The 109,841-nt window shown below is 67.0% G+C and carries 116 protein-coding genes, 2 pseudogenes and 1 riboswitch (2 of these 119 cut by a window edge); of the genes and pseudogenes, 74 read left to right on the forward strand and 44 right to left on the reverse strand.

Annotated elements, in window-relative coordinates; genetic code table 11:
* The 10 genes from EV650_RS00815 to EV650_RS00860 all read left to right on the forward strand — a co-directional run.
* Nucleotides 1-58, forward strand: partial view of a DUF7125 family protein gene (locus EV650_RS00815; RefSeq protein ID WP_134114310.1) — the end only. 1,370 nt of this gene lie to the left of the window's left edge; 58 of the gene's 1,428 nt are visible here — the last part of the coding sequence; its start codon lies beyond the left edge, outside the window; its stop codon occupies nt 56-58.
* A gap of 103 nt (nt 59-161) precedes the next feature.
* Nucleotides 162-1,478 (forward strand): helix-turn-helix transcriptional regulator, encoded by a 1,317-nt coding sequence (locus tag EV650_RS00820; RefSeq protein ID WP_134114312.1) that lies wholly within the window; start codon nt 162-164, stop codon nt 1,476-1,478.
* On the forward strand, nt 1,475-4,261 hold the full coding sequence (locus EV650_RS00825) for a helix-turn-helix transcriptional regulator (RefSeq protein ID WP_134114314.1): 2,787 nt from the start codon (nt 1,475-1,477) through the stop codon (nt 4,259-4,261). Before EV650_RS00820 ends, EV650_RS00825 begins: the two co-directional genes overlap by 4 nt.
* A 126-nt stretch (nt 4,262-4,387) precedes the next feature.
* Nucleotides 4,388-6,259: a molecular chaperone DnaK gene (gene dnaK, locus EV650_RS00830; protein ID WP_134114316.1), complete on the forward strand. Its 1,872-nt coding sequence runs from the start codon at nt 4,388-4,390 to the stop codon at nt 6,257-6,259.
* 5 nt (nt 6,260-6,264) lie between these two features.
* Nucleotides 6,265-6,762 carry a nucleotide exchange factor GrpE gene (locus tag EV650_RS00835; protein WP_134114318.1) on the forward strand — a complete coding sequence of 166 codons (498 nt, stop codon included), beginning with the start codon at nt 6,265-6,267 and terminating at the stop codon, nt 6,760-6,762.
* Entirely contained in the window at nt 6,762-7,709 is a 948-nt protein-coding gene (locus tag EV650_RS00840) for a DnaJ C-terminal domain-containing protein (RefSeq protein WP_134114320.1), read from the forward strand. Before EV650_RS00835 ends, EV650_RS00840 begins: the two co-directional genes overlap by 1 nt.
* On the forward strand, nt 7,706-8,014 hold the full coding sequence (locus tag EV650_RS00845; protein WP_134114322.1) for a chaperone modulator CbpM: 309 nt from the start codon (nt 7,706-7,708) through the stop codon (nt 8,012-8,014). The genes EV650_RS00840 and EV650_RS00845 overlap by 4 nt, the downstream gene beginning before the upstream one ends.
* Nucleotides 8,005-10,632, forward strand: a complete 2,628-nt coding sequence (clpB, locus tag EV650_RS00850; RefSeq protein WP_134114324.1) for an ATP-dependent chaperone ClpB — start codon at nt 8,005-8,007, stop codon at nt 10,630-10,632. Before EV650_RS00845 ends, clpB begins: the two co-directional genes overlap by 10 nt.
* On the forward strand, nt 10,629-11,063 hold the full coding sequence (gene trxC / locus EV650_RS00855) for a thioredoxin TrxC (protein WP_134114326.1): 435 nt from the start codon (nt 10,629-10,631) through the stop codon (nt 11,061-11,063). Before clpB ends, trxC begins: the two co-directional genes overlap by 4 nt.
* 22 nt (nt 11,064-11,085) lie before the next feature.
* Nucleotides 11,086-12,702 carry an FAD-dependent oxidoreductase gene (locus tag EV650_RS00860; RefSeq protein WP_134114328.1) on the forward strand — a complete coding sequence of 539 codons (1,617 nt, stop codon included), beginning with the start codon at nt 11,086-11,088 and terminating at the stop codon, nt 12,700-12,702.
* A gap of 46 nt (nt 12,703-12,748) precedes the next feature.
* Here the strand turns inward: EV650_RS00860 and EV650_RS00865 are convergent, their stop codons facing one another.
* Nucleotides 12,749-13,750, reverse strand: a complete 1,002-nt coding sequence (locus tag EV650_RS00865; RefSeq protein WP_134114330.1) for a hypothetical protein — start codon at nt 13,748-13,750, stop codon at nt 12,749-12,751.
* Nucleotides 13,751-13,884: 134 nt separating this feature from the next.
* Here EV650_RS00865 and EV650_RS00870 point away from each other — a divergent pair, with 134 nt between their 5' ends.
* Nucleotides 13,885-14,139, forward strand: coding sequence for a UBP-type zinc finger domain-containing protein (locus EV650_RS00870; RefSeq protein WP_134114332.1), 255 nt, complete (start codon nt 13,885-13,887; stop codon nt 14,137-14,139).
* A gap of 39 nt (nt 14,140-14,178) precedes the next feature.
* Nucleotides 14,179-14,787 carry a manganese catalase family protein gene (locus EV650_RS00875; protein WP_134114334.1) on the forward strand — a complete coding sequence of 203 codons (609 nt, stop codon included), beginning with the start codon at nt 14,179-14,181 and terminating at the stop codon, nt 14,785-14,787.
* Between the two features lie 53 nt (nt 14,788-14,840).
* On the opposite strand, the pseudogene EV650_RS41455 reads toward EV650_RS00875, so the two are convergent.
* Nucleotides 14,841-15,059: pseudogene (locus tag EV650_RS41455) on the reverse strand (carotenoid biosynthesis protein); the annotation flags it as partial.
* A gap of 62 nt (nt 15,060-15,121) precedes the next feature.
* Here EV650_RS41455 and EV650_RS00885 point away from each other — a divergent pair.
* Entirely contained in the window at nt 15,122-16,210 is a 1,089-nt protein-coding gene (locus tag EV650_RS00885; RefSeq protein ID WP_134114338.1) for a lipocalin-like domain-containing protein, read from the forward strand.
* A 25-nt stretch (nt 16,211-16,235) separates the two neighbouring features.
* Here EV650_RS00885 and EV650_RS00890 read toward each other — a convergent pair whose 3' ends face one another.
* Nucleotides 16,236-17,021 carry a FadR/GntR family transcriptional regulator gene (locus EV650_RS00890; RefSeq protein ID WP_134114341.1) on the reverse strand — a complete coding sequence of 262 codons (786 nt, stop codon included), beginning with the start codon at nt 17,019-17,021 and terminating at the stop codon, nt 16,236-16,238.
* A 108-nt stretch (nt 17,022-17,129) separates the two neighbouring features.
* Between EV650_RS00890 and EV650_RS00895 the strand changes: the two genes are divergently transcribed.
* From EV650_RS00895 to EV650_RS00935, 9 genes are read left to right on the forward strand one after another with little or no spacing between them, the layout of a single operon-like run.
* Entirely contained in the window at nt 17,130-18,626 is a 1,497-nt protein-coding gene (locus tag EV650_RS00895) for an ABC transporter substrate-binding protein (RefSeq protein ID WP_166677974.1), read from the forward strand.
* Nucleotides 18,627-18,628: 2 nt separating this feature from the next.
* On the forward strand, nt 18,629-19,597 hold the full coding sequence (locus EV650_RS00900; RefSeq protein WP_134114345.1) for an ABC transporter permease: 969 nt from the start codon (nt 18,629-18,631) through the stop codon (nt 19,595-19,597).
* Nucleotides 19,594-20,427 carry an ABC transporter permease gene (locus EV650_RS00905; protein ID WP_134114347.1) on the forward strand — a complete coding sequence of 278 codons (834 nt, stop codon included), beginning with the start codon at nt 19,594-19,596 and terminating at the stop codon, nt 20,425-20,427. Before EV650_RS00900 ends, EV650_RS00905 begins: the two co-directional genes overlap by 4 nt.
* Complete coding sequence (locus EV650_RS00910) at nt 20,424-21,386, forward strand: ABC transporter ATP-binding protein (protein WP_134114349.1); 963 nt, start codon at nt 20,424-20,426, stop codon at nt 21,384-21,386. Before EV650_RS00905 ends, EV650_RS00910 begins: the two co-directional genes overlap by 4 nt.
* On the forward strand, nt 21,383-22,474 hold the full coding sequence (locus EV650_RS00915; RefSeq protein WP_134114351.1) for an ABC transporter ATP-binding protein: 1,092 nt from the start codon (nt 21,383-21,385) through the stop codon (nt 22,472-22,474). Before EV650_RS00910 ends, EV650_RS00915 begins: the two co-directional genes overlap by 4 nt.
* On the forward strand, nt 22,471-23,358 hold the full coding sequence (locus tag EV650_RS00920; RefSeq protein ID WP_134114353.1) for a fumarylacetoacetate hydrolase family protein: 888 nt from the start codon (nt 22,471-22,473) through the stop codon (nt 23,356-23,358). Before EV650_RS00915 ends, EV650_RS00920 begins: the two co-directional genes overlap by 4 nt.
* Nucleotides 23,355-24,557 (forward strand): VOC family protein, encoded by a 1,203-nt coding sequence (locus tag EV650_RS00925; RefSeq protein ID WP_134114355.1) that lies wholly within the window; start codon nt 23,355-23,357, stop codon nt 24,555-24,557. The genes EV650_RS00920 and EV650_RS00925 overlap by 4 nt, the downstream gene beginning before the upstream one ends.
* A complete protein-coding gene (locus tag EV650_RS00930; RefSeq protein ID WP_134114357.1) occupies nt 24,554-25,564 on the forward strand; it encodes a nuclear transport factor 2 family protein in 1,011 nt (336 codons plus the stop codon). The genes EV650_RS00925 and EV650_RS00930 overlap by 4 nt, the downstream gene beginning before the upstream one ends.
* On the forward strand, nt 25,557-27,026 hold the full coding sequence (locus EV650_RS00935; RefSeq protein WP_134114359.1) for a bifunctional 3-(3-hydroxy-phenyl)propionate/3-hydroxycinnamic acid hydroxylase: 1,470 nt from the start codon (nt 25,557-25,559) through the stop codon (nt 27,024-27,026). The genes EV650_RS00930 and EV650_RS00935 overlap by 8 nt, the downstream gene beginning before the upstream one ends.
* Before the next feature lie 22 nt (nt 27,027-27,048).
* On the opposite strand, the gene EV650_RS00940 is transcribed toward EV650_RS00935, so the two are convergent.
* Nucleotides 27,049-27,381 (reverse strand): EthD domain-containing protein, encoded by a 333-nt coding sequence (locus EV650_RS00940; RefSeq protein ID WP_134114361.1) that lies wholly within the window; start codon nt 27,379-27,381, stop codon nt 27,049-27,051.
* A gap of 68 nt (nt 27,382-27,449) precedes the next feature.
* Here EV650_RS00940 and EV650_RS00945 point away from each other — a divergent pair, with 68 nt between their 5' ends.
* Nucleotides 27,450-28,007, forward strand: a complete 558-nt coding sequence (locus tag EV650_RS00945; RefSeq protein WP_134114363.1) for a TetR/AcrR family transcriptional regulator — start codon at nt 27,450-27,452, stop codon at nt 28,005-28,007.
* A 179-nt stretch (nt 28,008-28,186) separates the two neighbouring features.
* On the opposite strand, the gene EV650_RS00950 is transcribed toward EV650_RS00945, so the two are convergent.
* Nucleotides 28,187-28,492, reverse strand: a complete 306-nt coding sequence (locus tag EV650_RS00950) for an FCD domain-containing protein (RefSeq protein ID WP_202874286.1) — start codon at nt 28,490-28,492, stop codon at nt 28,187-28,189.
* Nucleotide 28,493: 1 nt separating this feature from the next.
* On the opposite strand from EV650_RS00950, the gene EV650_RS40840 reads away from it, so the two are divergent.
* From EV650_RS40840 to EV650_RS00960, 3 genes are all read left to right on the forward strand, one after another.
* Nucleotides 28,494-28,610 carry a DUF2974 domain-containing protein gene (locus EV650_RS40840; protein ID WP_238173951.1) on the forward strand — a complete coding sequence of 39 codons (117 nt, stop codon included), beginning with the start codon at nt 28,494-28,496 and terminating at the stop codon, nt 28,608-28,610.
* Between the two features lie 13 nt (nt 28,611-28,623).
* On the forward strand, nt 28,624-28,752 hold the full coding sequence (locus tag EV650_RS41295; RefSeq protein WP_255511907.1) for a hypothetical protein: 129 nt from the start codon (nt 28,624-28,626) through the stop codon (nt 28,750-28,752).
* 127 nt (nt 28,753-28,879) lie between these two features.
* Nucleotides 28,880-29,419: a hypothetical protein gene (locus EV650_RS00960; protein WP_134114365.1), complete on the forward strand. Its 540-nt coding sequence runs from the start codon at nt 28,880-28,882 to the stop codon at nt 29,417-29,419.
* A gap of 146 nt (nt 29,420-29,565) precedes the next feature.
* Here the strand turns inward: EV650_RS00960 and EV650_RS00965 are convergent, their stop codons facing one another.
* Both EV650_RS00965 and EV650_RS00970 read right to left on the reverse strand, forming a co-directional pair.
* Complete coding sequence (locus tag EV650_RS00965) at nt 29,566-30,258, reverse strand: GAF and ANTAR domain-containing protein (protein ID WP_134114367.1); 693 nt, start codon at nt 30,256-30,258, stop codon at nt 29,566-29,568.
* Nucleotides 30,259-30,329: 71 nt separating this feature from the next.
* On the reverse strand, nt 30,330-30,647 hold the full coding sequence (locus tag EV650_RS00970) for a MerR family transcriptional regulator (protein WP_134114369.1): 318 nt from the start codon (nt 30,645-30,647) through the stop codon (nt 30,330-30,332).
* A 426-nt stretch (nt 30,648-31,073) separates the two neighbouring features.
* Between EV650_RS00970 and EV650_RS00975 the strand changes: the two genes are divergently transcribed.
* Nucleotides 31,074-31,247 (forward strand): CsbD family protein, encoded by a 174-nt coding sequence (locus EV650_RS00975; protein WP_134114371.1) that lies wholly within the window; start codon nt 31,074-31,076, stop codon nt 31,245-31,247.
* A 4-nt stretch (nt 31,248-31,251) separates the two neighbouring features.
* Here the strand turns inward: EV650_RS00975 and EV650_RS00980 are convergent, their stop codons facing one another.
* Together EV650_RS00980 and EV650_RS00985 are read right to left on the reverse strand one after the other, a co-directional pair.
* Nucleotides 31,252-32,217 (reverse strand): aminoglycoside phosphotransferase family protein, encoded by a 966-nt coding sequence (locus EV650_RS00980; protein WP_238173952.1) that lies wholly within the window; start codon nt 32,215-32,217, stop codon nt 31,252-31,254.
* 2 nt (nt 32,218-32,219) lie between these two features.
* Entirely contained in the window at nt 32,220-32,978 is a 759-nt protein-coding gene (locus EV650_RS00985; RefSeq protein WP_238173953.1) for an IclR family transcriptional regulator, read from the reverse strand.
* Between the two features lie 220 nt (nt 32,979-33,198).
* Between EV650_RS00985 and EV650_RS00990 the strand changes: the two genes are divergently transcribed.
* From EV650_RS00990 to EV650_RS01030, 9 genes are read left to right on the forward strand one after another with little or no spacing between them, the layout of a single operon-like run.
* A complete protein-coding gene (locus tag EV650_RS00990; protein WP_134114375.1) occupies nt 33,199-34,602 on the forward strand; it encodes an extracellular solute-binding protein in 1,404 nt (467 codons plus the stop codon).
* Nucleotides 34,599-35,549 (forward strand): carbohydrate ABC transporter permease, encoded by a 951-nt coding sequence (locus tag EV650_RS00995; RefSeq protein WP_134114377.1) that lies wholly within the window; start codon nt 34,599-34,601, stop codon nt 35,547-35,549. The genes EV650_RS00990 and EV650_RS00995 overlap by 4 nt, the downstream gene beginning before the upstream one ends.
* Nucleotides 35,546-36,382, forward strand: coding sequence for a carbohydrate ABC transporter permease (locus EV650_RS01000; RefSeq protein ID WP_134114379.1), 837 nt, complete (start codon nt 35,546-35,548; stop codon nt 36,380-36,382). The genes EV650_RS00995 and EV650_RS01000 overlap by 4 nt, the downstream gene beginning before the upstream one ends.
* A gap of 33 nt (nt 36,383-36,415) precedes the next feature.
* Nucleotides 36,416-36,862: a Rieske (2Fe-2S) protein gene (locus EV650_RS01005; RefSeq protein ID WP_134114381.1), complete on the forward strand. Its 447-nt coding sequence runs from the start codon at nt 36,416-36,418 to the stop codon at nt 36,860-36,862.
* Nucleotides 36,843-37,826 carry a PDR/VanB family oxidoreductase gene (locus EV650_RS01010; RefSeq protein ID WP_202874288.1) on the forward strand — a complete coding sequence of 328 codons (984 nt, stop codon included), beginning with the start codon at nt 36,843-36,845 and terminating at the stop codon, nt 37,824-37,826. Before EV650_RS01005 ends, EV650_RS01010 begins: the two co-directional genes overlap by 20 nt.
* A gap of 15 nt (nt 37,827-37,841) precedes the next feature.
* Nucleotides 37,842-38,672 (forward strand): amidohydrolase family protein, encoded by an 831-nt coding sequence (locus EV650_RS01015; RefSeq protein ID WP_166677975.1) that lies wholly within the window; start codon nt 37,842-37,844, stop codon nt 38,670-38,672.
* Nucleotides 38,673-38,682: 10 nt separating this feature from the next.
* Complete coding sequence (locus EV650_RS41300; protein WP_166677976.1) at nt 38,683-38,937, forward strand: amidohydrolase family protein; 255 nt, start codon at nt 38,683-38,685, stop codon at nt 38,935-38,937.
* A gap of 10 nt (nt 38,938-38,947) precedes the next feature.
* The gene (locus EV650_RS01025) at nt 38,948-40,051 is read left to right on the forward strand and encodes an amidohydrolase family protein (RefSeq protein WP_238173954.1); all 1,104 of its coding nucleotides are present in this window, start codon (nt 38,948-38,950) and stop codon (nt 40,049-40,051) included.
* Nucleotides 40,048-41,136, forward strand: coding sequence for a mandelate racemase/muconate lactonizing enzyme family protein (locus tag EV650_RS01030; RefSeq protein WP_134114387.1), 1,089 nt, complete (start codon nt 40,048-40,050; stop codon nt 41,134-41,136). The genes EV650_RS01025 and EV650_RS01030 overlap by 4 nt, the downstream gene beginning before the upstream one ends.
* On the opposite strand, the gene EV650_RS01035 is transcribed toward EV650_RS01030, so the two are convergent.
* From EV650_RS01035 to EV650_RS01045, 3 genes are read right to left on the reverse strand one after another with little or no spacing between them, the layout of a single operon-like run.
* Complete coding sequence (locus EV650_RS01035) at nt 41,051-41,971, reverse strand: metal ABC transporter permease (protein ID WP_134114389.1); 921 nt, start codon at nt 41,969-41,971, stop codon at nt 41,051-41,053. The two genes, EV650_RS01030 and EV650_RS01035, sit on opposite strands and share 86 nt — an antisense overlap.
* A 5-nt stretch (nt 41,972-41,976) precedes the next feature.
* Complete coding sequence (locus EV650_RS01040; protein WP_134114391.1) at nt 41,977-42,771, reverse strand: metal ABC transporter ATP-binding protein; 795 nt, start codon at nt 42,769-42,771, stop codon at nt 41,977-41,979.
* Nucleotides 42,771-43,688, reverse strand: a complete 918-nt coding sequence (locus EV650_RS01045) for a metal ABC transporter solute-binding protein, Zn/Mn family (protein WP_202874292.1) — start codon at nt 43,686-43,688, stop codon at nt 42,771-42,773. Before EV650_RS01045 ends, EV650_RS01040 begins: the two co-directional genes overlap by 1 nt.
* Before the next feature lie 96 nt (nt 43,689-43,784).
* Nucleotides 43,785-43,930: riboswitch (cobalamin riboswitch) on the forward strand.
* A 39-nt stretch (nt 43,931-43,969) separates the two neighbouring features.
* On the opposite strand from EV650_RS01045, the gene EV650_RS01050 reads away from it, so the two are divergent.
* From EV650_RS01050 to EV650_RS01065, 4 genes are read left to right on the forward strand one after another with little or no spacing between them, the layout of a single operon-like run.
* Entirely contained in the window at nt 43,970-44,185 is a 216-nt protein-coding gene (locus tag EV650_RS01050) for a CbtB domain-containing protein (protein ID WP_238173955.1), read from the forward strand.
* 27 nt (nt 44,186-44,212) lie between these two features.
* Entirely contained in the window at nt 44,213-45,067 is an 855-nt protein-coding gene (locus EV650_RS01055; protein WP_134114392.1) for a CbtA family protein, read from the forward strand.
* The gene (locus EV650_RS01060) at nt 45,064-45,798 is read left to right on the forward strand and encodes a (2Fe-2S)-binding protein (RefSeq protein ID WP_134114394.1); all 735 of its coding nucleotides are present in this window, start codon (nt 45,064-45,066) and stop codon (nt 45,796-45,798) included. The genes EV650_RS01055 and EV650_RS01060 overlap by 4 nt, the downstream gene beginning before the upstream one ends.
* A gap of 24 nt (nt 45,799-45,822) precedes the next feature.
* Nucleotides 45,823-46,161 carry an antibiotic biosynthesis monooxygenase family protein gene (locus EV650_RS01065; protein ID WP_134114396.1) on the forward strand — a complete coding sequence of 113 codons (339 nt, stop codon included), beginning with the start codon at nt 45,823-45,825 and terminating at the stop codon, nt 46,159-46,161.
* On the opposite strand, the gene rox is transcribed toward EV650_RS01065, so the two are convergent.
* A complete protein-coding gene (gene rox, locus EV650_RS01070) occupies nt 46,132-47,559 on the reverse strand; it encodes a rifampin monooxygenase (RefSeq protein ID WP_134114398.1) in 1,428 nt (475 codons plus the stop codon). The two genes, EV650_RS01065 and rox, sit on opposite strands and share 30 nt — an antisense overlap.
* 123 nt (nt 47,560-47,682) lie before the next feature.
* Here rox and EV650_RS01075 point away from each other — a divergent pair, with 123 nt between their 5' ends.
* Complete coding sequence (locus EV650_RS01075; RefSeq protein WP_166677977.1) at nt 47,683-48,249, forward strand: dihydrofolate reductase family protein; 567 nt, start codon at nt 47,683-47,685, stop codon at nt 48,247-48,249.
* Here EV650_RS01075 and EV650_RS01080 read toward each other — a convergent pair.
* The 5 genes from EV650_RS01080 to EV650_RS01100 all read right to left on the reverse strand — a co-directional run bounded on the left by EV650_RS01080 (nt 48,242) and on the right by EV650_RS01100 (nt 52,626).
* Nucleotides 48,242-49,375, reverse strand: coding sequence for a hypothetical protein (locus EV650_RS01080; protein WP_134114402.1), 1,134 nt, complete (start codon nt 49,373-49,375; stop codon nt 48,242-48,244). The genes EV650_RS01075 and EV650_RS01080 overlap by 8 nt on opposite strands.
* Nucleotides 49,376-49,402: 27 nt before the next feature.
* Nucleotides 49,403-49,825 (reverse strand): tautomerase family protein, encoded by a 423-nt coding sequence (locus EV650_RS01085; protein WP_166677978.1) that lies wholly within the window; start codon nt 49,823-49,825, stop codon nt 49,403-49,405.
* A 205-nt stretch (nt 49,826-50,030) separates the two neighbouring features.
* Nucleotides 50,031-50,783, reverse strand: coding sequence for a TetR/AcrR family transcriptional regulator (locus EV650_RS01090; protein WP_166677979.1), 753 nt, complete (start codon nt 50,781-50,783; stop codon nt 50,031-50,033).
* 28 nt (nt 50,784-50,811) lie between these two features.
* Nucleotides 50,812-52,071, reverse strand: coding sequence for an NADH-quinone oxidoreductase subunit NuoH (nuoH, locus tag EV650_RS01095; RefSeq protein WP_134114408.1), 1,260 nt, complete (start codon nt 52,069-52,071; stop codon nt 50,812-50,814).
* A 69-nt stretch (nt 52,072-52,140) separates the two neighbouring features.
* A complete protein-coding gene (locus tag EV650_RS01100; RefSeq protein ID WP_134114410.1) occupies nt 52,141-52,626 on the reverse strand; it encodes a nuclear transport factor 2 family protein in 486 nt (161 codons plus the stop codon).
* A 120-nt stretch (nt 52,627-52,746) separates the two neighbouring features.
* Between EV650_RS01100 and EV650_RS01105 the strand changes: the two genes are divergently transcribed.
* Both EV650_RS01105 and EV650_RS01110 read left to right on the forward strand, forming a co-directional pair.
* Nucleotides 52,747-53,184, forward strand: coding sequence for an RrF2 family transcriptional regulator (locus tag EV650_RS01105; RefSeq protein WP_134114412.1), 438 nt, complete (start codon nt 52,747-52,749; stop codon nt 53,182-53,184).
* Between the two features lie 311 nt (nt 53,185-53,495).
* The gene (locus tag EV650_RS01110) at nt 53,496-53,867 is read left to right on the forward strand and encodes a nuclear transport factor 2 family protein (protein ID WP_134114414.1); all 372 of its coding nucleotides are present in this window, start codon (nt 53,496-53,498) and stop codon (nt 53,865-53,867) included.
* Nucleotides 53,868-53,870: 3 nt separating this feature from the next.
* Here EV650_RS01110 and EV650_RS01115 read toward each other — a convergent pair whose 3' ends face one another.
* The 4 genes from EV650_RS01115 to EV650_RS01130 are packed head-to-tail and all read right to left on the reverse strand — an operon-like array spanning nt 53,871 to nt 56,288.
* On the reverse strand, nt 53,871-54,602 hold the full coding sequence (locus EV650_RS01115; RefSeq protein WP_134114416.1) for a sulfite exporter TauE/SafE family protein: 732 nt from the start codon (nt 54,600-54,602) through the stop codon (nt 53,871-53,873).
* A 3-nt stretch (nt 54,603-54,605) separates the two neighbouring features.
* Nucleotides 54,606-54,809, reverse strand: a complete 204-nt coding sequence (locus EV650_RS01120) for a hypothetical protein (protein ID WP_134114418.1) — start codon at nt 54,807-54,809, stop codon at nt 54,606-54,608.
* 34 nt (nt 54,810-54,843) lie between these two features.
* Entirely contained in the window at nt 54,844-55,329 is a 486-nt protein-coding gene (locus EV650_RS01125) for a MarR family winged helix-turn-helix transcriptional regulator (protein WP_166677980.1), read from the reverse strand.
* Nucleotides 55,330-55,379: 50 nt separating this feature from the next.
* A complete protein-coding gene (locus EV650_RS01130) occupies nt 55,380-56,288 on the reverse strand; it encodes a DMT family transporter (RefSeq protein ID WP_134114422.1) in 909 nt (302 codons plus the stop codon).
* Between EV650_RS01130 and EV650_RS01135 the strand changes: the two genes are divergently transcribed.
* Nucleotides 56,287-57,714 carry an aminotransferase-like domain-containing protein gene (locus tag EV650_RS01135; protein ID WP_134114424.1) on the forward strand — a complete coding sequence of 476 codons (1,428 nt, stop codon included), beginning with the start codon at nt 56,287-56,289 and terminating at the stop codon, nt 57,712-57,714. The genes EV650_RS01130 and EV650_RS01135 overlap by 2 nt on opposite strands.
* Nucleotides 57,711-58,025: an NADPH-dependent FMN reductase family protein gene (locus EV650_RS01140; RefSeq protein ID WP_134114426.1), complete on the forward strand. Its 315-nt coding sequence runs from the start codon at nt 57,711-57,713 to the stop codon at nt 58,023-58,025. Before EV650_RS01135 ends, EV650_RS01140 begins: the two co-directional genes overlap by 4 nt.
* Here EV650_RS01140 and EV650_RS01145 read toward each other — a convergent pair.
* Together EV650_RS01145 and EV650_RS01150 are read right to left on the reverse strand one after the other, a co-directional pair.
* Entirely contained in the window at nt 57,986-59,428 is a 1,443-nt protein-coding gene (locus EV650_RS01145; protein WP_134114428.1) for an MFS transporter, read from the reverse strand. The genes EV650_RS01140 and EV650_RS01145 overlap by 40 nt on opposite strands.
* 50 nt (nt 59,429-59,478) lie before the next feature.
* Nucleotides 59,479-60,456 (reverse strand): winged helix-turn-helix domain-containing protein, encoded by a 978-nt coding sequence (locus EV650_RS01150; RefSeq protein WP_134114430.1) that lies wholly within the window; start codon nt 60,454-60,456, stop codon nt 59,479-59,481.
* A gap of 133 nt (nt 60,457-60,589) precedes the next feature.
* Here EV650_RS01150 and EV650_RS01155 point away from each other — a divergent pair, with 133 nt between their 5' ends.
* Nucleotides 60,590-61,123, forward strand: coding sequence for a dihydrofolate reductase family protein (locus tag EV650_RS01155; protein WP_134114432.1), 534 nt, complete (start codon nt 60,590-60,592; stop codon nt 61,121-61,123).
* Here the strand turns inward: EV650_RS01155 and EV650_RS01160 are convergent.
* Nucleotides 61,120-61,914: an endonuclease/exonuclease/phosphatase family protein gene (locus tag EV650_RS01160; RefSeq protein ID WP_134114434.1), complete on the reverse strand. Its 795-nt coding sequence runs from the start codon at nt 61,912-61,914 to the stop codon at nt 61,120-61,122. The two genes, EV650_RS01155 and EV650_RS01160, sit on opposite strands and share 4 nt — an antisense overlap.
* A 30-nt stretch (nt 61,915-61,944) precedes the next feature.
* Nucleotides 61,945-62,838 carry a hypothetical protein gene (locus EV650_RS01165; RefSeq protein ID WP_134114436.1) on the reverse strand — a complete coding sequence of 298 codons (894 nt, stop codon included), beginning with the start codon at nt 62,836-62,838 and terminating at the stop codon, nt 61,945-61,947.
* Between the two features lie 151 nt (nt 62,839-62,989).
* Here EV650_RS01165 and aqpZ point away from each other — a divergent pair, with 151 nt between their 5' ends.
* Nucleotides 62,990-63,748, forward strand: a complete 759-nt coding sequence (aqpZ, locus tag EV650_RS01170; RefSeq protein WP_134114438.1) for an aquaporin Z — start codon at nt 62,990-62,992, stop codon at nt 63,746-63,748.
* 50 nt (nt 63,749-63,798) lie between these two features.
* Here aqpZ and EV650_RS01175 read toward each other — a convergent pair whose 3' ends face one another.
* Nucleotides 63,799-64,236, reverse strand: coding sequence for a nitroreductase family deazaflavin-dependent oxidoreductase (locus EV650_RS01175; RefSeq protein WP_134114440.1), 438 nt, complete (start codon nt 64,234-64,236; stop codon nt 63,799-63,801).
* Nucleotides 64,237-64,380: 144 nt separating this feature from the next.
* Here EV650_RS01175 and EV650_RS40845 point away from each other — a divergent pair.
* The 3 genes and pseudogenes from EV650_RS40845 to EV650_RS01185 form a co-directional block, all read left to right on the forward strand.
* Nucleotides 64,381-64,905 (forward strand): annotated as a pseudogene (locus EV650_RS40845) (NADP-dependent oxidoreductase); the annotation flags it as partial.
* Between the two features lie 34 nt (nt 64,906-64,939).
* Nucleotides 64,940-65,338: a zinc-binding dehydrogenase gene (locus tag EV650_RS40850; protein WP_238173956.1), complete on the forward strand. Its 399-nt coding sequence runs from the start codon at nt 64,940-64,942 to the stop codon at nt 65,336-65,338.
* Nucleotides 65,339-65,450: 112 nt separating this feature from the next.
* Entirely contained in the window at nt 65,451-69,008 is a 3,558-nt protein-coding gene (locus EV650_RS01185; RefSeq protein ID WP_134114442.1) for a choice-of-anchor D domain-containing protein, read from the forward strand.
* Here the strand turns inward: EV650_RS01185 and EV650_RS01190 are convergent.
* Complete coding sequence (locus EV650_RS01190) at nt 69,003-70,028, reverse strand: LacI family DNA-binding transcriptional regulator (protein WP_134114444.1); 1,026 nt, start codon at nt 70,026-70,028, stop codon at nt 69,003-69,005. The genes EV650_RS01185 and EV650_RS01190 overlap by 6 nt on opposite strands.
* Before the next feature lie 103 nt (nt 70,029-70,131).
* Here EV650_RS01190 and EV650_RS01195 point away from each other — a divergent pair, with 103 nt between their 5' ends.
* The 7 genes from EV650_RS01195 to EV650_RS40855 all read left to right on the forward strand — a co-directional run bounded on the left by EV650_RS01195 (nt 70,132) and on the right by EV650_RS40855 (nt 78,794).
* Nucleotides 70,132-71,715 carry a glycoside hydrolase family 13 protein gene (locus EV650_RS01195; protein WP_134114446.1) on the forward strand — a complete coding sequence of 528 codons (1,584 nt, stop codon included), beginning with the start codon at nt 70,132-70,134 and terminating at the stop codon, nt 71,713-71,715.
* Nucleotides 71,716-71,736: 21 nt separating this feature from the next.
* A complete protein-coding gene (locus EV650_RS01200; protein ID WP_134114448.1) occupies nt 71,737-73,095 on the forward strand; it encodes an ABC transporter substrate-binding protein in 1,359 nt (452 codons plus the stop codon).
* 24 nt (nt 73,096-73,119) lie between these two features.
* Nucleotides 73,120-74,031 carry a carbohydrate ABC transporter permease gene (locus EV650_RS01205; protein ID WP_238173957.1) on the forward strand — a complete coding sequence of 304 codons (912 nt, stop codon included), beginning with the start codon at nt 73,120-73,122 and terminating at the stop codon, nt 74,029-74,031.
* Nucleotides 74,028-74,903 (forward strand): carbohydrate ABC transporter permease, encoded by an 876-nt coding sequence (locus EV650_RS01210; protein ID WP_134114452.1) that lies wholly within the window; start codon nt 74,028-74,030, stop codon nt 74,901-74,903. The genes EV650_RS01205 and EV650_RS01210 overlap by 4 nt, the downstream gene beginning before the upstream one ends.
* A gap of 16 nt (nt 74,904-74,919) precedes the next feature.
* Nucleotides 74,920-77,397, forward strand: a complete 2,478-nt coding sequence (locus EV650_RS01215) for a CBM35 domain-containing protein (RefSeq protein WP_134114454.1) — start codon at nt 74,920-74,922, stop codon at nt 77,395-77,397.
* Between the two features lie 72 nt (nt 77,398-77,469).
* Nucleotides 77,470-78,420, forward strand: coding sequence for an ArsR/SmtB family transcription factor (locus tag EV650_RS01220; RefSeq protein ID WP_134114456.1), 951 nt, complete (start codon nt 77,470-77,472; stop codon nt 78,418-78,420).
* Entirely contained in the window at nt 78,417-78,794 is a 378-nt protein-coding gene (locus EV650_RS40855) for a PASTA domain-containing protein (RefSeq protein WP_166677981.1), read from the forward strand. Before EV650_RS01220 ends, EV650_RS40855 begins: the two co-directional genes overlap by 4 nt.
* A 3-nt stretch (nt 78,795-78,797) precedes the next feature.
* On the opposite strand, the gene EV650_RS01230 is transcribed toward EV650_RS40855, so the two are convergent.
* From EV650_RS01230 to EV650_RS01245, 4 genes are all read right to left on the reverse strand, one after another.
* Entirely contained in the window at nt 78,798-80,894 is a 2,097-nt protein-coding gene (locus tag EV650_RS01230) for a hypothetical protein (RefSeq protein WP_134114458.1), read from the reverse strand.
* A 62-nt stretch (nt 80,895-80,956) separates the two neighbouring features.
* Entirely contained in the window at nt 80,957-81,589 is a 633-nt protein-coding gene (locus tag EV650_RS01235) for a DUF1345 domain-containing protein (RefSeq protein WP_134114460.1), read from the reverse strand.
* 6 nt (nt 81,590-81,595) lie between these two features.
* The gene (locus EV650_RS01240; RefSeq protein ID WP_134114462.1) at nt 81,596-82,048 is read right to left on the reverse strand and encodes a hypothetical protein; all 453 of its coding nucleotides are present in this window, start codon (nt 82,046-82,048) and stop codon (nt 81,596-81,598) included.
* Nucleotides 82,049-82,142: 94 nt separating this feature from the next.
* Entirely contained in the window at nt 82,143-83,546 is a 1,404-nt protein-coding gene (locus tag EV650_RS01245) for an MFS transporter (RefSeq protein ID WP_134114464.1), read from the reverse strand.
* 46 nt (nt 83,547-83,592) lie between these two features.
* Here EV650_RS01245 and EV650_RS01250 point away from each other — a divergent pair, with 46 nt between their 5' ends.
* On the forward strand, nt 83,593-84,027 hold the full coding sequence (locus EV650_RS01250; protein WP_134114466.1) for a MarR family winged helix-turn-helix transcriptional regulator: 435 nt from the start codon (nt 83,593-83,595) through the stop codon (nt 84,025-84,027).
* Here the strand turns inward: EV650_RS01250 and EV650_RS01255 are convergent.
* Nucleotides 84,024-84,377, reverse strand: a complete 354-nt coding sequence (locus EV650_RS01255; protein WP_134114468.1) for a winged helix-turn-helix transcriptional regulator — start codon at nt 84,375-84,377, stop codon at nt 84,024-84,026. The genes EV650_RS01250 and EV650_RS01255 overlap by 4 nt on opposite strands.
* A 54-nt stretch (nt 84,378-84,431) precedes the next feature.
* Here EV650_RS01255 and EV650_RS01260 point away from each other — a divergent pair, with 54 nt between their 5' ends.
* On the forward strand, nt 84,432-85,145 hold the full coding sequence (locus EV650_RS01260) for an SDR family oxidoreductase (protein WP_134114471.1): 714 nt from the start codon (nt 84,432-84,434) through the stop codon (nt 85,143-85,145).
* A gap of 5 nt (nt 85,146-85,150) precedes the next feature.
* Here the strand turns inward: EV650_RS01260 and EV650_RS01265 are convergent, their stop codons facing one another.
* Entirely contained in the window at nt 85,151-86,092 is a 942-nt protein-coding gene (locus tag EV650_RS01265; protein ID WP_134114473.1) for an aldo/keto reductase, read from the reverse strand.
* A 47-nt stretch (nt 86,093-86,139) separates the two neighbouring features.
* Nucleotides 86,140-86,520 carry a MerR family transcriptional regulator gene (locus EV650_RS01270; protein WP_134114475.1) on the reverse strand — a complete coding sequence of 127 codons (381 nt, stop codon included), beginning with the start codon at nt 86,518-86,520 and terminating at the stop codon, nt 86,140-86,142.
* A 112-nt stretch (nt 86,521-86,632) separates the two neighbouring features.
* Here EV650_RS01270 and EV650_RS01275 point away from each other — a divergent pair, with 112 nt between their 5' ends.
* Nucleotides 86,633-87,364, forward strand: coding sequence for a Type 1 glutamine amidotransferase-like domain-containing protein (locus EV650_RS01275; RefSeq protein ID WP_134114477.1), 732 nt, complete (start codon nt 86,633-86,635; stop codon nt 87,362-87,364).
* On the opposite strand, the gene EV650_RS01280 is transcribed toward EV650_RS01275, so the two are convergent.
* Both EV650_RS01280 and EV650_RS01285 read right to left on the reverse strand, forming a co-directional pair.
* Nucleotides 87,361-88,038, reverse strand: a complete 678-nt coding sequence (locus EV650_RS01280) for a response regulator transcription factor (protein WP_134114479.1) — start codon at nt 88,036-88,038, stop codon at nt 87,361-87,363. The genes EV650_RS01275 and EV650_RS01280 overlap by 4 nt on opposite strands.
* Nucleotides 88,039-88,081: 43 nt before the next feature.
* Nucleotides 88,082-89,464, reverse strand: a complete 1,383-nt coding sequence (locus EV650_RS01285) for a sensor histidine kinase (RefSeq protein WP_166677982.1) — start codon at nt 89,462-89,464, stop codon at nt 88,082-88,084.
* Between the two features lie 88 nt (nt 89,465-89,552).
* Between EV650_RS01285 and EV650_RS01290 the strand changes: the two genes are divergently transcribed.
* Genes EV650_RS01290 through EV650_RS01305 form a run of 4 tightly spaced genes read left to right on the forward strand, consistent with a single transcriptional unit; the run spans nt 89,553 to nt 93,584 of the window.
* Complete coding sequence (locus EV650_RS01290) at nt 89,553-90,920, forward strand: FAD-binding oxidoreductase (RefSeq protein WP_166677983.1); 1,368 nt, start codon at nt 89,553-89,555, stop codon at nt 90,918-90,920.
* Nucleotides 90,917-91,615, forward strand: a complete 699-nt coding sequence (locus EV650_RS01295) for an SDR family NAD(P)-dependent oxidoreductase (RefSeq protein WP_134114485.1) — start codon at nt 90,917-90,919, stop codon at nt 91,613-91,615. The genes EV650_RS01290 and EV650_RS01295 overlap by 4 nt, the downstream gene beginning before the upstream one ends.
* Nucleotides 91,612-92,694, forward strand: a complete 1,083-nt coding sequence (locus EV650_RS01300) for a hypothetical protein (protein ID WP_134114487.1) — start codon at nt 91,612-91,614, stop codon at nt 92,692-92,694. Before EV650_RS01295 ends, EV650_RS01300 begins: the two co-directional genes overlap by 4 nt.
* Nucleotides 92,691-93,584 (forward strand): decaprenyl-phosphate phosphoribosyltransferase, encoded by an 894-nt coding sequence (locus EV650_RS01305; RefSeq protein ID WP_134114489.1) that lies wholly within the window; start codon nt 92,691-92,693, stop codon nt 93,582-93,584. The genes EV650_RS01300 and EV650_RS01305 overlap by 4 nt, the downstream gene beginning before the upstream one ends.
* On the opposite strand, the gene EV650_RS01310 is transcribed toward EV650_RS01305, so the two are convergent.
* Nucleotides 93,558-94,445 carry an MBL fold metallo-hydrolase gene (locus tag EV650_RS01310; protein WP_134114491.1) on the reverse strand — a complete coding sequence of 296 codons (888 nt, stop codon included), beginning with the start codon at nt 94,443-94,445 and terminating at the stop codon, nt 93,558-93,560. The genes EV650_RS01305 and EV650_RS01310 overlap by 27 nt on opposite strands.
* Nucleotides 94,446-94,527: 82 nt before the next feature.
* Between EV650_RS01310 and EV650_RS01315 the strand changes: the two genes are divergently transcribed.
* Together EV650_RS01315 and EV650_RS01320 are read left to right on the forward strand one after the other, a co-directional pair.
* A complete protein-coding gene (locus tag EV650_RS01315) occupies nt 94,528-95,391 on the forward strand; it encodes a LysR family transcriptional regulator (RefSeq protein WP_166677984.1) in 864 nt (287 codons plus the stop codon).
* On the forward strand, nt 95,378-96,148 hold the full coding sequence (locus tag EV650_RS01320; protein WP_134114493.1) for an SDR family NAD(P)-dependent oxidoreductase: 771 nt from the start codon (nt 95,378-95,380) through the stop codon (nt 96,146-96,148). Before EV650_RS01315 ends, EV650_RS01320 begins: the two co-directional genes overlap by 14 nt.
* A 14-nt stretch (nt 96,149-96,162) precedes the next feature.
* Here the strand turns inward: EV650_RS01320 and EV650_RS01325 are convergent, their stop codons facing one another.
* Nucleotides 96,163-96,858, reverse strand: a complete 696-nt coding sequence (locus tag EV650_RS01325; RefSeq protein WP_134114495.1) for an alpha/beta fold hydrolase — start codon at nt 96,856-96,858, stop codon at nt 96,163-96,165.
* Between the two features lie 129 nt (nt 96,859-96,987).
* Here EV650_RS01325 and EV650_RS01330 point away from each other — a divergent pair, with 129 nt between their 5' ends.
* The gene (locus EV650_RS01330; RefSeq protein WP_134114497.1) at nt 96,988-99,741 is read left to right on the forward strand and encodes an ATP-binding protein; all 2,754 of its coding nucleotides are present in this window, start codon (nt 96,988-96,990) and stop codon (nt 99,739-99,741) included.
* 5 nt (nt 99,742-99,746) lie between these two features.
* Here the strand turns inward: EV650_RS01330 and EV650_RS01335 are convergent, their stop codons facing one another.
* Entirely contained in the window at nt 99,747-101,027 is a 1,281-nt protein-coding gene (locus EV650_RS01335) for an ABC transporter ATP-binding protein (RefSeq protein WP_134114499.1), read from the reverse strand.
* A 180-nt stretch (nt 101,028-101,207) separates the two neighbouring features.
* On the opposite strand from EV650_RS01335, the gene EV650_RS01340 reads away from it, so the two are divergent.
* The gene (locus tag EV650_RS01340) at nt 101,208-101,750 is read left to right on the forward strand and encodes a SigE family RNA polymerase sigma factor (protein WP_134114501.1); all 543 of its coding nucleotides are present in this window, start codon (nt 101,208-101,210) and stop codon (nt 101,748-101,750) included.
* Entirely contained in the window at nt 101,750-102,337 is a 588-nt protein-coding gene (locus EV650_RS01345; protein ID WP_134114503.1) for a hypothetical protein, read from the forward strand. The genes EV650_RS01340 and EV650_RS01345 overlap by 1 nt, the downstream gene beginning before the upstream one ends.
* Here EV650_RS01345 and EV650_RS01350 read toward each other — a convergent pair.
* Nucleotides 102,334-102,978, reverse strand: a complete 645-nt coding sequence (locus tag EV650_RS01350; protein WP_202874294.1) for an HAD family hydrolase — start codon at nt 102,976-102,978, stop codon at nt 102,334-102,336. The genes EV650_RS01345 and EV650_RS01350 overlap by 4 nt on opposite strands.
* Before the next feature lie 43 nt (nt 102,979-103,021).
* On the opposite strand from EV650_RS01350, the gene EV650_RS40865 reads away from it, so the two are divergent.
* From EV650_RS40865 to EV650_RS01370, 4 genes are read left to right on the forward strand one after another with little or no spacing between them, the layout of a single operon-like run.
* Nucleotides 103,022-103,669, forward strand: coding sequence for a class I SAM-dependent methyltransferase (locus EV650_RS40865; protein WP_238173958.1), 648 nt, complete (start codon nt 103,022-103,024; stop codon nt 103,667-103,669).
* A gap of 34 nt (nt 103,670-103,703) precedes the next feature.
* Nucleotides 103,704-104,675, forward strand: coding sequence for a DUF4037 domain-containing protein (locus EV650_RS01360; protein WP_238173959.1), 972 nt, complete (start codon nt 103,704-103,706; stop codon nt 104,673-104,675).
* A 3-nt stretch (nt 104,676-104,678) separates the two neighbouring features.
* Complete coding sequence (locus EV650_RS01365) at nt 104,679-105,716, forward strand: enolase C-terminal domain-like protein (RefSeq protein ID WP_134114509.1); 1,038 nt, start codon at nt 104,679-104,681, stop codon at nt 105,714-105,716.
* A 10-nt stretch (nt 105,717-105,726) separates the two neighbouring features.
* Nucleotides 105,727-106,335, forward strand: a complete 609-nt coding sequence (locus tag EV650_RS01370) for a VOC family protein (RefSeq protein WP_134114511.1) — start codon at nt 105,727-105,729, stop codon at nt 106,333-106,335.
* Here the strand turns inward: EV650_RS01370 and EV650_RS01375 are convergent.
* Genes EV650_RS01375 through EV650_RS01385 form a run of 3 tightly spaced genes read right to left on the reverse strand, consistent with a single transcriptional unit; the run spans nt 106,318 to nt 109,557 of the window.
* The gene (locus EV650_RS01375) at nt 106,318-107,997 is read right to left on the reverse strand and encodes an MOSC and FAD-binding oxidoreductase domain-containing protein (protein ID WP_134114513.1); all 1,680 of its coding nucleotides are present in this window, start codon (nt 107,995-107,997) and stop codon (nt 106,318-106,320) included. The genes EV650_RS01370 and EV650_RS01375 overlap by 18 nt on opposite strands.
* Nucleotides 107,994-108,839: a DUF427 domain-containing protein gene (locus EV650_RS01380; RefSeq protein WP_134114515.1), complete on the reverse strand. Its 846-nt coding sequence runs from the start codon at nt 108,837-108,839 to the stop codon at nt 107,994-107,996. Before EV650_RS01380 ends, EV650_RS01375 begins: the two co-directional genes overlap by 4 nt.
* 13 nt (nt 108,840-108,852) lie before the next feature.
* Nucleotides 108,853-109,557 carry an SDR family oxidoreductase gene (locus EV650_RS01385; protein ID WP_134114517.1) on the reverse strand — a complete coding sequence of 235 codons (705 nt, stop codon included), beginning with the start codon at nt 109,555-109,557 and terminating at the stop codon, nt 108,853-108,855.
* A 73-nt stretch (nt 109,558-109,630) separates the two neighbouring features.
* Here EV650_RS01385 and EV650_RS01390 point away from each other — a divergent pair, with 73 nt between their 5' ends.
* On the forward strand, nt 109,631-109,841 hold the start of the coding sequence (locus EV650_RS01390; RefSeq protein ID WP_134114519.1) for an ATP-binding protein. 2,483 nt of this gene lie beyond the right edge of the window; 211 of the gene's 2,694 nt are visible here — the first part of the coding sequence; the start codon lies at nt 109,631-109,633; the stop codon falls past the right edge of the window.

Below are 109,841 nucleotides of genomic sequence, written 5' to 3' on the forward strand. Positions count from 1 at the left end.
CGAGGCGCGCGAGCCACTGAGGGACTTTGGGGCTGGCCAGAGTGCCGGGAAGGTGTAGTTGCCTTCGGCACTTCCTCGACAACCCTGGCGGATTTCCGGCCGCCCGAGAGAGGCTTCAGCTGTACCGCGCCGCGTACGGCGAGTGAGAGGCAGGGGCTCCCATGTTCACGCCACGACCTTCGGCGGGCCGGCTTCGCGGCCGGGTGGGAGAGCTCAAGTCGGTCCTCGACCTCCTCGGCACCGCGGCGGCCGGGCACAGCGCGATCTTGCTGGTGGACGGTGCGCCGGGCATCGGAAAGACCCGACTTCTCGCCGCGGCCGAGGATCAGGCGACGCACGACGGCTTCAGCCTCGCGAGGGCCCATGCCGAGGAGCTGCCGCGGCCCCCGCCGCTGGCGCCGCTGTTCGCCGGGCTTGACCTGGCGCCATCGGGCGTCGCACAGGCCAGTCAAGGGCATATGCTCGCGTGCCTGGAAAAGTTGGCGGTTCACACCGAGAAGCTCGCCGCACGAGGTCCGGTCTGCATCACCTTGGATGACGCTCAGTGGGCCGACTCGACGACGATAGCGGCGTTGCGAGCGTTGCCGGTGTGGCTGGCGGAGTATCCGATCGGCTGGGTGCTGGTGCGTCGGACGGCGGGGGAGGACCCCCCGATCGACTGGTTGTTCGGGGAGTGGGAGCACCTGGGAGCGTCCCGGATCGCACTCGGGCCCCTCGCGGACGATGCGGTCACCGACGTCATCGCCGACGTGCTCAGCGCGCGCCCGGACGGTGACCTGCTGGCCATGGCGCACGGTGCGGCGGGTAATCCGCTACTTATCAGAGCACTCCTGGACGGACTGCGGGCCGAGGGCGGCGTCGCTGTCGCCGGTGGCCGCGCACAACTGCTGTCCGGACGGCCGCCGACGCAGGTGTGTGAAGTCGTCCATGACTGGGTCATGCGGCTCAGCCCCACGGCGCGCCATCTCCTCGATGTCGCCGCGTCCTTGGATCGATCATTTGCCGTGGACGACCTGCGCGACCTGCTCGGATGGCCGGACGAGCAACTGCGGCAGCCGCTGCACGAGATCATCGCGGCCGACCTGCTCATCCCGGTTGCGAAAGATGTACTGGCGTTCCACCACGATCTCGTCCGGCAGTCGGTCGCCGATCGCGTCCCGGCCGCCATGCGTTTCGCGCTGCACCGTCAGGTAGCTGGGACGCGCCGGTTCCGCACAGACCTGGCTACGACCCCAGCGATCGGCCGGCCGCAGGATGCTGTCGAGGATTGGGACTGTCTGACCGGTGGCGAGCGGACGGTGGCCGAACTGGTGGCTCAAGGGCTGACCAACCGCGAGGTGGCGACGCGGCTCTTCCTCTCGCCGCACACTGTCTCTTTCCATCTGCGAAAGGTGTATCGAAAGCTCGGCGTCCGGAGCCGGGTGGAGCTGACCCGCGCGTCTGTCCACCGCGAACGGGATCGGCTGTCTCGCCGATGAACCCTCGATCCTTGCTCGGCCGGGAGACCGAGATGCGTCGACTCGGCGAATCCGTCATGGCTGTAGCGGCTGGTCGTGGGTGCGTCATCGCGGTGGAGGGCACGGCCGGCCTCGGTAAGAGCAGGCTGGTGCTGGAGACGGTGACCTGCGCCCGGACGCTCGAGATCGGCGTCGGATCCGGTGTCGCCGACGAGTTCCACCGGGTGTCGCCGCTGACGCCGTTGCTGGCGGCATTGCGTGACTGCAGTCCGCCGATTCTCGGCAATGCAGAGTTCGATCCCGTGCACCTGCTGGACTATGACGCCTCCTGGCTGATCGACCGGCTCGAAGCGGCACTCAGGAGGACTGCGGTTCGGCGGCCAATCATGATCACACTGGACGACCTGCAGTGGGCGGACCCGCTGACAGTGATCGCGCTCAGAGCTCTGACCGAACGTCTGGCAGCCAGCCCGATCATGTGGCTGCTGAGCCGGCGTCCTTGGCCGTCCACGCCGACGGTGGACGCGTTGTTCTCCGACCTGGTCGCAGCCGGTGCGATCCCGCTCAGGCTGGCGCCGCTGGAGCCGGCGGCTGTGGCACGGGTGGCCGGTGATCTGCTGGGCGCCGCACCGGACGGTGCGCTGCTGGGACTGCTGGAGAAGTGCGCCGGCAACCCGGCAGTCGTGGTGGACCTGCTGACCACGCTCGCCGAACATGACGAGCTCATCATCGACGCGGCACGCGCTCGACTTCTGCCCGGCTCTCTGCAGCAGCGGCTCCGCGGTTGGCTGACCCAGGTTGAGCCATCGACCCGGCAACTGCTGGATGCCGCATCGATCTTCGGCCGAACCTTTGACCTGCCGTCAGTCGCAAAGGTTCTGCATCGCAGGGTTGCCGAGTTGCTGCCGGCGGTCCAGGAGGCGCTCGGAGCAGGTCTGCTGGTGGAGGCAGGCACACAGCTGGAGTTCCAGCATGATCTGATCCGCGAGGCGGTCTACGGTGCGCTCCCGGTTGGCGTGCGGCGGGACCTGCATCGCCACGCGGCTCACGCATTGCTCGCCACGGGTGGATCGCTCTCCGATGCGGCGGCCCACACCATCACTGGCGCCGTGCCTGGCGACGCCCAAGCCGCCGCGCTGCTGGTCCGGGCTTCCGACGATGTCGCGGCCGCTGCTCCTGGCCCGGCGGGGGACCTGAGGCTGCGCGCCGTCGACCTGATGCCGTACGCCGACGTCGATCGGCCAGGGCTTGTGCTGGAGACGATGAGCCTGCTCCTTCGCGCGGGGCGGAACGCGGAGGCCCATGCACTCGCTGAGGTCTCCTTGCGGGCCGACCTACCAACGGAAGTCGAGGCAAGGCTTCGCTTCGAACTGGCCGACTCCCTCGGGATCGCTGGTTGCTCGGCCTCTGCGTTGCACCACGCCAGGACTGCGCTCGCCCTCGAGGGTGTCGACGACTCGACGCGGGCCTTGCTGTTGGCCGCAGAGTCGAACGCACATCTGATGGCCGGTAACCCCCGCGCGGCCCTGCGAGCAGGCGAACAGGCTCTCGCTACTGGCAGGACGTCGGCTCGGGCGGGCCGGGCTCTCCTCACGATGGGGGCGGCCGAGAGGGTGCGCGGTCGCCTGACGAGATCGCTCGAACTCGTCGATGAAGCCGTCGACGTGCTGGCCTCTGACACGACTGAGGAGCGGCACCTCGAGGTCTGCTGGACGCGGGGCCACACGCTGATGGCGCTCGATCGCTTCGACGAGGCGGAGGCCGCCTTCGATGCCGCCGGCCGGCGAGTGGCTGGGCCCGGCACGGAGTGGACTAACGTGTTCGGGTCCGCGTGCCGCGCGACGCTGCTGCTGCATCGAGGTGACCTGGACGATGCCATTGCCGAAGGCAACGCGGGCCTGATCCGTGCCGAGGAGCTGCAGTCGTGGAAGTACGTGCCGGAGTTGTGCGCCGTACTCGCGGAGGCGAACGCCTACCGGGGCGAGTTCGGGTCGGCCCGCCGTCAGTTGCGGCGCGGCGTCAGCAGGGTGTACGAGCCGGGCAGTGACGGAGCGCAACGGCTGGCGTGGGCGAGCGCGGTGGTCGACGAGACGGCCGGTGAGGAACCCGCACGCGTGGTCGCGCACCTCGCCTCGCTGTATCAGAAACTGCCGGACGGTCTGCAGGTGCTGGCGTTCGATCCCATGGTTGGACCGCGCCTGGTGGGGCTGGCGAGGCGAGCGAATGACGCGAAGCGCGCTGGTACGGCCGCCGATGCGGCGGACACCCTCCGTCGGATCAACCGTGCGGTGATCTCGTTCGACGCCGCGGGCCTGCAGGCCCGCGGCCTGCTCGACGACGACGTCGACCGCCTGGTGGCGGCTGTGCACGCGTTCGAGGCGAGTCCCCGCCCGCTGGCGCGCGCCCGTGCCGCCGAGGATGCCGCGGCCGGCCTGTTCGAGCAGCGCCGGCGTGCGGAAGCCCTGGAGCAGCTCGAGCTGGCACGTGCCGAGTACGACCGGGCCGGCGCGGTCGTGCTCGGCCGGCGCGTCCGGCAGCGACTCTCGGAAAATGCCGGGCCGGGAACGGAACAGTCAACGGTCAAACGGCCGAGCTTCGGCTGGCCGAGCCTGACGGCGGCCGAGCTCCGGGTCGCGCGACGTGCAGCGACCGGACTCACCAACCACGCCATCGCCGACGAACTCGAGCTGTCTCCGCACACCGTGGAGTCACACCTGCGGCACGCCTATCGCAAACTCGATGTCCGATCCCGAGTCGAACTCACCCAGGTCGTCCTGACCCGCGAACCGACCGTCGATGTCTGATCAACCGATGATCGCCTGATCCCCTGAACCACACGTTCTGGGGATGTGTTCGGAGTCTGAGCGGACCAGGTTTGTGTGTGTCCGTGACAAGGCGTACAGAGGCCCGGAACACACAGGAGGCAGACCATGGCGAAGGCCGTCGGCATCGACCTGGGCACGACCAACTCAGTGATCGCCGCGATGGAGGGTGGCCAGCCAACGGTCGTCCCGAACGCCGAAGGCGCCAGAACCACTCCTTCCGTGGTGGCGTTCACGGACTCCGGTGAGCGGCTGGTGGGCCAGTTGGCCCGTCGTCAGTCCGTACTCAACCCCAAGGGCACGATCACCTCGGCGAAACGGTTCATCGGCCGGAGGTTCGATGAGGTCTCCTCCGAGCTCTCCGCCGTCTCGTACGACGTCGTCCCCGGGCCGGACGGGGCGGTGAGATTCGAGATCCGGCACATTCTGCACGCACCGGAGGAGATCTCCGCGCTGATCCTGCGCAAACTCGTCGAAGACGCCGGGAAGTTCCTCGGCGAGAAGGTCACCGAGGCCGTCATCACCGTGCCGGCGTACTTCAACGACGCCCAACGTCAAGCGACCAAGGACGCGGGCCGCATCGCGGGCCTCGAGGTACTGCGGATCATCAACGAGCCGACCGCGGCTGCGCTCGCCTACGGGATGGACAAGCTGGAGAACGAGACGATTCTGGTGTTCGATCTCGGCGGCGGTACCTTCGACGTCAGTGTGCTCACGGTCGGCGACGGAGTCGTCGAAGTCCAGGCGACAGCCGGTGACCCGCATCTGGGCGGCGACGACTTCGACCGCCGGGTGGTCGACAAACTGGCCGACGACTTCCTGCGTGAGGTAGGGGTCGACCTGCGCCAGGACCCGCAGGCCTTGCAGCGGTTGTTCGAGGCCGCCGAGAAGGCCAAGGTCGAGCTCTCGTCGGTCACCCAGACGACGATCAGTCTGCCGTTCATCACCGCGAACGCCCAAGGTCCGCAACATCTCAACACCACGCTGATGCGGTCCACCTTCGAGCAGTTGACCGCAGACCTTGTCGATCGGTGCCTGGGGCCGGTTGAGCAGGCGATGAGCGACGCCAAGATGACCGCGAACGACATCGACGAGGTGATCCTGGTCGGCGGTTCGACCCGGATTCCGGCCGTCCAGGCCCTGGTACGCCGGCTGACCGGCGGCAAGGACCCGAACATGACCGTGAATCCGGACGAGGTGGTCGCTATCGGTGCCGCCGTACAGGCCGCGATCATCAAGGGTGAGGTCAAGGACGTGCTGCTGCTCGACGTCACCCCGCTGTCACTGGGGCTGGAGACGATGGGTGGCGTGATGACGAAGGTCATCGAGCGCAACACGACCATCCCGGCCCGCCGGAGCGAGATCTTCAGTACCGCCGAGGACAACCAGACCGCGGTGGATGTGGTGGTCCTGCAGGGCGAGCGGGAGCTGGCTGCGGACAACCGGGTGCTGGCTCGCTTCCGCCTGGAGAATATCCGCCCGGCGCCGCGCGGCGTACCGCAGATCGAGGTCACCTTCGATATCGACGCGAACGGCATCCTGCACGTGGCCGCGAAGGACAAGGACACCGGCGCGGAGCAGAAGGTCACGATCAGCGAGACCTCCAACCTGGACCAGTCCGAGGTCGAACGGATGATCGCGGACGCCGAGGCGCACCGCAGCGACGACAACCGGCTGCGTGAGCTGGTCGATGCGCGCAACGCGCTGGACTCGGTCGCCTACCAGGTGGAAAAGGCCCTCGCCGACCGAGGCGAAGCGGTGGCCGAGCACGACCGGGCCAGGGCCGGGATGCTGGTCGGCGACGCCCGCGAGGCGATCAAGGATCAGGAAACGCCATTGGAGCGGCTGCGTTCGCTGACCGGTGAGCTGCAGCAACTCGCCCAGGCTCTGAGTTCGAGCACGCCGCCGCAGGGCTCCAGCGGTACGCCGCCGGCGGACGGTGACGACGACGTCATCGATGCCGAGTTCTCGACGAGCTGATCCGAATGGCCGATCAGGAGACCGACAACGGTGCGGCGCCGTCACGAGTCGAGGACGAGCTGGAGGAGGCGCGCGAGAAGGCCGCCGAGATGGAAGACAGGTGGCGGCGCACGGCGGCCGAGCTGGACAACTTCCGGAAGCGAGTCGCGCGCGAGTCCGGACAGCAGCGGGACACCGAACGCGCCCTGGTCGCCGCCAGTTGGCTGCCGGTCGTCGACAACCTGGAGTTGGCGCTGGAGCATGCCGACGCCGGCGACGAGGCGATCGTCGAAGGTATCCGGGCCGTGCGGGACCAGGCCCTCGCCGTACTGTCCGGACTCGGCTACCCCCAGGTCGACGACAGCGGGAAACGCTTCGACCCGGCGCTGCACGAGGCGGTCGGTACCACGCCCAGCCCTGAGGTGCCGGCCGGCACGATCGTGCACGTCGTCCGGCCCCGGTACGGTGACGGAACTCGGGTGCTTCGTCCGGCCGGCGTGGTGGTCGCCGCGGAGGAGCGCTGATGCCCAGCCGGGATTTCTACACAACCCTCGGGGTTTCGCGGGACGCGAGCGCCGACGAGATCCAGAAAGCCTACCGCCGGCTCGCTCGCAAGTATCACCCGGACGTCAACAAGGACCCCGACGCGGAGGAACGGTTCAAGCAGGTCTCCGAGGCTTACGACGCTCTGTCCGATCCCCAACAGCGCAAGCGGTACGACGCGTTCGGTGAGGACTTCCGCCGGGTGCCTCCGGACGTCGACCCCGACACCTACGCCCGGTCCCGTGCCGGCCGGGCCGGGGGCGGCGGCCGGACCAGGGAGCCTACCTGGGATACCGGAGCGAGTCAGTTCGATGCCGAGGGCATCGATCTGGACGACCTGCTCGGCGGGATGTTCGGTGGCCGAACCCGGCGCGGCTGGGGCCGGATCCCGGGCTCGGACCAGGAGGTCGAGCTGGAGCTGACCGTCGAGGAGGCCTACCGGGGCGGCAACCGGAAACTGACCGTGCGCGGTCCGACCGGCGCGGACCGGACCATCGACGTCAAGATCCCGGCCGGCGTGGTGAACGGTCAGCGGATCCGGCTCGGCGCGCAGGGCGGCCAGGGCACCGGTGGCGCACCCGCCGGAGACCTGTACCTGGTGGTCCGGATCGCAGATCATCCGCGGTGCCGGGTCTCTGGACGTGACCTCACCGTCGACCTGCCGCTCGCCGTGTGGGAGGGGGCGCTGGGTGCGTCGGTGTCGATCGAGACCCCCGGTGGTGACGCGACGGTGAAGGTGCCGAAGGCCAGCTCGAGCGGACGCAGGCTCCGGCTCAAAGGCCGCGGTCTGCCGAACCCCCGTGGGACGCCGGGTGATCTGTACGCCGAGGTCAGATTGATGGTTCCGCCGAGACTCACCCGCGAGGAGAAGCGCCTGTTCGAGGAGTTGGCCGGGACGTCGAAGTTCGACCCGAGGAGGCGGGCATGAGCCATCAGTTGACCAGGCCCAGCCGGTTCGCGCTTGAGGACTTCGCGCGGCTGACCGGAGCACATCCCGAACTGCTGAAACGGTTCGTCGCCCTGGGATTGCTCGAGGCAACGACCGACGGCAGCGGCGAGTTGTGGTTCGTCCCGTCGCAGCTGAGCCGGGTGGCCCGGATCCAGCGACTGCGGGCCGGGCTCGACCTGAACTATGCGGCGCTGGGTCTGGTGATGGACCTGCTGGATCGCATCGCCGTGCTGGAAGCAGAGCGCAGACGTTTCGTCCGAAGAGGAGCCAGGACATGGACATGAACCGCCTTACGCAGAAGTCGCAGGAGGCTCTGCACGACGCTCAGACGAAAGCCCTGCGGTTCGGGCACAGTCAGATCGACGGCGAGCATCTGCTCCTGGCGCTGTTGGAGCAACCGGACGGTCTGGCCCCGAGGCTCCTGGCCCAGGCCGGTGCGGATCCGGACGGGCTGCGGGACAGCTTGGAACAGGAGCTGAACCGGCGTCCCAAGGTCAGCGGTCCGGGCGCGGAGCCCGGCCAGGTGCTGGTCACGCAGAGGTTGTCGCGGCTTCTCGACGCTGCGGACCGCGAGGCCAAGCGGCTCAAGGACGAGTACGTCTCGATCGAGCATCTGGTGATCGCTCTACTGGACGAGGGCCGGCAGAGCGCCTCCGGGCGGCTGCTCGCCGATCAGGGGTTGACTCGCGACGGCTTCCTGTCGGCGTTGACCGCCGTCCGGGGGAACCAACGGGTCACCTCGGCGATGCCGGAAGCGTCGTACGAAGCGTTGGAGAAGTACGGCCGGGACCTGGTCAAGGATGCGTCGGAGGGCCGGCTGGATCCGGTCATCGGCCGGGACAACGAGATCCGCCGGGTTGTGCAGATCCTGTCCCGCAAGACCAAGAACAACCCGGTGCTGATCGGAGAGCCCGGCGTCGGCAAGACTGCGATCGTCGAGGGCCTGGCGCAACGGATCGCGAACGGCGACGTACCGGAGGGCCTGCGCGACCGAACTGTCTTCGCGCTCGACATGGCCTCGCTGGTTGCCGGGGCCAAATACCGCGGCGAGTTCGAGGAACGATTCAAGGCCGTGCTCAACGAGGTGAAGGCGGCCGAGGGCCGGATTCTGTTGTTCGTCGACGAGTTGCACACCGTGGTGGGTGCGGGGGCGACCGAAGGAGCTATGGACGCGGGCAACATGCTGAAGCCGATGCTGGCCCGCGGTGAGCTGCACATGATCGGCGCCACCACCCTGGACGAGTATCGGATGCATGTCGAGAAGGACGCGGCCCTGGAACGCCGGTTCCAGCCGGTCATCGTGGACGAGCCGACGGTCGAGGACGCGATCTCGATCCTGCGCGGACTACGTGAGCGGCTGGAGGTCTTCCACGGCGTGAAGATCCAGGACGCCGCGATGGTCGCGGCCGTGGTGCTCAGCCATCGGTACATCTCCGACCGGTTCCTGCCGGACAAGGCGATCGACCTGGTGGACGAGGCCTGCGCGATGCTGCGGACCGAGATCGACTCGATGCCGGCCGAGCTGGACGAACTGACCCGGCGGGTGCGCCGGCTGGAGATCGAGGACGCCGCGCTGGCCAAGGAGGAGGACGCCGCCAGTCGGCAGCGGCTGGACGAACTGCGCAAGGAGCTGGCCGATCTGCGGGCCGAGGCCGACGCGATGCACGCGCAGTGGGAGGCGGAACGGCAGGCGTTGCGTAAGGTCCAGACGCTGCGGCAGGAGATGGAGCAGGTCCGGCAGGAGGCCGAGCAGGCTGAGCGCGACTACGACCTGAACCGGGCAGCCGAACTGCGGCACGGCCGGCAACCGGAGCTCGAACGTCAGCTCGCGGCCGAGGAGGAGCGATTGGCCAACAAGCAGCACGGTCAGCGGCTGTTACGCGAGGTCGTGACCGAGGAAGAGATCGCGTCGATCGTGTCGCGCTGGACCGGCATCCCGGTCAGCCGTCTGCAGGAGGGCGAACGGGAGAAGCTGCTGCGCCTGGACGAGGTGCTGCACGAGCGCCTGATCGGTCAGGACGAGGCGGTCCAGCTGGTCGCGGATGCGATCGTTCGGGCCCGTTCGGGAATCAAGGACCCGCGCCGGCCGATCGGCTCGTTCATCTTCCTCGGTCCGACCGGGGTAGGAAAGACGGAGCTTGCGAAGACACTTGCTGCGGCCCTGTTCGACACCGAGGACAACATCGTCCGGATCGACATGAGCGAATACCAGGAGCGGCACACGGTGAGCCGGCTGGTGGGCGCGCCACCTGGGTACGTCGGCTACGAGGAAGGCGGCCAGCTGACCGAGGCTGTGCGGCGCAAGCCGTACTCCGTGGTGCTGTTCGACGAGATCGAGAAGGCACATCCGGATGTCTTCAACACGCTGCTGCAGATCCTCGACGACGGCCGGCTGACCGACGCGCAGGGGCGGACAGTCGACCTGCGCAACACCGTGATCATCATGACGTCGAACATCGGCTCGGCGTACCTGCTGGACGGCGTGACCGCGGACGGGCAGGTCAAGGAGGATGCGCGGGACGCCGTGATGGACGAGTTGCGGCGGCACTTCCGGCCTGAGTTCCTCAACCGCGTCGACGAGATCGTGCTGTTCAAGCCGCTCACGATGGCCGAGATCGAGCGCATCGTCGACCTGATGTTCGACGACCTGCGGACCCGGCTGGCGGATCGCCGGATGACGCTCGAGGTCGAGCCGGAGGCGGCCCGGCACATCGCTGCTCAGGGCTTCGACCCGGTGTACGGCGCCCGCCCGTTGCGGCGGTTCATCGCCCGCGAGGTAGAGACCCGCATCGGTCGCGCTCTCCTCGGCGGCGACGTGCTGGACGGAGCGGTGATCCGAGTGACCGTCCAGGACGGCGACATCACCGTCACACACGAGAACCCGGTGGAGGTGGCGGCATGAAGGTCGTGACGTGTCCGAATTGTCAGCGCCGCAACCGGGTGCCCGCCGTGGCAGAAGGCACCCCCCGATGCGGTAACTGCGGGCAGCCACTGCCTTGGATCGTCGATGCCGGCGACAACGACTTCGCCGAAGTTGTGGAGCAGTCAAGCCTGCCGGTGCTGGTCGACCTCTGGGCGCCATGGTGCGGACCGTGCCGGAGGGTCAGTCCCGTGCTGGAACAACTCGCCACCGAGAAGCGAGGCCAGCTGAAGCTGGTCAAGATCAACGCAGACGAGGCTCCCAAGCTGTCCGAACGCTTCGAGATACGATCCATTCCGACCCTGATGGTGCTGCGCAACGGAGAGGTTGTCGCAACGCAGATCGGCGCCGCGTCGGCACCGGCGCTGCGACCTTGGCTGGAAGAGGCACTGGCCAAGGAGACAACCTCGTGAGCGGCATCCCCGGACGGCCCTGATGAAGGAAACGCCGGACCTGTACGGCGCTTATCCGCGGCTGGACGAAGTCCAACTGGCCGAGCTGCGGTCGCTCGGCGAGCGCCGTACGACCAGTTCCGGCGAGGTGCTGCAGCAGGCGGGAGAGTCACCGGACGAGTTCATCGTCGTGCTCGACGGCGCGGTCGCCATGGTGCAGGACCTGGCGCAGCAGGAGCGTGTGGTCGCCGTCCACGGCCCGAACCGCTTCCTGGGCGAGGTCGGCATGCTGACCGGGCAGGCGCTCTTCCTCACCGCGGTGGCACAGGAGCCCGGCGAGGTGCTGGCCGTGCCGCTCGACCAGCTGAAGGACCTGGTACCGCGGGATCCGCGACTTGCCGACCTGATTCTGCGGGCGTTCCTGATCCGTCGGTCGCTTCAGCTCACCCTCGGCGCGGGCTTCGCAATCATCGGGTCACGGTTCTCCTCCGAGACGCGCCGGTTGCGCGAGTTCGCGGCGCGTAACCGGCTGCCACATCACTGGATCGACCTGGAAACCGACGCGGAGGCCGAGCGCATGCTTCGCGAACTCGGTATCGAACGGGACGAAACGCCAGTAGTGATCTGGCGTGGTGAGGTGCTGCGGAACCCGGACAACGAACGCCTGGCCGCCGCGGTGGGACTCCGCCGTACGACGCCGGTGCAGTCGGTGTGCGACCTGATCGTCGTCGGCGCGGGGCCGGCCGGTCTCGCCGCGGCAGTGTACGGCGCGTCAGAAGGTCTGGCGACCGTGGTCCTGGATTCCGTGGCCACCGGTGGCCAGGCAGGCACCTCGTCGAGGATCGAGAACTACCTAGGCTTTCCTGCGGGAATCAGCGGCGCCGAACTCGCCGACCTCGCCGAGATCCAGGCCAGGCGCTTCGGCGCCGAACTCACGGTGCCGGCCACCGCCGTGGCACTGGGGGAGCGGGACGGACACCACCTGGTGGTTCTGGAGGACGAAGCACGTATCAGCGGGCGGGCGGTGCTGATTGCTTCTGGCGTCCGCTACCGAAAACTTGACGTGCCCGGACTCGACGCCGTGACGTCGGCAAGCGTGTACTACGCGGCGACCGAACTGGAGGCGAACCTGTGCCGGAGAGACCCGGTGGTGATCGTCGGTGGCGGCAACTCGGCCGGACAGGCCGCGGTCTTCCTCGCCCAGCACGCGGCAACGGTGCTGCTCGTTGTCCGGAGCAACGAACTCGGGCAGGACATGTCGCAGTACCTGGCTGACCGGATCGAGCGGAACGACGGGATCCAGGTTCAGCCGCACAGCGAGGTGCGCGAGGTCCATGGTGATCGGGCACTGGAGGAAGTCGTGGTCGAGGACTCGAAGACTGGCGAGCGCCACGTCGAACCGGCGAAAGCCCTGTTCGTCTTCATCGGCGGTCTCCCGCACGTCCGCTGGCTGGGCGACCAGATCCTCCTGGACGACCGGGGCTTCGTCCTGACGGGCAATCAGCTGGCCGGCGAGCGGCAGTTGCTCGAGACGAGCAGGCCAGGAGTCTTTGCCGTCGGCGACGTCCGCAGTGGGTCGGTGAAACGGGTGGCCGCCGCTGTGGGGGACGGCGCCCTCGCCGTACGGATGGTGCACGAGCATCTTGGTCAGCACCGGTAGTTCGTTGCTATTAGCAACAGAACCGTCGAGGCTTCGGTCGATCGCGTCAGGAGTCGGCGGACTGGTCGCGGGCGAGGCGTTCGCGGCGGTCCTGTTCGCGCTTGGAGTACGCGGCCGCGCGAATCGATTCGTCCGACTCCAGGCCGGAGCCGAGACCACCGCCGACAGTGGCGGCGGACGCGACGAACCAGGCCAGGACGAACAGGTCGCCGGGCCCGACCGGAGCGTTGACGGAGCTGCCGACCAGATCGGGGTCGAGGATGAAGGCGGCCCATGCGAGGTTCACGACGTACAGGGCGACATAACAGATGAGCACGCCCACCGTCAGCGTCAGCAGTGTCGACGCGTTGTAGAGGCGTGACCTTTCCCGCGCCGACGGGGAGTCGTCGTCAGGGCGGTCCCACAGTTCTCCGTCGATCACGAGCCACCCGACGACCAGGGCGATCGAGGCGACGGTCGCGACGACCAGACGCCACCACGACAGCGAACTGGCCAGCAGCCAGACCGTGGAGTTGATCGTGGCTACGGCGCTGGTTGCCAGCGCTGCCACGAGCGCCGACTTCAGGCCGGGCACCAACAGCCACGGCCGGTTGGCGAGCACCATGCCCGAGAGCAGGCGCAGGCGGCCGTTCAGGCGGGGAAGGGCCACCTGGTGCTCGTCCTGCGCGTCCGGATCGGCCATGCCGGTGAGCAGCGAGCGCACCGCCCGACGAGTGCGGGAGTGCATCCGAAGCCCGCCCAATGCGGGCAGTGACAGCACCGCGGCCTGTCGTTGTGGGTCGGCCTCGACCAGCAGGTGCCGGCCCTCACTATCGTGGAGAGGCAGCTCTGTCAGGCCGATCACCAAGTCCCAGCCGTGCCGGCGAGCGTGGTCCTGCAGCCGGCCCACCGCGGTGTCGACGTCCTCGGAGCCGGTGGTGAAGGGCTCACTCAGCACGGTGATGTTCCAGGGGTCGCGGCCGTCGAGCGGCCTCAGGTCGGTCAGACGCCGCGCGATCACAGTCGGCGCGGCGGGATCAGACACGAGTCCGACGCGGATGGATTCCATGAACGTTCAGTACCCAGTCGTGCAACGACTACCCGGATCAGCGGACAACCACCTGTTCTGGGGATGTGTGTCATCCGCTGGTGGACAAGATTGGGAACGGACAGCAGCAGGACCAGGACACCAGGAGGCCGAGCATGGCGGATCCTCATCTGAGGATGATCAGGCCGGTCCGGCCACGCACACCCCAAGGGTGCGAGGAGTGCCTCAGGCTGAACTCGCCCTGGGTGCACCTGCGGCTGTGTCTGACCTGCGGTCACGTCGGCTGCTGCGACTCCTCGCCGCTGAAGCACGCGCGCGCCCACGCGGCGTACGACGGACACCCGATCGTGCAGTCGTTCGAACCGGGTGAGGACTGGCGCTGGTGCTACTTCGACGAAGCCTTCGTCTGACGGACCGAACTACCCACTCAACCCGCTGAGGATCAGCTCATGTTCACCCACCGTCAGGACCTTCAGTTCACAACGGTTCCCGAGCATCCGGACGCCGGGTACGCCCGCCGTCTGGAGGACGTGCTCGGAGGCCAGTACGACGAGATCGCGGTTGCGATGCACTACATGTTCCAGCCCTGGGACATGCACGTTCCCGGCAGGTATCGCGACCTGGTCTTCGGCCTCGGCTCCGAACAGGTGGCCAACATCGAGATGCTGGCCACGATGATCGCGCGGTTGCTGGAGCATGCTCCGGCCGGTGTCCTCGACACTGCTGTCCGGCTCGACCCGACGGTCGCCGCCGTGATCGCCGGCACCGACCTCGAGCAAGCGCTCGCCGCCGGTGCCGGAGCTCATGCTGCGGACAACCCGTGGAAAGTGGCCTCCAGCAACGTCAGCAGAAACCTGGCCGCCGACTTGCAGACCAATGCCGCCGCCGAACTGGACCGCCGGATGCAGCTCTCGCGGCTCTACCGGCTGACCGACGACGCCGACATCCGGTATCTGCTCTCCTTCTTGCTGGCACGAGCCACGGCCAACCAGCGGCTGTGCCGATCCGTCTCCGCAGACCTGAAGCAAGAAGCCCCGCTCCAGCCCACCGAAAGCTGACAACCTCTACCTGCCGGTTGGATGAGGGGAGTGCCGATGGTGGTCAGCCGGTGCGAGTTGCGGCGTACGTCGTCCAGCAGGACTGTGGCTACGACCCACGCGAGGTACCCGGTGGCGAGGTAGGCCGGGCCGATGAACCACGGGACCTGGAAGATCTTGCCGCCACCGGTGTAGTGGTAGTGGCCGAACGGGAACCCGGTCTGGATGCTCAGATTTTCCAGGACATTGCTGATCACCAGGCCCCACTTGCCGAAATCGGCCGACGGGCGCATGCTGGATAAATAGACGATTGGATATTAAATCTACAGGATCCGGCGCACCGAGGAGAAGAGCCATGTCACGCGACCACACCGCTCCGGCCAGGATGGGTAACACCCCGGCCGACTACGCCCGCTTCGGCATCGAGCCTGGGGCGATCAAGCCGCACGAGGACGGTCTCCGCACCGACGGCGGCCCGGGCAGCTACGAGTGGTGGTACTTCGATGCGCACCTGGACGACGGCGCGAAGCTGGTCGTGGTGTTCTTCACCAAGGAGTTCACCGCCATCGACAGGCCGCTCGCGCCGATGATCCGCATCGACCTGACGCTGCCCGACGGCACCACGGTCGAGAAGCTGGCCGAGTTCGATGCGGAGGTGTTCTCGGCTTCGACCGACACCTGCGACGTCCGCATCGGTGCCAACGTCTTCGCCGGCGACCTGCACACGTACACGATTCGCGCCAAGGCCGAGGACGTCGAGGTCGATGTCACGTTGACCGGGCAGGTGCCCGCCTGGCGTCCCGAGTCCGGGCACTGGCTGTTCGGTGACGAGGGTGAGCAGATCTTCGCCTGGCTTCCGTCGGTACCTGAGGGCCGGGTCGAGGCGACGTACAGCATCGGTGGAAGGAGCAGCACGACCACGGGCGTGGGCTATCACGATCACAACTGGGGCAACACCCTGATGCTGAAGCTCATGCACCATTGGTACTGGGCGCGAGGCTCGGCCGGTCCGTACTCGGTGATCGCGTCCTACATCACCGCCGAGAAGCAGTACGGATACGCCACCCTGCCCGTCTTCATGCTGGCTCGCGACGGCAAGTTCATCGCCGACGACAAGACGAAGGTGACGTTCGAGGAACTCGGGCCCTACACGGACACGGAGACCGGCAAACCGGTCGCAAACGTCACTCGCTACACCTACACCGACGGCGACGAGCGCTACGTCGTCACCTACACCCGGCATTCAGACCTCTCGACAGTCAAGTTCGTCGACGGACTGAAAGGCCCGAAGAAGGCCGCCGCCAAGATCGCCGGCTTCGACGGCGCCTACCTCCGCTTCGTCGGCGAGGTACGCATCGAACACTACGAAGGCCACAACCTGATCGAGAGCCATGTCGACGACGCCCTCTGGGAACTCATGTACTTCGGAAAGGCCCGTCCCTGACTCCGGCTGCCAAGGCCGTTGGTGGTCAGTGTTTGTAGCGGTACGTCGAGTGGCGGCGGAGTGCGAGTTGGAGGGCCTTCTCGTCCTGGGCTTCGATCGCCTCGACGATCGCCCGGTGGACTGCCAGTCTGCGACGCCGCAACTGTTGTGGTGTCGTGTCGTCGCCGTTCTCGTGGATCACCGTCTGGGCCCGGGAGCGGACCGTCTCGAGGGCGGTCAGGTAGGCGACTCTGAGGAGCTCGTTGGTGCAGCACTCCGCGATCGCGGAGTGCAGCGACAGAACGGCTTGGTAGAGCTCCGTCCCGTTCTCGGTGTCCTCCAGTGCAGCGAGGTGCTCGTACAGTCGGCGGAGGTCGGCGGGCTTGCGGTTGGTGAGCGCGTTCAGCGTCACGGTCGGCTCGAGGGCGTCGCGGAGCTCGACCGCATCGGCGACGTCCTCGAGGCCATCGGTCAGCTGGACGAGCGAGTGCGCGAGGCGTAGTACAGGCCGGGGGGCCGCGACAAAGGCGCCGCCGCGTGGGCCTTGGCGGAGCTTGATCCGCTCTCTGCTGGTCAGGATCTGCAGCGCCTCGTTCAGCGTGGACGGTGCGACGCCGAAGGCATTGGCCAGCTCGGGCTTGGTGCCGAGCGGGGTGCCCGGCTCGATCTGTTCGCGGGTGATGAACGCGTCCAGGTAGGCGGCGACGCCTTCGGACCGCGAGCCGCGGTAGGCGCCGAGGCCGCCGTTGTCGCCGACGGCCTGCCGCAGCTTGGCGAGGATCGGCGCGGCCGCTCGGGCGGTGGTCGCGGGAGGCTCCGGTGTGCTCGCCATGTCACTCCTTCTGGGCGGTGGTCAGCATGCTTCGGTTCAATCTACTACCTGATCTTGTAACTAGCATGTTAATTGTGTTTAATGTGGCGCAATCCCAGGAGGTCTCCAATGCAGCGCTCATCGCTCGTGGCCGGCTCCGCCGCCGCTCTCACACTCCTTCTCGCCGCTTGCGGCGGGCCGTCGGCCGCCACCGGGTCCAGTTCGGTCGTCAAGATCGGCATGACCACCGAGGCCGGCAGCAACTACGACCCGGTGACGAACCCGAACGCGTTCGCGACCGGCTACCTCTCACCTGTCTTCGACACGCTCCTGACCAGGACCGATGCCGGCGGGTTCGCCCCTGACCTGGCCACGTCGTACGCCGTCGCCCCGAGCGGTAAGTCGGTGACGCTCACCTTGCGCTCCGGCGTGACGTTCCAGGACGGAGCCAAGCTCGACGCGGCGGCCGTGGTGGCCAACCTCGAGCGGGCGAGAACTGCCAAGAAGTCCGTGGTCAAGCTGGAGTTGGCGACCGTCACCGCGGTGAAGGCGGTGAACCCGACGACGGTCGAGATCGACCTGTCCAGCGGGGCGGGCGCCTTGCTCGGTTCGCTGACGGGCAGAGTCGGCATGATGGGCAGTCCCGCCAAGCTGAACGACCCGTCGTACGCGAACAAGCCGGTCGGCGCGGGTCCGTGGAAGGTCAGTGACGAGTCGGTGGTCGGGCAGCGGATGGTCTACACCGCATACGACGGCTACTGGGACAAGTCGGTTCAGAAGGTGAAGCGGATCGAGATCAGCCTCGTCACGGCCGAGTCGATGGGCAACGCGTTGCTCGGCGGGCAGATCGACATCGGTTCGGTCGAGGGGCGGCGGGACATGATCCCGCAGTTGGAGAAGGCCGGCTTCAAGGAGCAGGACTTCCCGACGATTCCGTACCAGCACATGCTGTACTTGCGGAAGACCGGCCCGCTCGCCGACGTACGAGTGCGGCAGGCGATCTCGATGGCGATCGACCGGGATGCCCTGAACAGTCAGGTCCTGGAGTCCGCCTGCAAGCCGCAGGCCGCAGTACAGGCACTGCCGGAGCCGCAGACCGGAGCCGCGCCGAAGGCTGACCTGACGGCCGCCAAGCAGTTGCTGACCGAGGCCGGCTACGGACAGGGGATCGACCTCAAGCTCGTGGTCAGCTCGGCAGGTCCGGGATCGAAGATCCTGCAGGCGATGCAGGGCCAGCTCTCGAAGATCGGCGTACGCATCTCGATCAACCCGATGGCCCGCGCCCAGCTCCTCAGCACCTATGTCGGCGGCAGTGTGGACGGATACTTCACAGTCAACACCGGCGACGCCGACCCTGCGTCGCTCGTCGCCCAGCTGAGTACGACGCTGAGTCCTGGTGACTTCAGCGATCCGGTGCTGAACCAGCTCGCGGCTCGCGGCGCGAACACCGTCGATGCCGCCGCGCGGAAGGCCGCCTACGCCGAGTGGAATCAGCGGTTCACCACGACCGCCTTCGGGATCGGTATCTGCAACCTCGAGCTGCCGTACATGGTCCGCTCGGGCATCGACGGTTTGAAGGTCGGCAGCCCCCTGCATATCGACCCGCGCGGCCTCCAGGTGCACTGACCATGAGTGCCGTGGCCATTCTCCGCCGGCCGGGTGTCCGGCTGGCGGGCCGGACCTTGCTCATCGCCCCGGTCCTGCTGGTCGTGACGATGTTCGCGTTCGCGTTGTCCCTGCTGGTCCCCGGCGATCCGGCCCACGCCATCCTCGGCGACGCGGCGACACCCGAGTCGGTCGCCGCGGTGCGGGCCGAGCTCGGCCTGAACCAGCCGGTGCCGGAGCGCTACGTGCACTGGCTCGGCGATGTGCTCAGCGGCGACCTCGGCCGGTCGCTGTTCGGTGGTACGCCGGTGCTCGACTCGATCACCGCCCGGCTACCCGTGACGATCTCGCTCGTCGGTGCGGCGATCCTGCTCACCATCGTCGTGGCTGTTCCGCTGGGCATGCTGGCCGGATACAAGAAGAGCAGGACCGCCGACCGGATCGCCAGTCTGCTCGTCTCGGTCGGGCAGGCTCTGCCGCCGTTCTGGGTCGGTCTGGTGCTCGTCGCCGTCGTCGCACTCGGCGCAGGGCTGCTGCCGCCGTACGGGTATGTGCCTGCTTCGCAAGGACTCGGGCCGTACCTGCAACACCTCGTGCTTCCGGCGCTGGCGCTCGCGATCCCCGGAACCTGCGAGTTGTTCCTGCAGACCCGAACGGCAGCCGTGGAGGTCTTCTCCGAGGACTATGTCCGTACGGCGCGTGCGGCCGGCCTGAGTACCTGGTCGATCCTGACGAAGTGGGGTGCCAAGAACGCGATGGTTCCGGTCGTCACGGTCTGCGGCCTCCAGCTCGATCGCCTGATCGGAGTGGCCGCGCTGGTCGAGGCCGTCTTCGGCATGCAGGGCATCGGATCGCTCGCGGTGACGGCGGCTCTCAACTCCGACATTCCCACTATCCAAGGGGTGGTCCTCGTCGTGGGTGGCTTCGTCCTCGTCGTGAACCTGTGCGTCGATCTGTCCTACACCTACTTCAATCCAAGGCTGCGGTCATGACCGCCGTCGCAGTGCTGCCGGCCGGGCGGACTCACAACTGGAGCCGGTTCAGCGGCGTCATCCTGCTCGGAGCCATTGTCGCGCTGTTGCTTGTCGCGCCTGCGTTCGCGCCGTACCCGCCGAACCAGACTGCGCTCGGGCCTTCCTTGCAAGGGCCGAGCTGGAGTCACCTGTTCGGGATCGACGAAGTCGGCCGGGATCTGTTCAGCCGGACCCTGAGTGGAGTCCGTACGTCGCTGGCCGCGGCCTCGCTGGCGGTAGGCGTCGCGCTGGTGATCGGCGTACCGCTGGGTGTCCTCAGTGGCTACCTGCGTGGGTTCGCGGACGGCCTGATCACGCGCGCGGTCGGCGTACTGCAGACGATGCCCGGGCTGATCCTGGCGATGGCGATCGTCGGGGCGATGGGACGAAGTCTGGTCAACGCGATGATTGCCATCGGCATCGTCTTTGTGCCGCGGATCTACCGGGTGGTCCGGGCCGGCGCGATGGCGACGTCGACGCAGACGTACGTCGAGGCCGCCCGTTCGATGGGGTCGCCGCGCTGGCGGATCATGGCCGGACACGTCCTGCCGGGGATCCTCCCTGCCGTACTCGTGCAGGCGTCGGTCACGATGGCGGTCGCCGTCCTGAGCGAGGCGAGTCTCAGCTTCGTCGGGCTCGGGGTGCAGCCGCCGTCGGCCAGTCTCGGCACGCTCATCGCCGAGTCGGACGACTACCTCGGCCGCGCGAGCCATCTGGCGATCCTGCCCGGGGTCGCGATGGTCTTCGTCGTGCTGCTGTTCACCGCCTTCGCGACCCAGTTGCGCCGACTGCTGGAGGGAGAGCGATGATCCAGGTCGAAGGTCTGAACGTCTCCTTCCGTACGCCGGGGCGCGCACCGCTCCCGGTGCTCAGCGACGTCTCGTTCACCCTTCGTCCGCACCGGATCACCGGCCTGGTCGGCGAATCGGGTTCGGGTAAGAGCGTCACCGCGCTGGCTCTGATGGACCTGCTGCCTCGCAATAGCGCAGAGGTCCAGATCGGCGTACTGCGGATGGGCGCGGACGAGATCGACACTGCGACGATCGGCGGTCGTCGCGGCCGTGAGTTGTCGATGATCTTCCAGGAACCGATGCGCAGCCTGAACCCGGCCTTCACGGCCGGCGAGCAGATCGTCGCCGTCGCCCGGCGGCACCTCCGGCTGGACCGTCGGGCGGCGCGCGCCAAGGCGATCGAGATGCTGAAGCTGGTCGGCATCCCCGATCCCGAACGCAACGCTGGTGCCTATCCGCATCAGCTCAGCGGCGGAATGTGCCAACGGGTCCTGATCGCGATCGCCCTCGTCGGCCGGCCCAGGGTGCTGTTCGCCGACGAGCCGACCACGGCCTTGGATGCGACCACCCAGGCGCAGGTTCTTTCCGTACTGCGGGAGCTCACCGAACGACTCGGGATGACGACGATGATCGCCACCCACGACCTCGGCGTCGTGGCCGAACTGTGTGACGACGTGCTGGTCATGTACGGCGGCCAGATCGTCGAGAGGGCAAGTGTCGACGAGTTGTTCCGTGCACCGCGACACCCTTATACGAAAGCGTTGCTGGCATGTTCCTCGGTCGGCCAGGAATCGTTGCGCGGCATCCCTGGATCCGTGCCGGCGCCCGGGCATTGGCCGACCGGGTGCAGGTTCGCGCCGCGCTGTTCGCTCGCATCGGCCGGCACTTGTGACATTGCCACGGTCCCGCTGATCGACCTACCGGGGGACCGGAGCGCGCGATGTCTGCGTCTTGACCAGACAGGAGAGACGAGATGACGGCTCTCGACGCACGCGGCGGCACCGAATCGCTGCTCGCGGCAGCGCCGCTGGTGGTGGCGACCGGGATCAAGAAGGTCTTTCGCCGCCAAGGTCTGGCGGCCGGGACGTTCACGGCCGTGGATGGTGTCGATCTGCGGATCGCACCGGGCGAAACTCTCGGCCTGGTAGGAGAATCGGGCTCCGGCAAGTCGACAGTGGGCCGGATGCTGGTCGGGATGTACCGGCCGGACGCGGGCCGGGTCGAGTTCGCCGGCGACGACGTGAGCACCCTGCGCGGCGCGGCCTTGCGCCGGTTGCACCAGTCCGCCGCGATGGTTTTCCAGGACCCGTACTCCGCGCTCGACCCACGCTGGTCGATCGAGCGGATCGTCGCCGAGCCGCTCGCGATCGCCGGTGAGTCGCGCAGCAACCGACGCAAGCAGGCCGCGGAGGCGCTCCGGCTGGTAGGACTGGACGAGTCCCACCTGCAGCGCCGGCCGGCAGACTTCTCCGGCGGCCAGCGACAGCGCGTCGCCATAGCTCGCGCGTTGGTCAGTCGGCCTCGTTTGATCGTCTGCGACGAGTCGGTCTCCGCACTCGACGTCTCCACCCAGGCTCAGGTGCTCGGTCTGCTGAAGGATCTGCAGGACCGGCTAGGGGTCGCGTACCTCTTCATCTCGCACGACCTCAACGCCGTACGCCGGATCAGCGACCGGGTCGCGGTGATGTACCTCGGCCGACTCGTCGAGGAAGGTCCGACCGAGCAGGTCGTGACCGCACCGGCCCATCCGTACGCCGCCGCCCTGGTGTCGGCGATGCCGGTCCCTGATCCGCTGGCGGTTCGTAGCCGGACCCGGATCGTGCTCGCCGGATCGCCGCCGTCGGCGGCCGACCCGCCGTCCGGCTGCTCGTTCCGGACCCGTTGTCCACTGGCCATGCCGATCTGCGCCGAGCGCCGGCCGGCCTGGACCGAGCTGTCCGGCGGCCGCCGGGTGGCCTGCCATCTGTACGACCGCCCGGACGCGCCGCGTACCGGACAGATCGGTGAGCTGATGCTCGCCGCCCTTTCTGTGCAACAGCCGACCGCTGTGAAGGAGACACGATGAAGATCGCTGCGTTCTCTACTGGGGACCGTCGCCGGCTGGGTGTGGTGCTCGAGTCCAATCTGATCGACCTGACCGACCTCGGCGTCAAGGCGCTGGACCTGGCCGACCTCTGGTCCGACTGGCCGGCCAACCGTGATCAGATCCTGGCCGGGCTGTCCGAACGACCGCCGGTGATCCCCGCGGCCGACGTGACCTGGTTGCCGCCGATCGATCCGGGGGCCACCTTTTGGGCGGCGGCCGCGAACTACGAGGAACACCTGCGCGAGGGCAACTTCAACCGGCCTGACTATCCACCGTTCTTCATCCGCAACGGCCAGTCTTTGGTCGGTCACGGTGGCGATGTCCACAAGCCCTGGTTCTCCGACCGGCTGGACTACGAGGGCGAGCTGGCCGTCGTCATCGGCCGCCGGGCACATCTGGTCAGCGAGGCGGAGGCCGTCGACTACATCGCCGGCTACACCTGCTTCAACGACGGATCGGTGCGGGACTGGCAACGCCACACGACCCAGATCACCGTCGGCAAGAACTTCTCCCGCAGCGGGGCCCTCGGACCGTGGATCGCCACCGCGGACGACGTACCGGATGTGGACAACCGTCAGTTGGAGACCACGATCAACGGCCGGCAAGTGCAGTCCAGCCCGGTCGGTGCGGCGATCTGGGGCATCCGGTACGTCGTGAGCTACCTGTCCGCGATCACCGAACTCCAGCCGGGCGACATCATCGCCCTCGGTACGCCGGGAGGCGTCGGCGCCCGCCAGGACCCACCCCTGTTCCTGTCCGCGGGCGACCGGGTCTCGATCGCGATCGACGGCGTCGGCGTACTGAGCCACGGCGTGGTGGAGCCGCCCGCAAGCACCGAGCCCTGGCCGGCAGGTGTTCGATGACCACGTACGACGTAGGCGGCGTCCGGCTGCCGCGACCGTTCCAGATCCGCCGGGTCTCGCACATCGGGCTGAACACCGTCGATGCCCCGGCAATGCTCAAGTGCTATCGCGACCATCTGGGCCTGCGGAGTACCGACAGCTCCGAGAACCTTGCGAACCGGCTCGACCCGGACGGCGAACACCTCACCGCCGAAGGCGCCAGGGAGATGCACTTCCTGCGGTACGGCGCCGACCATCACCAGTTCGTGCTCATGCATCGGCAACTCTGGTCGCTGATCGATCCCGAACACGCGTCGGTCACGATCAACCAGCTCTCCTGGCAGGTCGGCAACCTGGCCGAGGTGGCGGGAGCGGTCGACTACCTGGGCGGCGAGAAGCAACGCATCCTTCGCTCCGGTCGGGACATGCCGGGCTCGAACTGGCATACCTACGTCCTGGACCCGAACGGGTACACCGACGAGCTGACCTTCGGGATGGAGCAGGTCGGCTGGGACGCACTGAGCAAACCGCGAACGTACTGGGACAGCCTCCGGCACCGGACGTTCCCCGATCTGCCGATCCCGTCCGAGTTCGCCGAGGTGGAAGGGCGGCCGGCGGGCGAGCTAGGTACCGGGTTCCGGCCCCAGGCCGAGGAGGAGGGGTACGCCGTGGACGGCGTACTGCTCGCCAGGCCGTTCAAGGTCGTCGGGCTCGGGCCGTTCTCGATCGTCGTCGACGACCTCGACGAATCGCTCGGGTTCTACCGGGACCTCTTCGGCTTCCAGGTCCGTAGTCGCGCCACTCACGACGGGGTCGACTTCGCGATGCTGTCCTGCAACAGCGGTCACCACGCGCTCGCGCTGTATGCCCCGGAGGTGCGAGAGCGGGTCGGGCTCCCCGCTGGGACGAGTGTCTTCGGTGTCGGCTTCCAGGTGGCCAACCACCGGCAGTTGCTGGATGCGGTGGCTTATCTGACGGACTGCGGGTACGCCGAGGTCGACGTACCGGCCGAACTGGTCCCAGGTTTCTCTCATGTCACCCACCTGCGCGACCCGGACGGCAACCTGATGCAGCTCTACTTCCACCAGCGGCAACTCCCGCCCGGCGCGGATGACGGCGTACCGCCATCGATGGTCGGTCCGGCGTCGTCGTGGCCGCAGACGATCGATGCGCCGGTGGACGTGTTCGGCGGCGAGATCTTCATGGGGCCGTGGGGATGAGCGGCGATCGGCTGCGGGACCGGCGCGAGATCCAGGAACTGCTCGCCCGGCGGGCCACGGCCAGCGACCGGCGCGATCCGGAGGCGATGCTGGCCTGCCACACCGACGACAGCACCGACGACCACGGCAGCGGCAGGGAAAGTGCCCGGACGTTCATCGAACGGATGGCGGCCACCAGCTATCGCGACCCGGACAACGGACCGCAGAAGCACATGATCGGCAACGTGCTGGTGGATTTCGTCGACGACGACGTTGCCCTGGTGGAGAGCTACCACCTCGCGTATCACCGCCATGGCGTACAGACCGGACCGTCCGACAACCTCATCGCCGGTCGCTACCTGGACAAGGTGCGCAAGGTGGACGGGCAGTGGCTGATCGCCGACCGGACCGTCGTCTACGACTGGTCGCGGACCGCCGCTGCTACTGATCCGACTCGATCACCCGGCGCTACGAGCGTCGTCGACCTCAAGGAGAGGACTCCCATGGAGCTCGCCGACCTGATCGCGAAGCAGGAGATCACCGAGGTCCTGTACCGCCGGGCGCGGGCCGGCGATCGGCGCGACCACGCGCTGGCCTTGTCCTGCTACCACGAGGGCGCGACCGAGGAGCACGAAGGATTCACCGGTCCGGCTGCCGATTTCATCCTGGAGCACTCGGCCTACGCGCCAGGCAAGACTCCGCCGACCAGTTCGCTCGTGCACTTGATCGCCAACGTCCTGATCGAGTTGGACGGCGACGAGGCAGCGGTCGAGTCCTATCACCTTTGCTTCATGACCGGCGGCGGAACCGACACGACCATCTCCGGCCGCTACCTGGATCGCTTCGCCAGGAGGAACGGCCGATGGGCGATCGCTCACCGGCAGGTGGTCTTCGACTGGTCGCGGACCGAGCCCGGCGCGGAACGCTTCTGGGATCGCTACCCCGACCAGTCCAAGATCGCCTTCGGCCGCCTGGGCCCGGAAGACCCGCTGTACGGCATGGTCGAGCGCGAGGTGACAGATGCCTGACCTGGAGGCGCCGTACTACGACGTGGTGGTCGTCGGCTACGGACCGGTCGGCGCCACCGCCGCCAACCTGCTCGGCGCCGCCGGGGTGCGGACGCTGGTCGTCGATCGCGCGACGACGATCTTCGACGTCCCTCGGGCGATCCATTTCGACGCGAGCATCCTGCGGGTCTTCCAGTCGATCGGCCTCGCCGACAAGATCTCCGCGCAATGCCGGGTGATCGACCAGATGGCGACGTACGGCGCCCAGGGCCAACTGCTCTCGTCCAGCTCGAGCGGGTCCGGAGCGGACGGGTGGGCCGATCATTACAGCTTCTACCAGCCAGAGCTGGAGCAGACGCTGCGCACCGGCGTCGAGCGCTACGCGAACGTCGATGTCCTGCTGGGTACGACGGTCACGGCGGTCGTCGAGGATACGGCCGACGTTGCCATCCGCTGGGAGAGCTCTGTTGCCGAGGGCGCCGTTCGTGCGGCCTTCGTGATCGGTGCCGACGGCGCCGCGAGCACGGTGCGCAAACTGGCCGGAATCCAGCTGGACGACCTCGACTTCGACGAGCCGTGGTTGGTCGTCGATGCGTTGCTGGACGGTCCGCACGACCTGCCGGAAGCGACCTCGCAGATGTTCTGCGACCCACGCCGGCCGACCACGGTCGTACCGGGGCCTGGCCGGCATCGGCGCTGGGAGTTCATGCTGCTGCCGGGGGAGGACCCGGCGGAGATCGCGACGCCGGAGAGCATCGAATCGTTGCTGTCGGCGTACGTCGATCCGGTGGCGGTGAAGTTGCTGAGGGCAAGCGTTTATCGCTTTCATGCGCTCCTGGCGCAACAATGGCGGCAGGGTCGGGTGATGCTCGCCGGCGACGCGGCGCACCAGACGCCGCCGTTCCTCGGTCAGGGCATGTGTCACGGCATCCGGGATGTCCAAGCGCTCGCCTGGCGGCTGAGGGCGATCCTGCACGGCGAGGCAGGCCTGTCGCTACTGGACTCCTATCAACCCGAGCGGGAGCCGCAGGTGCGCGAGGTGATCGGACGTGCGGTCACCAAGGGTCGCGAGATCTGCGTTCTCGACCCGGATCTCGCGGCGGCCCGCGACCGGGCCGTGCTCGAGCGGTCGGCCTGGGGGCAATCACTGGACAGCACGATGATGCTGGCCGTGACGAGCGGCTTCATCGACCCCGGCCGACTCGCCGCCGGCGTCGTACCGCAGCCGCTGGTGAAGGGCAGTCGCCTCGACGACCTGCTGCCCAAGGGATTCTCAGTGATCACCGACGCCCCCGACCTGGTCGCTTCCGCCGAGCCATTGCCGGCCACCCTGGTAACCGCTCCGACCGTATCCACCTGGCTGGACGCAGCCGGAGCGCGGGCCGCTTTACTCCGGCCTGACCACCACCCCTACGGCTTCGCCGCAACCGCCACCGAGCTCGAGCAGCTCGTCAACAGGCTGCGATCCCGCCTGTGCAGCTAGGCCCTGGCAACGTGGTCGGCGATCAGACGAGTCGGTTGGTCTCCTCGACCACCGCGGAGTGGATGCCCGCTGAGGTCTCACGCATGTAGGCCGCACGCAGATCGTGAGCCTTCTGGTAGCTCTCGGACTGCAGGGCCTCGTGCATCTGCTCGATCGAGTCGAAGCTGATCTGCACGATCGCGTCGATCGGATCTTCGGCGTCGTCCGTCGCCAGGTCGGCCAGGAAGTACTGGATGTAGGCCCTGGTCTGGGGGAGTGCCTGGTAGGTCGGTCCGTAGTCGTCCTTCATGAAACGCCGGAATTCGGCAGTCTCGATCTCGGGCTTCTTCCGGATCACGGTCAGCAAGGTGTGCACGGTCTTCTCCGTCTCCTGAACACGTGTTCAGGAGTACAGATTATCATGAACAGGTGTTCAATAGAGCGGTGCCCAAACAGGAGTCCCGTGACCTACGCGCCGTCTTGCTCCAGACGGCGATCGAGTTGCTCGCCGAGCCGCAGGCAGTCGCCGTACCGTCGCTGCGCTCGATCGCCCGTGCCTGCGAGGTCGCGCCGTCGGCTGTGTACTGGCACTTCCCCTCGGAGGCAGACCTGCGGTCGGCGGTGCTCGATGCGGAGTACTCCGACATGGTCGGGTCGATCGAACGGGCGCTCGACGATCGGCCATCTGACGCGGATGCCCTGGAAGTGGCCGGCCAGGCCTATGTGGCCTGGGGTTTGAGCCACCCTGGTGCCTATCAACTGCTCTTCGAGAGCGCCGATCCGCTACCTGAGACCCGCGCCGAGTACGGTCCACGTCTGCAAAATCGCATCGTCGAACTGGCCACGGCCGTCGATGCCGACGATCCGTTCTCGGCAGCCCTCCTACTGTGGACCGTCTGGCACGGACTCGTTTCCTTGCGGTTGCACAAGAAGGAGTGGAACTGGGGGATGACGCCGGCGCAGGCGAACGCACGCCTGATCAACGCCTTGAAAACAACCTGACTTGACCGCTCATCGCCGTCGCGGACCGGTGCGGCCACTGGATTCCCGAGGAGCGACCGGCCTGGCTGACACGCCAGATCCTCGAATTCACCTCTCGATCGCACTCGGCGCTCGGCTGACCTCACCAGGCCCGGCGGCGCCTTCGAGTGGGGTGGTCGAGCGGGTGGTCGAGTAGGTGGTCAGGGCTCGGGGACGGTGACGGTGGTTCGGTCTTCTACTTCGAGGACGGCTTCGGCGTAGGTGTGGACGTGGCGGCTCATGCGGCGGGCGGCGGCTGCGGGGTCCTGGTCGCGGATGGCCTTGGTGACGGTTCGGTGGGCGCGGAGGGTGGTCTCGCGGACGGCGTCGTCGACGAAGCCCTGGTTGTCGGTGGCGTCGTAGATGCTGCGGGACAGGGCGAGCATGATGCCGGTGAGGAGCTCGTTGTGGCTGGCGGCGGCGATGTCGATGTTCGTCTGGTCGAGGCGCTCGAGGTCGTCGGACACCGTGCGGGCGGTCGCCAACCCGGTCGAGAACCTGACCACCGATGCCGAGTACGTCCATGACTTCCTCAAGTCGACCAACGGACCGATCGTGCTGGTCGGTCACTCGTACGGCGGGTGAAGCTGAGCTGTACGTGAACGAGGACGTTTTCGTGCGCAACTTCGCCAGCGACCTGCCGCGGGCCGAGGCCGAGCAGCTGTGGGCGTCGCAGCGTGGGGCGTCAACCGCCGTCATCCGCTCAGCAATCAGCTCGATTCGCTGATCGGTACCAGGTAGCAGTAACCCCGCGTTGGGGGGGCAGCCGGAATCCTGCTCCTGGCGGTGAACCCGGCGGGCGAATCGGCCGTGCAAAGGGTATCGAAAGCTCAATAGATCAAGGAGAAACTCCCATGAGGCGCATCGCCTTGGTGGTTGGTACGGCTGTGCTCGGACTGTCGACCCTGACAGCGTGCGGGGGTGGCGCCAGCGCCGCCACGCCCCAGAACACTCCCTCGCAAACCACCCCCAGTCCGTCGGTGGCGACTCCGGCCGCGCCGGCCAAGCTGTCCCTTGCCACGGTCGGGAACCTGGGCAAGGTAGTTGTCGACGGCACCGGTCGTACGTTGTACATCTACGACGTGGACACCGCCAAACCGTCGAAGTCGAACTGCGACGGTGCGTGCGCGACGGCGTGGCCGCCGCTGCTGGCCGGCGCGGGTACGCCGCAGGTCAGTGGGATCAGCGCCTCGTTGGTGGGGACGGTGACCCGTACGGACGGCACCAAGCAGGTGACTCTCGCGGGGTGGCCGCTGTACTACTACGCCAACGACGCCAAGGCCGGTGACGCGAACGGTCAGGCCGTCGGCGGGATCTGGTGGGTCGTCGGCGCGAACGGCCAGAAGATCACCACCCAGGCGTCGAACAACTCCTCGAGCAACTCCGGCTACTGATTCGGCCCGTGCGGCCTCGCAGGCCGCCTTGGAGGAACCGCCGATGGCACGATCTACCGGTGACGGATGATCGTGATCGGGCTGGTCGTGGCCGTGCTGGGAGTCAGACGGAGCCGCTGAGTCCTCGGCAGAGGCCCCGAGGTGGGTCAGCGGGGGAGTTTGCGGGTTTCTACCAGTTGTTGGGCGACGTCGCGGAGTTTGGTGTTGGTGTCTTGGGAGTAGCGCCGTAGGACCGCGAACGCCTGATCGCCGTTCATATCGAAGCGTTCCATCAGGATTCCCATCGCCTGTCCGACCAGTTTGCGGGCGTCCACCGCGTGGTTCATCGATACTTCGTGCCGGGCCGTGGCGACCGCTACCGAGGCATGCCGGGCCAGGATGTGCGCGATCGCTTCGTCGTCGACGGTGAACGCGTTCGGCTGGGTGTTGTACAGCGACAGCACGCCGGTAATGCGGTCGCTGACCCTCATCGGGACATGCAGCACGCTTCCGATCCGGGCTTCCACGGCCGCGGTCTGCCAGCGCAGCCAGCGGCCGTCGGTTGCTACGTCGGGAACGGCGATCATGTCGCCGGACAAGGCCGCCAGCATCGGGCCCTCACCGGCGTCGATCTGGACCCGGTACATCGTCTCCACGACCGGGTCGGTGATCGCCCCGATCTCCGCGCGGCCACCGCGGACTGCCAGCGCGACGCCGGCATACGTGCAGTTCTCTGCCTTGATCGCGAACTGCACCACCGCGTCCAGCGTCTCGTCCACTCCGGGAGCGTCGTGCAGCTCGACCGCGAACTGCGCGAACGTGCCGGCGCTGAATGCCTCGGCGGGGTCTAGCAGGGCCATCTCGGTCTCCAAGCGGGATGCAGGTGTGGTGGACGCACCCCGGGCGGCCGAACCCCGCCGATGCCGTGGTGCTAGCTCTCGCCTCGCATCTGTTCATTGATACGCAGCGCTTCTGCGAGCTGATCTTCCAAGATGATGATGCGGCAGGCCGCCTCGAGTGCGGTGCCTTGGTCTACGAGTTCACGGGCCCTCGAGGCCAGACGCAGCTGATAACGCGAGTACCGGCGATGACCACCCTCGGAACGCTGCGGGGTGATCAGCTTCGCCTCGTCCAGGCTGCGCAGGAACCCCGGCGTAGTGCCGAGCATGTCCGCCGCCCGACCCATGGTGAAGGCGGGGTAGTCGTCGTCGTCGAAACTGTCCGGCCCGGTTGCCCGGTCAGAACTCATCGAAAATCTCCGTGTAGGTCTGGGGTCATCGAGCCTCCGTGCAGAAGCCCGGTGCAGGCACACCGCGCTCAGGGTTGTTAGCTGTCTACGTCAGGTTCGATGTTCTTCTCTGTAAACAGCAGGAAGACTATGTCGGCCACGCCTCAATGTCTATGCCCGCCACTATAGATATTGCCAGGAGCCTACGACAGGTTCGGCAGGCGCGGGGTTGATCGAGTGGACCGCGGGTACCGGGCGGGTGCCGTCCAACAGCGGGCGGGTACTGCGGGTCGCATCTGCTGGAGGCGGTTGTGATCACAGTTGGTGGCGTGGATACGTACTACGACTACGACGAGCGCCAATGGAAGTTTCGCCGCCTGGGGGGCGGCCCCGTGCGTCCGAAGCCGGCCTGTCCGCCGGCGACGGAACTGACGATGGGAGACACCGATGGGTACCGGAGACAAGATCAAGAACGCCGCCGAGTCGGCGAAGGGCAAGCTCAAGGAGAAGACCGGGGACGCGACCGACGATCGCGATCTGCAGGCCGAGGGTCAGGCGGAGAAGACCAAGGCCGACCTCAAGCAGGCCGGCGAGAAGGTCAAGGACGCGTTCAAGGACTGACGCCTCACCCCTGATCGATCCCAGGATCCCCGCTCCTTCCGAGCGGGGATCCGTGGCTACTGGCTGTTAGGCGGTCTGCTTCGGCAAGCAGCAGATCGCCGAACGGCTGGAAGCCGATCTGTCGGCTGTACAGGCCGCTGCTGACGCGATGGATCGTTCCCCACTCCCAGATCGCCGTGGCGTCTACACCGGTGTGGGCGGCCAGCCGCTTCGCCCTGGCGTGTAGGTCGTCGCCGATGTCGGGATTGGCTCGGACGATGGTGCCAAGGTCGTACGCCGGCTCAGCGCGCAGGCCGCTCGGATCGATGAGCTTGAAACCACCGTCCGCCGCCTGAAGCACGTTCAGATCGTGGACGTCGCCGTGTACGAGCACAGCGCGTCGGTCATCGTGGGCGCGGCGCCGACGGTCCAGGCACGCGAGAGCGTCCTCGACCGTCGCCTCCGAGCACGCCCGACCCGTCTCTTTCCACAGTCGCGGCAGCAGGTCGGAGTACTCGCGTGCCTTGTCGGCCCCCGTAGGCAGGTCGATATCGGGGCCGACCGGCCGCCAGAGCCGGGCAGCGACATCGCACATCATCATGTGCCGCGTCGCGGGATCAGGTACGACGTCGCAGATCGCAGCCCCGAGTCGCTCGAGCAAGAGTGCGCCGCGGTCGACGTCCTCGAGCAGCAGGCTCGCGCAGCCGTCGCCGTCGGCGAGGCGTAGCGCGGTCGCCTCGAAGGTGAGATCACGCCGAGCTGACGGTACGCCGACCTTGAGGACACTCGCCGTACCGTCAGCGAGTGTCGCCTCGGCGACGAAGGCCACGTGGCCGCCGCGCAACGTGGCGCCGATGGTCAATGACCACTCCTGCGCCAGAGATTCCACGATCGAGGGCAGCTCGTCGAGCCACCCGGCGTTGCCATCGGCAACGACCTTGTTCCGCACTTCATCAGGAATGTCCAGCATCAGGTCATCAGTCTGCGCCAACGTCAGGACAGTGCGCCAAGCAATTCCGCTGAAATTGCCCGGGCCTCGCTGATCAGGAGGGGGACTGCGGCCTTGCCGAGTTCCGTCGTCATCCGGAAGGCCGGTCCGGAGACCGAGATCGCCATCGAGATCGGGACGTCCGGGATCGCGACGGCGTAGCAGACGACGCCCTGTTCCTGCTCGCCGTTGTCGGTGGCGTAGCCGGTGCGGCGGATGCGGGCGAGCTCCTTGCGGAGCCTGGTCAGGTCGGTGATGCTCCGGTCGGTGGCGGCCGGCATGCCGGCCCGGCCGACGATGCGGGCCATCTGCTCGTCGGGCAGGTCGGCGAGGATCGCCTTCCCGACTCCGGTCAGGTGGGTGTAGGCGCGGTGCCCGACCTCGGTGAACATCCGCATCGCGTGCCGCGAGGGCGACTGGGCGATGTAGACGACCATGTGACCTTCGAGTACGGCGAGATTCGCCGACTCGCCGATCTCGCGGGCGAGCGTGTCCAGGTGCGGCGCCACGATCGGGGCGAGCTGCGAGTCGACCCGGCCGGCCAGCCTGGTCAGTTTGAGCCCGAGTCCGTAGCGGCGGTTCGGCAGTTGGCGCACGTAGCCGAGTGAGACCAGCGTCTTCAGGAACCGGTGCGTCGTCGGCGCCGGTACGTCGATCGCCGCCGAGAGCTCGGTCAAGGTCGAATCGCCGTTGTCGGCCAGTAGCTCGAGCAGGTGGAACGCCCGTTCGACCGACTGGACACTCCCGGACGTCTTGTTCTCCACCGCGCCAGCATAAATGCGCCCTGCGGTCTGGCCAGGTCCGGCCAAGTGGTTCCACATATCGGAAGTTTACTTCCAGATAGTGTTGACAGCTCTCGCGTGCTGAGCCAACCTGATGCAACACCCCAAGACCGATAGCCCGCAGCTCTCACCGCCTCGTAGTACATCGGTGTAGAGAGCTCTTGCCGCCCCCGGTCGAACCCGCTTGCCGAGGGAGACACTCATGACTTCCGGCTCGTTGTTCACCCGCCGCCGATTGCTTCAATCCGGACTTGGTCTGGCCGCCGCCGGCGTTGCCGGGACCTCACTGGCCGCGTGCGGCGGCTCGTCGTCCGGCGCGCCCGCCGGCTGGACCGAGGTGACGTTCAGTTCGGTCGGTGATCCGACCACCCAGAAGATGTTCAAGGACATGATCGCGGCGGCTCAGAAGGAGAGCCTCGACGAGCACAAGATCAAGATCGTCTGGAAGCCCGCGCCCGGGGACGACTGGGCGAGCGTGATGCTGCAGTTCGCCTCCGGTACGGCGGCCGACCTGCAGCGGATCGACGACGACCGGGTGTACGACCTGGCCACGAACGGCAAGATCCTGCAGCTGGACAAGATGATGCAGGACGCCACCAACGGGTTCGACCTGACCAAGTACAGCCCGACGTTCACGACCAAGGTCGCTGTCGAGGGGTACCAGTTCTCGATCACGCCCGGTATGAGCGCGAACGCCCTGTACTACAACAAGAAACTGTTCGCCGATGCCGGCCTGACAGCGCCGACGTCCTGGGCCGAACCGTGGTCCTGGGACGACTTCGACGCGGCCGTCAAGAAGCTGACGAAGAAGAGCGGCAGCCGGACCGATACCTACGGTCTGCAGTACGCCGTCAACACGATCCAGGCCACTGCGTACGGTGCTGGTGACACCGCGCTCTACAACAACCAGACCGAGTGTGGTTACGGCAAGCCGGAGACGCAGGACGCGATCGACAAGCAGGTCTCCTACATCCGCGAGGGTTACGCCCCGACCATCGACGTGGAGTACCTGCCGCTGTTCAACGCGGGCAAGCTGGCCATGACGTGGCAGGCGATGGACATCAGCGCGCAGATCAGCAAAGACGTCGACTGGGACGTGATGCCCTGGCCCAAGACGCCGCTGTTCGCGATGACGAAGAACTACGCCCGGACCTGGGTCATCCCGAAAACCGCGAAGGACCCGCAGGCCGCATTCCTGGCGATGAAGGCGTTGTGCGGCAAGGCGGCGTCGGAGGTGATGGCCAAGGCGCAGTTCGCCGTACCGGCCCTGATCGAGGTCGCCAAGAGCGCCGCGTTCACCGACCACCCGCGGCCGAAGACCGCGAACGTCTGGGCCGAGGCGCTCGGCAACGTCGCGGGTAAGCCGGTCGACGTACCGTTCCCGCGCGGACCGATCGGGACGGCGCTGGCCGACTCCTTCGTCGAGGGCACGAACGCGAACAACCTGGTCAGCGGCAAGCTCGCCACCGCCGACTACCTCAAGCGCGGCCGGGACGCCGTCAACGCCGAGATCAAGAAGCGTGGCTGGAACGGGACCAAGGGCAAGGAGTTGCTCGAGAAGGGAGGAGCGCTCGCCGATCCCGACCTGAAGGTCGCGGCCAAATGACGGCCGCACCGACGATCGAGGCGCCGCCGCCGGTGGCGACGCCCGTTGACGAGCATGAGGTACGGCGGCGCGGGGCGCGGCGGCGCACCCTCCGCGGCTGGATGTTCATCGGTCCGGTCGTGATCGGGACGCTGCTGTTCAACGTCATCCCGGTCCTGCCGACCCTGGTCACCAGCTTCACCGACTGGGACGGCCTGGCTGCGCCGAAGTTCGCCGGCGTCGCCAACTACAAGGAGATGTTCTCCGGCCAGGATCCGCTGTTCGGCAAGAGCCTCATCAACACCGCCATCTACACGGTCGGGTACGTCCCGGTCGGGATCATCATCGGGATCGCCCTGGCCCTGCTGGTCAACAACCGGCTGCGCGGCATGGCCGTCATCCGCGCGCTGATCTTCCTGCCGTACGTGACGTCCCTGGTCGCGGTCGGCGTCATCAGCCGGTGGGTGTTCAGCGATCAGTACGGCGTGATCAACGCAGTACTGGCGTCGTTCGGCATCACCGGGCCGCACTGGCTGGGTGAACCCGGATCGGCCATGGCCGCGGTGATCGCCACCGCGATCTGGGCGAACATGGGCTTCAACATGATCATCGTCCTGGCCGGCCTGCAAGGCGTCCCGGAGACGCTGATCGAAGCGGCCACCCTGGATGGGGCCGGCCGGTTCTCACGCTTCGTCCACGTGACGCTGCCGTTCCTCACGCCGACGATCTTCATGCTGCTGATCCTGCAGACGATCGGCTCGTTCCAGGTCTTCGCTCTCATCCTGGTGATGACCGGCGGCGGACCGGGTGACGGAACCTACGTCTACATCTACCACCTCTGGTACGAGGCGTTCTCGCTGCGCCGGATGGGCTACGCCTCGGCACTGGCGATCGTGCTCTTCGCAGTGCTGCTCGCGGTCACCTGGATCCAGAACCGGCTCTCCAAGAGGTGGGTGTTCTATCAATGAGGGGGGATCGGCGGATCCTTGGATCGACGGCGACGTACGTCGTCTGCATCGTCGTCGCGTTGATTGCCATCGGCCCGTTCCTGTGGATGCTGTCCAGCTCGTTCAAGGAGCCGGGCGACGTGATCAGCCTGACGCCGCACCTGCTCCCGAACCCGTTCACGTTCGACAACTACGTGTACCTGGTCAACAACGGCGTACTGCCGTTCATCCGGTTCCTCGGGAACAGCGCCTACATCACGGTGCTGGTGATCATCGGCCGGCTGATGGTCTGTGCTCTGGGCGCCTACGGCTTCGCGCGGCTGCAGTTCCGCGGGCGGGACGCCGCGTTCGGGCTGCTGCTCGCCTCGCTGATGATCCCGGACATGCTGATGGTGCTGCCGCTGTACTCGGCGTACGTCAAGGCCGGTCTGATCGACACCCATTTCCCGTTGATCGTGCCGCCGATCGTCGCCAACACGTTCGGCACCTTCCTGCTCCGGCAGTTCTTCATGACCATCCCGAAGGAGTACGACGAGGCCGCACTGGTTGACGGTGCGAGTCACTTCCGGATCTTCGTGAGCATCATCCTGCCGCTGTCGAAACCGGCCCTGGCCACACTGGCGGTGCTGACCTTCGTCAACGTCTGGAACGACTTCTTCGGCCCGTTGGTCTACCTCAGCGATGTCAACAAGTTCACCGTCCCGGTCGGGCTGGCGTTCTTCCAGACCCAGGACAGCACCCAGTACGGCCCGCTGATGGCCGGCGCGACGCTGGCCATCATTCCGACCGTCCTGGTCTTCGTCTTCGCGCAGAAGTACTTCACTCGCGGGATCTCGATGACCGGAATCAAATGATGCCTCCCCGATATCTGCCGACAAGGAGACACTGTGACCAAGTACGTCGTGGCGACGGTCGACGAGATTGCCCCCGGTCAGCGGAAGGTGGTCGAGATTGCCAACAGGTCGATCGGCGTTTTCAATGTCAAAGGCAACTATTACGCGATCCGCAACCTGTGCCCGCACGGCGGCGGGCCGATGTGCGAGGGCGTGACGTCGGGACTGGTCCGGTCGGACAAGCCCGGGAACTACGACTACGTCATGCGCGGGGAGATCATCCGCTGCCCCTGGCACGGCTGGGAGTTCGAGATCGCCACCGGCCAGTCCTGGTTCGATCCCGCGAAGACCAAGGTGAAGGCCTATCAGACCGGCGTCGAGTCCGGTGAGACGCTGGCCAAGAACCCGGAGCTGTCCGCGGCCGGCTTCCAGCCCGGTCCGTACTCCGGTGAGATGTACGACGTCGAGGTCGATCGCGACTATGTCATTGTCAATATCTGACGCCGCCGCGATGGTGGGGGAGACCACCGTCTCGCTGCGGGTGCAGTCCACGACGCAGGTGTCGGTCGGCGTGACGGAGCTCGTGCTCGTCGCCGCCGACGGCTCGGAGCTGCCGCCGTGGGCCGCGGGGAGTCACATCGACGTGGAGCTCCGCCCCGGGCTCGTCCGGCAGTACTCGCTGTGCAGCGATCCCGCCGATCGTGGCCGGTGGCGCATCGCCGTACTGCGGGAGCCGGCGAGCCGTGGTGGCTCGATGGTGCTGTGCGAGCGGGTCCTCGCCGGCGACATACTGACGGCGACCGGGCCGCGCAACCACTTCCCGTTGCATGAGTCCCCGCAGTACTTATTCATTGCCGGCGGCATCGGAATCACGCCGATCATCCCGATGATCAAGGCCGCACACGAGGCCGGCGCCGACTGGCGTCTGGTGTACGGCGGTCGCAGCGAAGCGTCGATGGCCTATCGAGACGAGGTCAGGAGGATCGATCCGGCCCGGGTGCTCGAATGGCCGCAGGATCTTCGCGGCCTGATCGAACTGGATCAGCTCCTGGCCGAACCTCAGCCCGGCATGTTGATCTACTGCTGCGGTCCCGAACCGCTGATCGCGGCCGTCGAGGCGAAGAGTGCGCACTGGCCGCACAAGAGCCTGCAGGTGGAGCGGTTCGCGCCGCGACCACTGACCGACGTACCACCGAACACCTCGTTCGAGATCGAACTCGTCGACAGCGACGAAGTGCTCGTCGTACCGCCGGACCAATCCATCCTCGAAGTCGTGAACGAGGCCGGGATCTTCGTCTTGTCGAACTGCGAAGAAGGCACCTGCGGGACCTGCCGGACGACTGTGCTGGAAGGCGTTCCGGACCATCGCGACTCCGTCCTCGACGAGGACGAACGCGCCGCCAACGACACGATGATGCTCTGCGTTTCGCGCGCACTGTCGTCCCGATTGGTCCTCGACCTGTGAAAGGTGAGATCACCCGTGGCTGTACAACAACTTGAGAACTACGCCCGGCCCGAGCAATGGACCGGACTCGAGCTCGTCGACACCGACGTACATATCAATCTTCCCGGCCTGAAGAACCTCTTCCCTTATCTCGAGGCGCGGTGGCGTGACTACATCACCGAATCCGGGATGGGCGGGCTGCCGTCGAACCTCTATCCGTCCAACGCACCGAATCTCTTCCTCGACGGCTCGCGGTCGGAACAGGGACCGGCTGGGTCCAGCCTCGAGCTCCTCCAGGGGCAGCTGCTCGACCCGTGGCAGTTGCAATACGCGATCCTCAACTGCACGTACGCGATCGACTCGGTCCACAACGACGACCTGGCGGCTGCGCTCGCCCGGGCGTTGAATCGATGGCAGTTGCACGAGTGGCTGGAGCAGGACGATCGGCTGCGCGGATCCGCCGTACTCCCGTTGCAGAATCCGGCTTTCGCGGCCAAGGAGGTCGAGTGGGCCGCGGAGCACAGTCAGTTCGTCCAGGTGACGGTTCCTTCGCGCAGTCGTGAGCCGCTCGGCCGGCGTGGATTCTGGCCGATCTACCAGGCCGCACAGGCTGCCGGTCTCGTCGTCGGCGTACAGGCGGGTGGCCTCAGCGGGAACCCGACGACGCCGGTCGGCTGGTCGACGTACTTCGTCGAGGACTATGTGAACGTGCCGCTGGCGTTCCAGGCCCAGCTGATGAGCTTCGTCACCGAAGGTGTCTTCGTCGAGTTCCCCGAGCTGACTGTCGCGACGATCGAGGGTGGCTTTCAGCTGGCTGCCGCCGATGCTGTGGCGGTTCGACAAGGACTGGAAGGGGCTGCGTCGTGAGGTTCCGTGGGTGGAGCGTCCGCCGTCGGAGGTGATCCGCGACCACGTCCGGATGACGATCGCACCGCTCGATCGGCCCGACACCCCGCAGTACCTGCTCGAGGTGATCGACCAGCTGCTCTGCGACGACATCTTGATGTTCTCCACCGACTACCCGCACGCGCATTTCGCGAACTCCGCCGACGCATTGCCTGACGGGATCTCCGCGGAGCTGCAGACCAAGATCATGTCCGGCAACGCGCACGCGACGTACCGGCTGGGATGAGGAGACTTTCATGACACAGACAGAGACACGGAGTACCCGCCCGACGGCGGCGAAGCAGATGATCATCGACTGCGACATCCACAACGTGATGGCGCCCGGAGCGCTCGAACCGTACCTCTCGAATCGTTGGCTCAAGCATCTGAAGACCTTCGGCTCGCGTCAGCACAACGGGAACGTGTATCCGAAGGGATCGCCGGCCCGGTACGACGCCTTCCCGCCGTCCGGACTGCCCGCGGGCGCCGACCTGGGGTTCATGCAGAAACAGCATCTCGACGGGCTGAACGTCGAGTTCGGGATCCTCGGTCCGCTCAGCGGCTCCGGCAGCCAACTCGATCCGGAGTTCTCCGCGGCGTTGTCGGCGGCAACCAACGACTGGCAGATCAAGGAGTGGCTCGAGCCGGAGCCGAGGCTGCGCTCGGGCATGATCGTGCCGGCCGAGCACAGCGATGAGGCGGTCGCCGAGATCGAGCGGCTGGCCGGCCATCCGGGGTTCGTCCAGGTGCTGCTGGTCGCCCGCAGTTCGGCGCCGCTCGGCGATCGCCGCTACTGGAAGATGTACGAGGCGGCCGCGCGGCACGACCTGCCCATCGGGATCCACTACGGTGGCGGCGTTCGCGGCGTACCGATCAGCAGTGCGGGCTGGCCGTCGTACTACCTGGAGGATCACGCGGGGATGTCCGCCGCGTTCCAGGCGCACGTGGCGAGCCTGATCCTCGGCGGGATCTTCGACCGGCTGCCGAACCTGCGAATCGCGTTGATCGAGGGCGGGTTCGCCTGGCTGCCGTCGCTGGCCTGGCGGATGGACACGCACTGGGAGCGCTTCCGCGCCGAGATTCCGCAGGTACGGCGGAGGCCGTCGGAGTACCTGCGCGACCACTTCTGGATGACGACGCAGCCGATCGAGGAACCGCATCGGCCGGCCGACCTACAGAAGGTGTTCGAGCACCTCGGAGGTAGCGACAAGGTGATGTTCTCCACCGACTATCCGCACTGGGACTTCGACCATCCCCGGCACGCGTTCAAGGTCCGGCTGTCCGCGGAGCAGCGGGACAGTATCTACACGGAGAACGCCCGGGCGTTCTACAAGCTGCCGGCGCGGGCGGAGTCACTTTGACCAGGATCACGTCGATCGAGACCTTCGACGGTCACGGCTGCATCGTCCGCGTTCGGACCGACGACGGCCTGGTCGGGTACGGGCAGACGGCGCACTCCGAGGCCAGGATCACGGGGGAGGTGCTGCACACTCTGGTCGCGCGCAACTATCTGGGTCGGGACCCGTTCGATGTGATGACCCTGGCCGAGGAGTGCGCGCGGGCGGAGTACAAGTACTTCGGCAGCTTTCTGTTCCGGGCGTTGGCCGGGGTCGATACCGCGCTGTGGGACCTGGTGGGGAAGGCGAAGTCGCAGCCGGTCTATCAGTTGCTCGGTGGAAAGTTCCGGTCGTCGGTGCCGGTGTACGGGTCGGCGATGCGTCGCGACACGACGCCCGAAGAGGAGGTTGACCGGATGGTCGCCGCCGTCGCCGCGCACGGCTTCCGCGCGGTGAAGATCAAGATCGGCGAGCGCAACGGTCGCGATGCCGAGTCGCGGACCGGCCGCACCTGGCGGCTGGTTCCCCTCCTGCGCAAGGAGCTCGGCGACGACATCGAGCTCAGCGCGGATGCGAACGGCGCCTACTCGCCGGGGCAGGCGGTCCGAGTCGGGCGACTGCTCGAGGAGTACGACTACCTGCACTTCGAGGAGCCGGTGCCGTTCTGGGAGTACGAGAACACCAGAAGCGTCGCGGCGGCTCTTGATATCCCCGTCGGGCTGGGGGAGCAGGAGTTCTCGGTCGACACCATGCGACGGATCATCCAGGACGGCACGGCCGACGTCATCCAGCCCGATGTCTGCTACATCGGTGGCATCACCCGAGCCCGGCAGGTTGCCGAGCTGGCCAACCTCGCCGGGCTCCCGTGCGTACCGCATTCGTCCGGGAGATCATTGACGGCGATCTTCACCGCGCATCTGGTGACGGCGATGCCGGCCTGCAACCTGTTCCACGAGTGGACCATCGAGGACGCCTCGGCCATGCGGGTCTACGAGCCGTTCCCGGTCGCGCGGAACGGCGAGGTCATCCTGTCCGATGCACCCGGATGGGGGATCGAGATCTCCGACTCCACCTTGCAGCAAATGGACCGAAGAACGTCGTCGCTTTGACCCGATCAGTGTTGAGGAATCGGCAGCCGAGGTAGATGAGGAACGAGATCGTGGTCACGTAGGGGCTGATCGGCAGGCTGCCACCGAGCGCGAGCAGGATGCCTCCGACGAGTGAGACGGTGGCGAACGCCACGCTGAGCACCGGCACGAGCCAGGGGGAGGCGGCGACTCGGAGTGCAGCGGCCGCGGGCGTGACCACGATGCTCAGCACCAGCAACGCGCCCACGATCTGCACCGAAATGGCGACCGCGAGGCCGAGCAGCAGCATGAAGACCAGCGACAGGAGCCGAACCGGAACTCCCCGGGCCGCGGCCTGGTCCGGATCCGAGCTGGCAAACATCAACGGCCGCCAGACGATCAGAAGCCCCACCAGCACGACGATGCCGGTGACGATCAGCCAGGACAACTGTGGCGTGTCGACCGCCACGATCTGTCCGGTCAGCAGACCGAACTTGTTCGCCGCACGACCTTTGTACAAGGCAAGGAAGAGTACGCCGAGCCCGAGCCCGAACGGCATCAGCACCCCGATGATCGAGTTGCGATCACGGGCACGACTTCCCAGTACGCCGATCAGGATCGCGGCGATGATCGAACCGGTCAGCGAGCCGGCGACCACGTTCACGCCCAGCAACAGCGCACCCGACGCACCTGCGAACGAGAGCTCGCTGATGCCGTGGACCGCGAACGGCAGGTCACGCATCATCACGAACACGCCGATCAGGCCGCCGACGACGCCGAGTACTACCCCGGCGATGATCGAGTTACGCACCAGGGCCAGCAGTTCGCCGTAGTTGGTGAAGTTGAAGATCTCGTGCCAAACGCTTGCCGTGAGCATCGACCTCACCCGGCCCGCAGTGCCGAGGTGTGATGCGAGTCCTCGGGAACACCCGCCACCAGCACCCGACCACCGGAACGGACCACCTCGACCGGCGATCGGTAGAGGTCGCTCAACGTGGCTGACGTCATCACCTCGTCGACCGTCCCGATCCGGAACCGTCCTCCGGCCAGGTAGAGCACGCGGTCGACGTACGGCAGCACCGGGTTGATGTCGTGGGTGACGAAGACGATCGCGGTGTCATGCGTACGGCGGCGCCGATCGACCAGACCGGAGATCGTCCGCTGGCTGTTGAGATCCAGCGATAGCAACGGCTCGTCGCAGAGCAGGAGCAACGGATCGGCCACCAGGGCCTGCGCGATCCGGACCCGCTGCTGCTCCCCGCCGGACAGCTGTCCGATCGGACGATCCGCGAAGGCGTCGGCGCCGACCGACTCGAGCATCTCGTCGATCCGCCGACGGCGCTTCGGGTCGGGTCGCCCGATGCCCCACCGATGGCCGTCCAGACCCTGACCGACCACATCCCGGGCCCGAAGCGGGGTGAGAGTGTCGATCCGCCGGTGCTGCGGCACGTAGCCGATCCGCGTGCTTCCCCGGTGGGGCGGCGTACCAGCGACCTGGACGGTCCCGGACATCAGCGGATGCAGCCCGAGAGCCGCCTTCAGCAGGCTGGTTTTCCCTGATCCGTTGGCGCCTAGGATTGCCAGGAACTGCCCTGCCTGCAGGTCCATCGTCAGGCCGCCCCACAACGGCCGCCGTCCGTAGCCGAACGAAGCATTGTCGAAGTGCAGGACGTTCATCAGGCCAACGCCGAACGGATCGCGTCCAGGTTGGCGGTCATCCAGCCGAGGTAGTCCTTGCCCGCGGGCAGTGTCTCCGTGACCGGTACGACGGCGATGCCGTTCGCCTTCGCCGCCGCGAGCACCTTCTCCGTCTCCGGGCCTGACGTCTGCTGGTTGTAGGCGAGGAGCTTGACCTGCTTCGCGCTGAACAGTGCGAGCGTCTCCTGCAGCACCGCCGCCGGAACGTCGGTCCCCTCCTCGATCGCCTCGCTGAACTCGCCCGGCGTCTTGTTGACCAGCCCGCAGGCCGTCAGCAGATAGACCGGCACAGGTTCGGTGATCGCGGCGCCGGCGCCGTCGTGTCCGGATTTGATCGCTGCCTCGGTCGCTTCCAGTTGCTTCACCTTGCCGGTGAAGGTGGCAGCGTTCGCGGCGTACGTCGAACTGTTCGCGGAGTCGACCGCGGACAGCGTGCTCGCCAGTTGGGCGGCCAGCTTCTCGACGGTCGGGAAGTCGTACCAGACATGCTCGTTGAGCTCGCCGCCGGCCGGCGCCTGGTGGCCGGAGATGTCGACCACGTTCAGCACCTTCGCCGACGTGTTGCCCGCCGACTTCAGCATTTTGTCCATGAAGTCGTCGTAACCGCCGCCGTTCTCGATCACGACCTGCGCCTTCGAGAGCGACAGCTGGGTCTGGGTATTGGCCTCGTACGAGTGCGGGTCCTGGTCCGGGTCGGAAATGATCGACGTCACGTCGACCTTGTCACCCGCGATCTGCTTCACGATGTCGCCGTACACATTGGTCGATGCCACCACCCGCACTCCCGCCTTGGGCGTCGACGCGGCACTCGTGTCCGCCGCCGACGAACCACACGCGGCCAGCACCGCCATCGCCGCCGCACCAGCCAGGAATCCCACCGAATCACGCAGCCTCACAGCGCACCCGTCTCCGTCTCCAATTGATAATGAAAACCATTCCGGACACACCGTAGCAGACCGCCGCAGGTGGACGGGTGCCGAATACATCCGTGTCCGATTGACGGCGAGACGGGGCGTCCGTACCCTCCGGAGGTAGTGATGGCGCTAGGAAGCCGATGGAACTTCGGCACGGTCGCGCCACTGTGAGTCGGTCGCTTGCGGCCGGCGAGTCAGATACTTCGCCGTCACGACGCTCCATTGGTTGAGGGACGCACGATCCCCTAGAAGGAGGCTCGCTCGTGAGCAGTCTGTCTGGTCCTACCGCCGTACCCACTCCGGTCGTTCTGCCGATCTCGAAGGCTGTGGTGTGGCTGGTCTGCACCGCAATCGTCGCGCTGCTGCTGTACTACTTCATCGGTGTCGACCAGGGTGCGTACTCGATCTTCGGCAAGGACATGCACATCCACGAGTTCGTCCACGACTCCCGGCATTTCCTCGGCTTCCCCTGTCACTGATAGCTCGCAAGCCAAGGAAAACTGGACATGGAAAAGAAACTGATTCTGCGCGGCGTCATCGCCGGCGCGGTGGGCGGCCTGTTCGCGTTCGTGTTCGCGCGGATCTTCGCCGAGCCACAGATCCAAGCCGCCATCGACTACGAGAGCGCCCGTGACGCGGCGCAAGACGCACTCGACAAGGCGGCCGGGCTCCCCGTCGAGGCCGGCGGGCCGGACATCTTCAGCCGCACCATCCAGGCGAACGTCGGCATCGGTGCCGGCATGATCCTGTTCGGCGTCGCGATGGGCGCGCTGTTCGCCGTCGCGTACGCCGTCTGCCTCGGCCGCGTCGGCAATCTCCGCCCGCAGACGCTGGCGATGCTGGTCGCGGCCGGAGGGTTCCTCGGCATCTACTTCGTACCGTTCCTGAAGTACCCGGCGAACCCGCCGTCCATCGGGCACGAAGACACCATCCACGACCGCGGCAACCTGTACCTCGTGCTGGTCGCATCGTCGCTCGTGCTGCTGGTCCTGACGGTTGTCCTCGGCAAGCACTTGAAGGCCCGGTTCGGGAACTGGAACGCGACGCTGATTTCCCTGGCCGCCTACGCGGTGGTCATCGGCGTCCTGATGGCGTTGCTGCCCTCGCTGGGCCACCTGGCGGCCAACGTGCAGGAGTACGGAAAGCACGCGACCGAAACCCCGCTGCCGCTGACGGATTCCACCGGGAAGATCGTTTTTCCGGGTTTCGACGCGGACACTCTCTATGCCTTCCGTCTGTACTCCGTCGCCGCGCAGGTCCTGCTGTGGGGAGCGATCGGACTTCTCTTCGGCCCGATGGCCGAGCGTCTGCTCCAACCGAAACGCGCCACCGCTCAGGCCGAGGCAGTCAGCGGGGCATGACCGACACGACGTCGAGGGCCGCGATGCTCGAACAGCTCGCGGCCCTCGGGCCGTTCTTCACCGTCCAGGAGCACACCGCGGACTCTGCGCCGATTCCGCCGTGGCACAGCATGTCCGAGCTGGCCGAGGACCCGGACGTCCTGCACGACCGAGTGACCGAGACCCAGGCCTACCTGGCCGCGGCCGGCGGCCAGTCACCGGACGCGATCGAAGCACGGGTGGCCGCATCGGTCACACACCTGGGCCTGGTCGCCCGCCTGATCTCTCCGGCGCTGGCCCTCGCCGTCCTTGGCGCCGCCGTCCCGTCGCTCGCCCTCGAAGACCTCCGCTGGCAACCAGTCCTGGGCGGAGCCTTCCCGCTGTCGCTGCCCTGGGGTCCCTCGATTGGCAGCAAGGGACCGCAGGACCTGAGCATCGGACTCTTCGAAGGCCCTATCCCAGTCATCGGCGAGGCCACCCGGCCTTTCGCCGTGTCAGAGCACATCCTCTGGGGCAACGTGGCCTCCGCCGTCAACGGCGCGGCCACCGCAATCACCAACGCCGCACCTCACCTGGCCGAACGAACCGCCCACCTCGCAGCCCTTCTGCTGGCTGCCCCCGCCCTCCGCGACACCCACACCACCTTCGCGGAGACCGGCCGATTCCGCCGCCGCAGCTGCTGCCTCATCTACCGGGCCGCCCCCGACCACGCCGGCCCCCTCTGCGGCGATTGCGCCCTGAACCAGCACTGACCCCGATCGGCGTACGGTGATTGGATGATTGCGCGTATGTGGCGGGGATGGATTCCTACCGAAAAGGCCGCGGAGTACGTCGAGATCGTCGAGCGCACCGGCATGGCCGGCTATCGGCGTACACCGGGGAACGAGGGCGCTCAAATCCTCACCCGCGACCTCGGCGACGGCCGGACCGAGATCATCACGCTGAGCTGGTGGACCGACCTCGACCAGATCCGAGCCTTCGCCGGTGACGACATAGACCGGGCCAGGTACTACCCCGAAGACGACGACTACCTGGTCGAACGCGAGGCCACAGTCGCCCACTTCGAGGTGGCAAGCCCGCCCGGCTCAGACGTGCTTGCCGAACCAGCGGGTTAGGTGGGTGTCCAGGTCTTGCTGGTTGTCGCCGATCCAGGCGACGTGGCCGTCGGGGCGTAGGAGGAGGCAGGGGACGTCCAGTGGTGCGGTGGGGTCCGGGAGGTAGTCGACTCGGTCTGACCAGTCGCCGACGGTCAGGCGTTCGGTGCGGTCGAGGAGTAGACCGCGGCCGTGATGCAGCAGATCGTAGAGACGGCCTTGCTGTACGTCGATGTCGCGCAGGCGGCGGCCGAGTAGGTCGGGGCCGTCTGCGAAGTTGTAGCGGATGTCGATTGCGGTGATCTTCTCGATGAGGTAGCGGTTCACTTCGTCGAAGTTCATGAGCTCGGTGAGCAGTCGGCGTACGGCCTGCGGGCCTGGCTCAGTGGACAGGAGTTCCATCTGGGCTCGGGTGTTGTCCAGCACGTCCGCGGCGACTGGGTGGCGTTCGGCCTCGTAAGTGTCCAGGAGGGTTTCGGGTGCCCAGTCGCGGATCTGCGCGGCCAGTTTCCAGCCGAGATTGAAGGCATCCTGAATGCCCAGATTGAGGCCTTGGCCGCCGGTGGGTGGATGGATGTGTGCCGCATCGCCTGCCAGCAGAACATTTCCGACCCGATAACGCTCGGCCAGCCGAGTCGCGTCCCCGAAGCGGGACAACCAGCGCGGGGAGTGCACGCCGAAATCGGTGCCGGCGATGGTGTGCAACTGCTGCTTGAATTCCTCGAGGGTGGGCGGTTCCTCGCTGACTCGGGCGCCGGCGACCACGATGCGGTAGATCCCTTCGCCGAAGGGCGTGAGGCTGAAGGTTTTGTTGGTCTCGCGGACTTCGGTCACCTTGGCCGCGATCTCTTCCGGCGGCGCGTCCACTTCCAGCTCGCCCATCAGGGTCGCGGTCCGCGAAGGTTCGCCGGGGAAGCCGACGCCGAGCAGTTTGCGCACCGTACTGCGTGCGCCGTCACAGCCGACGAGATAGCGCGAATGCAGTCGTTCCCCGTCGGCCAGCTCGACGGTCACGCCCTCGTTGTACTGCTCGAAAGCGGTCACTGCACAATCCCGTCGTACCTGCGCACCTAGTTGGATCGCGTGTTCTTCGAGCAGGCGAACGATGACGGGCTGCGGGATGCCGAGAAGATAGGCGTGCGCGGAATCCAGGTCTTCAGGCGCGGGTTTGGGGATCGCGGCAAAGAATCCGCCGGCCGGACGCTGTCTTCCGTGTTCGAGAAGGCGATCCAGCAATCCGCGCATTGCCATCAGTTCGAGACTGCGAATATGCAGACCGACTATGCGTACGTACGACGCGGGCTCGGTCTCCTTGTCCAGAACGAGCACCCGCACATCGTGCAGCCGCAGTTCGGCAGCCAGCATCGCGCCAGTCGGCCCAGACCCAACAACGATCACGTCGAACTGCGGAGAGTGCATAGGTGGTTGCCTCCTGGGTGACGCCACGGTCAACTGCAAGCTTCAAGCCCGAGCATGTCAAGGATCGCGGGACGGGTCCGACTGTGGGGTGTCATCGGTTCTCGCAACTACTGGGAGTACGTCGTGTCAGACAACAGGATCGTGGTGTCGGTGCAGGTGTCGTTGGACGGCCGGACCGCGGGCTCCGGCGGTGAACTCGACTGGTTCGTGGTCCAGGACGAGCTGCATGAGCATTTCGTGACGGAGCACAGCAAGGCGGGCATGTTCTTGTACGGTCGCCGCACTTATGAGGGAATGGCCGGCTACTGGCCCACGGCGGATGAAGATCCGGCCAACGACCAGTGGCTCGTCAAGTATTCGAAGCTGTGGAAGTCGATGCCCAAGGCCGTGTTCTCCAAGACGATGCAGTACGCCGAATGGGACACCACTGTGCTGCCCGACCTCGAGTCGCTGGCTGGTCCGCGGGAGCGGACGAGTGGCGACCTCTACCTGGTGGGTAGTGGTGAGGTGATCACGGAGTTCGCCCGCCATGACCTCATCGACGAGTACCAGCTCTACGTCCACCCGGTCGCGCTAGGCGCCGGTCCCTCCCTTCTGGAGGACATCAGCAAACGCCAAGGACTCACGCTGGCCGACACCCAAACCTTCGACCACGCCGTCGTAAAACTCACCTACCGACGTATCAGGTGATTCCTAGCGTGCCGGTCTGTTGGGTGACGCCTTGCCAGATGCCGGCGGGGGCTTCGCGTTGGCAGGCGGTGGCTATGGCATCGGCGGGGGTGACGACGTCGCCGAGGGGGAGTGCGTAGTGGCCGTTATTGCTGAACGGTTTGAGTTCGGGGTGGCGGCGTACGGCGTCGTCGGTCGGGGTCAGGTTGAGGTGTACCGAGTGGCGGTTGAGCGTGGGGGAGGGGATGGTGGTGATCTCGATGGAGATGCTCTCGAGTTCGGTCCAGGCGAGGGTGAACGAGGTTTCGGTGGGATCGGACCAGGTGAAGGTTTCGCGGTCGATCACGATCCAGCGCCGGCGTGCGACGACAGGGACGCTCAGCAAGGTTGCGAGCCCGATCAGCAGGAACGGCGTACCGACGACAAGGAAGGCAGCGGTCGACCCGGTTGAAGCCAGTACGCCGAACGCGGCGAGATAAGCCAGTACGCCGAGGAGACCCGCCAGGCCTCCGCCGATGATCGCCTGCCAGGCGATCTGCGTCCCGACGTCGATCCGCTCCTGCGGTTGCGCGGCCGGCGGAGTCGGGATCGCGTCGGCTCGCTCGCCGGGTGTGGTGATCAACGCGGCCCATCCGTCAGCCTGGTGCTGGTTCCACGACGCCGGTTTGCTGGCGAGGATCGCTGCCACGATTCCGGTACGCCGGGGGAGCGTAGCGACGACAGGCTGTGGCCAATCGGCAGGCGCGAATCCGGCGTACGGGCGCAACCGCGAGTGCGTGCGTGACTCGGTGAAGAACACCAGCAACAGCCCCGGCCGCGCCGGATCGTCGACCACTCCGAGCGCCTTGAGATCGGACCAGCTGATCCGGAAGCCAGGGCTCTTCTTCGTGTCGTCGGAGATGCCCTCGGCGTCCAGCACCAGCGATCGGGGCCAGAACAGGGTGCGCCAGCCGAGCAGCCGCAACCCGTCGACCAGGCAGAGAATCGCACCGATCACGATCAGCAAGATCCCGAAGGCGTGTGCGAGCCAACCGTGCCAAGGCACCAGGACCCCGGTGAGAATCAGCCCGACACCGAGCAACGCCAGATCGATCGCCAGCGTCAGCTGATCGAGTTTCATTTCCCAGCCAAGCCTGAACCTCGTCACGCCGACCGAGTCTAAGTCCCGGACCGTCTACGCGCCGGACCCCTTCGCGAGTTCGGCGCGGGCGGCTGCGACCAGCTCCTCGTTGGTGTTCGCGTGCCCGTTGAGGCCCCAGCCGCCGTCGGGTGCCTCGGTCAACAGCACCCAGATCCGGTCCCGGATGGAGTCGTCGGTGGCGTCGGCGATCAGGCCGGTCAGTTCGGCCACGACCCGGAGCTGCTTGGCCCGGTCGAGTGCCCCGAGGTTGGTGAGCACCTGGACGCGGCAGCAGTCCTCGTCCCCGTCGACGTTCGAGATCGACCCTGGTGGCAGTTCGTGAATGAACGCCGCGGTGTTCTGCCGGAACATGGCGATATCCGGCACACCTTCGATCCTCATCAGGGTGGTCGCCAGATTGCGGGCGAGAGCTCCGGTGTCGTCGATCTTCCCGGCACGGATGTACACATCGATCATCGGCATGGTGTCGTCGGCCTTCCTGGTCGCGGACGATCACCGTATGGCCGTGGCTCACCCCCAGCCCATCGCATGAATAGGTGATACCTGAGTCGTGCCGCCTTGATGTTCTGCGTACGACGTCGACAGCAGCCACGTCCCGATGATGTCCAACCCGAAGTTCGTCCTCGACGCGATCCGCGCCGCCATCGAGGCCGTCTGATACCTACTGCCTCCCAGGCCGAGTTGGCGTGTGCAGTTGCTCGACCCGGTCCAGGATGTAGGCGAGGCCCTCTGCGAAATTGTTTGGTTGGTTGGCGAAGCCTTGGTGTAGGAGGGCGGCGATGTGGGGGTAGTCGCCGCTCTCGGCGCATTCGGTCAGGTAGCTGTTGACGCTTGAGGTCCACTCGCCGGCCGCGGCCGGGTCGGACGGTACGGCGCGTTGTTGCGCGGTGAGCCGGATGACGTAGCCAACTGTGTAGTCGTTGACGGCGGTCACGATGCTCCAGGCTGCGTCCTGGTCGAGTGACAGGGGCGCGACGGCGCGCATCCATTCGTCGAGGACCCGCAGCGTGTTCGGCCCCAGCGGGATGCGATCGACCTGTACTTCGATCGTCCACGGGTGCGCCATCCCCTGGTCTCGCGTACGCCGCGCGATGGCCTCGAGCGCGCTCCGCCACTGCTGCGGGAGTTCATCGCCGAGCAGGCACTCCCCGGCGACCTGGTCGAACATCAGGTCGAGCAGGTCCTCCTTGCTCGACACATGCCCGTACAGACTCATCGGCCGGACCTCGAGCGCCGCAGCGACGCTCCGGATCGAAACGGCGTCGAGCCCGTCGCGGTCGGCGATGGCGACCGCTGCCCGCACGATGGAGTCCCGGGTGAGCGTCCTGCGCCGGGGCTGGCGGTCGTTGCGGGCCCAGACCGGGCCTGCCGCCTGCGACGCCTCGTCGGCCGGCGGTCGCGATGAGGACGTCATGTCGGGCATGGTACGACGCGGCATCGACTCATCCAGTGCGACGGGGCGCGGCCGCTGCAGTCATCGGTGGCACCGGGTACCCGCCGGCGAAGGCGTCGAACTCGGCAGCCTCCTCCCGAGCGGCGGCCTCGGACTGCTTCTTCTCGCCGACGAACATCAGTACGCCGATCGCGACCACGCCGAGCGCAATCGCGGCGTACAGCCATTGCCGATCGATGCCGCCGTTCAGGTTGATGGTGCGGATCGTGGCGACCGCGAGGATCCATAGCAGGGACAGCGGCATCAGCCGCATCCAGCCGAAGTGCATGAACTGGTCGTAGCGCAGCCGCGGCAGCGTCCCTCGCAGCCAGATGAAGAGGAAGAGGAAACACAGCACCTTTCTGAAGAACCACAGGACCGGCCAGTAACCGCTGTTGGCGCCGTCCCAGATCAGGTTGATCGGCAACGGGGCATGCCAGCCGCCGAGGAAGAGGGTGGTGGCCATCGCCGCCACCGTGCCCATGTTCACGTACTCGGCGAGGAAGAACAGCATGAACTTCGCGGCGGAGTACTCGGTGTGGAATCCGCCGACCAGCTCGCCCTCGGCCTCGGGCAGGTCGAACGGCGCCCGGTTGGTCTCGCCGACCATCGAGATCACGTAGATCACAAAGGACGGCGCGAGGATCAGGCCGTACCAGAGCTTGTCCTGCGCGGCGACGATCTGAGACGTCGACATCGATCCGGCGTACAGGAACACCGCGACGAACGAGAGCCCCATCGAGACCTCGTACGAGATCATCTGGGCGCTCGAACGCAGCCCGCCGAGCAGCGAGTACGTCGATCCGGACGACCAGCCGCCGAGCACGATGCCGTAGATGCCGACCGAGGCCATCGCGAGTACGAAGACCACCGCGACCGGCATGTCGGTCAGCTGCAGAGCGGTGTGGTTGTCGCTCCACGGCAGCTTCACCGTCGGCCCGAACGGGATCACCGTCCACGCTGCGAACGCCGGGGTGACCACGATCGCCGGCGCGATCAGGAAGACCTTGTCGGCCGTCTTCGGGATCAGATCCTCCTTCAGGATCAGCTTCATACCGTCGGCCAGCGACTGCAGCAGACCGAAGGGGCCGTTGACATTCGGTCCGATGCGCTGCTGCATCCGGGCGACGACCCGGCGCTCCGCCCAGATGCTGAAGAGCGTCAGCAACATCAGGATGACGAAGATCAGCACCGCCTTGAGCAGCATCAGCCCCCACGAGTCATGCCCGAACTGCGCCAACCCGCCTACGTCGCCAGTGCTCGTCGCCATAGCTCCTCCGCCAGCCGATCTCCGCTAACAGATACGGTGTATCATTAAGCGAGGCCAGCGGCAACCTGATCAGAAGACGTAGGGGATGTCGTGGATGACGTCCTGGTGGCTGATCCGCCAGGCGCCGTCGGTCCGGCGGAACGTGAAGCGGTAATACCCGGATTCGATCGGCTTGATGGTGCCCTGGGCACCGAAAGTGCCAGCGGGCCATCCGCCCTCGGGCTTCGGGGTCCCGGCGACGTCGAAGGTGATGAACTGGGTCTCGATGCCGGCTTCGTCGCCGTCGACGGAGACCAGGTGGTCGTAGGTGGTGTGGTGGCTCCAGCCCAGCGGCGGGTGCGGCGCCATGGTCCCGCTCGGCGGCGCGGACATGGCCGCTGCGATCTGCGCTCCTCCGGACAGCTTCCCCAGTAACTCCATCCCATCGGGCCCGCGGTAGTGGATCTCGACGACCGCGTCGACCTCGTAGAGCTCGGCCATCAGTTCGCCGTTCCGCTGGTCCGCGGCCCGGGTGTAGCGGGAAACGAGCTCTCCGATCTCGTGCTCTGTGCTCATGACGTCCTCCCTGGGTGGATCGCAATCTGCATGTATGAAAAGTACTTATTAAGTCATGAAAGTGCAACCGTAAGAGTTGCTAATATGGGAGAGTCACCGGCGGACGAAAGAGGTACGAGCATGCTGGACGTGCGGTTCTCCAGCGCCCTGAAGGCCATGCTGCTGCTGGGTCATGCCGAGGAACAGGGCAGTCCCGTCCTCAGCTCGACCCAGCTCGCCAGGAGTCTGAACACGAACCCGAGCCTGGTGCGCAAGCTGATGGTCCCGCTGGTGCAGGACGGTCTCGTCGCGTCCATCAAGGGCCGCAGCGGGGGTGTCCGCCTCGGCCGGTCTGCGGACCAGATCACCCTGGGCGAGATCTACCGCTCAGCCATCGGCGACAAGCCGTTGTGGGCGCCCCGGGCCGAGGGGCCGCGGGAGTGCCTGGTCACCAACCACTCCGCTGAGTACTTCGCCAGGCTCACCGACGAGACCGAAGCTGCGGCCCTGAGTGCATTGGCAGGCCGCACCCTCGCCGACAGTCTCGACGAGTTGCGCGCCATCGATCGAGCCTCGTGAACGCCCAGGGCTACAGCGAGCGCGTCGTAGATTCGAGCGCGTCGTAGATTGACGTGCCGCACGGCTGACCGGCAAGTATCTGAACGGTGCACGGGGCCGGCTTGCCGATGACACGTCCAAGGAGATCTTTCATCACAGCCGGACCGGCCCGGACGAGACCGTGCAGCTCGTGGTCGAGATAGCCGCCGACATTGGTTGTAGCGCGGCTCAGCTGGCGCATGCGTGGTTGTCGGGTCGCGGCAATGTCATTCCGTTGCTCGGTGCAACGAGTGTCGCCGTCCACGTCTGACGCACGTGTTTAGAGTGAGGTCATGACAACCGAGTCCGAAGTACTCGCCGTCTCCGCCGCTTGGGATGCCGCCCTCGTCCGCAACGACGCCGAGGCAGTCGCCGCGGTCATGGCTGACGGCTGGGTGTACGTCGGCCCGACCGGCCCGACGCCGAAAGCCGACATCGTCGGCTGGATCGCCTCCGGGCAGCTGGCCCACCACACGATGGAGATCGTCGGAGACGCACGAGTTGTCGCGTACGGCGACTCAGCGATTGTCACGGCACGCAAACAAAGCACCGGTGCGTGGAACGGCGTCGACTACACCGCAGACGAATGGATCAGCGAAGTCTTCGTCCGCAACGCTGACGGTTGGCTCTGCGTACTCAGCCACAAATGCCCGACAGAGCTGTAGACATCAGAGTCCGATGAGGAAGAGTGCGCCCGCGGCGAGCAGGCCGAGCTCGACGAGCAGGACGAAGAGGCGGTCACTGATGCGGCCAACGATGTGCTTTCCCGCCCACGCACCGAGCAGCGTTGCGGGGGTGAGCGCGACGCCGTACAGCAGGACCTGGCGGGTGAGCAGGTCGCCGGCTCCGTAGGTGGCGAGCTTGGTGAGGTGCATGGTGAGCGCGCTGACGGCTTCGGTGCCGATGTAGGCGGCGCGGGTCAGGCCGTAGGCCAGGAAGAACGGTGCCGTGAGCGGCCCGACGGAGCCGAGGAGTGCCGAGCCGAGGCCAGACGCGGCTCCGACGGCGGCAAATGCTGGATCCCTCGGTCGGCGGGGGCGCGGTTTGAGTCGTCGCCACAGCACCACGCCGATGAGGAACACACCGAGCAGCCGTTTCAGAGGCACGAGCGGAGCATGAGTGAGGAGGATGCCGCCGGCCACCGCGCAGGGCACAGCGCCGAGGGCGAACCAGCCGATCAAGGGCCAGCGGAGGTCGCGTCGATTCAGCCAGGCTCGGGAACCGTTGCTGGACAGCTGGGTCAGGGTCAGCATCGGTACCGCGACCCGCAAACCGAACAGGGCAGTGAACACCGGCAGCAGCAGGACTCCGCCGCCGAACCCGGCGACCGCTGACAGTGCGGCGAGTCCGAAGGCCGCTGCCGAGGCGATCAGCAGTGCGGGCAGGAAATGGGTGAGCATGTCTCAGAAGGCCGATGGGATCCCGGCGAGGCGGCGCACGGCCCCGAGACGGCGTACGTGCCGCACCAGGTCAGGCAGGAGCCGCAACGCGTCCCGGATCCGCAGCTCGTCCGGACGAACGAACCACAGCGCGACGATCAGCACGATCCACAACAGCACCACGCCGCCCGCGACACCTGCCACCACCGACCACCACGACACTGTCATCGGCCCATCCTGACAGGACTCGAATGTCGTGTCGTCAGCTCTTGGAGCGGCGGGTGCGGAGTTGCTCTTCCATGTGGAACGGGGCCGCGAGGGGGCCCTCGACCAGGGCAGTGAGCTCGTTGAGGAATTCGGTCCGGCGCGCGCCGGTCATCGACTCGAGCACTTCGTCGTACGTCGTCTGGACGATCGCGTCGGCCTTGTTCAGCAGGGATCGGCCTTTGGCGGTGATGGCGACGATGCGCACGCGGCGGTCGGTCGGGGACATCGTGCGGCTCGCCAGGCCGCTGCGCTCCATGTCGTCGAGCACATTGACCATCGTGGTCTTGTCCATCCACGCCCGCTCGGCCAGCTGGGCCTGGGTGAAGTCGCCCTCGACGCCCTTCGCCAGCACGCAGTACGTCTTGACCGAGATGTCGATCGCCGCCAGCGCCGCGCCGAGTCGCATGGAGACGGCGTACGACGCCTGATTGAGCAGCATCGAGAGGTCGACTGTAGGAAGGGTCCGACCGTGTTGAGGCATGAACCCAGTGTAGTCCGGTTCCATTGGATAATCTAAGACAACACCATCCACTAATGGACGATGCTGCGCTGTGTGACGACAATGCACAGTAGTACGACGATCGCCGTGATCGGTGCGGTCACCGGGAGTTGCTCATTCACCAGCAAAACCGACCAGACGAGCGTGAGCAACGGCTGAGCGAGCTGCAATTGACTGGCCTTCGCGACGCCGATGATCCCCATTCCGCGGTACCAGACGACGAACCCGCCGAGTTGCGAAATCGCAGCAATATAAGCCAATCCGACGAGACTGGACGGCGTCGGATCGAAGCGTTCGTGCGGTACGGCGATAAGCGTGATCGCAGCGCTGATCGGTAGGGCGAGGACCACGGCCCAAGCGATCACCCGCCAGCCCGGCAGATGCGCGCTGAGCCGGCCGCCCTCGGCGTACCCAAGCGAGCAGACGACCAACGACGCCAGCAAGTAGAGGTCGGCGATCGACATGCCCCCGTGGTGCTGGCTGATGGTGAACGCCACAACGGCGGCCGCACCAACGATCGCTGCGATCCAGAACATCCGGGGCAGCCGTCGCCGGGTCATCGCGGCCGATGCGGAAGCAGTCGCGATCGGCAGAAGTCCGACCACCACCGCGGAGTGCGCCGTGGTCGACGTTTGCAACGCCAAAGTGGTCAGCAACGGGAACCCGATCACGCACCCGCCGGCAACGATCAGCAACCCGGGCAGATCGCGTCGGTCCGGCCGTTTCACCCGCAGTGCAAGCAGAAACCCGGCAGCGAGCACGCCCGCGAGCGTCCCTCGTGTGCCGGTCGCCGTCCAAGGCCCCATCCCGCGAGTCGCCCACACCGTCGCCGGAAAGCTCAGCGAAAAAAGACCGACTCCAACCAAAGCCGCGATCGTTCCGGCCCTGGTCGCCGGTATCGCTTTCGGAGCAGTTGCGGTAGCGCTATCGTGGTCCGTCATGGACAACGATAGCAGTCTGGCGACGGTCGTCGGTCGGCTGCGGGTGGAGGTCTCAGCGGCTGGACCGGGTGGGCGTCTGCCGTCGAGTCGCCGCTTGGTGCAGCGATGGGGGATCAGTCCAGTCACGCTCTCGCGAGCGGTCACCGTGTTGATGGCCGAAGGTCTGGTCAGTTCACGTCCGGGAGCGGGCGTGTTCGTCAGCGAACGGGCACGGCGTCGGGCGGCGCCGTCCGACCTGTCCTGGCAGGAACGGGCGCTCGAGACGAGCCGGCAGCGTGCGGACACCCGAGCGGTGATGCAGATGCTGGCGCCGCCGGTCCACGGGGTGATCGACCTGTCCACTGGCTACTTGCATGAGTCGCTGCAGCCGAGCAAGGCCCTCGCCGACGCGATGAGCCGGGCGGGTCGGCGTCCGGGTACTTGGACGCGTGCGCCGGCCGACGGGATTGCTGAACTCCGGGCCTGGTTCGCCGCCGACATCGGTGGTCGTGAAGGTCCGATCGGCGCGGACGACGTGCTGATCAGCTCGGGCGGACAGACCGCGCTGGTCACCGCATTGCGCGGACTGACCGACCCCGGGCAAGCAGTCCTGGTCGAAGCACCGACGTACCCCGGAACGATGGCTGCGGCCGAGGCGGTCGGTCTGCGGTGTGTGCCCGTGCCGGTCGACGCGGACGGTCTCCGGGTCGAGTTGCTCGAGGAGGCCTTCGCGACCTCCGGTGCGCGTGTGCTGGTCTGCCAACCGCTGTTCCAGAATCCGACCGGTGCCGTACTCGCGCCGGCGCGGAGAGCACGACTGATGGAGGTGGTTCGCGCGGCCGGAGCCTTCGTCGTCGAGGACGACTTCACCCGCCGCCTGGTCCACGTCGACGCTCCGGATCTGCCGCAACCGTTGGCCGCGAACGATCCAGACGGTCACGTCGTACACATCCGGTCGCTGACCAAACCGACCTCGCCGAGCCTGCGCATCTCGGCTCTCACAGCGAGAGGTACGGCGTACGCGCGGCTTCGGGATGTCCATGTGATCAACAGCTTCTTCGTACCGCGGCCGATGCAGGAGACAGCGCTGGAGCTGATGACTTCGCCGTCGTACGCGACCCATCTGCGTCGATTGGCCGTGGCATTGCGCGATCGACGGCAGACGCTGACGCAGACCCTGGCGGAACGGTGTCCGCATCTGACGCTCGACGCAGTACGGCCCGGCGGGTATCACTTCTGGACCACACTGCCCGATGGTGTGACCGACGATCAGGTCGCCGCCGAAGCGCTTCGCGAAGGCGTATCGGTCAGCTCGGGCCGCAACTTCTACCTACCCGTCGGCCCAACCCACCACCTCCGCTTCACCTACGCCGCCGCCGCATCCGCCGACGAACTCACCCGCGCCGCCGACCGCCTCGCCCAAGCCCTGCGAAGAGCTCGACCGTGACCGGCGGTTCCCCGGAGTCGATCGTTGGTGGACCCTCGGCCAAGGCGTTCAACACCAACTTCGCGTCGATCTATGACGCTGTGGACGCGGAGCCGGTGCGGCCGGGGTCCCTCTACGCGGCCGAGGCCGAGGCGCGCGAGACGACCGAGCAGCTGATTCGCGATGCCGGGTTCGATCCGATTCATCTCGGCGACCTGACGCAGGCACCGCTGCTGGAAAGTCTCATCGCTCTGACCTCGACACTCGACCGCGGAGAGCTCGGCCCGTTCTTCTACCGGTTCAACCGCCCAGGAGAACTACCCGCGAGCTGAGGCTCCGCCAGAACCTGAGTGCGTGGGCGGCGAAGAGTGATCGCGGCGATCGCGGCTGCCACCGTGATCAGGGCGGCTCCGATTCCCCAGCCGACGTGGTAGCCGCCGACGGCTGCGCTGGTTGCGGTTTGGCCGTGTTCGCCCAGTCTCGCCGTGGTTGCTGCCGCGATGCTGGAGAGTACGGCGAGGCCGATCGCGGAGCCGACCTGCTGCGAGGTGTTGAGCAGACCGGAGGATGCCCCGAGCGCGTCGGGCGTGGTCTCGGACATGGCCGTCGACATGATTGCGGGGATCGCCGTACCGCCGCCGATCGCGAACAGCAGCATGCTGGGCAGCACCGAGACGGCGTAGTTGCCGTGGGTCGGCGCGAAGACCAGAAGGAACAGGCCGAGCGCGACCATCAGCATGCCGGGAACGATGAGTACGCGGGCTCCGACCCGGCGGCTGATCCGGGGATAGCCGAACAGTGACAGGCCGCCGATGCCGATCGCGATCGGCAGGATCGCGCAGCCGGCCTGGGCGGGGCTGTAGCCGAGCACGTTCTGGAAGTAGACCGTGATCAGGAACTGGAACCCGAGCATCGAGCCGCCCAGCAGCATCAGCACCAGATTGGCTCCGATGACCGCCCGGGAACGCAGTACCGCAAGGGGAAGCAGCGGCCGTTGGGTCCGCAGTTGCCGTACGGCGAAAGCGGCGAGCAGGACGACCGCGGGGATGACCATGGCCCGCCGACTGGGATCGACAACGGCGAGGATCGTCGCGGCGACACCGCCAACCAGCAGCACCGCTCCTGGGTAGTCAGCGCCCGCCCGCAGTCCGGTGCCCGTCTCGTGAGTCAGGACTCGAACGCCGATCACCAGCATGATCACGCCGATCGGGACGTTGAGGAAGAAGGCCCACCGCCACCCGGCGAGATCGGTGATCACACCGCCAAGGAAGAGCCCGGCCGAGGCGCCGGCGGATGCCATGAACGCGTAGATCCCGATCGCGCGGGCACGCGGCGCCGGGTCGTCGAACAGCGAGACGATCATGCCGAGCGCCACCGAGGACGCCAGCGCAGCGCCGGCGCCCTGGGCGAAGCGAGCTCCTACGAGTACGCCGGCGGACGGGGCCAACCCGCAGGCCAGGGATGCCGCGGTGAAGAGAGCGAGGCCGACGAGCAACACGCGACGACGCCCGATCAGGTCACCGACGCGGCCAGCCAGTAGGAGCAGGCTCCCGAAGCTGACGAGGTACCCGTTCACGATCCACGACAGCTCTGTGGCGCCGAAGCCGAGGTCGCGCTGGATGGAAGGGATGGCCACGTTCACGACGGTCTCGTCGAGCACGGTCATCATCGTTGCCGCACAGAGCACGACGAGTGCGACGAGTCGCCGACCCGAGAACTCCGAAGTCTTTGTCATGCATCGAAAGCTAGCAGATCGTCTATCAATAGACAATCTAATAGCTTCCGTTAGGATCGGGACGCTCGCACCAGCCCGGACCCCAACGGCAGGAGGCTGTGCCGTACGGCGTTACGGTCCCGGCTCGACGTGACCAGGCCGGCCGATCGCAGGATCGAGGCGTACTCGCTGGCTGATGCGGTCGAGATGCCGAGATATGTTGCCAGTTGGGTCGTGGTCAGATCGGGTCTGGATTCGATCGCGACCAGAACGCGGGCCTTGGTCCGGCCGAGGAGTTCGACCAGCTGCCGGCTCGCGACGACACCTGGCGGATCGGCGTACTGCATGGTCGGGAACGGGTAGCCGATCGTCACCGGCTCCCACGGGTTGACCATCGTCGTCACCGTTCGCAGGCGACCGATGCCAGGGATGAGCACGATCCCTTGACCGTGTCGCTCGTAGTCGCCGTCGTAGCTGTTGTTGCTGATCGTCAGGACCGGCCGGCGCCAGCGGATCGAGGGATGGATGGTCGACAGCAGGTGGTCGACTCCGTGAACGTCGAGGTCGCGACGCCGGCGGTCGGCCTCGGCTCGGAGCTGGGTATGGACGCTGCTCCAGGAGTCGCCGTACGCCGCGCGGTGAAACGCGAACGCGGCGTCGATCACACGATGGGCGACGCCGGGATCTCCGCCCACCAGGGCATCGGCCGTTCCGCTGCGGTTGACGAACGACTCGAGATGGCGTGAGTCGCGGGTGATGCGCCAGGCGGGTACGGACGCGGCGAGCTCCAACTCGTCACTGAGCGTCGGGTCGTCGGCAACGGGGGATGGGGTGAGGAAGTCGGGCACGTGCGAGCCGTCGAGTTCGAGCAGCCGGGTGAGCTGCCCGCCGGGTTGGCCGGCCAACCGGATGAGATGGGCGCGAGCCGCGTGAACCGCGGCTGGTTCGGCCGGTCCAGCTGCCAAGGCCGCCGTGATCGTTTGAAAGGCCGGGGACACGCTGATCCGGATCCGCTCGAGGTCTTTCCCGGAGAGCCGAATTCTGAGCATTGTTCGTCCGATCGCCGCGGGGAAGCCACGATAGCTCGGGCCCTACTGTTTCGGACTGGGCCGAAAGAGGTGGTGACGTACGTCGGTGAGCAGTTCTATGGCCGGGTATGTCATCTAACTGAGGGGGCGCTTTATGGGCCGGTTGGTCAACTCCACCTACGTCACGCTCGACGGTGTGATCGAGAGTCCGCAGGACTGGCCGTCGTTGGCGAGTTTCTCGGAGAGCGGTGGCCGGATCCAGCTCGAACTGTTGCAGGCCAGCGATGCGGTGCTGATGGGGCGCCGTACCTATGAGGGTTTCGTTCCTGTCTGGACGAGTATGTCGGGCGATCCGTATAGCGATCGCATCAACGCAATGCCGAAGTACGTCGCATCGACGACCCTCACCGATCCGAAGTGGAACAACACCACCGTGATCGACGGAGATCTCGCCGAGTACGTCGCCAACCTGAAAGACGAGGGCAACCTCGTTCAGTACGGATTCGGTGCGGTCTCGCGCCCGCTGTTACAGGCCGGGCTGATCGACGAGCTGCGGTTGTGGCTGCATCCGTTCTTCGTGGGACGAGGCGACCTCATCTACCAGGATTCGCTCACGGCGACCTTCGACCTGAACGACGTCACCCGCCTCGACTCCGGCGTCGTCATCCTCACCTACACGAAACCCTAGATGTCCAGGATCAGGGCGCGGTGGTCTGAGACCTCCGGCTGGGTCGCGATCGTGAAGCTCTTGACGGCGGTCCGGTCGGAGACGAGCAGGTAGTTCGCGTGACGAGTCGGTTTCGTGTACGCCGACGTACGGGTGTCGGCCTGGCCGACGAGATCGGTCAGGCCGACTTTCGCCAGTACGGCAAAGGTTTCGCTGTCCGGCAGGAGATTGAGGTCGCCGCAGACGACGGTCAGATCGGCACTGGATCCGGTTCGTTCGACGAGCTCGGCGAGACGCTCGGCCTGAGCCTTCCGGGCGGGAGTGTCGTGCTTCCCGGCCGGGTCGCGGAGGCCGTGCAGCTGGATGACTGCGACGGTCCGGTCCTGCGGTCGGTCGATGACGGAAGCGGCCAGGGCGACTCGTGCGCGGGCGTCGGTCGACCAGTCGTCATCATCGACGAAGTGGCCGTGGACAAAGGCGGTCTGCAGGCCGGTCAGCGGCAGCTCTTCGCGGATGAAGGTTGCGATGCCGAAGTCCTGCCGGCGCCGGACACCTGACTCATCGGTGACCGGGCCGGCGTCGCTCGTGACCATGATCGCCTGATCGCTGGGTCGCAGCGCCTTGACGTCCTGGAAGAGATTCGCGCGCTGCGGCAACGACCGTTCCCCGTCCTCGAACTGGGTCCAGCCGGACACCCCCGGCGTACGAGTGACCTCCTGCAGACAAAGAACATCGGCGTCGACCGCCTGGACCCAGGGCGCGAGTTGGTCGAACATCGCCCCACCCCACGCATTCAAAGACACAATCCGCATGCCCCGCACCCTAACGCGGGCGCGCGGCCATCACTCGCCGTTGAGTGGGGTGGTGGGGACGCGCCAGCGGAAGTAGACGTTCTCGGGGAAGGAGGCGGGGATCTTGCCGCGGGACTGGATGACGGTGGCCGTGCCGTTGGCGTGGCCGACGGCGTACAGGTAGGCGCTGTCGGTGTCCTTGTCGATGCCGATCAGGACGACGCCGTACTGGCCGCACTCTTGCGCGGTCATCGTTTCGAAAGCCTGCCAGGTCGCACTGCGGACCTGCTTGACGACCGGCTTCATCGGCGCGCTGGTCGGGATGTGGATCGTGTACAGGGCGCCGCCACGCGTGTTGGCGAGGAAGGTGTCGTACGTCTTGGTCTGACTGATCAGCACCATCGACTTCACCGCGGCGAATCCGGGCGCGGAAGCCTTGTTCTGCCAGGCGCCCTTGGAGCTGATGGTCCAGCGGAACAGGGTGCCGTCACTGCGGAGGCCGTAGGTGTTCCACCGGGTCATGTTGGCGTCGTTCGGACCTTGGTACTGCGACTGCTCGAGCACCGTGAAGGCTCCCCAGCCACTGCCGATCCGCGGACCCGGATCGCCGGTCTTCGTGCTCGTGCCGGAATAGGCCGTCCGGTACAACCCGTCGCCGATCAGGACGAACCCGCCCTCGACGATGAATCCGGCGTCCTCGTCGGCCTCCCAGGTCATCGTGGTGCTGACCCGCACCTGCCCCGGCCCGTAGACCTTGGCCTTGACCAGGTTGTTGACGCCGACCGTCGGCGGCACCGTGGTGTCGATCTCCTGATTTCGGTGGTCACCGCCGGCAGTGACCGACCCCAGTCCCATCCCACAGACCGCATTCCCCGCCGCCATCGCCGTACCGGGCAGCAGACTTCCTGCCACGAGCACAGCGGCCATACCGATCGACTTGAGCATCGAGAACCACCCCTTCACCCAGCACGATGCCGCTCCCGGGCTATTAGTTACAGCTATTTCTCGGTGTTGAGTTCACGGAAGGTGGTTAGTTGGTGTCGTACTGTGATGGGGTGTCTTAACCTCACGGGGCACATCGACAAAGGAGGCGGTCGTGGATTCATCCACTCCTGCGGCTCGGATCGGTGCGGAGTTTCTCGGTACGTTTTGGCTTGTTTTCGCCGGCTGTGGTGCCGCCGTTCTGGCGGGTGTCGTGCTCACGCCGGACAAGGTCCCGGTCGGCATCGGCTATCTCGGTGTGGCGCTGGCGTTCGGTCTGACGGTTCTGACCATGGCTTTCGCCGTCGGCCACGTCTCCGGTGGGCATTTCAACCCGGCGGTCACGATCGGTCTCGCGGTGGCCAAGCGGATCGAGTGGAAATGGGTGCCGACGTACATCGTCACCCAGATTGTCGCCGCGTCCGCGGCCGGCGCAGTGCTACTGGCCATTGCCAGTGGCAAGGACGGATTCAGCGCCCATGACAGCGGCTTCGCCAGCAATGGTTACGGTGATCGGTCGCCGGGCGGTTATTCGCTGCTGGCGTGCGCGATCGTCGAGGTCGTGCTGACTGCGTTCTTCTTGTACGTGATTCTCGGCGCGACCGATGATCGGGCGCCGAAGGGATTCGCGCCGATCGCCATCGGGCTTTCGCTCACGTTGATCCACCTGGTCGGCATTCCGGTGACCAACACGTCGGTGAACCCGGCTCGGTCGCTCGGCGTCGCCTGGTTCGCCGGGGGGAGCGCGCTCGGCCAGGTCTGGCTGTTCATCGTCGCCCCGATCGTGGGTGCGGCGATCGCGGGTATCAGCTACGCCGCGATCACCGGCGCACGCGCACCCGAGATCGACGAGGGTGTCGCCAACAATCCCTAGCAAAGGACCCGGCAGAACCTGACATCGGGTTCTGCCGGGTCAGGATCGTTTCAGTTGGCGACAGGCTCGAGGACGAAGACCGGGAGGATGCGGTCGGTTTTGGTTTGGTAGTTGGCGTAGTCGGGCCAGGCCTCGACCGAGCGCGCCCACCAGAGCTCGCGCTCCTCGCCGTCCAGTTCGCGGGCGACGTACTCGCCGGTGACGTCGCCGTCCTGGAGCTGGAGCCTCGGGTCGGCCTTGAGGTTGAAATACCAGACGGGGTGCTTCGGGGCGCCGCCGAGCGACGCGACCACGGCGTACTCGCCGTCGTGCTCGACCCGCATCAACGGCACCTTGCGGATCTTGCCGGACTTCGCACCGCGCATGGTCAGGAGCACGACGCCCTTGCCGTGGTCGATGACGCTGGTCGTTCCGGCTTGCTCGATCTTCTCCACCATGTCCGCGACGTACGACATCGGGCTGGGGGCGTACTCGGCTTCGGTTGACATGTCACCCAGCATACTGGTGACGCATCACCAATACCACGACCTGACGCCACGGCGGTTTGGCCGGATCCTGGCGGATGATGTCCATCTGGCCACTGCCGCCGGGGACGGTCGCCGGGTGAGGCTGGAGCAATGAACGAGAAGAGGATGCGGGCGATCAGCCTGCGCGGCTGGGGCGGGCCCGAAGAACTGGTCGAGATCGAGACGGAGCGGCCGAGTCCTGGGCCGACGGAGATTCTGGTGCGGGTGCACGCAGCGGGGGTCAACGCGACCGACTGGAAGGCGCGGTCGCACGGCGGTCTGGGGCTTTGGGGCGATCCCGTCATCCTCGGCCATGACGTCTCCGGTGTGGTGGAGGCCGTCGGCCTGGGTGTGACGCTGTTCGAGCCGGGCGACGAGGTGTTCGGGATGCCGCACTTTCCGGGCCAGGCGGGTGCTTATGCGGAGTACGTCGCGGCGCCCGCGCGGCACTTCGTTAGGAAGCCGGAGGAGATCGACCACGTGCAGGCGGCCGCACTTCCGCTGGCCGGGCTGACGATCTGGCAGGCGCTGACCGAGATGGCGAACCTGCAGCCGGGACAACGCGTACTCATCCATGCTGCCGCCGGCGGTGTCGGCCATCTCGCCGTACAGATCGCCAAGGAGCTTGGTGCGTACGTCATCGGCACAGCCCGGGAGGCGAAGCATCCGTTCGTTCGCAAGCTCGGTGCCGACGAGGCCATCGACCCAGGTCGACTTCGCCGAGGTGCTCTCGGACGTCGATGCCGTGCTGGACACAATCGGTGGCGACTACGGCATTCGTTCTCTGCGGGTACTGCGCCGTGGCGGCACTCTCGTGAGTCTGTCCGGACCGAACGACGCTCCGCCTCGCGAGCTGGCCGACGAACACCACATCCGCTCCGGCTTCATGCTCGTCGAGCCGGATTACGCCGCCCTGAAGGCGATCGCGAGCCTCGCCGCCGCCGGCCGGCTTCGTGCCGAGATCGGCACCGTCGTACCGCTCGCCGAGGCTGCAAAGGCACACGTTCGTGGCGAGACAGGGCGCACGACCGGCAAGATCGTCCTGACCGTAGCCCCAGCAGGGTCGGCTTCTTGCAAAGATTGATCGAGATATTGCACGGATGTGTCTGGCGCGTTACGGTCTGGCCACCACGGTCCGTCTCGCTCGTCAGGGCTGTGAGTTCGACTGTCCGCCCCCTGTCGAGAGAGAGCAGCCCATGTTCCGGTCTATCAAACCCTGGAGCCGGCGGGCCCGCGTCGGTGTGCTCGCCGCCTGCGGCGCGCTGGTCGCCGCGAGTCTTGCCGTCGTGGCAGCACCGGCGTGGGCCGCCGCCACCGGCGGTGTCGGCGCGACCTTGCCGTACGTCGAAGTGCAGGCGGAGAACTCGTCCACCAACGGAACGGTGATCGGCCCGAGCGCCGCCTACAACACCCTGGCCGCCGAGGCGTCGTACCGCAAGGCGGTGACGTTGCAGGGGAGCGGCAAGTTCGTCGAGTTCACGACGCCCACGGCAACGAACTCGATCGTCTTCCGCTACAGCATCCCGGACACCGGCTCCGGGTCGGTCTACACGGCGCCGTTGTCCCTCTACGTCAACGGGACCAAGGCGTCCAACTTCACCCTGACCAACGCCTACAGCTGGTACTACGGCGGCTATCCGTTCACGAACTCGCCGGGCAGCAACCCGCATCACTTCTACGACGAGGTCCACCGGCTGTTCACGACGACGTACCCGGCCGGCACGAAGTTCCGGCTGCAGGTCGACGCCGAGGACACCGCGTCGTCGTACACGATCGACTTCGCCGACTTCGAGAACGTCGCGGGCGCACTGAGCCAGCCGTCCGGCTCGGTCTCAGTGACCAGCCAGGGCGCGGACCCGACCGGCGCCGCGGACTCCACCAACGCCTTCAATGCTGCGATGACCGCGGCCGGCGCCGGCGGGACCGTGTGGATTCCGGAGGGGACGTTCAAGATCCCGGGTCACCTGATCCTGAACAACATCACCTTCAAGGGCGCGGGGATGTGGCGCTCGACCGTCGTCGGTGCGGCACCGGGCTTCTACGGCAACTACGCGCCGAACGGCAGTTCCGGCGTACACCTGTCGGACTTCGCGATCTTCGGTGACGTCCAGGAGCGCAACGACGGCGCCCAGGTGAACGGCATCGGCGGCGCGCTGAACAACTCGACCGTGGACCGGGTGTGGATCGAGCACGAGAAGGTCGGCGCCTGGATGGACGGCCCGTTCACCAACCTGGTCTTCAGCGGCATGCGGATCCGCAACGTGACGGCCGACGGGATCAACTTCCACGACGGCATCACCAACTCCAAGGTCACGAACAGCGATCTGCGCAACCTCGGTGACGACGGCTTGGCCACCTGGGCGGACCAGAACGCCGACGCGAACGACTCGTTCGATCACAACACCGTGCAGTACCCGATCCTTGCCAACGGCATCGCTATCTACGGCGGCCACGACAACTTCGTCACCGACAACCGCGTGATCGACGCCGGCCTCACCCAAGGCGGCGGCATCCACGTCGCACAACGGTTCGCCTCGACAACGCTCGGACGTACGGACGTTCTGCGCAACACGATCATCCGGTCGGGGAGCCTTGACCCCAACTGGCAGTTCGGGGTCGGAGCGCTGTGGTTCGACGCGCGCGACGGCGCGATGTCCGGTACGACGAACATCGACAACATCCTGATCCAGCAGAGCCCGTACGAGGCGATCCAGTTCGTCTCGGGCTCGAACATCAGCAACGTCAAGATCAACAACGCGACGATCCAGAACACCGGAACCTGGGTGGTCCAGGAGCAGGTCGGCGGCTCGGCCACCATCACCAACAGCACCGCCACCGGGACCCAGGCGCCCGGTCCGATCTACAGCTGTGGCGTCGGCTTCACGCTCACCGACGGCGGCGGCAACTCGGGCATCTTCGCTCCCGTGCAGTGCCAGAACATCACGTCCCCGGCATTCCCGCCGTACCTGCCGGACAACGGATCGCAGATCTCGATCAGCCCGACCGCACTCAGCTTCGGCTCCGTCGCGACCGGTACGTCGAGCTCGTCGCAGGCCGTCACGGTCACGAACAGCGGTACTGCGGCCGCACCGGTCAGCTCGGTCGCGATCACCGGCGACTACAGTCAGACCAACAACTGCGGCAGCAGCATCACGGCCGGCGGCTCGTGCATGGTCAACGTCACCTTCAGCCCCACAGCGGCAGGCACTCGGGCTGGAAACCTGACGGTTAACGCCGCCGGGGTCACGAGCACCGTCCCACTCTCGGGTACGGGCGTCGCACCCGGACCGATTCTGAACCCGAACCCAAGCAGCCTGTCGTTCCCCGACACCCAGTCAGGCAGCTCCTCGCCGACCCAAGCGGTCACGGTGACGAACTCCGGTACGGCGTCGGCGACCGTGTCGGGCGTGTCCGCCGCGGGCGACTTCACTCAGACGAACAACTGCTCGACGATCGCGGTCGGAGCATCCTGCACGGTGACGGTCACGTTCCATCCGACTGCGTCGGGGGCGCGGGCCGGAAGCGTGACGTTGACCAGTAACGCCAACAACAGCCCGACCTCGATTTCCCTGACAGGCAACGGAATCGGGACCGACACGAACCTTGCCCTCGGCAAGACGGCCACGGCGAGCAGCCAGGTCAACGGCACGCAGTCCGCTTCAACCGCAACGGACGGCGACGCGAACACCTACTGGGAAAGCAACAACAACGCCTTCCCGCAATGGCTGCAGGTCGACCTGGGAGCGGCCCGCAGCATCGGCAAGGTGACGCTCAAGCTGCCGCCGAGCTCGGCGTGGGGCACGCGCACGCAGACGTTGTCGGTCCAGACGAGCACCGACGGATCCAGCTTCGGTACGCCGGTCGCGTCCGCGACGTACACGTTCACGTCGCCCGCCAACGTCGTGAACATCACCGTTCCGGCAACCAGCGCCCGCTATGTGCGGGTCAACATCACGGCCAACAGCGGTTGGCCGGCCGGGCAGGTGTCGGAGTTCGAGGTGTATCCGAGCGGCGGCTCGCAGATCAACGTTCCGACGTTGAGCACCAGCCCGTCCTCGCTCACCTTCGGGTCGCAGGCACTCAACACGACAAGTGGCGCCCAGGCAGTCACCGTGACCAACACGGGCAGCCTGGCCGCCTCAGTCTCGAGTGTCACGGCCTCGGGTGAGTACATGCAGACCAACAACTGCAGCAGCATCGCCATCAACGCCTCGTGCACGGTCAACGTCAGCTTCCGGCCGACTGCGTCCGGGGTTCGCACGGGAACGTTGACCATCACCAGCAACGCGACCAACAGCCCGACCACCGTCGCCCTGTCCGGGACCGGCGCCGGTGGCACGAGCACCAACCTCGCCGCAGGCAAGGCGACCAGCGAGTCCAGCCACAACGACGTCTACCAGTCGAGCAACGTGACGGACGGGAACCAGGCGACGTACTGGGAGAGCGCGAACAACGCCTTCCCGCAATGGGTCCAGGTCGACCTCGGCGCGGCCGCCAGCGCCGGCCGAGTCGTCCTGCAGCTGCCTGCTTCCTGGGGAGCACGCACCGAGACGCTATCCGTCCTCGGGAGCACCAACGGTACGACGTTCAGCACGATCGTCGGATCGGCCGGCTACTCCTTTGCCCCCGGCAACAACAACACAGTGACCATCAACTTCACCCCGACGACGGCCCGCTACTTCCGGCTGAACTTCACGGCCAACACAGGCTGGAACGCAGGCCAGCTCTCCGACTTCCAGGTTTGGAACTCATAGCCGCCGCGGATGGGTGGTTGAGGAGCGTTTGATGAGGTGGACGTCGAGGGTGACGGCGTCCACCGGGTGCTCCTGGTCTTCGATGGCGGCGAGGAGGCGGCGGACCGCGATGGCTGCCTTCTGGGGGATGTCCTGGGCGATCGTGGTGAGCTTCGGGGTGACGTACTCGCTGAGGTCGAGGTTGTCGAAGCCGAGGACCGAGACGTCGCGCGGTACGTCGTACCCGCTGTCGGTGAGGCCTTCCATGATGCCGATGGCAAGGATGTCGGCAGTGGCGAAGACCGCGGTGGCCTCCGGGTGGTCCTTCAACAGTTGCTGACCGACTTCGCGGCCGGTGGCGTGTGTGGTGGTCTCGACCGTGACGAGGCGTTTGGTCCAGGTCAGTCCGGCTTCGGCGAAGGCGGCCCGGAAGCCGTCGTACCGCTGGTGGACGACGCCGACGCTGCTGAAGGACGGGCCGGCGAAGACGATCTCGGTGTGGCCGAGGTCGAGCAGATGGCGTGCCGCGAGTAGGGCGCCGGTGTAGTCGTCGGATCGGACGCCGGTGGTCAGCGGGTTCGTCGAGTAACTGTCGATGGCGAGCAGGGAGACGTTGCCGACCGCGCCCGCAGTGAGGCGCTCGAGGTCCTCGTCCAGGAATCCGAGCAGTACGGCGCCGTCGAGGCTCCAGACCTTGAGTGCCTCGCCGACCTCGCTCGGCTCTGCGATGCCACGCAAGAGCAGGTGGTAGCCGCTCTTGCGGAGCTCGCGCTCGATCTGGCCGAGGATCGCGACGTTGTGCGGACTGATCATCAGGCTGTCCTCGTCGGCGGCCGGCACCAGCAGACCGATCATCCGGGACGCCTTGGCGGCGAGACTGCGGGCGGAAGCGCTGGGCACGTAACCGCGTGCTGTGACGATCCGCTGGATCCGCTCGATCGTCTCCGGCGAGACCCGGGCGCGCTTGCCGTTCACGACGTTCGACACCGTCATCATGCTGACCCCGGCCTCGTCGGCGATGTCTTTCAGCGTGACCCGCATGCACTGTCCCTTTCCGTCATGACCTCTTGACAGTTTGCTGCAAGGAACTCTACCTTCCAACAAGGTGGAGCGCTAAACCTATCATAAACGAAGGGGTTTCGGGATGGGGCAGTGGTGGCAGGACGCGGTGATCTACCAGATCTACCCGCGCAGTTTCGCCGACGGAGACGGTGACGGCACCGGCGATCTGGCCGGCGTCCGTTCGCGGCTGCCGTACCTGCGGCGGCTCGGTGTCGACGCGATCTGGTTCACCCCGTGGTACCTGTCGCCGCTGGCCGACGGTGGGTACGACGTCGCCGACTACCGCGTCATCGACCCGGCGTTCGGGACGCTGGCGGAGGCCGAGGAACTGATCGCGGATGCGGCCGCCCTGGGTATCCGCACGATCATCGACGTCGTACCCAACCACGTGTCCAGCGAGCACGCGTGGTTCACGGCCGCGCTCGCCGCCGGGCCGGGATCACCCGAACGTGAACGGTTCTGGTTCCGCTCGGGCGACGAGCGGCCGACGGACTGGGTCTCCAGCTTCGGTGGCGAGACCTGGACCCGGACGAAGAACCCGGACGGTACGCCGGGGGAGTGGTACCTGCATCTGTTCACCCCGGAGCAGCCGGACCTGAACTGGAACCATCCCGACGTACGCCGTGAGCACGAGGAGATCCTCCGGTTCTGGTTCGACCGCGGTGTCGCCGGGATCCGGATCGACAGCGCGACCATGCCGGTCAAGGACCCCTCGCTGCCCGAGCTGGACGAGGTCGAGCAGCATCCGTACGTCGATCGCGACGAGCTGCATGACATCTACCGGGGATGGCGTGCGGTGGCCGACTCCTACGATCCGCCGCGGATGCTGGTCGGCGAGATCTGGCTCGCGGACGCCGAACGGTTCGCGCGCTACCTCCGGCCCGACGAGATGCACACCGCGTTCAACTTCGACCTGATGGGCCGCCCGTGGGCCGCGCGCGAGCTGCGGGAGTCGATCCGTACGACGCTTGCCGCGCATGCTCCCGTGGATGCGCCGGCGACGTGGGTGCTATCGAACCATGACGTGACCCGTCCGGTCACGCGGTACGGGCGATCGGACACGGCGTTCTCCTTTGCCAGCAAGAGGTTCGGCGTACCCACTGATCTGGAGCTCGGCCGGCGGCGGGCGCGGGCGGCGGCTCTGCTCACGGGGGCGTTGCCGGGCTCGCTGTACCTCTATCAGGGCGACGAGCTGGGGCTGCCCGAGGTGGAGAACCTTCCGCTGGTGGCGCTGCAGGATCCGATGTTCCATCGCTCCGACGGCCTCGATCCCGGCCGGGACGGTTGCCGGGTTCCGTTGCCCTGGACAACCGGTGGGTCGACGTTCGGGTTCAGCGCGCGCGGCTTCGGCCCGTGGTTGCCGCAGCCTGACGACTGGGGAAGCCACTCGGTCGAGGCGCAGGAGCTTGATCCCGACTCGATGCTCGCGCTCTACCGCTCGATGCTCGCACTGCGCCGCGACCTGCCCAGGTCCTTCCAGTGGCACGCGCTCGACAGCGATGAGTTGCTCGCGTTCCAGCGGGGCGAGGTGTTGTGCCTCGTGAACTTCGGACCCGAGGCGGTGCGGCTTCCGCCGTACCAAGAGGTGCTGCTCTGCAGCGATGACCTGACCGACGACCGGCTGACGACCGACGTGGCCGTCTGGCTGCGGCTCGTCCATCACTAGCCCAGAACTAGGAGAGTTGCCATGAAGTCCCTCACTGCCGCGGCCTTGGTGGTCGCAGTCGGCTTGACCGCGTGCTCGAGTACGGACGCCGGGAAACAAGCCACCTCGACCGGCCCGGTGACGGTCAAGGTGGCTCGGGACCCGGGCCTGGACAAGGGTGCGATCGCGGCGTTCGACCAACGCGTCGCCCAGTTCGAGAAGGCGAATCCGGGGATCGACATCGTGCCGCAGGAGTACAACTGGACGGCGACGACGTTCACCGCGCAGTTGGCCGGTGGAACTCTTCCCGACGTGTTCACGGTGCCGTTCACCGACGGCCGGGGTCTGATCGAACGCAAGCAGATCGCCGACATCAGCGGCCTGGTCGGCGGGCTGCCGTACGCGAGCAAGTTCAACGCGAATGTCGCGAAGGCGGGCCAGGCTGAGGACGGGAAGATGTGGGCCGTCCCGATCGCGGCGTACGGGCAGGCGCTGCATTACAACCGGACGCTGTTCAAGCAGGCCGGTCTCGATCCCGACAAGCCGCCGGCGACCTGGGACGAGGTCCGCACGGATGCGAAGCAGATCGCGGACAAGACCGGCAAGGCCGGCTACGCGGAGCTGACCACGGACAACACCGGCGGATGGATCCTCACCACGCTGGACTACGCCTTCGGCGGGCGGACCGAGAAGCTCGACAGCGACAAGGCTACGGCCGAGCTGGACACGCCGGAGATGACCGCGGTACTGCAGCAGCTGAAGGACATGCGCTGGACCGACAACAGCATGGGATCCAACTTCCTCTATGACTGGAACGGGATCAACCAGGCCTTCGCCTCCGGCCAGGTCGGCATGTATGTCTCCGGTGGCGGCAACTACGGGTCGCTGGTCACGCAGAACGCACTGAAGCCCGTCGACTACGGCGTGACCGTTCTGCCGCTGATGGACAAGCCGGATGCCGGAGTCCTGGGCGGCGGCACGCTCGCCACGGTCAGCGCGAAGTCGGACGATGCGGTCAAGGCCGCCGCGGTCAAGTGGATCGACTTCTACTACTTGAAGAAGTTGACGGACAAGGATGCCGCGGTACTGGACGCGAAGACGACTGCTGCGTCGAAGCAGCCGGTCGGCGCTCCCCAGTTGCCGGTGTTCGACCGGGCGACCTACGACGAGTCGCTGCAGTGGGTCGCGTCGTACGTCAACGTGCCGCAGCAGCAGCTGAAGCCGTACACGGACAAGATGTTCGACCAGCAGCTGGTGACCGAGCCGGTGCGGTCCACGCAGGAGGTGTACAAGCTCCTCGACCCGGTGGTGCAGGCGGTGCTGACGAAGAAGGACGCGGACATCGCGGACCTGCTGAAGAAGGCCGACGCCGAGGCACAAGCGCTCCTGGACCGGAACTGATCGATGGCTGCCGAAACTCGTCCCGTGCCCCTGGTGCTGCCGCGCCGCGCCAGGGTGCGGATCCGTGGCGGGGGACTGAGCACGCTCGTGTTCCTGATTCCGCTGCTGCTGGTGTTCGGGGTCTTCTCCTGGATCCCGATCGGCCGTGCTGTCGTGATGAGCTTCCAGGAGACCAACCTGGTCACGCCGTCCACGTTCGTCGGGCTGCAGAACTTCCGTGATGTGCTCGCCGATCCGTTGCTGTGGACCGCGGTGAAGAACACGTTGTACTTCGCTTTCCTCGCACTGCTCTTCGGGTATCCGGTGCCGCTCGTCGCGGCGGTCCTGATGAGTGAGGTACGCCGGTTCAAGAGTCTGTACAGTGCGTTGGCCTACCTGCCGGTGGTGATCCCGCCGGTGGTCGCAGTACTGCTCTGGAAGTTCTTCTACGATGCCGGGCCGACCGGGGTCTTCAACACCATCCTCGGGTACGTCGGAATTGGTCCGGTCTCGTGGTTGCAGGACTCGGCGTCGGTCATGCCGTCATTGGTGCTCGAGGCAACGTGGGCCGCGGCCGGCGGCACGGTGATCATCTATCTGGCCGCTCTCACCGGCGTTTCGACCGACCTGTACGAAGCTGCCGAGATCGACCGAGCGTCGATCTGGCGGAAGGTGTGGCACGTGACGATGCCGCAATTACGAGGAGTCCTGCTGATCACGTTCATCCTGCAGATCGTCGGGACCGCGCAGGTGTTCCTCGAGCCCTTCCTGTTCACTGACGGCGGCCCGGCGAACTCGACCACGACGCTGTTGCTACTGATCTACAACTACGCCTTCGCGAACAGCCTGGGCGGGGAGTACGGGATGGCGACCGCGTTGAGCATCATGTTGGCCGTCGTACTCGGGCTGCTCTCCGTGCTGTACTTCCGGCTGACTCGCGGTTGGAGCAAGTCGTGAGCCGGGGCATCCTGTCGCCGGCCGACTGGCGCCGCCCGCGGGTTCGATGGACCGCCTTCGGCCTGCACGGCGTACTGCTGGCCGTGTTGTTCGTCGTCGGTCTGGGGCCGATGCTGTGGCTGGCCAAGGCAGCGATCACGCCGACCCAGGACACGTTGCGCTCGCCGTTGGCGCTCTGGCCGCACGGGGTCGACTGGTCGAACCTGGCCACCGCGTGGACCCGCGTCGAGGTCGACAAGTACTTCCTGAACACCGTCGTACTGGCGGCCGGCTCGTGGTTCATGCAGTTGCTGGTCGCAACGACTGCGGGTTATGCGTTGTCGGTACTGCGGCCTCGGTACGGCAAGGTGATCACTGCCGTCGTACTGGCGACGTTGTTCGTGCCGGCGGTCGTGCTGCTGGTGCCGTTGTACCTGACGATCGTCGATCCACCGTTGCTGAAGGCATCGTTGATCAACTCGTTCTGGGCGGTCTGGCTGCCGGCCGGCGCGAACGCGTTCAACATCCTGCTGGTGCAGCGGTTCTTCGACAACCTGCCGCGGGAGGTGTTCGAGGCGGCCCGGGTCGATGGTGCCGGACCGTTCCGGCTGTTCTGGTCGGTGGTGCTCCCGATGTCGCGGCCGATCCTCGGAGTGGTCTCGGTGTTCGCGATCATCGGCGCCTGGAAGGACTTCCTCTGGCCGATGCTCGTGCTGCCGGACCCGAACCTGCAGCCGCTGTCGGTCCGCCTGCCCGCGTTGCAGAAGTTCGTCGAGTTCGACGTGTTCCTCGCCGCGCTCGCGATCTCCACCGTCATACCCGTCCTGCTGTTCGGACTGTTCCAGCGCTTCTTCCTGAACAGCGGCGCCCTCAACGGCGCCGTGAAAGGCTGACCGAAGGGACCCGCCCATGTCCAGATCCCGCCTCGCGATGACCGCGATCCTCGCGCTCCTCCTGGCCCTCCTCACCAGACTCCCGGCCGCCGCCGTGACAACCTACGAAGCCGAATCAGCTGCCCTGTCGGGCGGCGCCACTCCCGAAACCGAACATCCCGGCTACACCGGCTCGGCGTACGTCGGGGGATACATCGACGGGAACAAGGGGAACGCGGCAACGACCTTCACGGTCAGCTCCGCGACCGCAGGTGACGGGACCGCCGTCCTGCGCTACGCCAACGGCACCGGCGTCACGATGACGCTCTCGCTGTACGTCGGCGGCTCCAAGCTCCGGCAGATCAGTCTGCCCGCGACCGCGAACTGGGACTCCTGGGGGACCGCAACCGAGGCCGTCCCGTTGGTTGCCGGGAGCAACACGATCGCGTACAAGTTCGACAGCACCGACTCGGGCAACGTGAACCTGGACAATCTGGTGGTTGGCCAGGCGGTGGGGGAGGCACCTGCCGGCGCTCTGGAGCGTGGCTTCGTGTCCGGTGGCGCGTCGGTTGCCGCGTCGATCGCGGGCTTCACCGGCGGTGGATACGTCGCCGGCTTCACCGCGGTCGGCAGCCGGGTGATCCGGACCGTCAACGTCGCGACCGCCGGGAACGGCACTCTGAACCTTCGCTACCGCAACGACACCGGCAGCACCAAGACCCTCAGCCTGTACTTGAACGGAATCAAGACGGGACAGGTCTCGCTCCCTGCGAACAGCGACTGGACGACGGTGCAGCAGACGGCGCAGTTGCGTGCGGGGTTGAACCTCATCGACTACCAGTACGACGCTGGCGACTCCGGCAACGTGGCCCTGGACGAGCTGACGGTCGACGGCTCGACAGCCCTCGCCGACCGCGGTGCGACCGTCCCGTACGCGGAGTACGAGGCGGAGAACGGAAGCACCAACGGCGTCGTACTCAGCCCGGACCGCACCTACCGGACCGTCCCGTCCGAGTCGTCCGGGCGTCGCGCCGTACGACTGGACAACGCCGGCAAGTACGTCGACTTCACCCTGACCAAACCGACGAACTCGCTCGTCGTCCGCTACTCGATCCCCGACAACGCGGCCGGCACCGGCATCACCGCACCGCTCGGCGTGTACGTTGGCGGCTCGAAGGTCAAGGACCTCACGCTCACGTCGACGTACAGCTGGGTCTACGGCAGCTACCCGTTCCCGAACGATCCGTCGTTGGGTGGTGGCCACCGCTTCTACGACGAGGTCCGCACCACCCTGCCGAGCTACGCCGCCGGCACCACGCTCCGGCTGCAGAACGACACCTCCACCCCGATCACGGTCGACCTGATCGACACCGAGGTCGTCGCTCCGGCGTACTCGACGCCGGCCAACTCGGTCGACGTCACGTCGTACGGCGCGGTGTCGGGATCTGGCGATGACACCTCGGCGTTCAACTCTGCCATCAGCGCGGCGAAGTCGGCCGGCAAGACCCTCTGGGTGCCGGCCGGGACCTTCGACCTGACCGCGCGCCTCAACATCGACAACGTGACGATTCGTGGCGCCGGCATGTGGTACACCACGATCCGCGGCAACGCCGGCCGCGGCGGGTTCTTTGCCGGCGGCAACAACGTCCAGCTCGCCGACTTCACCTTCGCCGGCGATGTCAGGTATCGCGATCCCGACAGTACGGTGACCACCGACTCGGCGATCGAGGGCAACTTCGGGACCGGATCGCTGATTCAGAACGTGTGGATCGAGCACGCGAAGACCGGCATCTGGGCCAACAGCGGCACCGACGGCCTGTACGTCGTCGGCGTCCGGGTCCGGGACACGTTCGCCGACGGCCTGAATCTGAACACGTTCAGCGGCGACGGCAGCCCGGTCCGCAACAGCCGGGTCGACCAGAGCGTCTTCCGGAACACCGGCGACGACGCGATGGCGATGTGGTCCTTCAACAGTTCGGTCGCCAACTGCGCGTTCACCTTCAACACCGCGGCGCTGCCGACACTCGCGAACACGGCCGCGATCTACGGCGGTGACAGCAACCGGATCGAGGACAACCTGCTGTCCGACACCGTCTACACGGCTTCCGGAATCACCCTCAGCACCTGGCACTCGGCCCAGCCGTTCAGCGGCAACACCGTCGTCCAGCGCAACACCGTCACCAGAGCCGGCGGCTTCAACACCGACTGGAACAGCAGCCAAGGCGGCCTCTGGGTGTACGCCGAGGCGCGGGAGATCACCGCGCCGATCCTGATCAAGGACGTCGACATCATCGACAGCACGTATCAGGGCATCCTGATGAGCTGGCAGAAGAACGTCACCAACATCACCTTCGACCACGTCAAGGTCCAGAACACCGGCACCTACGGCATCGACCTCCAGGTCCCCGGCAGCGGCACGTTCAACTACGTCACCGTCTCCGGAACCCCCTCCGGAGGCCTCAGCAACACCCAAGGCTTCACCCTCACCCGAGGCCCCGGCAACTCCGGCTTCTGACGTCTGCATCAGGGTAGTAGGACAAGCAGCCCTCGTCCTACTACCCTGAGCGATGGGACCGGAAGGGGAGCGATGCTGCGGATTCGGTTTACTGAGGCCGACCTTGCGCGGGTGCGGGTCGCGAGTGGACCGCATCCGATGTGGGAGTCGGTGCTGAGCATCAACAGCCTGCAGTATCACAGCCTGCCGAGCCGGTACTGGGGCTGGCGGGACGCGGTGGGGGAGCATCGGGACACGTTGCGCGCGGCGTACTCCATCGTGCCCGCGTCCGGGAACTTCGCAGATTTTCTTACCCCGTCGGCGCCGGCGACGGACATCGATGAACAGTTCGATGCGATCCGGCGTGTGCCGCGTGACGTCGTGCGGCGTGATCTGGCTCGGACGTACCCGGCCTCCGTTCCGACTCCGGAGTGGGCCGTTCGCCTGTACGACGGTGGTCGGCTCGAGCCGGTCGTTGACAGCTTGCAGCAGTACCACGAGACCGCTGTACGCCCGGTCTGGGACGCGATCCAATGTGACGTCGAGCAGGCGCGGCATCGCTTGATCGCGTTGCTTCTAAACTCCGGTGTCGAGGGGATGCTCACTCATCTGCACACGTCGATCCGCTGGCGTGCTCCGATCCTCGAGGCCGACTATCTGACTGACCAGACGCTGGACCTCGGCGGCCGCGGGCTGACCGTCGTACCGTCGTACTTCTGCTTCGGCGCTCCGGTGACGTTCATCGACGGGGACCTGCCGCCGACGCTGGTCCTGCCGATCCAGCCGGACGACGAGCCCGTCGGCGACCTCGACGCACTCGTGCGGCTGCTTGGTCCCACTCGTGCGAACGTCCTGGCCTGCCTCGAGAGCGGCGCGTCGACCAGCGAGCTCGCGACCCGCCTCGGCGTCTCGCCGGGCTCGATCAGCCAGCACGCGAAGGTCCTCCGCAGCACCGGCCTGATCACCACGACACGGTTCGGCCACTCGGTCCACCACGCGCTGACGCCCCTCGGGCGAGCGGTCTTGCGGCGGGAGGACGGATGACAGCCCGACGGTGGGTTGGTCTGGTCAGTGGGTTGCTGTTTCTGCTGGTGGCCTGTGGAACTTCGGGTACGCCGGGCTCCGTCGTCACGGTCACGGCGACAACCGTGACGACGGTGACCGCCGCGCCCTCAAGCGCTCAGCCTTCGGTTCAGTCCGGGGTCGTGCCGAATGTGGTGGGCATGAACCATCAGCTGGCTCAGGACACGATGCAGGCGGCGGGCTTCTACAACCTGGCCGAAGAGGACGCCACCGGGCAAGGACGGCTGCTGATCAACGACCGCAACTGGGTCGTCGTCACCCAAACGCCTGCCGGCGGCACCCACGCGGCGCCCGACACCAAGATCACCCTCCGCTCCAAGAAGATCGGTGAGTAGGAGTCAGAACTCGATTTCGACCTGGGTTCCGGCTGGGTCGCCCGGATGGTGTAGCCACAGGATGCCGTCGTTGTACTGGTGGCTTGTGTTGACGGTTGTCGGCTCAGCGGGAAGCCGGATTGCGGTGGTGACCTGCACCCCGCGCGGCGCCTCGCAGCTGAAGCGGATCCCGTTCTGGTCGCGTTCCCAGTTCACGACTCGACCGGCGGACGCCAGCAGCGCCTCGTCGTCGTACGAGAGGTCGCGGAGCCATGTCAGCTGACCTGGACCCAGCTCGCGCCGACGGACGATGCCCAGTTGCGGATCGAGCAAGTCGAGGTAGTTGCCCTCGACAACGTGCGAGCCGCCGGTCTCTTCCAGTACGGCGCCGATCAGGTACGGACCGCGCTGGACCGACAGCCAGTTGGTGGGCTCCCAGGTGTGGCCGCCGGCCTCGGCCAGTTCGCGGATCGCCGTGACCAACTCGGCCGCGCGCGCCGGCGACTCGGTGAAGTCCGCCGGCCGAGAAGGAAGGAACCGGACCCTGCCCTGACCGATCGGCTGGATGTCGTCGCGCTTGCGGTCCGCGCCGAGAGCCTCGGCCAAGTGATCCGCGCAGGTGTCGTAGCGGCCCGTCCACCAGGAGCGGATCGCGTGATACGGGTCAGCGCCATCGCCGACGTACAGCAGGCTGCCGCCGCGGTTGACCCATCCGGCCAACGCGTAATGGATGCCGGGGGCAAGGGGTTTCTGGAACTCGTAGCTCAGGACGAGTACGTCGACATCGTCCAGTGCATCCGGTGTGTCGAGTACGTTCTCCAGCTGGACCGGGGTGACCCGCTGGCCGTCGTACAGCGGTGGCAGCGCGAGACCGTAGAAGTCGGAGAAGTGCAGTTGCTCGCGTCCTTCGAGTGCCAGAGCGTCCTGCAGACCGTCGTAGTGTCCACTGTCGCCGCCGGGGGACCAGCGCTGGAACATGGCGGTGTCCGAGAGCACGATCCCGATCCGCGGTCCCTCGTTGCCCCGGCGTACCTCGGGCTGGTCGAGGTCGCGCAGGCTGTTCATCGCGATCAGGTAGCTGGTCGCGGTATCAGCAGGAATCGGCTGCCGTTCGGTCGATCCTTCGCGCAGGTACGGGCGGTTGAAGATCCGGTTGGGCCACGGCGCCACCTCGTACCGCGAGACGCCCGGGTGCAGCAGCGACGCGATGAGGGTGCGCTGGTAGTTGGCCAGGTAGTCCTCCCAGGTGCGGTCCGGGTGGTCCTCGATCGGGTCGTGCAGGAACCACATCCGCCGGTCGGTGCCGCGGGTGAGGTCCTGAGCGATGCCGTACTCCAGGTACGCCGTCTCGAAGGTGCGCTCGGCAACCTTTCCGGCGTACACGTTCGGCGTACGGGAGGTCCCGGTCCAGACCTGGGCAATGGCGCCGTCGATCGAGGGCAGCGTCCGCAGGCGTGATTCGGGACTGATGATCTGCCACTGGGTGTAGTTGAGGAGGCTGTGGGTCGGGACGTAGAAGCGCACCTGGCGACCTTGCTTCAGGGCCTCGTCGCGCAGCACGGACGTGACCCGATCGAGGCTGCGGGAGAGCAGGTGCTGTTTGAGCTGGCCGGAGCGGAAGTGCGCCTCGGGGGTGCTGTGCGGGGCCTGCCACGGCTCACCGAAGTACGCCTGCCACTCGCGCTTGAACGACTCCGAGTAGCCGGCGCGAGCCCAGAATTCCGGTTCTTCGAGATGGATGCCTTCGACACCGAGCTCGATGATCGGGCGGAGCTTCTGCACCAGGTACTCCGTGAAGCTGAAGGTCGGCACCATGTACGGGATGTCCGTGCTGTGGCCGTGCAGGATCGGCGAACCGTCGCCCGCGGTCTGCGCGTCGGCCCAGTGATCGGAGCCGTCCCACCGTCCGTCCAGATAGTCCTGATACGTGCCCCACGAGATGCCTGTCATCAGGTGGACGCGATACCCGGCCTCACGCCACCGGGCGATCCGCTCCGGCGTCGTGTCGTTGAGTCCGTAGACCATGACGAAATCGGTCCGCAGATCGATCGATTCGTCGTACGGCGCCTGCTCCTGAAAGCCAGTCGCCTCGCGGTCCCTGTCGGCGTTGCTCTTCGTCATACCAGCAACCCTTCCCGCTCCGCCCCCGAGACGCCAGTCACGCGTCAGGATCCGGCCACTGCTCAGCGCGTGACGATGCCGGCGACGAGGTTGATTGTTGCGGCGAGGATGACGGTGCCGAAGACGTACGAGAAGATGCAGTGGCGGAGGACGACCGACCTGATCGCGCTGCTGGAGACGCTGGTGTCGGAGACCTGGTAGGTCATGCCGAGGTTATAGCTGAAGTAGAAGAAGTCCCGGTAGGCCGGGCTCTCCTGGTTGTTGAAGTCGATGCCGCCGACCGGATCGGTGTAGTACAGGTGGGTGTAGCGGGCGGCGTACATCAGATGCAGCACACCCCAGTTCATGAAGACGGCGGCGAGGCCGACAGCGGCGGCGGAGTTCTGGCTCCGAGAGTTGCCGAGGGCAAGCAGGATCACGATGCAGGTCATACTGCCGAGGGTCGCCACCAGCACCAGCAGTTCCTCGACGATGGGCCGGAAGTCCTCGTGCCGGGCGTAGCGCTGGGTGGCGTCGGACGTCATCGGCCAGAGCACCAGTACGCCGGTGAACACGAAAGTAGCCGCGCCCGTGCCGAGCCCCGCCAACACTCCGATAGGAACGTTCCCGAGCAGTCCGCTCAGGGCACCGACGATGCAACCAACGACAACAGCCACGAGCACCCGAGGGCCTGCCGTCGAGAGGACGCGCCTCATCCGAGCTCAGGCGAGGAAGTCGATGCGATGGTCATGGCCGCCGAAGCTGAACGTGTCGCCGAGCCGCAGCCCCTCGAGCGCCGGGTAGATCGGTGCATCGGTGGAGAGTCCTTCGTAGGTGACTCCGTCGCACTCGAACTGCGCTGCCACCACGCCGACGACGTACCGATCGCCGTCGAAGCCGACGATCGCGCCCGGTGACACAGAGCTGGTGATCCCGAAGTCGAGATCCTTGAGCTGCTTCAGGACCCCCTCCTGGCGATCGACGACACCCTCGAACAACCCACCCAGATCGCCCGCTTCGTCGGACTGCGACTGATCGTCGACCGAGAACGACGAGTCCTGGTCGAGTTTTGCGGCCGAGTCGTGCCGGGTGACGTCCGTCCGCGACGACCGGAGTTCGGCCTCCGCCTGGCCGATCAGCGCGTCCTTGACCCGCTGCTTGCCGACTTCGTCCATCACAGTCCTCCCGGTAGAGACTGTTGCCACCCTCCCGCAGTACCGGGAGGACCGCAACGGGACTTGCCCACTGCAACGGCCTCAGTTGTCCGGGCTACCAAGTCCCGCGGTGGTCCGGAACAAGGAAGGTGAACGGGATCATCAGCAGCAGGATGGCGGCGAAGACGACGAAGCTGTGCGCCTGCGCCGTACCGGCGTTCGACGCGTGGTTCAGGATCGTCGTGGTGATCGAGACGGCCACGATCCCGCCGGACTGCCGGAACATCCCGCGGAGTCCGGCGATCGCGGAGATCTGGTCCGGCGCCAGTTGCAGGCTGGCGTTGTTGGAGGCTGGGATCGACAGACCCATCCCGATGCCGGTGATCCCGGCGGCCAGCGCCAGCCAGGCGTACGGCGTGAGTCCGTGCGGAGCCAGTGACATCAGCGTCATCCCGCCCGCGACCAGCACGAACCCGCCGATCATCGGGGCCCGATAGCCGGTACGACGGAGTGCGAACACGGCCAGGCCCGCGACGCAGATCATTCCGACCGCCCGAGCGGTGAGCAGGGTGCCGGCCTGGAGCGGCTGGATGCCGTACCGCGATTCGGCGTACAGCGGGACGAGGGCGCCGAAGCCCAGCATGGCCGCGCCGAAGAGGAAGTTGATCGTGTTCATCGCGCCGAAGCCGCGGCCGCGCAACAGGCTGACCGGGATGAACGGCGCCGCATGCCGATTCGCGTGCCGGACGAACAGGAAGCCCAGCGTCAGAGCGATCACCATGGCGACGATGAACAGCGGATCGGTGGGTTCGGCGCCGGCGCTGCCCAGCGAACTGATCCCGTACATGGCGAAGAGCATCGTCAGCGCCAGCAGTAAGGCGCCTGTCCCATCGATTTTGGCGGCGGTCTTCGGCTTGCTGCTCGGGATGAAGCGCAGGCCCAGGACGATCAGCAGCACGCCGATCGGGATGTTCACCACGAAGATCTCGCGCCAGGACCAGTACGTGACGATGATGCCGCCGATGATCGGGCCGACGATGCCGCCGATCGGGAAGATCGAGGTGAACATGCCGATCGCCCGGTCCCGGTCGCGGCCGAACTGCTCGGCCACGATGCCGGTGGCGGTCGGCATGAACGCGCCGCCGCCGATCGCCTGGACGGCCCGGAACACCACCAGCACGTAGATGTTGTCGGCCAGGCTGCAGCACAGCGAGGCGATGGTGAACAGCACCGCGGCGCCGAGGAAGATCTTCTTCCGGCCGAACTGGTCGCCGAGCCGGCCGGCCAAGGGCATCACGATGATCTGGCCGAGCGCGTAGACGGTGATCGTCCAGCCGCTCCAGGTCAGCTGTGCACCGAGGTCGCTGCGGATGGCGTTGAGCGCGGTCGCCACTATGGTCTGATCGATCGAGGCCATCAGCAGGGCGATCGCGACGATGCCGAACACGAGCCGACGGTGAGCCAGCGGCTCGTCGGCGGCCGGCTCGGTGATCACTTGGGGTGAACTCGACGGTTCCATCGATGAATAGACTACATTGCTTGCTGGCAGGCAATAAAGGGGTGACATGACTGACACCGAGACGTTGAGCAAGCTTCGTGGGGTGATCTCCAAGCTGGCCCGGGAGCTCAACGCCACGGCTACCGACGAGGGCCTGACGCCGACCCAGGCCTCCGTGCTCGGCCTGATCACGTTCCGTGGCCCGCTCGGTCTGACCGAGCTGGCGCAGCTCGAGGGGCTGAATCCGACCATGCTGTCCCGGGTGGTGGGGCGGCTCACGGAGCTGGAGCTGATCCAGCGTGACCCGAACCCGGACGACCTGCGGGCGGTCCGGGTCGAGGCGACCGATGCCGGCCGTCAGTTGCACGAACGCGTCAAGCTGCTCCGCACCGAAGCGCTCGGCGCCTGCCTCGATCAGCTCCCGGACGCATCCGCCCGGACGATCATCGACGCGCTCCCGGCCCTCGACGAACTGGCTCAGATGCTCCGCACGCGCCGCTAGGTCCGGGCGGCTCGGGCCCGCTCGATGTCGGGGACGTGGTGCTCGGCCCATTCGCGGACGGCGCGCAGCGGGACGAGCAACGACCGTCCCAGGTCGGTGAGCGCGTACTCGACGTGCGGCGGGTTCCTGTCGTACTCCGTCCGCGAGATCAGACCGTCGTACTCCATCGCGCGCAGTGTCTCGGTCAGCGCCTTCGGGGTGATGCCCCGGATGTGCGCCTTGAGTTCGGTGAAGCGCATCGGTTGGTTGTCGAGCGCGTTGACGACGAAGACCGTCCACCGCGCGCCGATCCGGTGCAGCACCGTCCGGCTGGGGCAGGTGGCCGCCATGATGTTGTACGCCTTCGTCATCGCTCACTCCGGTAGCGTTGTAGATACCAGTATCAAAACTATGCCGTGACGGCCATGACTCTAACTGACAAGCGGATTCTGGTCGTCGGAGGCGCCCGCGCGATCGGCGCGGAGATCGCGCGCCGCGCCGACGATGCGGGCGCCGAAGTGATCATCGGAGCCCGCGACCTCGACAAGGCGACGGTGTTCGCCAAGTCCCTGCAGCACGGACGCGCGGTTCAGCTCGACGTCACCGAGGAGGCGACGATCGCGGCGGCGGCCGAGGAACTCGGTGAGCTCGACCATGTCGTCAGTCTGGCGTCGGCCCATCACGACGTACCGGTCGCCGAGCTGCAGTACGAGAAGATCGTGGCCGCGTTCAGTGCGAAGGTGTTCGGCCCGCTGCTGCTGGCCAAGCACTTCGCTCAGCGGATCCGCCCGGGCGGATCGTTCCTGTTCTTCTCGGGCATCGTCGGCTGGAAACCCAAGCCTGGAACGGTGGTGAAGGGTGTCGCCAACGGCGCCCTCGAGTACCTCGTCGCGCACCTGGCGACCGAACTCGCGCCGATCCGGGTCAACGCGATCTCACCCGGGGTCGTCGACTCCGGCGTCTGGGACGCCCTCGGACCCGACCGCAAGAGCCAATTGCTCAACCGCGGATCCGAGGGCAGCCTGGTCAACCGGCACGGCGAGCTCGCCGACGTAGCCGACGCAGCACTCTGGCTGCTCAACGCCGGCTACGTCACGGCCGAACTAATCCACGTCGAAGGCGGCGTTCGTCACCGCTGACCGGTTCAGCGGACGTCCAGTTCCTTGAGCTGGTCGTCGGTCAGGGTGATGGCGACCGCGTCGAGAGCGGCTTCCAGCTGGTGTGGCTTGCTGCCGCCGAGCATCGGGCGGATGCCCTGGGCAACTAGCCAGGCGAGGACGACCTGGCCGCGGGACGCGCCGGTCTCGTTGGCGACAACGTCCAGTGCGGCAAGGCGGCGAGTGCTGCCCAGGTGGTCGTACACCTCGGGGATCTGCTTGTCCGGGTTGTCGTACGCGCCGGACAGCAGCGGGGTGTAGGCCCAGACCTCCATCCGGTGTTCACGTGCGTGGTCGAGTTGCTCGTCGCTGAGTTGCCCGAACGGGTGCGCAGTGTCCTCCGGCAGCGTGCCGGGGCGGACCCGTAGGTAGGTGGCGCTGAGCTGCAGTGCGTCGATCGGCGCGAAGCCCTTGGAGATGGCGTGGATCCGGGCGCGTTCGACGCGCCAGGCCGGATGGTTCGACGCGCCGACCCGTCGTACCTGACCGGCCTCGCTGAGCTCGGCGACCGCGTCGACGGTCTCCTCGATCGGCGTACGGCGGTCTTCCTGGTGCAGCCACAACAGGTCGACCTGGTCGATGCCGAGCCGCTCGAGGCTGCCGGCGAAGGCGTCGTGGATCGCCCGTCGGCTGAGGCCCGCGCGCTGGTCCGGCCAGGAGCCTGCCCACAACGGTTCTGCGCCGACCTTGGTGGCGATCCGGATCCGGTCGCGGACGCCCGGCCGTGCGGCCAGCCAGCGACCGAGCACGCGCTCGCTGGCGCCGCCACGGCCGTCCGGGCTCGCCCAGAAGGAGTAGCAGTCGGCGGTGTCGATCCAGACGCCACCGCGTTCGACGAAACGGTCGAGCAGCGCGAACGACGTGTCCTCGTCGATCGCCGTACCGAACATCATGGCGCCGAGCACCAACGGGGAAGTAAGAGATGTCATGCCGACGAAGATGCAACCTGGAGCGCGCACCAGGTCAAGCCGACTGTTCAAGCTGACTGTGAATCCGCCCCGTCGAGCTGCTCCCGATACCAGGCTGCCTTCTCCTCGAGACGGGCACGCTGCCGCTCGAGCTCGGCGATCTGCTGCTCCACGATGGCGCTGTGTTCCTCGATCAGCGCGAGGCGCTCCGGCATCGTCTCGTCCGACCGCGCGAGTTCGCCGTACCGGCGCAGGCGTTCGATCGGCATCCCGGTGTCCCGCAGGCAGCGCAGGAAGTCGAGCATCGCGAGGTCGCCGTCGGAGTATTGCCGCCGTCCGGCGGACGTGCGCGCCACCGGCGGGAGAATGCCCTCCCGCTCGTAGTAGCGCAGCGTGTCGATGCTGAACCCCGACCGCTCCGCTGCCTCCGCCGGCCCGTACGTCGTCATGGCCCCGAGCCTACTTCCTCTGTCGGATTGGAGTGAGGCTGTTCGTTGCAGAGATGAGTGGCTGCTACTGACAGACTGAGCTACTCGCCGGACGACTCCGAGGAACGGTGTTATGAAGCTTCTGCTGACTTCTGCTGGTATCAAGAACGCGAGCATCCACGCCGCGCTGGTCGAGTTGCTGGGCAAGCCGATCGCCGAGTGCAACGCCCTGTTCGTCCCGACCGCCCTCTATCCGTTCCCCGGCTCGCCGTACATGGCGGCGCGCGCGATGAGCAGCAACTCTCAGTCGCGGTTGTGGGACCTCGGGTGGAAGTCGGTGGGGATCCTGGAGCTGTCGGTGCTGCCGAGCATCGAGGAGGATGCCTGGGTGCCGACGGTCCGGGACGCCGACGCGCTACTGGTGTGGGGCGGCGACCCGCTGTTCCTCGCCAACTGGATGCGGCGCTCCGGTCTGACCGATCTCCTGCCGACGCTCCGTCCTGAGGCTGTGTACGTCGGCGTGAGCGCCGGAAGCATCGCTGTCACCTCAACCTTCGTCGAGACGTACGTCGATCCGCCGCGCGGGACCGATGGTCCGCTGAAGTCGGAGGACATCGTCTTCTCCACGCCCGAGGGCGACGTCGACAGAATCCTGGTCACGGGACAAGGCGCCGGACTCGTCGACTTCGCCGTGATCCCGCACCTGGACCACGAGCATCACCTCGACGCGTCCACGGCCAACGCGGAGAAGTGGGCGGCCCATATCCCGGCGCCGACGTACGCGATCGACGACGACACCGCGATCAAGGTGGTCGACGGCACCCCTGAGGTGATCTCCGAGGGCAACTGGAAACTCTTCGGCTAGCCGCCTTCGGGGTTGAGGCGGTAGCCCATGCCTCGGACGGTTTCGATGGCGTGGCGGTCGAAGGGCGCGTCGAGCTTGAGGCGGAGGTAGCGGATGTAGACCTCGACGACGTTGGGGTCGCCGTCGAAGGCCGGGTCCCAGACGTTCTCGAGGATCTCGGTCTTGCTGACCGTCTCGCCGCGGTGCCGCATGAGGTAGGCGAGCAGTCCGTACTCGCGGGGCGTCAAGGTGACCTCTTGGCCGACACGCTCGACGCGGCGACGGACCGGGTCGAGCTGGAGGTCGCCGGCGGTCATCACGACCGGACGTTCCGGCGCGCCGCGGCGGATGAGGGCGCGGAGCCGGGCGACCAGGATCAGGAAGCTGAACGGTTTGGTCAGATAGTCGTCCGCGCCGAGGTCGAAGGCGTCCGTCTGGTCGTACTCGCCGTCCTTCGCGGTCAGCATCAGCACCGGCGTCCAGACGCCGTTCTCGCGGATCTGTTCGAGCACCTTGTACCCGTTGAGCTTGGGCAACATGATGTCGAGCACGATGACGTCGTAGTTGTGCTCGGTCGCGGCCCAGACGGCGTCTTCGCCGTTGTGGACCACCTCGACCACGAACCCGTCCTCGGTGAGGCCGTGACGCACGGTCTCCGCCAGTGGTCTCTCGTCCTCGACAATCAGTACCCGCATGCTCTCAGTGTCCGGTGCCGTTGCTGAGAGCAAGCTGAGTGGGTCAAGGTAGCGGCAGAGTGACCGTCGCGGTGGTCCCGCCGCCGGCTTGTGCACTCAGCGTGACCGTTCCCTGATGAGCCTTGCTGATCTCCTGGACGATCGACAGCCCGAGACCGGAGCCGCCGCTGGCCCGCGCCCGGCTGGTGTCCAATCGAACGAACCGTTCGAACACCCGGAGCCGATCCGCCTCCGGGATGCCGTCGCCGTCGTCCTCGATCGTGAGGATCGCGTTGCCGTCCCGCTCACTCGTGGTCAGCCTCACTGTGCTGTGCGCTGCCCGGGCGGCGTTGTCGACGAGGTTGCGGATCAGTTGGCTCAGCCGCAACGGGTCGCCGAGGACACGGACCGGATGTACGTCGCTGATCACCTGGAGATCCACGCTGCCTTGACGAAGTCGCAGTACCTCGGTGTCGACGAGATCGTCGAGGTCGACCTCGGTCCGTTGCATCGGGAGGGCTGCGTCGTCGGCCTTGGCCAGCAGGAGGAGGTTCTCGACCAGGCCGCGCATGCGCTCGGCCTCGCCTCTCATCAGCTGATGCAGGTCCTGCCAGGACTGTCCGCGGGCTGAGGGTTCGATGACGTCGAGTCCGGCAGCGACTGTTGCCAGGGGTGACCTGAGTTCGTGACTGGCGTCCGCGACGAATCGGCGCTGGTTCGCCTGGCCGGCCTGGAGTCGGTCGAGCATCTCGTTCATGGTGGCGGCCAGCCGGGCGATCTCGTCCTCGGTCTGCGGTACCGGAACCCGCTCGGTCAGGTCGCTGGACTCGATGCCCTGCACTCGCGCCCGGATCCGCTCGACAGGTCGCAGCGCCTGCCCGGCCAGCAGCCAGCCCGCGATACCGACCACGATGAGCAGCAGCGGGAAGCCGATCGCGAGGTACTTCGTCACTGTGGTCACGGTCGACCGCTGGGTTTCGATCGACGAGGCGACCACCACGGTGTACGTCCGGCCGCCGTACTCGACTCCGCGGGCGACGATCAGATAGTCGTGATCGTCGTCGAGCAGCGGCATCTCACCGACCTCGGCACGCTGGACCACTCCGTCCGCGGGGCGCAACCCGGTCAGCGGCGTACTGCCGGCTCGGGCCGACGACGCGGCGACAATGGCGCCGGAGGGATCCAGGACCTGGATGATCTGGCTGGCCCTCGTCGACTCCGCGAGATCCACTTTGAGTGCCGCGACGCCTTCGTCGCTGACCTGGTTGGCCACGTCCGCGGCTCGTCCGTCAGCGGCATCGGAGACGGTGGTGATCAGGGCTCGCTGGAGCAGAAGCAGCAGTACGGCGGCGCCGAGCGCCATCGCGATCGCGACGACGACCACGGCTGCCGCAGTCGATCTGCTCCGTACGCTCGCACGCCGCAGCCTCGAGATCACGTTGCGCACTGGTCCAGTGTGGTCCACGCTCGCTGAGATTGCGCTGAGAGGACCTGACTCAGCATGCTCTAAGTGCGGGGTCCCTAGCGTCGAAGTTATGACAGATCCCAGCACGCTCGACCTGTCCGGCTGGGGGCGAACGGTCCGTCGAACCGCACAGGTCCGGCGACCGACGTACGACGGGGGACTGGTCGACGTGGTGCTGGCCGAGCCGAAGATCACGGTGCGCGGGGCCGGCAAGAGTTATGGCGACGCAGCCCTTCCCGGCCGGGGGATCGTGCTCGACACGACTGCCTGCGACCAGATCGTCTCGTTCGACGAGGGCAACGGCGTACTCATCGTGGAGTCGGGCGCGTTGCTGAAGGACGTGATCGACCAGACTCTGCCGTTGGGCTGGAAGTTGCCGGTGATGCCGGGGACCGAGCGGATCACCGTCGGTGGGGCGATTGCCAGCGACGTCCACGGGAAGAACCATCCTGGCGCCGGTTCGTTCGGCCAGCACGTCGTCTGGCTCGCTGTACTGCGGTCGGACGGGAACATCGTCCAGTTGTCGGCCGGACAAGACGCCGACGGGTTCTGGGCCACGATCGGCGGGATGGGACTGACCGGGGTCATCCTGCGGGCGGCGATCCAACTGCAGCGGGTGGAGACCGGCTGGATGATTCGGAACCGGCTGCGGACCCACTCGCTCGACGAGACGCTGCAGGCGATGGAGGAGTTGTCCGTGCGCCAGGAGCCTGATCCGGACCGGTACGCGGTCGCTTGGCTGGACGCACACGCGCAGGGTGGACGGCTGGGTCGCGGCATCGTCGACGAGTTCTACACTGCGTCTCTTTTAGATCTCCCAGGCGCGGTCGCACCCTTTCCCGAGGCTCGGATCGCGTCGACGCGTCCCAGGCATTCGCTGCCGGGTCCGGGAGTGATGTCGAGGGCAACGATCACGGCCGCGTCCGCTGCGCGTTGGCATCTGAGCAGATCCAGCAACTCACAACTTGTTGCCTTGCGTACGGCGCTTTGTCCGCTGGACCGGGCCGAGTCGTGGCCGGCGGCGTTCGGTCGCGGGGGATTGGTTCAGTATCAGTTCGCCGTACCGCCGGATCAGCTCGGCGCGGTGCGGGGTGTGCTGGCGTTTCTGGGGACGCGCGGCATGACGCCGGCGCTCACCACGCTGAAGAACTTCGGGTTCGGTACGGCTGGACCGTTGTCGTTCCCGATCCCGGGGTGGACGTTGGCGGTCGATCTGCCGGCGCGTTGGCTGCGTCGGCCGGATGCGTTGCGGCCGATCGACAAGCTGGTCGCCAGCGCAGGCGGCCGGGTCTATCTGGCCAAGGATGCGGTGACGGATCCGGACCTGATCCCGGTGATGTATCCGCGGCTGGAGACGTGGCGTCGTATCCAGCGTCGGCTGGATCCGGTCGGGCGCTGGACCTCCGCGTTGGCCGAGCGTCTCGGTTTGTTGCCATGAGCCCCGGCTCGGTGCTGCTGGTCGGCGGATCGTCGGAGATCGGTCTGGCCGTACTGTTCCAGCTGCTCGGTCCGGTCCCGCGTCGGGTCGTCCTGGCCGGGCGGCCGAGTGGTGAGCTGCGGCGGAACGCCGAGAGGCTCCGGGATCTCGGGCATTCCGTTTCGACCACGAAGTACAACGCTGGGCTGAGCGCCGATGAGCTCGACGGGATGCTAGAGCCTGCGGATCCCTTGGAGTTGGCGATCATCGCGGTCGGATCGATGGCGTCGGAGTCCTTCTCGGACGGCGTTGTCGTCAATGGTTTGGGTGTGGCTGTCCTGCTGCATGCCTTGGTACGGCGGAAGCCTGAGCAGATCGTGCTGTTGTCATCGGCTGCCGCCGTACGGCCGCGCCAGGCGATGGCGGCGTACTCGGTCGGGAAGCAGCTGGCGGACTCGACCGCGGTGCTTCTTGGACGGCAGGCGTCGGAGACCGGGGTGCGGGTGCTCGTTGTCCGACCCGGGTTCGTGTCCACGCGGATGACGGCAGGGCTCTCGGTACCTCCGCTCGCGACCACGCCGGAGCGAGTGGCGCGACGGGTGGAATGGGCGGTGCGGGATCACCGGACGATCGTTTGGGTGCCTCGGGCAATGGGTCTCGCCGTACGCGTGCTGAACGTGCTGCCTCGACGGCTGCTGCCGGAGGATTGGCGATGAAGGTGCGGAAGCGCTGGATCGCCTTGGCCTGCTGTTTGTTGCTGGTCGTCCCCATCGTCTCTTACGTCAGAGCGCTGCTCTATCCGGGTAACGCGAGCTTCAGCGTCCGGACGGTGGAGTGGGTCCGCGATCACGGCGCCGGCGGGATCATCGACGCCGTCGAGACCTGGAAGTACTCGCGCCAGCAGCCGGCTCCGACCGGCATGCCGAGCGACATCACTGCTCCCAGCACGGTTCCCGTTCGTACGACTTTGCCGAGAGCGCAGCTCCTGCCCGGTGTTCCAGCGCTGCCGCAAGAAGGAACCTGGACCGTCGCCCGGCAGTCCAAGTCCGGTACGCCGTTGCTGTGGGCAACCTGGTTCCGGGCCGACCCCGCTCACCTCCCGGTCTCGGCCGCCGCCGTCCTCATGCCACACGCCGTCGACCGCCTGACCTTGATGCCGGGTACGCGCGAACCGCTGGTCGGAATGCCCTCCCGCAACGGGTACGCCGTCCCATCCGCAGATCGGTCCAAGCTGGTCGCGACCTTCAACGCGGGCTTCAAGATCAAGGACTCGCACGGCGGCTGGTGGACCACGACGTCACCTGCCGTACCGCTGGTCGACGGCCGGGCCTCGATCGTCATCCATCGCGACGGTTCGGCAGATATCGGGACCTGGAACCAGACCGTGCGAATGACCCGTGATGTGGTCGCGGTCCGGCAGAACCTGGACCCGGTCATCGTCGAGGGCCGGATCGTCAGTGGACTGACGACGAACGCGAACGGCCGGTGGGGGACCGTGCGCAGCCAGTTCCAGTACACCTGGCGGTCCGGTCTGGGGACCGATGCCCGCGGCAACTTGATCTATGTCGCCGGCAACAAACTCACGCTCGCGACGCTGACCGCCGCGATGCACCAGGCCGGGATCGTGCAAGGGATGGAGCTCGACATCCATGCCGCCATGGTCAGCTTCGACATCGAGCAACCCGGACCCAACGGCACGGTCACCGGCAAACGGCTGCTCGACTCGATGAACTCGCCGACCAACCGCTACCTGGTCGACGACCAGCGTGACTTCTTCTACGTGACGACCAAATGACCGACGTACGCGCTGAGGCAATCGCCGTACGCCGGGAAGCGCCGGCGCGGGCGTTGTTTCGACTGAGCCGGCCGCGGCAGTGGCACAAGGCGGTGATGCTGTTCGCGGCGCCGGCGGCTGCTGGAGCGCTCGAGTCGCCCGTGCTCGTGTTGCGGGCAGCCGTCGCCGCAGTCGGGTTCACCCTGCTGGCGATCTCGGTGTACGCGATCAACGACATCCGAGACGCGCCGGACGACCGCCGGCATCCGACGAAGCGATTGCGGCCCGTTGCCGCACGCGTCATCAGTCCGGCCGTGGCTGCGCTCCTCGGAATCGTGACAGCCCTGGCGGGTCTGGCGATCACGAGCAGTCTGGGTGTGTCCACGTTTGCGCTGGCCACGGCGTACCTGGTGGCGCAACTGTTCTACGTTTTCGGGCTGAAGCATGTGGCTGTTGTTGATCTGGTGATCGTTGCGCTTGGGTTCGTACTCCGGGCCGCTGCAGGCGGGACGGCGACCGGACTACCGGTGTCGCACTGGTTCTTGCTGGTTTCGTTGTTCGGGGCAATGTTCCTGGTCACCGGTAAGCGCAAAGCCGAACACACCGCCGTCAGCCGACCGGTGCTGGCGGCCTACCCGACCTCGTGGCTCGACCAGGTGCTGACGGTTTGCCTGCTCGGAGCCGCGCTGTCGTACGGCATGTGGGCGTTCCAGTACCTCGGCCACGACGCCTACCGCGAGCTCCTCGCGATCTCGTTCCTCCCGTTCTTCACCGGACTGCTCCGCTACGCCCTCCTCGTCTCCACCGGCCGAGGAGAGCAACCAGAACACGAGCTCTTCCGCGACCGAGTTCTCCTGATCGCCGGCCTCACCTGGGCAGCCCTCCTAACCATCGGCCTGTACTGCGCCTGACTCGGTGCAGAGGCAACTGACGCCGCGCTCGATCCACTCCCGGCCCGCCCACTCCGGATGCCGTTCGATCAGCAACTCCTTGACCTCGGCAACGATCTCGGCCTCGGCTCCCCGTCGCCGCCAGGTCTCGTCGCGCAGTTCGCGGAGGCAGTCGCGGACGTCGGCCAGGACCTCCGGCCCGCCGACCCGCCCATGACCCGGTACGACGATCTTGGGAGCTGACGTGATCAGTCGATCCATCACCGCGAGCCAGCCCACACCTGACACATCCACGTCGTACGGCGGGAACCACGGGAAGATCGCGAACTGCCCGGTTTCGGCCAGATCCCCGGTGAACAGGACGCCAGCGTCCGGCACCTGAATTACCTGATCACCCTTGGTATGGCCGCGACCCGTCGACCGCAGTTCAACAATCCGCCCGCCGAGATCGAGGTCGTGCACGTCGCCGTACACCTCGTCCGGGACGGGCACCTGGACGCCTTCGAGTCGCTCGGCGATCGAGCCGCCGAAGCCGCGGAACATCTCCAGGTAGCCGGATCCCTTGGTCTCCAAGTCATCCGCCTGCGCGCGGTTGACGAGGTACGTCGCCTGTCCGGCGAAGACCTGTGCACCGAACGCGTGCTCGGGGTGGAAGTGGGTCGTGGTCAGGTACAACCGTCGGCCGTGTGCGACCTCGGTCGCCAGCGCGAGGACCTGCTCGGCGTTGGCGATGCCGATACCGGTGTCGACGACCAGGACGGCCTCGGTGCCGCCGATGATGCCGATGTTGGGCACGAGGTCGACCTGGTTGTTCGGGATCACCAGCAGGTCAGGGGCGACCTCGCTGGCGTCGGCCACTCGCACGAGAGGATCTTGGGTCATGCTCTGATCCCACCGCCTGCGAGGTCGCGGCGTCCAAGACCGATCCGGTGGCGCCGATACCGTGCGGGTATCGTCGCTGGTCATGGAGCTGCGTACGCTGCGCTATTTCGTGGCTGTTGCCGAGGAACTCCATTTCGGCCGGGCAGCGGCACGCCTCCAGATGAGCCAGCCGCCGCTGAGCCGGGCGATCAAACACCTGGAGCGAGAGCTCGGTGCCGCGCTCTTCGACCGCTCCGCGGCGGGCGTTGCGCTCACCCCTGCGGGCGCCGTATTGCTGCAGGAAGCGCGGGTGCTGCTGGAACAGGCTGACCAGGTGCCCCGGCGAGTGCAGGCTGCGGTCAGCATCACCATCGGCATGCTTGGCGACAGCACCGATCCCGGTGCGAGTCGGTTGGCCGCGGCGTACCGGCAGCAGCATCCCGGGCTGGAGGTCCGCATTCGCGAGGCCGATCTGACCGATCCTACCTGCGGCCTCCGAGCCGGTCTCGTCGATGTTGCACTGACCCGAGCGCCGTTCGACGAGGCCGGCCTGGTCGTGCACGAGCTCCGGGCCGATCCGGTGGGCGCCGTACTGCGGACTGATGATCCGCTGGCTCAGCGCGATCAACTCAAGCTCGCCGAGCTCGCGGATCGACGGTGGTTCCAGTTCCCCGCGGACACCGACCCGAGCTGGCAGTCGTACTGGAACGGCGGTCAATCGCGCGAAGGTCCCGTGGTGCGGTCGGTCCAGGAATGCCTGCAGGCGGTGCTCTGGAACGGCACGGTCGGGCTGAGTCCGCTCGGCCACAACCCGCCTGCCGAGCTCACCGTCGTACCGCTCGTCGATCTGCCGCCGAGCCGCGTGGTGACGGTCTGGAAGAAGGGGGACACCAACCCGCTGGTTCGTTCCTTTGTCGAACTCGCGTCTAGCGCGTACCAGGGACAATGGCCGGATGACTGTTCTTGACAAGTTCTCGCTGGCTGGGCGGACGGCTTTGGTGACTGGTGGTTATCGGGGTCTCGGCCTCGCCTTCGCTACCGGGTTGGCCCAGGCGGGCGCCGATGTGGTGATCGGGGCGCGCGATGCCGAGGCGTCCAAGCAGGCGGCCGAGCGGCTCGCCGCGGCGACCGGGCGGACGGTGATCGGTATCGGGCTCGACGTGAACGATCGGGAGTCCGGTCAGGCTGCTGTCGACGCCGCGCTGGAGGCGACCGGGCGGCTCGACATCCTGGTGAACAACGCCGGGACCTGCATCCACCGGCCGTCCCTCGACATCCCGGACGCGGAGTGGGACGAGGTGTTCTCGACGAACGTCGACGGTCTGTGGAAGCTCAGCCAGACGGTCGCGCGCCACTTCACCACGGTCGGCGGCGGCAACATCGTGAACATCGGATCGATCTCGGCGCAGATCGTGAACCGACCGCAGTGGCAGCCGGCGTACAACGCGTCCAAGGCCGCGGTTCATCAGCTGACCAAGTCGCTGGCCGCGGAGTGGGCGCCGTTGAACATCCGGGTGAACGCGGTCGCGCCCGGCTACGTGAAGACCGAGATGGCGCCGGTGGACGAGCCGCAGTTCAAGGCCCGCTGGATCGACGACGCTCCGATGCAGCGGTACGCCGTACCGGAGGAAATCGCACCGACCGTCGTGTTCCTCGCGTCCGATGCTTCGAGCTTCATGACCGGCTCAGTGGTGGTGATCGACGGGGGATACACCCTCCACTGAGCCGGTTCAGAAGGTCAGGCGAAGGACTCGACGGCGGCGTGGATCAGGTCGGCGACGGCCTGCGGCTGGGAGACGTACACGGAGTGGCTGCCGGGTACTTCGCGGACCGTGGCGCCGGCGCGCTCGGCCATCTGACGCTGGGCCGGCGGCGGGATCATGTGGTCGTCGGCCGCGACCAGGTACCAGCTCGGCTTGCTGCGCCAGCCGGGTTCGGTCACGCTGCCGGCGAGCGCTTCGACGCCCCACGGCACCTGCGAGTCGGCCATGAAGGCAGCCTCGTCGGCCGGCAGGTCGCCGGCGAACGAGTCGTGGAACTTGTCCCGGTCCAGGTACAAGAGGCCATCCCGCGGCGGCAGGATCGGCGGTACCGGCGCGCCGGGCGGCGGGTCGGCGATCAGCGTGTTCACGGACTCGCCCTTGTCGGGTGCGAACGCGGCGATGTACACGAGGCCCGCGACCCGCGGGTCGCTGCCGGTCTCGGTCACGACCACACCGCCATACGAGTGACCGACCAGAATGGCCGGGCCGTCGAGCTCGTCCAGGAGCTGCTTGGTCGCGGCGACGTCGCCCTCGAGTGACAGGGTCGGGTGCTGTACGACGAGGACCCGGTGGCCCTGGGCGCGGAGCCGGTCGTACACACCTCGCCAGCCGGAACCGTCGGCGAAGCCGCCGTGGATCAGAAGGACGGCCGGTTCAGTGGTTTCGCTCATCATTTCCTCCTCGGGTTGCTTGATGACACCGAAGCTAGGGCGGGAACGCTCTCTCGGCAGGCGGGAAAACCCTCGGACCCGTCCTCCCGGACCCTCGATCGGCGTTGCGCGGTGCCGCATGATGTCCTGATGGGTGAGGGATCTGCGATCGATTACGGACTGTTCGGCCGTGAGGACGCGCTGGGTGTCCTGACCGATGTCCTCGACCGCGGCGGCAGCGCGGTGATGATCGGCGAGCCGGGGGTCGGCAAGAGCAGTCTGCTGAAGGTCGTCGACCAGTTGGCGCAGCGGCGCGGCCGAAGGGTGCTGTCGGTCGCTCCGACGCAGTTCGACCGCGGACTGCCGTTCGCGGGGCTGGCGGAGCTGGTGAACCAGTGTCCGGAGGAGACCCTCGACCGCCTTCCGGCTCCACAGCGACGGGCGATCGCCGTTGCGTTGCAGCGGGCCGAGCAGGATGGTTCTGAGGTCGACGCGTTGGCGATACCGGTCGCCGTACGAAGTCTGCTCACCCTGCTTGGTCAGGCGAGTCTGGTCGCGCTGGTGGTTGACGACCTGCAGTGGCTGGACCCGGCGAGCGCCGGCAGTCTCGCGTTCGCGTTGCGTGGCATCGACCCGAGTCGGGTCTGCGTTCTGCTCGCCACCAGGCCCGATCCGGCGGTCGGAGCCGACGTGATCCGATCCCTGGCCGAGCCGCGGCACGAACTCTTGCTCGAGCAACTGCCGGACTGGGCCATCGGTCAGCTGCTCCGCAAGCACCTGGGGCAACGGTGGACGGCGCCGTTGGCGGCTGGGGTGGCTCGGGCCAGTGGGGGCAATCCGTTCCTGGCGCTGATGATCGCGCAGGCAATGCAGTCCGACCTGTCGAAGTGGCACTGGAGCGCTCAGCAAGGCCAGGATCCGATCTTCCCGGTCCCGCCCAGCCTGGCCGGCATTCTGGGGGAGAAGGTGTCGGTGCTGTTGTCGCAGGACGCGCGCGACGTACTCCTGCTGGTCGCCGCTGCCGGTCGGCTGACTGTGAGCCAGTTGCAGCGGTTCGTCGAGGAGGCGCGTCTTCGGTCCGCACTCGAAGCTGCCGCGGACGCAGACATCGCCAAGGTCGGCGCCGGGTCGGTCGTCGCGTTCACCCATCCGCTGCTCGCTTCGGCGATGTACGACGCGGCCGCGCCGGACGAACGTCGTCGCGCCCATCGGACCCTGGCCGACAAGCTCGAAGACCCGGTCGAGCGCGCCCGCCATCGGGCGAAGTCGATCAGCACACCCGACGAGACCGCGGCCGACGAACTCGAATGCGCCGCCGAGATCTCGCGAGCCCGCGGTGCTCAGCAGCTGGCCGGCGAACTACTGGAAGCAGCCGCGCTCGTCACGCCGTCGGACGTGGACACCTCCGACAGTCTCCGGCGATGGCTCGAGGCTGTTGACACCTACATCGCCGCCGGTGATGCGCTGGCCGCGCGGACCGCGCTCGACCAGGGTGCAGCCCTCGTCGTACTCGATGAGCAGGAAGCCCAGGTGCTCGTACGACGGGCCCGGCTGACCGAGGATCTCCGCGGCGCCAGGGTCCTCACCGAGCAGGCGCTCCGGCTGTCGCCCACCGGCGGCGAGGTCCGCGCGCAGATCCTGCAGGAGCTCGGCGAGTACCACCGGATGGAAGGTCACGGCCGACTGGCGATCCGGCTGGCCGATCTGGCCATCGCCGAGGCGGTGATCGTGGAGCGCGTGGACCTGCAGCTCGCCGCTCTGGGCCAGCGCCAGGGAGCCGAACGGATGTGGGGGCTGGGCAAGCCGCTCGAGACAGTCGCCGAGATCGACCGGCTGGCCGGACTTGCAGCTTCGTCGTCGGAGTGGGCGTGGTCCCGCGGCTTCTACGCCGAGTGGAACGACTCGACCGCAGAGCGGGTCGTACGCGACGGCATCGCACGAGCCGTCGCCGCCGGCCGGTACGGCGACCTGTCGTCCCTCTACATCTGCCTCGTCATGGTCCTCGTCCGCGCCTCGAGGTTTCGCGAGGCCTCGACCGCGTTGGACGAGGCCGACCGCGTCGGCGCCTGGGCGGACTTCAGCCTCCAGGAAGACATGGCCCGGATCCTGGTCAACGAGTACACCGGTCAGCTGGACGTGGCCCGCGAGGTGGCCGAGCGGGCGACCGCCGCCTCGCGGTCGGCCGGGTTCACGTACTGGCTGGCCGGATTCCTGGCCGAGCTCGGATTCATCGAGGTCTCCGCGAGGAATTGGCAAACAGCACTCGAGTCACTCCGCGAACTCGCCGGGATCTTCGCGAGTACGGCGATGGTCGACCTGGAACAACTGCTCTGGCCCGTCGACTACGCCGACGCCGCCCTCCAGGTCGGGGCATTGCCCGAGGTCGAGATCGCCATCTCCCTGCTACGACGTCAAGGAGAGGCCCGGCCCGAGGCAGCTGTCGCCGCGGATCGCTGCCAGGCATTGCTGAACGCCGCGCGGGGAGAGGTCGACGACGCACTGACCGACCTTCGCCGCATCGTCGAGCTGGACGGGTCCGAGTGCCCGTTCGAAGCCGCGCGATCCAGGCTGGCCCTGGGACAGGTTGCGCGACGAGCCGGCTACAAGGGCACAGCCGCCGAAGCCCTCACCGCGGCCGCGTCCGTGTTCGACGAACTCGGCGTACCACGCTGGGCAGAACGAGCCCGCGACGACGCCGGCCGCGTCGGCCTGCACCCGACCACGACCACCCTCACCGCAACCGAACACCGAGTCGCCGAACTCGTCGCAGCAGGCCGCTCCAATCAACAGGTCGCCGCCGAACTCTTCATGTCCGTCAAAACCGTCGAAGCCAACCTCACCCGCATCTACCGCAAACTCTCCGTCCGCTCCCGAACCGAACTAGCCAACCACCTCCGCACCTAGCTGCACTAGCGGGTGATTCGGTCGACTCGGCGGCCGGTGCGGTCGAAGATGTGGATGCGGGAGGTGTCGAGGGCGAGGTGGACTCGGGTGCCGCGTTTGAGGTCGGCTTCGGGAGGGATCTCGATGACGAGGTCGGCCCGGCGATGGGTCGGAGGTACGAGCGGTTCGGCCGGGGGATCGGACCGGCCCGAGCGGCCGACGCGGGACAGGAGTCTGGTCAGCAACGAGGTCGGGACCTCGTCGTCCTGGTCCGGGGACGCGTGCATGGGCCTCGCAAGACCGACCCGGTCCGGATCGACGACCTGGATGCCGCATTCGACGAAGGCGATCGACTGTTGACCGTGGAACTCGAACGCCCGCAGCGTCCCGGTCAGCTGGTTGGCGACGTCCTGGTTGGTGATCAGGCTGAACGCGTTCGAGCGCGCGCCGACGATGACCTGGGCACCGTCGTGGTTCCGCAGGATCAGGGACCGGCGGTCGGTCGGCGAGAGCTGGATCGACTGCGCGCCGAAGTCGAGGGCGACGCGGTGGTGCGAGGTGACCCGGATGGTCGCGGACAGCAGGTTGATCCTGGGGGATCCGAGGAACCCCGCGACGAAGGCCGTCGCGGGGTCGTTGTACACCTGTGCCGGCGTACCCACGTCCTCGATCCGGCCGTCGCGCATCACCGCGATCCGATCGGCCAGGGTGAGGGCCTCGACCTGGTCGTGGGTCACGTAGAGCGTGGTGACGTTGAGGTCCCTGGTCATCGCGCCGATCTCCTGCCGGAGTTCGGTCCGCATCGTGGTGTCCAGGTTCGACAGCGGTTCGTCCAGGAGGAACACGCTGGGCCGCCGTACGAGCGCTCGCCCGATCGCGACCCGCTGACGCTGCCCGCCGGACAGCGTCCGCGGGAGTCGGTCGAGCACCGGCCCGAGGCTGAGGATCTGTGCCAGTCCGGCGGCAGTCGAGCTCGCGTCGGCGTCGTCCTGCCCGGCGATCTGGAGCGGGAACATGATGTTCTCCCGCGCGGTCCGGTTCGGGTAGAGCGCGCCGGTCTGGAAGACCATGGCGACCTGACGGTCCCTCGGCGCCAGCCGCGTCCCGTTGGTCCGGCCGAACCAGACCTCCCCGGCCGTGACTCGCTCGAGCCCCGCGATCATCCGCAGCAGTGTCGTCTTCCCGCACCCCGACGGCCCGAGCAGCACCATGAACTCGCCGTCAGCCACCTCGAGCGACAACTCGTCCACGGCAAGGTGTTCCCCCTCGAACACCTTGGAAACCGCCTCGAGCCGGATCGCTGTCATCAGCCTTCTTATACGGGAAGACCAGGTTCACCGGCAAGGACTGAATCGCTAACCTGCAGGTACTTGCAAAGGCGACAGTTGACCCCTTGACTGTTGCCTCAAGCAATCGATCGGCCCGGTTCGGAAGAAATCTCGTCGGGGTTGACAACCATTGGCGGGGTGGATCGACTCCTTGGAGATATGACCGCTGAGTTATCGGCTGTTCGGGGGCAGGTGGAGGATCAGCGCAGTACCCATACGGCGGACTTCGACGAGTACGTCGCGGTCCGGTACCAGCAGTTGGTCCGGATGGCGCGGCTGCTGACGCAGGACTGGGCGCTGGCCGAGGACCTGGTGCAGTCCGCGCTGGTCAAGTGCTGGGGGTCGTGGGGGTCGATCCGCAACGACGACCCGACGGCGTACATCCGGCGTACCTTGATGACCACGTACTTCGGCTGGTGGCGCTGGCGGCGATCTCGTCCGGAGCGGCTGATGGCCGTCGACCTCGAGCGGTCCATGACCGACGACTACACGCTGATCGAGAACGCCGACCTGCTGGACGCCCTGCGGTCGTTGCCGAAGCGGATGTGCGCCGTCGTGGTCCTGCGGTACTTCGAGGACCTGACCGAGGCCCAGACCGCCGCCGCGCTGGGGTGCACGGTCGGCACGGTGAAGAGCCAGACCCATCGGGCCTTGCGCCGACTGCACCTGGAGCTCACTGCTGTCGAGGAGGCAGAGCGGTGATGAATGTCGAAGAACTCCGCGAACGGCTCGAGAACGCCGCACAGCCGCCACACCCACTCACGCCACCGCTGGAGGACCTCCACCGCCGAGGACGGCGCCGCCGTCGGCAGCGGGCGGGTCTGCTCGTCACTGCAGTGGCCACCGCCTTAGTCATCGGCGGGGTGCAGTTGCTGGCCGCGAAGCACCCGGAACCGGCCACGCCGGCGGCCGAACCCTTTCCGGCCTATCTGGGCATGTATCGGCTGTCGGCTCAGCAGACCGGCGCTGCCGGGCAGACCGACTTCACGCCGCAGGCGCTGACGGGCAAGGTGGACGAGCTGTCGATCACCTGCACGGCGCGCGATGCTGAACACCGGCAAGTGCTCGTGACGAGCCCGGGCGGAGTACCGGTCCTTGTCGCGTGCTCACGCTTTCCGACGAATCCGGGCACGCTCGGGGGCTTTGACGCCGGCGGGATGGCCGTGGTCCGCAAGACCCCGATTCGGTTCCGCCTCGTCGATCTCGACTACCAGGTAGGCGAGCCTCCACCGGCACCACTCGACGACCCAACAGCCCGCCTGGCCGTCGCGGTCTACGGCCTTCCCTAATCGAGAAGCCGCAGGGCCTCGGCGATCGAATTGGTGACTGGGGCGCCGGTGGCCAGCAGGGCCTCGCTGGTCATGGCGCCGGTGGAGACGAGCACGCACTGGGTGCCGGCTGCCTGGGCGGCGAGGCCGTCGTCGACGACGTCGCCGATCAGTACGACGCTTGCCGGGTCGAGCTGCTGGGCCTCGAGGTGCCGGACCAGGCTCTCGGCCTTCGACCCACCGCCGACGTCACCCGCCAGCCCGTCCACCCGGGTGAAGTACGTCGTCAGGCCGTACTGCTCGATCGTCGGAGTCAGTCGCCCGTGGAACCACATCGACAGCAACGACTGAGTCCGCCCACTGTCAGCACAGGCCCGCAGTACGTCGAGAGTCCCGCTGGCGAGCTCGCAGGTGTGCAGCAGAGCGTCGTACCGCTCGTGGTAGAGCTTGTCGACCCGCGCCCACTCCTCCTCGTCGAGGCTTCGCTGCAGGATCTGCTCGTAAGAGACCCGCATCGGCCGCGCGTACGCCGCCTGCCAGTCGCTCCAGTTCAGCCCCGGCCGGCCGAATCCGGCACAAACCTCGTTGACTGCGGCTAGTACTGCGTGATTGTCATTGAGCAGCGTCCCGTTCCAGTCCCACACCACATGCGAAGCCTTCACCGGGGTAACTGTAGACGGGCTCCCAGAGCGGAAAGGCGGCCCAGTGGGTCAGATCACGGAGCTGACACAGGTCATTCCGGCAGCTCCCGGAAAGCCGGTGCGTCCTGAAGCAGCAGCCAGCCAACAGGCCTCTGTTGAACTCGCTCTGCACCCGTCAACGTGGTCACACGACCAGGCCGAGGCGGTTGTACGTCGCTACACCGAGCTGGCTCCGGTCTGGGACGGCGACCGCGGTGGCTACCGTCCTGTGCCGCTGACTGACGCCCTGCAGCGGGGTGGTCCGTGGCCCGACGGCCTCTGTCTGGAGGTCGGCTGCGGGACCGGTCTGCTCTCTGGTCTCATCCAGGACGTCTGGCCCGAGGTGATCAGCCTTGACCTGACGTGGGCGATGCTGACTCGCGCGCCTGGTCGCTGGCGAGTCCTGGGTGATGCGTCGCGGCTGCCGGTGGGCGATGGGTCAACGGGCGCTGTGGTGCTGGCCGACGTACCTCTGTTTGCTGGCGAGGTGGTGCGGGCGCTGGCGCCGGATGGTGTGGTGGTGTGGTCGAACGCGCTTGGTGAGGACGCGCCGCACCACGTGCCGATTCCAACTGTGTTGTCGGCGCTGGAGAGCGCGTCCGACGCGCAGTGGTCCGCAAGGACGGCTCACGCGGGCTGGGGTCTGTGGGCGGTGCTTACTCGTGTTTCGTAGTGCGGCTGAGGTCGGGGTTGGGTTCCATGCCGACGTGATCGCGCCTCTGGTGGGAGACATCGGGTATGCGGCCGGGCTGCTGGGCTGGGGCTCGGACGTGCTCGGCTACGACACCGCGCGGTCGACGGACCACGGGTGGGGACCGCGGGTCGTGGTGCTGGTCGACGCGGACGAAGTGGAGCGGGTGCGGCAGGCTGTCGAGGACGGGCTGCCGGATGAGTACGACGGGTACGCGGTGCGCTTTGGTTGGGATGCGCAGGCGCCAGGGCACCACGTCACGGTTGCCACGCTGGGGGACTGGCTGCGGGGACAGCTCGGGTTCGACGCGTCGCAGGGCATTGGGATCGCGGACTGGTTGGTGACGCCGCAGCAGCAGATCCTGGGCGTGGTCGCCGGTCGGGTGTACGCCGACGATGGACGACTGGCCGCAGCACGCGAAGCACTCGCCTGGTACCCGGACCAGCTCTGGCGCTGGATGCTCGCGTGCCAGTGGTCCCGGATCGCCCAGGAGGAGGCGTTCGTCCAGCGCACGCACGAGGTCGGTGACGAACTCGGGTCGCAGGTGGTCGCGGCTCGGCTGGTGCGGGACCTGATGCGGCTGGCACTACTGCAGTCGCGGACCTATGCGCCGTACACCAAATGGCTGGGTACGGCGTTCACTCGCCTGGAGCACCCCGATGGGCTCGACACCGCGCTGGCCGACGCTGTGGCTGCGGCCGCGTACGCCGACCGCGAGAAGGCGCTCGTCACGGCGTACGAGCTGGTCGCACGCCGGCACAACGCGCTCGGGATCACCGAGGAGCTCGACCCGTCACCTCGGCCGTACTTCGACCGGCCGGCGCAGGTGATCGGCGCCGATCGCTTCGTGCACGCGTGCCTGGCGACGGTGACGGACGAGGCGGTCGCGCGGTGCGGGTTGATCGGCTCGATCGACCAGTTCGCGGACAACACCGACGTACTCAGCAATCCGGAGGCGTACCGGAAGTTCATCGATGTATATCGTTGAGCGATGACCCTCGCCAGGCATGTCATCAGCTCCGTCACGACCGCCGAGCACCACTACGAGTACCTGCGCACCATCGGCAGGAACGCGTTCCTGGGCAGCCACGGCAGCGGCGGCAAGCAAACGGTGTACGTCGTGGAGACCGATCGAGGTGCGACCGGTTGGGGGCTGCCGCTGTCCGAGGGAGACCCGGGTCCGCTGGTGGGACGGAACCTTGCGGACCTGATCGACCCGGATCGCGGCGTGATCGATCCGGCCGCGGAGTTCCTCGACTACCCGTTGCACGACCTCGCCGCCCGGATCCTCGACGTGCCGGTGTACGCGATGCTCGGCGGCAACGGCCCGACGCGGGTGCGGTGCTACAGCGGCGGCATCTACTTCGACGATCTCGACGACGGCATGGACGCGATCCGGAAGAACCTCGTGCAGGACCACGAGTTCGGGTTCCGCGACTTCAAGCTCAAGATCGGCCGCGGCCATCGGTGGATGGAGACACAGTCCGGGCTGCGGCGCGACATCGAGGTGACCCGGCTGGCGCGCGAGCTGTATCCGGATGCCGGGATCCTTGTCGATGGCAACGACGGGTTCACCGTCAACGGGCTGTTCGACTACCTCGACGGCGTCGCGGACTGCGATCTCTACTGGATCGAGGAGCCGTTCCCAGAACGCCGGCCCGACCTGCAGGCACTCCGCGAACGCCTGCAGACGATGGCGAACCGTCCAAAGGTCGCAGACGGCGAGTACGACCCAAACGTGGACCACGTCCTCCAGCTGGCCCGCGAAGGTCTGGTCGACGTAGCCCTGATGGACGTCATCGGCCACGGCCTCACCGCGTGGCGCCGCACGATGCCCCAACTCGCCGCCGAGGCCTCGCCCCACGCCTGGGGAGTGCCCCTCAAGACCCTGTACGCCGCCCACCTCGCAGCCGGCCTCGGCAACACCCCGATCATCGAGGGCGTCCCCGGCCCCGGCGCCTACACCCTCGAGGACGGGTACGTCGTCCTGTCGGAGCGGCCCGGCTTCGGCCTCGACCTCATCGCCTAGCCTGGTCGGCATGGACGTACCGTTCCTCGATCACCTCGTCTACGCCACCCCCGACCTTGCCGCGACCGTGGCCGACTTCGCTGCGGCGACCGGCGTCCAGCCTGTGGAAGGCGGACGGCACGACGGACGCGGCACCCGGAACTACCTGGTGGGGCTCGGACCCACGTCGTACCTGGAGATCATCGGACCGGATGTCGAGCGGCCCGCGGATCCCGAAGAGATGCCGTTCGGAGCGGGCGAACTCGACGGCCCGCGGCTGATCACGTGGGCCGTCCACCCGCCGGATCTGGACGCCGCCGCGGCAGCCGTCGACCTCGGGCCGATCCAGCCGATGAGCCGTACGACGCCGGCCGGGGACGTGCTGCGCTGGCGTCTCACGGTCGCCGATCCAGAGCCGTACGACGGGATCGTGCCGTTCTTGATCGACTGGGGCGACACCGTCCATCCGGCCGCATCCGGTCTGCCGATGGCCGAGCTGCTCGAGTTCTCCGCAACCCATCCCGACCCGGCCGCGGTGAACGCCGTTCTGCACACACTCGGCCTGGTCCTGCCAGTCACCGAAGGCGAACCCGCATTGACAGCCACCATCTCCGGGTACCCATTACATGTCCAGGACTAGGTCGGTGGTTGGGCGGGCGCAGCAGATGAGCGTCTGCCCGTCAGCAGGTGGTTCGAGTGGGGTGGGGGAGTAGACGACGTCGCCGGAGAGCAGCGGGGTGATGCAGTTGTGGCAGACACCGGTCCGGCAGCTCCAGCGGGTCGGGACATCACATGCCTCGGCCAGCTCGAGCAGACTGCCGTCACCACTCGGCGTCGAGATACCACTGCGGGAAAACGTCACCAGCGGCCCGTGGCCAAGCACAGCAGGTTGGTGCGGCGGTCGGACTGTCTCGCCGACGATGCCCGGGTTGAGCGAAGACAGCGCACCGAACAGCTCGGTGTGGATCTGGCTGATCCCGACCGCGGACAGCCCTTCGCGCATGTCCGCCATGAAGGACTCCGGACCGCAGATGTACGCCGTCGCGTCCACCGGGAGAGCGAGATCGACCAGCTTGTCCTTCGTCAGCCGACCGTCGCGGGCGCTGTAGAAGATCCGTTCGACGGCATGCGGCAGTTTGGTCAGCAGCTCATGCGCCTCGGCTGCCAGCGGATGTTCCTCGGGTCTGCGGGAGCTGTGGATCCACCAGATCTCACGCTCGCTACCGGCCGCGCCGAGAGTGTGCAGCATCGCTAGGACCGGGGTGACGCCGATGCCGGCTGACACGAGTACGACGGGCGTGTCCGCGTCGTCGAGGACGAATTCGCCGCGTGGTGCCGCGACGTCCAGGACGTCTCCGGGGTGCAGGCTGCTGGTCAGGTAGCCGCTTCCGACGCCGTGAGGCTCGCGTTTCACGCTGATGCGGTAGCCGGGTGAGGTGGACAGCGAGTAGCTGCGCACAGGGACCGGCGTACCAGCATCTGGCAGTCGGAAGGTCAGATACTGACCGGCCTGGGCGGCGGGCAGTTCGCTGCCGTCAGCTGACGCGAGCTGGATCGAGAACACGTTCGTACTCTCGGCGACCACGCTGGTGACCTGCAGCCGGCGAAAGCCGTCCCATGCGGGCTTGGGGGTGTCTGCGTCCTTCAACAGGTCATGGAACGAGCCCTGCCAGCCTGGGCTCAGTGCTGGGATGTCAACCGCCTGCCGGAGCCGGGCGAGGTCACGGTCGGGCAGGTAGAGGAGTGCGTCCGTATCGGCAACGCTCAGCCCATGCGGACCACTGGAGGTCTTGACGATCGAGTCACCCGCGGAGACCTCGCCTTCGGTGATCACTCGGCAGTAGAACCCGGGCCGGTGGTGGCTGACGAGCAGGGCGGGCAGCTCCGGTTCACCCATCCGCAGACCGACCCGATAGCAGGTGACTCGCGGCTGGGTCACCTCCAGCTCGGCGCTGCCGACCCGGTACCGGTCTCCGATGCAGACCTCGCCGTCGGGCATTCCGTCGACCGTCAGGTTCTCGCCGAACTGGCCGTAGACGAAGTCGTCCCGTCCGAAGTGGTTCTCCCAGTGGCGGTAGGAGTCGATCTGGTAGACCATCACTGCCCGTTGCTCGCCGCCGTGTCCGGCTGTGTCGCCCTGTCCGTCGCCGTCCAGGTTCAGCCGCCGGACCATCACCGGACCGTCGACCGGCTGCTTCCAGACGCCGGTGTAGACGGTCTTCCCGTTCCACTCGACGTTCTTCGGCATGCCGACGTTCACCGACAGCAGGGTGGCTGCGCCTCCTGGGCTTCCTGGGCTCATCCGGCGAGCTCCTCTACGGTCAGGTCGCGGTCGATACCGTGTGAGATCACACTCTGACCAGGCTCCTGCCGCAGCCGCTTTCCGTCCAGCTCCACGTCGACCTTGTCCGGCTCGAACGACACCATCCCGGAGATCCGCCGTACCTCGGTCCAGGCGTCCTCGTAGGACCACGCTGCGCCATCTGCGTAGTAGCTGCACAGTCCCTTGTACGGGCAGAACGTGTGCCCTTCGACGGGTGTCAGCGCGGTCTCGTCGACGTCCTCTCGTGGCACGTACCAGCGTGGCGCGAAGCCCGACTCGTACAGCACGAGTGGGCGCGACGAGTCCGCGATCACCCGGTCGCCGTCCCGGACGATCAGGTGGCGGCTCGTCTGTCGGATGTCGATCCGGTGGTACGCATCCGCCGCGTGGCCGACGATCCGCTCGTCCTCCTCGTAGAACGCGTCCATCGCCCGCCACGCGAACGCGACCCGTCCTTTCAAGTCACTCGCGTAGTCCGGCAGTTCGGTGTGTTGCCACGCCGCCCGCGCCTTGGACGCCTCGCCGGCGGACACCGTGTACCACGACGTCGTACCGAGGTCCTTGTGCCGCGTCGTCCGCTCCTCGGCCCGCAGTACGTCGGCCACCACGTCCGCGAGCGGGAAGTACGCCACCGGATACCGAGCCGGCTCGTGCAGCAGTACGACGTCCTCGCTGTCCGCGATCCAGCTGTCGCCGAACCGTACTCGCATCCGCCGCCGCAGCGGCTCCGCGAACAGCAGCCGCTCCGGCAGCTCGACCGGGACCAGGAACCGTCCGATCGCTCCGGTCGCCAGTGGACCCTGTTGCCATGCCAGTCCCATCGGAATACTCCTTTCAGCTCAGCGGTTCGCCGCCGTCGACCCGGAGCGTCGTTCCGGTGACGAACGTGTTGGTCATCGCGAACAGCACGGTTGCGGCGACGTCGTCCGCCGTACCGATCCGCCGGGCCGGGTTCCGGGTGCTGATGTCGCGGAAGTAGCCGGCCTTGGCGTCGCCCAGTCCGTCCCACGCGCCGGTGTCGATGACACCAGGGGAGACCGCGTTCACCCGGATCGGCGCGAGCTCCAACGCCAAAGACCGGGCGAGTACGTCGGCGGCACCGTTGGTGATCGCCACCGCGAGGGTGCCGACGGCGATCTTGGCGGCCGCGACCCCGGAGAAGATGGTCAGCGAACCGCCCTCGTTGAACGCGAGGTGCTTGGCCAGCATCAGCGGACCGATCACCTTGGTGTCGAACGACGCCCGCACCGCCTCCCGGTCGAGGTCCGCCACCTTGCCGCGAGCCCGGGCGGAGGCGGTCGACACGACATGGTCGACGCTGCCGAGCCGTTCACCGAGCGCTGCAATCGAGGCCTCGTCGGTCAGGTCGACGTACTCGACGGTGATCCCCGGCTCACCGTCGTACGCCGCCTTCAGCTTATCCGGGCTGCGGCCGGCCGAGACCACCTGCGCACCGGCGTCCCTGGCGGCCAGCGTCACCGCCTGGGCGATGCCGCCGCCGCGTCCGATCACCAGGACTGTCTTGCCTTCGAGTGTCATGACGCTTACGGAACACGAACGACCGACTCGTTCGCATCCGCCACTGGCTGGCCTACCGGGTTAGCTTGTGGCTGTGGAGCTGACCGGTCGACTTGCGGAGTGCAGCGCGCTCGGACAGGTCGTCGCGGCCGTGCGGACCGGAGAGAGTCGCGTCCTGGTGCTGTCGGGAGAGGCTGGGGTCGGCAAGAGCGCGCTGCTCGACTACCTGGTCGGTCAGGCGGACGGGTGCCGGGTGACGCGGACCTCCGGTGTGCAGTCCGAGATGGAGCTAGCGTTCGCCGGTC

The organism is Kribbella kalugense, from assembly GCF_004365875.1.
Lineage (GTDB): Bacteria > Actinomycetota > Actinomycetes > Propionibacteriales > Kribbellaceae > Kribbella > Kribbella kalugense.

What these genes read in the sequence shown, in the direction of transcription:
- EV650_RS00820 (WP_134114312.1), top strand. Translation starts at nt 162, where the DNA reads ATGTTCACGCCACGACCTTCGGCGGGCCGGCTTCGCGGCCGGGTGGGA.
- EV650_RS00825 (WP_134114314.1), top strand. Translation starts at nt 1,475, where the DNA reads ATGAACCCTCGATCCTTGCTCGGCCGGGAGACCGAGATGCGTCGACTC.
- dnaK (WP_134114316.1), top strand. Translation starts at nt 4,388, where the DNA reads ATGGCGAAGGCCGTCGGCATCGACCTGGGCACGACCAACTCAGTGATC.
- EV650_RS00835 (WP_134114318.1), top strand. Translation starts at nt 6,265, where the DNA reads ATGGCCGATCAGGAGACCGACAACGGTGCGGCGCCGTCACGAGTCGAG.
- EV650_RS00840 (WP_134114320.1), top strand. Translation starts at nt 6,762, where the DNA reads ATGCCCAGCCGGGATTTCTACACAACCCTCGGGGTTTCGCGGGACGCG.
- EV650_RS00845 (WP_134114322.1), top strand. Translation starts at nt 7,706, where the DNA reads ATGAGCCATCAGTTGACCAGGCCCAGCCGGTTCGCGCTTGAGGACTTC.
- clpB (WP_134114324.1), top strand. Translation starts at nt 8,005, where the DNA reads ATGGACATGAACCGCCTTACGCAGAAGTCGCAGGAGGCTCTGCACGAC.
- trxC (WP_134114326.1), top strand. Translation starts at nt 10,629, where the DNA reads ATGAAGGTCGTGACGTGTCCGAATTGTCAGCGCCGCAACCGGGTGCCC.
- EV650_RS00860 (WP_134114328.1), top strand. Translation starts at nt 11,086, where the DNA reads ATGAAGGAAACGCCGGACCTGTACGGCGCTTATCCGCGGCTGGACGAA.
- EV650_RS00865 (WP_134114330.1), bottom strand. Translation starts at nt 13,750, where the DNA reads ATGGAATCCATCCGCGTCGGACTCGTGTCTGATCCCGCCGCGCCGACT.
- EV650_RS00870 (WP_134114332.1), top strand. Translation starts at nt 13,885, where the DNA reads ATGGCGGATCCTCATCTGAGGATGATCAGGCCGGTCCGGCCACGCACA.
- EV650_RS00875 (WP_134114334.1), top strand. Translation starts at nt 14,179, where the DNA reads ATGTTCACCCACCGTCAGGACCTTCAGTTCACAACGGTTCCCGAGCAT.
- EV650_RS00885 (WP_134114338.1), top strand. Translation starts at nt 15,122, where the DNA reads ATGTCACGCGACCACACCGCTCCGGCCAGGATGGGTAACACCCCGGCC.
- EV650_RS00890 (WP_134114341.1), bottom strand. Translation starts at nt 17,021, where the DNA reads ATGGCGAGCACACCGGAGCCTCCCGCGACCACCGCCCGAGCGGCCGCG.
- EV650_RS00895 (WP_166677974.1), top strand. Translation starts at nt 17,130, where the DNA reads ATGCAGCGCTCATCGCTCGTGGCCGGCTCCGCCGCCGCTCTCACACTC.
- EV650_RS00900 (WP_134114345.1), top strand. Translation starts at nt 18,629, where the DNA reads ATGAGTGCCGTGGCCATTCTCCGCCGGCCGGGTGTCCGGCTGGCGGGC.
- EV650_RS00905 (WP_134114347.1), top strand. Translation starts at nt 19,594, where the DNA reads ATGACCGCCGTCGCAGTGCTGCCGGCCGGGCGGACTCACAACTGGAGC.
- EV650_RS00910 (WP_134114349.1), top strand. Translation starts at nt 20,424, where the DNA reads ATGATCCAGGTCGAAGGTCTGAACGTCTCCTTCCGTACGCCGGGGCGC.
- EV650_RS00915 (WP_134114351.1), top strand. Translation starts at nt 21,383, where the DNA reads ATGACGGCTCTCGACGCACGCGGCGGCACCGAATCGCTGCTCGCGGCA.
- EV650_RS00920 (WP_134114353.1), top strand. Translation starts at nt 22,471, where the DNA reads ATGAAGATCGCTGCGTTCTCTACTGGGGACCGTCGCCGGCTGGGTGTG.
- EV650_RS00925 (WP_134114355.1), top strand. Translation starts at nt 23,355, where the DNA reads ATGACCACGTACGACGTAGGCGGCGTCCGGCTGCCGCGACCGTTCCAG.
- EV650_RS00930 (WP_134114357.1), top strand. Translation starts at nt 24,554, where the DNA reads ATGAGCGGCGATCGGCTGCGGGACCGGCGCGAGATCCAGGAACTGCTC.
- EV650_RS00935 (WP_134114359.1), top strand. Translation starts at nt 25,557, where the DNA reads ATGCCTGACCTGGAGGCGCCGTACTACGACGTGGTGGTCGTCGGCTAC.
- EV650_RS00960 (WP_134114365.1), top strand. Translation starts at nt 28,880, where the DNA reads ATGAGGCGCATCGCCTTGGTGGTTGGTACGGCTGTGCTCGGACTGTCG.
- EV650_RS00965 (WP_134114367.1), bottom strand. Translation starts at nt 30,258, where the DNA reads ATGGCCCTGCTAGACCCCGCCGAGGCATTCAGCGCCGGCACGTTCGCG.
- EV650_RS00970 (WP_134114369.1), bottom strand. Translation starts at nt 30,647, where the DNA reads ATGAGTTCTGACCGGGCAACCGGGCCGGACAGTTTCGACGACGACGAC.
- EV650_RS00975 (WP_134114371.1), top strand. Translation starts at nt 31,074, where the DNA reads ATGGGTACCGGAGACAAGATCAAGAACGCCGCCGAGTCGGCGAAGGGC.
- EV650_RS00990 (WP_134114375.1), top strand. Translation starts at nt 33,199, where the DNA reads ATGACTTCCGGCTCGTTGTTCACCCGCCGCCGATTGCTTCAATCCGGA.
- EV650_RS00995 (WP_134114377.1), top strand. Translation starts at nt 34,599, where the DNA reads ATGACGGCCGCACCGACGATCGAGGCGCCGCCGCCGGTGGCGACGCCC.
- EV650_RS01000 (WP_134114379.1), top strand. Translation starts at nt 35,546, where the DNA reads ATGAGGGGGGATCGGCGGATCCTTGGATCGACGGCGACGTACGTCGTC.
- EV650_RS01010 (WP_202874288.1), top strand. Translation starts at nt 36,843, where the DNA reads ATGTCATTGTCAATATCTGACGCCGCCGCGATGGTGGGGGAGACCACC.
- EV650_RS01025 (WP_238173954.1), top strand. Translation starts at nt 38,948, where the DNA reads ATGACACAGACAGAGACACGGAGTACCCGCCCGACGGCGGCGAAGCAG.
- EV650_RS01035 (WP_134114389.1), bottom strand. Translation starts at nt 41,971, where the DNA reads ATGCTCACGGCAAGCGTTTGGCACGAGATCTTCAACTTCACCAACTAC.
- EV650_RS01040 (WP_134114391.1), bottom strand. Translation starts at nt 42,771, where the DNA reads ATGAACGTCCTGCACTTCGACAATGCTTCGTTCGGCTACGGACGGCGG.
- EV650_RS01055 (WP_134114392.1), top strand. Translation starts at nt 44,213, where the DNA reads ATGGAAAAGAAACTGATTCTGCGCGGCGTCATCGCCGGCGCGGTGGGC.
- EV650_RS01060 (WP_134114394.1), top strand. Translation starts at nt 45,064, where the DNA reads ATGACCGACACGACGTCGAGGGCCGCGATGCTCGAACAGCTCGCGGCC.
- EV650_RS01065 (WP_134114396.1), top strand. Translation starts at nt 45,823, where the DNA reads ATGATTGCGCGTATGTGGCGGGGATGGATTCCTACCGAAAAGGCCGCG.
- rox (WP_134114398.1), bottom strand. Translation starts at nt 47,559, where the DNA reads ATGCACTCTCCGCAGTTCGACGTGATCGTTGTTGGGTCTGGGCCGACT.
- EV650_RS01085 (WP_166677978.1), bottom strand. Translation starts at nt 49,825, where the DNA reads ATGATCGATGTGTACATCCGTGCCGGGAAGATCGACGACACCGGAGCT.
- EV650_RS01090 (WP_166677979.1), bottom strand. Translation starts at nt 50,783, where the DNA reads ATGACGTCCTCATCGCGACCGCCGGCCGACGAGGCGTCGCAGGCGGCA.
- nuoH (WP_134114408.1), bottom strand. Translation starts at nt 52,071, where the DNA reads ATGGCGACGAGCACTGGCGACGTAGGCGGGTTGGCGCAGTTCGGGCAT.
- EV650_RS01100 (WP_134114410.1), bottom strand. Translation starts at nt 52,626, where the DNA reads ATGAGCACAGAGCACGAGATCGGAGAGCTCGTTTCCCGCTACACCCGG.
- EV650_RS01105 (WP_134114412.1), top strand. Translation starts at nt 52,747, where the DNA reads ATGCTGGACGTGCGGTTCTCCAGCGCCCTGAAGGCCATGCTGCTGCTG.
- EV650_RS01110 (WP_134114414.1), top strand. Translation starts at nt 53,496, where the DNA reads ATGACAACCGAGTCCGAAGTACTCGCCGTCTCCGCCGCTTGGGATGCC.
- EV650_RS01115 (WP_134114416.1), bottom strand. Translation starts at nt 54,602, where the DNA reads ATGCTCACCCATTTCCTGCCCGCACTGCTGATCGCCTCGGCAGCGGCC.
- EV650_RS01120 (WP_134114418.1), bottom strand. Translation starts at nt 54,809, where the DNA reads ATGACAGTGTCGTGGTGGTCGGTGGTGGCAGGTGTCGCGGGCGGCGTG.
- EV650_RS01125 (WP_166677980.1), bottom strand. Translation starts at nt 55,329, where the DNA reads ATGCCTCAACACGGTCGGACCCTTCCTACAGTCGACCTCTCGATGCTG.
- EV650_RS01135 (WP_134114424.1), top strand. Translation starts at nt 56,287, where the DNA reads ATGGACAACGATAGCAGTCTGGCGACGGTCGTCGGTCGGCTGCGGGTG.
- EV650_RS01130 (WP_134114422.1), bottom strand. Translation starts at nt 56,288, where the DNA reads ATGACGGACCACGATAGCGCTACCGCAACTGCTCCGAAAGCGATACCG.
- EV650_RS01145 (WP_134114428.1), bottom strand. Translation starts at nt 59,428, where the DNA reads ATGACAAAGACTTCGGAGTTCTCGGGTCGGCGACTCGTCGCACTCGTC.
- EV650_RS01150 (WP_134114430.1), bottom strand. Translation starts at nt 60,456, where the DNA reads ATGCTCAGAATTCGGCTCTCCGGGAAAGACCTCGAGCGGATCCGGATC.
- EV650_RS01155 (WP_134114432.1), top strand. Translation starts at nt 60,590, where the DNA reads ATGGGCCGGTTGGTCAACTCCACCTACGTCACGCTCGACGGTGTGATC.
- EV650_RS01160 (WP_134114434.1), bottom strand. Translation starts at nt 61,914, where the DNA reads ATGCGGATTGTGTCTTTGAATGCGTGGGGTGGGGCGATGTTCGACCAA.
- EV650_RS01165 (WP_134114436.1), bottom strand. Translation starts at nt 62,838, where the DNA reads ATGCTCAAGTCGATCGGTATGGCCGCTGTGCTCGTGGCAGGAAGTCTG.
- EV650_RS01175 (WP_134114440.1), bottom strand. Translation starts at nt 64,236, where the DNA reads ATGTCAACCGAAGCCGAGTACGCCCCCAGCCCGATGTCGTACGTCGCG.
- EV650_RS01185 (WP_134114442.1), top strand. Translation starts at nt 65,451, where the DNA reads ATGTTCCGGTCTATCAAACCCTGGAGCCGGCGGGCCCGCGTCGGTGTG.
- EV650_RS01190 (WP_134114444.1), bottom strand. Translation starts at nt 70,028, where the DNA reads ATGCGGGTCACGCTGAAAGACATCGCCGACGAGGCCGGGGTCAGCATG.
- EV650_RS01195 (WP_134114446.1), top strand. Translation starts at nt 70,132, where the DNA reads ATGGGGCAGTGGTGGCAGGACGCGGTGATCTACCAGATCTACCCGCGC.
- EV650_RS01200 (WP_134114448.1), top strand. Translation starts at nt 71,737, where the DNA reads ATGAAGTCCCTCACTGCCGCGGCCTTGGTGGTCGCAGTCGGCTTGACC.
- EV650_RS01215 (WP_134114454.1), top strand. Translation starts at nt 74,920, where the DNA reads ATGTCCAGATCCCGCCTCGCGATGACCGCGATCCTCGCGCTCCTCCTG.
- EV650_RS01220 (WP_134114456.1), top strand. Translation starts at nt 77,470, where the DNA reads ATGCTGCGGATTCGGTTTACTGAGGCCGACCTTGCGCGGGTGCGGGTC.
- EV650_RS40855 (WP_166677981.1), top strand. Translation starts at nt 78,417, where the DNA reads ATGACAGCCCGACGGTGGGTTGGTCTGGTCAGTGGGTTGCTGTTTCTG.
- EV650_RS01230 (WP_134114458.1), bottom strand. Translation starts at nt 80,894, where the DNA reads ATGACGAAGAGCAACGCCGACAGGGACCGCGAGGCGACTGGCTTTCAG.
- EV650_RS01235 (WP_134114460.1), bottom strand. Translation starts at nt 81,589, where the DNA reads ATGAGGCGCGTCCTCTCGACGGCAGGCCCTCGGGTGCTCGTGGCTGTT.
- EV650_RS01240 (WP_134114462.1), bottom strand. Translation starts at nt 82,048, where the DNA reads ATGGACGAAGTCGGCAAGCAGCGGGTCAAGGACGCGCTGATCGGCCAG.
- EV650_RS01245 (WP_134114464.1), bottom strand. Translation starts at nt 83,546, where the DNA reads ATGGAACCGTCGAGTTCACCCCAAGTGATCACCGAGCCGGCCGCCGAC.
- EV650_RS01250 (WP_134114466.1), top strand. Translation starts at nt 83,593, where the DNA reads ATGACTGACACCGAGACGTTGAGCAAGCTTCGTGGGGTGATCTCCAAG.
- EV650_RS01255 (WP_134114468.1), bottom strand. Translation starts at nt 84,377, where the DNA reads ATGACGAAGGCGTACAACATCATGGCGGCCACCTGCCCCAGCCGGACG.
- EV650_RS01260 (WP_134114471.1), top strand. Translation starts at nt 84,432, where the DNA reads ATGACTCTAACTGACAAGCGGATTCTGGTCGTCGGAGGCGCCCGCGCG.
- EV650_RS01265 (WP_134114473.1), bottom strand. Translation starts at nt 86,092, where the DNA reads ATGACATCTCTTACTTCCCCGTTGGTGCTCGGCGCCATGATGTTCGGT.
- EV650_RS01270 (WP_134114475.1), bottom strand. Translation starts at nt 86,520, where the DNA reads ATGACGACGTACGGGCCGGCGGAGGCAGCGGAGCGGTCGGGGTTCAGC.
- EV650_RS01275 (WP_134114477.1), top strand. Translation starts at nt 86,633, where the DNA reads ATGAAGCTTCTGCTGACTTCTGCTGGTATCAAGAACGCGAGCATCCAC.
- EV650_RS01280 (WP_134114479.1), bottom strand. Translation starts at nt 88,038, where the DNA reads ATGCGGGTACTGATTGTCGAGGACGAGAGACCACTGGCGGAGACCGTG.
- EV650_RS01290 (WP_166677983.1), top strand. Translation starts at nt 89,553, where the DNA reads ATGACAGATCCCAGCACGCTCGACCTGTCCGGCTGGGGGCGAACGGTC.
- EV650_RS01295 (WP_134114485.1), top strand. Translation starts at nt 90,917, where the DNA reads ATGAGCCCCGGCTCGGTGCTGCTGGTCGGCGGATCGTCGGAGATCGGT.
- EV650_RS01300 (WP_134114487.1), top strand. Translation starts at nt 91,612, where the DNA reads ATGAAGGTGCGGAAGCGCTGGATCGCCTTGGCCTGCTGTTTGTTGCTG.
- EV650_RS01305 (WP_134114489.1), top strand. Translation starts at nt 92,691, where the DNA reads ATGACCGACGTACGCGCTGAGGCAATCGCCGTACGCCGGGAAGCGCCG.
- EV650_RS01310 (WP_134114491.1), bottom strand. Translation starts at nt 94,445, where the DNA reads ATGACCCAAGATCCTCTCGTGCGAGTGGCCGACGCCAGCGAGGTCGCC.
- EV650_RS01315 (WP_166677984.1), top strand. Translation starts at nt 94,528, where the DNA reads ATGGAGCTGCGTACGCTGCGCTATTTCGTGGCTGTTGCCGAGGAACTC.
- EV650_RS01320 (WP_134114493.1), top strand. Translation starts at nt 95,378, where the DNA reads ATGACTGTTCTTGACAAGTTCTCGCTGGCTGGGCGGACGGCTTTGGTG.
- EV650_RS01325 (WP_134114495.1), bottom strand. Translation starts at nt 96,858, where the DNA reads ATGAGCGAAACCACTGAACCGGCCGTCCTTCTGATCCACGGCGGCTTC.
- EV650_RS01330 (WP_134114497.1), top strand. Translation starts at nt 96,988, where the DNA reads ATGGGTGAGGGATCTGCGATCGATTACGGACTGTTCGGCCGTGAGGAC.
- EV650_RS01335 (WP_134114499.1), bottom strand. Translation starts at nt 101,027, where the DNA reads ATGACAGCGATCCGGCTCGAGGCGGTTTCCAAGGTGTTCGAGGGGGAA.
- EV650_RS01340 (WP_134114501.1), top strand. Translation starts at nt 101,208, where the DNA reads ATGACCGCTGAGTTATCGGCTGTTCGGGGGCAGGTGGAGGATCAGCGC.
- EV650_RS01345 (WP_134114503.1), top strand. Translation starts at nt 101,750, where the DNA reads ATGAATGTCGAAGAACTCCGCGAACGGCTCGAGAACGCCGCACAGCCG.
- EV650_RS01365 (WP_134114509.1), top strand. Translation starts at nt 104,679, where the DNA reads ATGACCCTCGCCAGGCATGTCATCAGCTCCGTCACGACCGCCGAGCAC.
- EV650_RS01370 (WP_134114511.1), top strand. Translation starts at nt 105,727, where the DNA reads ATGGACGTACCGTTCCTCGATCACCTCGTCTACGCCACCCCCGACCTT.
- EV650_RS01375 (WP_134114513.1), bottom strand. Translation starts at nt 107,997, where the DNA reads ATGAGCCCAGGAAGCCCAGGAGGCGCAGCCACCCTGCTGTCGGTGAAC.
- EV650_RS01380 (WP_134114515.1), bottom strand. Translation starts at nt 108,839, where the DNA reads ATGGGACTGGCATGGCAACAGGGTCCACTGGCGACCGGAGCGATCGGA.
- EV650_RS01385 (WP_134114517.1), bottom strand. Translation starts at nt 109,557, where the DNA reads ATGACACTCGAAGGCAAGACAGTCCTGGTGATCGGACGCGGCGGCGGC.